Raw genomic sequence first — 115,343 nt, 5'->3', positions numbered from 1 at the left:
GCGACGGCGGGGCGGGCGGGGCCGGTGCGGGCAGCGTGAACCACACGACCTTCCCCGCGCCGTCCCGGGGACGCACGCCCCAGCTCTCGCTGACCGCGGCGATCAGTGCCAGCCCGCGCCCCGATGTACTGGAGTCGTCGGCCTCGCGCACGGTCGGCAGCCGTGGATCGTGGTCGTGGACGGACACCGTGAGCCGTTCGAGCAGCAGCTCGATCTCGACGGTGCATGACTTGTCCGGCTGTGCGTGCCGGTGGACGTTGGTGAGGAGCTCGGTGACGCCCAGCGCTGTCTGGTCGATCAGAGAATCCAGATGCCAGTAGCGCAGTTGCGCCGAGATGATTCTGCGGACCTGACCGATCCGCGACGGCAGGGCCTGGAGCTCCACCGTGCAGTGCCTGCTTGGCTCGCTGATCACGGCTGCGACTCCCCGAAATAGGTCCGGAAGAAGACGGAGGAACGGATTCAGCACATGGCTCGCTGCTGAGTCCGGGCCGGCGGCCTGGATCACAGTGTCACCGCCGGTACACCATGAGTGACGTGACTCCAATGTCGCTCAGGGCATACGGCTCCGCAACTCGCGGTGTCCCGGCCCCCACCGGACTCAGGAGCGGCGCCCTCCCGCGCTGTACAGCGCCTCCAGGAAGCGGTGCGAGGGCGCCGTGTCACCGGGTTTGCCGTCCGCCCGCCGCATCGTCAGCCGGTACCGCGTCCCGTTGACCCGCGCCACCGTGGCGTCCGCCCCCGCGAACCACGGTCTGCCCGCGCTCACCGTGCCCACCGGTGCGCTGTCGATCTCCCGCCCGTAACTCGTCAGGAGGGCCACCCGGCCGTCCTTCACGGTCACCTGCCCCGCCCGGGTGACCGAGCGTGCCCACCGGTCGATGCGCACACCGGTCGCACTGAACTCCGCCACACCCGTCGCGCCGAACTCCGTTTCCGACATGGCCCCTTCGCCCCCTTCGTCATGCCTCTGAGACGAAGTGTGCCCATCCCGGGGCGTGCACACCAGAGCGGGACGGTACGCAAACGGCGCATTCGGGCCGTGCGGGGGCGCAGGGCGTCCGGCCGCGACACCAAGGCACTGCTATGGACCATCAAAGTCAATGTTTGCGCAGGTGGGGGGCATATCGTGGGGCCCGCCGAGACCGGTCGTACGAGGGGAAGCGCGCAGATGGACACCACCGAGCACGGGCACCGCGGCGCAGCCGCGCCGACCGTCGACATCGACCGTTCCGATCCGGCCTACCGCGCCTGGCTCAAGGAGGCCGTCCGCAAGGTCCAGGCCGACGCCAACCGCTCCGCCGACACCCATCTGCTGCTCTTCCCGCTCCCGGAGAGCTGGGGCATCGACCTCTACCTCAAGGACGAGTCGACCCACCCCACCGGCAGCCTCAAGCACCGGCTGGCGCGTTCGCTCTTCCTCTACGGCCTCTGCAACGGCTGGATCAGGCCGGGCAAACCGGTCATCGAGGCATCGAGCGGTTCGACCGCCGTCTCGGAGGCGTACTTCGCCAAACTGATCGGCGTCCCGTTCATCGCGGTCATGCCCCGCACCACCAGCCCGGAGAAGTGCCGGCTCATCGAATTCCACGGCGGACGGTGCCACTTCGTGGATGACTCGCGCCGGATGTACGAGGAATCGGCGCGGCTCGCCGCCGAGACCGGCGGCCACTACATGGACCAGTTCACCTACGCCGAGCGGGCCACCGACTGGCGGGGCAACAACAACATCGCGGAGTCCGTCTACCAGCAGCTGCGGCTCGAACGCTATCCCGAGCCCACCTGGATCGTCGCCACCGCCGGCACCGGCGGAACCTCGGCCACCATCGCGCGCTACGTGCACTACATGCAGCACGACACCCGGATCTGCGTGCCCGACCCGGAGAACTCCTGCTTCTTCGACGGCTGGACCCACCACGACCCGCACGCCACCAGCGACTGCGGCTCCCGCATCGAGGGCATCGGCCGGCCCCGCATGGAGCCCAGCTTCGTCCCCGGCGCCATCGACCGGATGATGAAGGTCCCGGACGCGGCGAGCGTCGCCGCCGTGCGCGCCCTGGAACGGGCCATCGGACGCAAGGCCGGCGGCTCCACCGGCACCGGTCTGTGGAGCGCCTTCAAACTGATCGCCGAGATGGTCGCCCGGGGCGAGCGCGGCAGCGTCGTCACACTGATCTGCGACCCCGGCGACCGCTACCTCGACAAGTACTACTCCGACTCCTGGCTGGCCGCACAGGGCCTCGACATCGCCCCGTACACCCGGACCATCGACCGGTTCCTGGCCACCGGCAGCTGGCCGGAGGTGTGACCGCTCAGCCGTACCGGCCCGCCGGGCGGTCCAGCATCGCGTCGAGCACCCGGCCGAAGACCCGCCTCCCGGCACCGGCCAGCACCGGGTCGGCCCAGCGCGGCAGCCACCGTACGGTCAGCTCCTCCACCCACACCACATGGGAGCCGGCCCGGTTCGGATACACATCGATCGACGCGCGGCCCAGCACCACCCGGCCGCGCTTCTCCAGCCGGCACGTCCCCGCCCGGCTCCCGGCCGGCGGGGACCAGCGGACCACTTCCATCGGGTCGTCGAACGCCAGCGGCCCCACCCCGGTGCGCGCCACGAAAACCGTCCCGACCCGGGTCGGGAGCCCCGTCGGCACCGTGATCGTGGTCAGCGGCACCTGCGCGGCATGCCGCTCCCAGTCCGTCACCCGACGCCAGGACTCGGCTGCGGGCAAGGACGTGAAACGCTCGATCCGGAACACGGCCACACCGAGATCCTAGGCCGTGGAAGCCCTGGCGCGAGCGGAGCGGAATCCTCAGCCCTCGCCGGGTTGCTCGCCACCCGCCACCAGCAGCCCGGGCAGACGCTCCTCGATCTCCGCCCGCGCACCCGCGGGCAGCCCCGCGTCCGTGACGAGCGTGCTCACCTCGTCCAGCGAGGCGAACGAGCTGAGGCCCACCGTGCCCCACTTGGTGTGGTCGGCGACCACCACCACCCGGCGCGCCGACTGCACGAACCGGCGGTTCGTCTCCGCCTCCGCGAGATTCGGCGTGGACAGCCCCGCTTCCACCGAGATCCCGTGGACCCCGAGGAACAGCACATCGAAGTGGAGCGCCGCGATCGCCCGGTCCGCGACCGGGCCCACCAGCGAATCGGACGGCGTACGCACCCCGCCGGTGAGGACGACCGTCGCCGCACCCGGCCGGCCGCCCGGAGCACCGGGCCGGTGCGCCGCGTGGAACACGTCCGCCACCCGCACCGAATTCGTCACGACCGTCAGATCCGGCACCTCCAGCAGATGCTGGGCCAGCGCGTACGTCGTGGTGCCCCCGGACAGGGCGATCGCACTGCCGGGCACGGCCATCGCGGCCGCGGCCCGGGCGATGTCCTCCTTGGCGCTGAGCTCCAGCGTCGACTTCGCCTCGAAACCGGGCTCGTGCGTGCTCGCCTCGACCACCGGCACGGCACCGCCGTGCACCTTCTCGACCACACCCTGCCGGGCCAGCGCGTCCAGATCCCGGCGGACGGTCATGTCCGAGACGTTCAGCTTCCGGGTCAGCTCGTTGACCCGGACCCCGCCGCGCCGCCGCACCTCGTCAAGGATCAGCGCGCGCCGCTGCTCCGCGAGCAGGTTCTGATTCTCGCTCAACGCCGGGCCTCGCCCTTCCGTCTGGCCGTACAGGAGTCCGTATCGACGGACTCATCCTGCCACGCGCGGTGTCGCGGACCCCCGCCCGGGGGAGATTCGTCAGTAACGGTGACCGGCCATCAGCCGCCTTCCCCCCTGCGAGAGCGAGACGCACGTGCCCCCTCCCACCCCTGCCCCGCGCAGCCCCGGTCCCGCGCTGGAATTACTGGTCCACGGCGTGGGCGGGACCACCCCCCAGGAGATGCTGGCCGACCCGCGCACGGTCCGGGTCACCGGCGACACCACCGCGGCCATCTACCGGCGCTCCGCCGACGTCGACGCCGAACGGCATCCCGAGCGCTACCGCGAGGAGCCCATCGCCGAGGCGTACTGCTGGTCCAACCTCACCTCCGGCAACGGCTCCCGCGCGCTGTGGCTGCTGCTGCTCCCGTTCATGGTGATCAACCTCGCCCACTGGATGCGCCCCACCGCCCGGCGCCGCCCCCGCGCGATCCGGCTGTACGGCGTTCTCGTGCGGCTCATCGCGCTCAGCCTCACCGTGCTGCTGACCGCGGCCGCCTGCGAGGTCGCCCTCGACCTCACCGCCTGGCAGTGCGCGGGCGTCGCGGCCTGCTCGGAGAAGCGCTCCTGGCTCGGCTTCCTCTCCGCCGAGCAGGGCGGCTGGTGGTCCCAGCCGGGCCGCCGCCTGGCCCTGGCCGCGCTGGTGCCGACCGCGCTGGTCGGGCTGCTCTGGTTCCTGTCCAACCGCACCTGGAGCGCCTACGAGTCCCAGCGCCCGCTGACCGAGGCGGACCCGGACGACGCGGCGGACGACGCTCCCGCGCCCGCCGCCCACCCCGTCCGCCCCGCGCTCGGACGGCCCGGCTTCTGGTACGGGCGCCGGCTCGTCGCCCGGCTGCGCGCCGCCCACACCGCGGCCGGCTTCCTCACCGTCGCCGCTGCCGTCGCCGAGGCCGCCGCCCGCCACGACCGCGCCGTCCCCGGACCGGTCGCCCCGCTCCTCGGCCGGCTCATCGAAGGGGCCCTCGCCGCCGGGCTCGTCGTGGTGCTCTGGGTGGTCTGCCGCCGGGGCCGCAGCGAACGGCGCCTCGACAACCGGCTCGACCGGGCGGTCATCACCTGGCTGCCCGGCGCCGCGCTGGCCCTTCTCGTCCTCGCCGCCGTCCACGCCGCCTGGCCGCGCCCCGGCTGGACCTCGTCCGGGAGGCTTCCCGGCGACACCACGCTGTTCCGGGCGGTCAGCGTCGCCGAGGGCGTCCTGGTGGTCCTCCTCGCCGCGATCTCCCTCTACCTGTACCGCCGCTGCCCGGAGCCGCGCACCGTGCTGCGCGGTCTCGGCGGTCCGGCCGTCGCGATGCTCGCCTGCGCGCTCGGCGGCGTGATGACCGGCGGCGTCGCCCAGCGCGTCGCCGACTGGCTCGACGGACCCGGCAGCCCGGGCATGGGGAGCAGCGCGTTGATAGCGGGACCCCCGGTGCTGCTCAGCTGGCAGGCGTCGGTCATCCCGGTCCTCCTGCTGCTGCTCCTGGTGCCGGGCGCCGTCCTCGGCGTACGGACCTGGCTGGCGGCCCGCGGGCTGGAGCCCGTGGTCGACGCGGAGTACGGGGAGCCCTTCCCCGACCCGGCCCGGACCCAGCGGATCGCCCGCATCCGGGCCACGGCCGCGCTCACCGACTCGGCGCCCGGCATGGTGGGGATCGTCTCCGGGGCCACGCTGCTCCTGGGCGCGGGGGCGGTGGCCGGCTCCTGGGCCACCGGCGAGGTCCCCGGGCGCGCGCTGGACGGCAGCGGCCCGTTCCTCGAATCGGTGGCCGAGGCGGCGCAGTCCACCGGCTCCTGGCTGATCGGCTTCGGCTTCCTCGTCTTCGTCGCCTGCGGGAGACGGGCCTACCGGGACGCGTCCGCCCGGCGCACGATCGGCATCCTCTGGGACGTCGGTACGTTCTGGCCGCGCGCCGCCCACCCCTTCGCCCCGCCCTGCTACGCGGAGCGCGCCGTGCCCGACCTGGCCTCCCGGATGTCCGGCTGGACCGGCCGCACCCGAGGCCGGCTCGTCATCTCCGGCCACTCCCAGGGCAGCGTGCTCGCGGCCTCCGCGGTCTGGCAGCTGCCCGCCCGCACCCGCTCCCGGGTCGCCCTGCTCACCTACGGGTCGCCGATCGAACGGCTCTACGCCCGCTGGTTCCCGGTCTACTTCGGGGCCGGGCAGCTGCACGGGCTCCACCGCTCCGTGCACTGCTGGCGCAATCTGTGGCGGGCCACCGACCCCATCGGCGGCCCGATCCGGCTCGGTGAGGAATCCGGACCCGAGGTCGACCGGGGCCCCCTCAGGGACCCGCTGGTCTACGGACGGACCCCCGAACACCCGCTGCCCGTGCCGGTGCTCGGCCACTCCGACTACCAGGCCGACCCCGTCTTCGCCGAGGAGCGCGCCGCCCTCCTGGCACGGCTCGCCCCCGTGCTGCCCCAGCAGGCGGACCCCGTCGGCGAGGACGTCAGGGCAGTTCCGGGAGGTCCTCCGGATACAGCAGGGTGAGGTCGTCCGTGCTGGGCTCGGCGAGCTGGGCGACCCGGCCGGCGTGCCGTTCGACCATCGACTCGAAGGTCTGGCGAGCGGTGCGCCCGTTGCCGAAGGCCGGCCCCTTGGGCAGCTCCGCGAAGTACTTGAGCAGCGCCTCACCGGTGCCCGACGCCAGGTCGTACTCGTGCTCCCGGGACTGCTGCTCGACGATCCGCAGCAGTTCGGACGGCTCGTAGTCGCTGAACGTGATGGTCCGCGAGAAGCGGGAGGCGACCCCCGGGTTGACGGTCAGGAACCGCTCCATCTCCTGGGTGTACCCGGCGACGATGACCACCACCGCGTCCCGGTGGTCCTCCATCAGCTTCACCAGCGTGTCGATCGCCTCCCGGCCGAAGTCCCGGCCGGAGTCCTCGGGCGACAGCGCGTACGCCTCGTCCACGAACAGCACCCCGCCGCGCGCCCGGTCGAACGCCTCCTGCGTACGGATCGCGGTGGAGCCGATGTGCTCACCGACCAGGTCGACCCGGGACACCTCGACCAGATGGCCCCGCTCCAGCACCCCGAGCGCGGCCAGGATCTCGCCGTACAGCCGGGCCACCGTGGTCTTGCCGGTGCCCGGGGAACCGGTGAAGACGAGATGGCGGCGGACCGACGCGGCCTTGAGGCCCGCCTCCCGGCGCCTGCGCCCCACCTCGATCATGTCCGTGAGCGCCCGCACCTCCCGCTTGACGCTGTCCAGGCCGACCAGCGCGTCGAGCTCGCCCAGGACCTCGCCGGAGGTGCGCGCGGGCTCGGCGGGCGGCGCCGGTTCCACGGGGCGCGGTGCGGGGACCGAACCGAGCAGCCCGGGCGAGGTCTGCGTGGCCGTCAGCACCGGGGCCGGTGGGGGAGTGGTGGCGGTGCGCAGCCCGCTCTCGTCGCTCGTGCAGTCCTCCACGACCGGCCCGCTCCCCGCGCCGCCGTCGAGGCCGGTGCCCTCCGGGAACTCGTAACCGCCGCGGGCGCACCGCTCGGTGCGGCACCGGGTGAGGGTCGTGCGGCAGCCCTCCATCACATGGAAGCCGTACCCCTCGCTGCCCGTGACGCGGCAGCCGTTGAACGTCCCCCGGCCCTCGGCGGACACATAGAACCCCGCCTCGGCGGGAGAGGTCACCGTGCACCGCTCGATCACCGGGTCGGCGCCCTTGGTGACGATCACGCCCGTCTGCGCGGCGTCGACGGTGCAGTTGTTCAGGGTGCCGCCGCTGCCGTGGTCCCGGAACCAGGCGCCGGTCGACGCCTCCCGGATGCGGCAGTCGTCCAGCTGCGCGGTCGCCCCGTCGCTGACCGAGACCGCGGTGTTGCGGACCTGGGAGAGGTCGCTGTCCACGACATCGGCGCGCGAGCCCCGGTCGAGGACGAACAGGGCGTCCGGCACGTCGTGGACCCGGCAGGAATCCAGTATCACCGTCGCCCCGTCGCTGACCCAGACCGCCGGGTAGTCACCCGTACTGTCGTGGATCTCGCACTGGTTGGCGTCGACCCGCGTGCCGGGGTCCCACACCGAGAGCCCGTTGCGGCCGAAGCGGCGCACGGTCGAACGGGTCAGCGTCAGCACCGCCCGGGAACGCAGATCCACCGCGTTCTCCGGGATGTCGTGGATGTCGCAGTCGGCGAGCGTGAGCACCGCGTCGGTGTCCAGGGTGACGCCGTCCGCCGACGTGCGGTGCACCGTGCAGTCGGTGAGATGGGCGGAGGCGCGGGCGGTCACCTGGATGCCGCTGCCCTTGATCTCGTACACCTCGCAGCCCAGCGCCTCCAGGCCGCTGCCCTCGCCGGTCACGGACAGGCCCGCGCCCGAGGCGTGGTGGACCCGGCAGCGCTCCAGCCGGGGATGCCCGCCGTCGCGCACGGCGACCCCGGACTGGCCGGCCGAGACGATCTCGCACTCCTCGAACACCCCGCCCGCGCCGTCGAGCACGGCGATGCCGACGCCGGCCGGATTGTCGACCGTGCACCGGCGCACGGTGGGCCGGGCCGCGCCGCGCACCTCGACGCCGGCCGCCGAGCGGGTCACGATCCGCACGTCCGCTATCTCCGGTGCGCCGTCCTCGACCAGGACGGCCGGGGCCGCGGAGTCCTGCCCCTCCACATGGAGGTCCTGGACGACGGCGGAGGCGCGCAGCGTCAGCGGCACCCCGTCGGCGGGGGCGATGCGCACCGAGCCGACGGAGCCCTCGGAGCCGCGCAGCGTGACCGCGCGGGCGATGACCAGGTTCTCCCGGTAGGTGCCGGGGGCGACGGTGAGCACATCACCGTCCGCCGCCGCTTCGAGCGCCGCGGTGAGGGAGGCGTATTCGCCCGTGCGGCGCCGCCAACGCGATGTGCCGGTGTGCGTCACCTGGACCGTGCCCTGTGCCATGGCGCTGTCGTGCCCCCGCCTCGTGCGTGTGTGATGCCCGTGTCACCGGCCTCGCGGCAGCGACCAGCCGGGGTCCGCCTGCCGGAGAGCGACGGGCGGGCCGGTCCACCGTAGCGCGCGCGGACGCCGGGAGTTGACCCGATGCGCAGGTCCCGGCCCCGGCCACCCGATCGCGGCCGGGGTCTTCGTGCCGCACGTGGATCGGCACCCGGGCCCCGTGCGGCCCGGACCGGCCGCGCCCCGCGAGCCCGGCCCGATCCGAACGACAGGCCCTAGCTGCCGGTCCCCGTCCTGCCCCAGTCCGGGCCGACCGCCGCCCAGGCCCGGTCGATCCGCTCGTACCGACGCCACGTCATCCGCCGGAGGATCAGGCGGCGGACGCCCTCGATCAGCAGGGCGGACAGCAGCGCGGCTCCGAACCCGGCGAGCGCGGCGTGCGTGTGCGCCGTCGCTATGTCCATCGGCCGCAGGGCCGGGTCGCCCGCGCGGTCGGTCCAGATCCGGACCCGGGCTCCCGGCGACGCGTTGCGCGAGGCGGTCGTCACCGTCGCCGTGCGGGCGGCGCCGTCCGGGGTGTGCCACCGGGCCGTCACTTCGGTCCGCTTCATGGCACCGCCGGACATCTCGGGGTCGGCGACATGGCGGGCGCCGGCCACCCGCCGCACCACGACGGCCGTGGTGAGGTGACGGTCCGCCCGCTGCGCGCGCACCGACGCCTGGAGCGCCGCGTCCGTCCGGGCCCCGCACAGCCAGCCGACCGCCGGGGCCGCCAGCATCAGCATCAGGAAGGCGGCCAGGGCCAGCCACGCCTCGCACCGGTCCGTCGCCCGGCGCAGCGGATTGTGCCGCCAGCGCCAGACACCCGCCATCGCTCGCACAGCCCCGCACCCCCTTCCGCACCCGTCCCCACCCGGTACGGTGCCGTCCACGCGCCGAGACCGCGCGGTGTGGGCGGCCCACCGTGCTCAACGCACGGCCCGGCCCCGTGAGTTCCCGGCGCCCCGGGTCGCCCGCGCGGAACGCGGAACGGCGCACGGGCCCGTTTTGCCGGGCACCCCGCCCCGGGCCGTGCGCCGCCTGATCCGGGCGAAGGGTCTAGTAGCCCCGGCCGCCCTGGTAGGGCCGGCCGTACGGGTCCTCGTACGGGGACTGCGCCGGGACGGGCCGGGGCGCGGCGGGGCGCATCGACTCGTAACCGGACGCCGGTGCCGGGCGCTGCTGCTGCGGCGGGGGCGCCTGGTACATCCCGCGGCCACCGGCCGGCTGCTGCGGGATGTACGGGGCCGGCGCGTGCTGGAGCTGCGCGGGCTGCATCGGGGTGTAGCCCTGCTGCGTCGCCGGCTGCGGGTAGCCGTAGGACTGCTGGGGCTGGGCGGGGGCCGCGGGAAGCGCCGGCAGGGCCGACGGGAGCGCCGGCAGGTAGCTGTTGCCGGTGTCGTAGGCGGCGGGCACTCGGATCGGCGCGATCTGAGGGGTGCCCCGCTCCGCGACAAGGGAGTCGTAGATCGGGGTGTCGGCAAACGACGGCGCGGCGTAGTAGCCGCCACCGTAGGTGGAGCGGGGGGAGGTCATGACACCTAAGTTAAGCCCACGATGTGCAGATTGGGGAGTCCCAATTTTGTGGTCATCGGATTTACCCTCGCCCTACCTGCCTGGCCTGCGGAAACATCGTTGTCTTCGCGGGCCGCGACCGAGCGGAATCAGCCCCTTGATTCACCGCTGATCTACGGGGCGCGTCGTCGGTTCGTGAACGCCGCCGATTTCCCGAGCGCAATTCCCGGGCGCGCCCACCGCACGGCAATGGCGCGCCGAGAGAGCCGGGGCCCGGCCCCGAGCCTTACCCGTCGTCGGTGAGGGCGGCAACTCCGCGATCCCGGACCGCACTTACGGAGGACGATCCGGCGAAAGCCGCGTACACGCCGTCCGTTGACACCAGGATGACACCATGGACCAACACGGTGCGCGCCCCGCCGCCCGGCCCGTACCCGCACCTCGGTGGGTCCCGGAGGGGGGCTGGCATTAGGTTGACCCGGAAAGGTCTCGGAAGCGGACTCGTGATGGGGGCGAGCATGACCATGCAAAAGGGAACCAATGTCCCGGTGGCGGCCCAGGCCGTGCGTGTCGAAACGGGGTGGCGCACCGCCCCGGGGACACCCGATGTGGACGCCTCCGCGCTCCTTCTCCTCGGCTCGGGCAAGGTGCGCAACGACGGCGACTTCGTCTTCTACAACCAGCCGGCCCACTCCTCCGGCGCGGTACGCCACGAGGGCAAGCGCAATGCCGGGGGCGCGGCGACCGACACCCTCGCCGTCGACCTGGCACGGGTGGAACCGGCCATCGACCGCGTGGTGCTGGCAGCCTCGGCCGACGGCGGCACGTTCGGCCGGGTGAGCGGACTGTACGTACGCGTCCTGGACGCGGCGAACGGCGCCGAACTCGCCCGCTTCGACAGTTCCGACGCCACCGTGGAGACGGCCTTCATCCTCGGTGAGCTCTACCGGCGGCAGGGCGCCTGGAAGTTCCGGGCGGTCGGCCAGGGCTACGGCTCCGGGCTCGAAGGACTCGCCACGGACTTCGGCATCTCCGTGGACGAACCCCAGCAGCCGCACCCGGCCCCCCAGCCCCACCCGGCCCCCCGGGTCACCGCCACCCCGCCGCCTCCGCAGTACCCGCAGCCGCAGCAGCCGACGCTCGCCGCGCCGATGGCACCCCCGATGGCCCCGCCCGTCCCCCCGGCCCCTCCGGCACCGCCCGCCCCCCAGCCCGTCCGGCTGACCAAGGTGACGCTCACCAAGGAGGCGCCGGCCGTCTCGCTCACCAAACAGGGCGGCACGTCCGGCGCCATGCGCGTCAACCTCAACTGGGAGGTGCGCAAGCAGTTCAAGGGCTGGGGCAGCAAGCTGGGCCGGGCCGTCGCGAACCACTCGGACCTCGACCTCGACCTCTGCGCCCTGTACGAGCTGACCGACGGCCGCAAGGGCGTCGTCCAGGCCCTGGGGAACGCCTTCGGCGCACTCCACCAGCCGCCCTTCATGCAGCTCGACGGCGACGACCGCACCGGCGCCGTCTCCACCGGCGAGAACCTGACGATCAACCTCGACCACAAGGCGCAGCTCCGCCGGGTCCTGATCTTCGTCACCATCTACGAGGGCGCCCGCAGCTTCGCCGACCTGCACGCCACCGTCACCCTCCAGCCCCAGCACGGCGCGGCGATCGACTTCTCGCTCGACGAGTGCACGGTCCCCTCGACGGTCTGCGCGCTCGCGCTCATCACCAACACGGGCAACGACCTCACCGTGCAGCGCGAGGCCCGCTACCTGGTGCCGCAGCGCGGCGTCAGTCCGCAGCGCACCATCGACCACGCCTACGGCTGGGGCATGAACTGGACCCCGGGCCGCAAGTGACCCGGCCCGGGTGCCACTGAGTCACTGATCCGGTGCGGCCTCGGGACGGGCGTACGTACGCCCCTTCCAGGCCGCACCGCGGCCCCGGTAGTGCTGCACCGCCGAGTCGACGGTCATCAGCAGGTACAGCAGCGCGGTGAACGGCAGCAGCGGGGCCAGCCACAGCGACTGCCGGTAGTAGCCCAGCATCGGCATGTACGTCCCCGCCATGACGGCCCACGCGACGCCCCCGGCCCACGCCGCGACCGCGCCCCCGCCCAGCACCCCGGCGACCAGCGTCACCGGCGGCGCGAGGTAGACGAGCGCCAGTCCGAGCACCGTGGCCAGCAGCACCAGCGGATGGTGCCGCAGCTGGGCGTACGCGCTCCGCGAGACCATCCGCCACAGATCGGCCAGGCACGGATACGGACGCACACTGTCCACCCGGTCCGCGAGCCCCAGCCAGATCCGGCCACCCGAACGCCGCACCACCCGGGCCAGCGACACGTCGTCGATCACCGCCTGCCGGATCGAGTCCGGCACCCCCGCGCGCACCGCCGCCTCCGTCCGCAGCAGCACACAGCCCCCCGCCGCGGCGGCCGTCCGCCCCCGCTTCCGGTTGATCCACCGGAACGGGTAGAGCTGCGAGAAGAAGTAGACGAAGGCCGGCACGACGAGCCGCTCCCAGACGCTCGCCACCCGCAGCCGCGCCATCTGCGAGACCAGGTCGAAGCCGCCCGTCTCCGCCGCCGCCACCAGCTCCCGGAGGCTGTCCGGCTCGTGCGCGATGTCGGCGTCCGTGAGCAGCAGGTACTCCGGCTCCCGGGCCCGGGCCAGCGCCATCCCGTGGCGGACCGCCCACAGCTTGCCCGTCCAGCCGGGCTCGGGTTCGCCCGGCGAGACCACGGTCACCGGCAGACCCCCGTGCCGCACGGACAGGGCCCGGGCGACGTCCCCCGTGCCGTCCTCGCTGCAGTCGTCCACGAGGAAGACCTCGGCGCTCCCCGGATAGTCCTGCGCCAGCAGCGACGGCAGGCTCACCGGCAGCATCGCGGCCTCGTCGCGCGCCGGCACGACGACGGCGACCGACGGCCAGCGCTCCGGGTCCGCGCGGCTCGGCAGCCGCTGGTCGGTGCGCCAGAAGAACCCCTGGCCCAGCAGCAGCCACACCCATGCGACAAGCGAACCCACGGCGATCCAGGCAACGGCGCTCATTGGCGGAAGTCTGCACCACTGAGCGGGGACCGCAAGGGCGGTCGACTATGGTGACCGGGTGAAGATCGCGCTCATGGACTCCGGAATCGGACTGCTCGCCGCCGCCGCCGCAGTACGCCGGCTGCGGCCGGACGCCGATCTGGTCCTCTCCTCGGACCCGGACAACATGCCCTGGGGCCGGGCGCCGGAGGGCGTGAAGGCCCACGCGCTCGCGGTGGCCCGGGCCGCCGCCGCGCACCGGCCCGACGCGCTGATCGTCGCCTGCAACACCGCCTCCGTGCACGCGCTGGAGCTGCTGCGCGCCGAACTGGAACCGGGCCTGCCGGTCATCGGCACCGTCCCCGCGATCAAGCCCGCCGCCGCGGCCGGCGGCTCCGTCGCGATCTGGGCGACCCCGGCCACCACCGGCAGCCCGTACCAGCGCGGGCTGATCCGCGAGTTCGCCGGGTCCGCCGCCGTCACCGAGGTGCCCTGCCCGGGCCTCGCCGACGCCGTGCAGCACGCGGACGAGGACGCCGTCGCGAAGGCGATCGCCGCCGCCGCCGCGCTCACCCCGCCCGACGTCCGGGCCGTGGTCCTGGGCTGCACCCACTACGAGCTCGTCGCCGAGCGCATCCGCGAGGCCGTCGGCGGCCCCGGCCGGCGCCCGGTCGCCCTGCACGGCTCCGCCGGGGCCGTCGCCGCCCAGGCGCTGCGCCGGATCGGTGCCGAACCCGCTCCGTCGGCCGAACCCTCCTCGTCCATCGCGGTCATCCTCAGCGGCCGCGTCTCGGAGCTGCCGCAGGCCGCCCTGGCCTACGCGGAAGGGCGCGGACTGGCCGCCGTCGGCTCCGTCCGCTGACCCACGGACGGCCGCACCCGCGCGCCCGGGCCCATCCCCCGGCGCCCGTTCTTCAGTACGCTGCTCGGCATGAGGGAGCACCCCGGAGAACCGAAGCGCACCGGAACCGGCACCCACTCGCAGGTCTGGGTCGGCCGGGCCACCAACCGCACCCAGTGGGTCCTCGCGGCCCTGGGCGCCGCCTGCCTGGCCCTGGGCATCCAGCTCGCCGTCAGCTCCAACTGGACCTCCGGCATCGCCCCGCTGCTGATGTCGGTGATCGGCTGCGTCGCCGCCGGCCTGCTGATGCTGTTCGGCACCCTCGCCTTCGTGAACGTCGCCGTCCGCGTCGACGGAGACGCCCTGGAGGTGCGCTGCGGCCACATGGGACTGCCGCGCCGCCGCATCCTGCTCACCCATGTGGTGGCCGCCGACTTCGCGCCCCAGGTGAACCCCCGGCAGTGGGGCGGCTGGGGCTACCGCTGGCGCCCCGAGAAGGGCACGGCCGTGGTCGTGCGCCGGGGCGAAGGGCTGGTGCTGCGGCTCGGCGACGGCCGCACGTTCACCATCACGGTGGACGACGCCGAGGCGGGCGTACGGTTCATCCGGGCCCGGCTGCACCTGCCGTCCTCGGGCTTCCCGGCCGGGGCCTGAACCCGGCCTCCGCGTCCGCCTCCCCGTCCGGCCCGCGGGGCTCGCCCCCGCCGATCGGCCGCCGGGCCGACGCGAGACCGGCCAGCAGTCCCGTCCCCGCCGTCACCGGGGTGAAGCTCAGCGCGTTGCCCACGCTCGCCAGCACCGCCAGCGCCGTGAGCGTCGCGCCCGCCGCCAGGACCACCGCGGTGGACCGGGGCGAGCGCCACAGCGCGTACAGCAGCCAGCCGAACGCGGCGCCCAGCAGCACCACCCCCACGACCCCCTGCTCGGCGGCCTGCTGCCACGGCGCCGAGTGCGGCTTCCCGTCCGAACCGAGGCTCTGCCGCGCGGTCGGACTCAGCTCGTCGAACCGGCCGGGACCGATACCCAGCACAGGGTGCCGGGCCGTCAGACGGGCGGCGTCCTGCCACAGCTCGACCCGGTTCCGGGTGAGCCGCGCCTCCAGCGAGACCGTGAGCCCCTCGGGCAGGACCTCCTCGGCCATGGCCCACGAGGTTCCGACGACCAGCCCGGCCACCAGCGCGAGGCCGCCGAGCCCGGGCGGCGGCCAGCGAGCACACCAGCACCCCGAGCCCCGCCGCGAACCCGGCCACCGAACCCAGCGCGAGCGAAGCGCCGGCGGTGCCCAGCGCCAGCAGCCGCAGGGCCGCACGCGACGCCCGCCGCCCGGCCCCCGCCGCCGCGCAGCACGCGCACCCGGCGGCGAGGACCAGCAGCGCCGCGGCGGCGCCGGTCTGCCCCGGCGCATGGTCCTCGGTGGCCGTCACACCCGGCATGCCGTGCCGCCAGACAAGGGCCAGCAACAGGGCCGTCAGCGCGGCGCCGGTGGCGGTCGCCACCGGCAGCAGCGTGCCGCAGACGCGCCCGCAGGCGAAGCCCGCCGCAACGGCGAGCAGGGCGAGCAGCACCCCTTCGGGCCGGGTCTCCCGCCCCGCCGCGCTGATCAGCGACCACACCGCGCAGGCGGCGAGGATCAGCGCACCGGCGGCATCGGAGACGTTCCCCCGCTCGGACCCCCGCCGCACCGATTCAGCCATCACGTCCGTCCCCCGGCCTGTGACCGTCCCGTACGCGAGGGCCGGAGCCGGCCCGTCGGCGGGGGACTGGCGCACAGGCTAACGGCCGCATCGGTCATAGGGGCGGAAGATGCGGAGAAATGATGCGGTGGACAGGATTCCGCCATCGGGACAGGGCTCCCGCGCGGCCGGGCGGTCACCGTAGACTCCGCCGGGTGAGCACCACCATCGCCCAGGTCGGCGAACCGCAGAGCCCCGCACCCGCCTTCCGGACGGGCGGGCTGCCGAAGCGCCTCGTGCGGCCCGGGGCCGCCGTCCTCTCCGGCGTGATGCTGTACCTCAGCTTCCCGCCCCGGCCCCTGTGGTGGCTCGTTCTGCCCGGTTTCGCCCTGCTCGGCTGGGTGCTGTTCGAGCGCCGGGCGCGCGCGGCGTTCGGGCTCGGGCTGCTCGCCGGGCTCGGCTTCATGCTGCCCCTGCTGCACTGGACCGGCGAAGAGGTCGGCCCGGTGCCGTGGCTGGCCCTCGCCGCCGCCGAGGCGCTGTTCGTCGCGGTCGGCTGCATCGGCATCTCCGCCGTCTCCCGGCTCCCCGGCGGACCGCTGTGGGCGGCCGCGGTCTGGACGCTGGACGAGGCGGTCCGCGCCCGGGTGCCGTTCGGAGGCTTCCCCTGGGGCAAGATCGCCTTCGGCCAGGCGGACGGCGTCTTCCTGCCGCTCGCCGCGCTCGGCGGCACCCCGTTGCTCTCCTTCGCCGTGGTGCTCTGCGGCTTCGGCCTCTTCGAGGCGGTCCGCCGCTTCGCCCGCTACCGGTCCGCCGGCGAGTTCCGCCGGGGGGCCGCCGCCGTGGCGGCGGCGACCGTCCTCGTCCCCGTGGCGGCGGCCTTCGCGGCGCTGCCGCTCGTGGACGACTCGGCCGAGGACGGCACCGCGACCGTCGCCGCGATCCAGGGCAACGTGCCCCGCCTCGGCCTCGACTTCAACGCCCAGCGCCGCGCGGTCCTGGACAACCACGCGAAGCGTACGGAGCAGCTGGCCCGGGACGTGAAGGCCGGCAAGGTCCCGCAGCCCGACTTCGTCCTGTGGCCGGAGAACTCCTCCGACCTCGATCCCTACCGCAACCCGGACGCGCGGATCGTCATCGACGACGCCGTGAAGGCGATCGGGGCGCCGACCGTCATCGGCGCGGTGATCGAGCCCGACGAGGGCCCCCTGCGCAACACCCTGATCCAGTGGCAGCCGGACAAGGGCCCCGTCGCCACGTACGACAAGCGGCACATCCAGCCGTTCGGCGAGTACATGCCGATGCGCTCGTTCGTCCGCGTCTTCAGCTCGGACGTCGACCGGGTGCAGCGCGACTTCGGCCCCGGCGAGAAGGTCGGCGTCTTCGACCTCGCGGGCACCTTCACCGGCCTCGTCACCTGCTACGAGGCCGCGTTCGACGACGCGGTACGCGACACGGTCGAGCACGGCGCCCAGCTGATCGCCGTCCCCAGCAACAACGCCACCTTCGGCCGCAGCGAGATGACCTACCAGCAGCTGGCGATGTCCCGGGTGCGCGCCGTCGAGCACAGCCGGTCCGTCGTCGTCCCCGTCACCAGCGGCGTCAGCGCGATCATCCGCCCGGACGGCACGGTGGCCGAGAAGACGGAGATGTTCACCCCGGACGCCCTGGTGGACGAGGTGCCGCTGCGCTCCTCACTGACTCCGGCGACCCGGATGGGGCCGCTGCCCGAGGGCGTCCTGGTCCTGCTCGCGCTCGGCGCGCTGGGCTGGGCGGGCGCCCTGGCGGTGCGCGCACGACGGGTCCGCTGAACGGGTGGCACGCCACGTAGGGTCGGCACATGGCCATTCCTGACTTCATCCGCGAGATCCGTGCCACCGCCGGGCAGCAGCTGCTCCTGCTGCCCGGCGTCACCGCCGTCGTCTTCGACGACGAGGGCAGAGTGCTCCTCGGCCGGCGGGCCGACACCGGCGAGTGGTCCGTGATCGGCGGCATCTCCGAGCCGGGAGAACAGCCCGCGACGACGGCGGAGCGCGAGGTGTACGAGGAGACCGCCGTGCGCTGCGTGGCGGAGCGGGTCGTCCTCACGCAGGCGCTGCCGCCCATCCAGTACGACAACGGCGACCGCTGCCAGTTCCTCGACGTCACCTTCCGCTGCCGCGCCACCGGCGGCACCGCCCGGGTCAACGACGACGAGTCGCTGGAGGTGGGCTGGTTCCCCGTGGACGCGCTGCCCGACCTGGCCGAGTTCGCACTGTTCCGGATCAAGCAGGCCCTGACCGACGGGCCCACCTGGTTCGAGGCCACCGAACCGCGGTGACGACGACGCGGGAGCCGGGCCCACCGCCCGGCTCCCGCGCTTCCCGGCCCCCGGGTCAGACCACCCGCGCGGCGTCCCTGGGCGCCTCGGCCGCCGTCCCGGACCCCGGCCCGACCTCGGCGAGGTCCCGGTGGCGGGTCTCGTCGGCGCAGACCAGGGCCAGCACCGTCAGGAGCGCGGCGGCGATCACGTACAGGGCGATGGGCGTCGAGCTGTCGTAGTCCGCGAGCAGGGCCGTGGCGATGAGCGGCGCGGGCGCGCCCGCCGCGACGGACGAGAACTGCGCACCGATCGACGCGCCCGAGTAGCGCATCCGGGTCGCGAACAGCTCCGAGAAGAACGCCGCCTGCGGCGCGTACATGGCCCCGTGGAAGAACAGTCCGACCGTGACGGCCAGCAGCAGGTTCCCGAAGCTCCTGGTGTCGATCAGCGCGAAGAACGGGAACATCCACAGGCCCACGCCGATCGCGCCGGCCAGATAGACGGGCCTGCGCCCCACCCGGTCGGAGAGCGCGCCCCACAGCGGGATCACGGCGAAGTGGAAGGCCGACGCGATGAGCACCGCGTTGAGCGCCGTCTGCTTGCTCAGGTCCGCCGCGGTCGTCGCGTAGACGAGGATGAACGCGGTGATCACGTAATAGCTGATGTTCTCCGCCATCCGCGCCCCCATGGCGACCAGCACGTCGCGCCAGTGGTCCCGCAGCACCGCCACGACCGGCATCTTCTCCGCCGCCCTCGAAGCGGCCTTCCGCTCGTCGGCGCGGGCCAGGGCCTCCTTGAACAGAGGCGATTCGTCGACAGAGAGACGAATCCACAGACCGACGATCACGAGCACCCCGGACAGCAGGAACGGGATGCGCCAGCCCCACGACTCGAACGCGGCGTCCGAGGTCAGCGCGGTCAGCGCCGACAGCACCCCGGTGGCCAGCAACTGACCGGCCGGCGCACCGGTCTGCGGCCACGACGCCCAGAACCCGCGCCGTTGCGCGTCCCCGTGCTCCGACACCAGCAGCACGGCCCCGCCCCACTCACCGCCGAGCGCGAACCCCTGCACCAGCCGGAGCAGGGTGAGCAGCACGGGCGCGGCCACGCCGACGGTCGCATGCGTCGGCAGCAGCCCGATCGCGAAGGTCGCCCCGCCCATCATCAGCAGGCTCAGCACCAGCAGCTTCTTGCGCCCGAGCCGGTCGCCGTAGTGGCCGAACACCAGCGCCCCGATGGGTCGTGCCGCGAAGCCGACCGCGTAGGTCAGGAAGGACAGCAGCGTTCCGACGAGCGGTTCGGAGTCCGGGAAGAACAGCTTGTTGAAGACCAGCGCTGCCGCCGATCCGTACAGGAAGAAGTCGTACCACTCGATGGTCGTGCCGATGAGGCTGGCGGCGACGATGCGCCGGAGGTGCGGGGGAGAGGGGGGAGCGGATGCTGCGTCGGCCATGGGGACCACTTCCGGTCGGCGGGGACGGGGACGTGTCGCACACCGTAGGAAGGGCCAGGTCAGGGGCGTATGTGGCGGGACACCACAGTTCGGCGCGGGGGTGTGCGCGGGGGCACCATGGAGCTGCGGCGCCCGCGGCCGGACGGCACGGCCGAGGGTGTGCGACGATCGCGGCCATGACACCCCCCGCGGCTCCGCTGCCGCCCGGCGCTTCCCCCGAAGGTGTGAACGGGGCCCCGGCCATGGCCGTGTTCGCCGCGCTGCTGGACCGCTCGGTGGTGCAGATCGCCGAGGCCGCGGCGGATGCCCGCCGGTACGACCGGGAAGCGATCCGGGCGGCCTCCGACGCATGGGACAACCACCTCTTCCCGTTCTTCGGGGCCGCGCACTCGGCCCACGCGCACAAGCGTGAACAGCGGGCACTGGCCGCCCTGAAGTGGATGGCGGGGATCAGCGTGCGCCGCCGCCGGTGGATGACGGAGCAGGCCGCCCTCGCCGGGTACGACATCGGCCCGCTGCTCGCGCCGGTCGAGCCGTACGTTCCGGGCCGGGACTATCGCGGACACGTCATGGCGCCGCTGCCCCGGACGGTGACCCGGAAGCGCGTCGGGGAACTGCTCGCCGACTACGACCTGGCGGCGGCCGAGGTCAGCCATCTGCGGGTGGAACGCGCCGGCGCCGAGCTGACCGCCCTGCTCCAGCTGGCCGTTCCCCGCCGGTTCGCCGTGGAGGAGGGCGGGGCCGTGGACCCCGCCCTGCTGAACGTCGCGCTGGACCGCGTCACCGAGGCCGCCTTCGACCGGTCGGACACGCGGGGCGCGGTCCTGGACCCCCGGGCCGACGGGATCGCCGTATCCGTGGGGGCGGGCGGCCGGCTCCGCGCGGAAGCCGCCGAGTACTGGTGCGACGACCGCTCCTGGTACCGCTCCACCGCAGGCCGGCGCGCCGACGCCGTGACGCCGCCGCGCGGCGACCGGCCGGGGCGGCGCGAACCGCCGCCGCTGGACGGGAAGCCGGGGCCCGACGCGCGCGCCGCCGCCGTGCTGCTGCGGCACGTCATGTGGGAGATCCGCACGGTCCGGTATCCCGGCAGAGCCGATCGTGTTCCCGTACGTGACCTGTGCCGGGTATTCGAGGGGGCGGGGACCGCGATCCTCGCCGCCGGCTCCGCACCGCGCCCGGACCGGGAGGCGGCCTTCCGGGACCTGATCCGCGTCTGGGCCGACCGGGGCGGCCCGGAACTCTCCCGCTCGTTCGCGGGGATCCTCAGGTCGAGCGCGGGCCGCGACGACCTCATCGAGGCCGACGAGACCCCCGTACGAGCACGCTCCCCGCTCACCGGAACGACTCGGACCCCGGAGCCGCCACGCCGTGCCGCGCTCGTCATGGCGGCCTGGACGGCCGCCCGCGCCGCGGAGCGTCCCGCCGAGGCCCAGCTCCAACTGGCCCTCCCGGACGGGCCCGGTGCGCCGTGGCGCCTGCGCACCGTCAGCTGCGCCACGCCCCGCGACTTCCGCCTCGCGGACGCCGCGTTCCAGGGCCCCGGCGCGCTCGCCCGTACCGGGAAGGCCACCGGCCCCAGCAGCCTCGATCTGCACCGGGGTGCGCTGTACGTCGCCACGGAAGAGGGCTGGAGCGCGGCGGTCGGCTGACGGCCGGGATCGCCGCCTGCCTCAGAAGCCCGCCGGGGAAGGGCTGTTCACCAGCCCGTCGTTCACCGGCCGCCGCGTGCCCGCGCCGTGCATGAAGACCGAGGTGACGGCGGCGGCGGCGGGCTCCACGCCCAGCTTGGCGTGCAGCGCCTGGCCCAGCGCGCCCTGCAGCAGCGCGCTGTAGAGGTCGAGGAGCGTGTCGGGGCCGAGGTCCGTGCGCCAGGTGCCGTCGGCCGAGCCGCGGACGAACAGCGCGGTCAGCGGAGCCATGAGCTGGCGGGCGGTCTCGTCGGGGACGGCGGGTTTGCCGTGGATGCGCATCAGCGCCTGGTACTTGGCGGCCTGGCTCATCGCGATCCGGCTCACCCGCGCCACGCCCTCGGGGACGGCGACACGGTCCAGGCCGGCGTCCGCCAGCTTGCCGATCAACTCGGCGCACGCTTCCTGGGACAGGGCGTCCAGCAGGGTCTCGCGGCTGGGGAAGTGCCGGTACAGAGTGGTGCGGCCCACGCCGGCTGCCGCCGCGACGTCCGCCATGCTGACGCTCTCGCCCCGCCGGGCGAGCAGCACCGCTGCGGCGTCGAGGATCGCGATCGCAACGCGATCGCGCAGGTGCACGTTTCTTGTCATCAATCCAAAAGATACTGGCCTACCGGCGCTGGTACATTCATGTTCCACAACGGATCGCATGAATCCCGCCCGGTGAGTCGTCCGTCGTGGACCGTGCACCGGTGGAGCTCTGACCGCCCGACGGAAGGGCGGATTCCGTATTCATGCCCGCCGGAGCGCACCGTTGCCACCAGCCGGAGGTCGCGGGGGGTGGACAGATCGAGCGGGCCCGGGTGGCCCGGCAGCTTCCGAAAGGTGAGTCATGACCACGTTGCAAAAAAATGAGTCGAGCCCTCCGGGGGGAGGGGGCGCCTCCGGCGACAAGCTGGACAGCAAGGTCCTCCTCGTGGCCGGGGTGGTCGTGCTCGGCGGGATCATGTCGATCCTGGACATCACCGTGGTCTCGGTCGGACTGCAGACCTTCCAGAAGGAGTTCCAGGCGACCTCGGCCCAGGTCGCCTGGACGATGACCGGTTACACGCTGGCACTGGCGAGTGTCATCCCGCTCACCGGCTGGGCAGCCGACAGGTTCGGGACAAAACGTCTGTATCTGCTCGCGGTCGCGTTGTTCGCGGCCGGTTCGGCGCTGTGCGCCGCCGCCGACTCCTTGGAGATGCTGGTCGCGTTCCGGGTGATCCAGGGCCTGGGCGGCGGCATGCTGATGCCGCTCGGCATGACCATTCTGACGCGTGCGGCCGGCCCCGAGCGGGTCGGCCGGGTGATGGCCGTGCTCGGCATCCCCATGCTCCTCGGCCCGATCTTCGGCCCGATTCTCGGCGGCTGGCTGATCGACATCGCCACCTGGCACTGGATCTTCCTGATCAACCTGCCGATCGGCGCCATCGCCCTCGTGTACGCGTGGGTCGTGCTGCCCAAGGACAACGTGGAGCCGTCCGAGACCTTCGACTGGGTGGGCGTGCTGCTGCTCTCGCCCGGCCTCGCCTCCTTCCTGTACGGCGTCTCCTCCATTCCGGAGACCGGCACCGTCTGGGCCGCGAAGGTCCTCGTCCCCGCGATCATCGGTCTGGTCCTCGTCGCCGCCTTCGTCCCCTGGGCGCTGCGGCCCAGCAACATCCACCCGCTGATCGACCTGCGGCTCTTCCAGAACCGTGACCTGAGCGTCGCCGTGATCGCCATGTCGCTGTTCGCGATGGCGTTCTTCGGTGCCAGCCTGCTGTTCCCGCTCTACTTCCAGCAGGTGCGCGGGGAGTCGGCGCTCGACTCGGGCGTCCTGCTCGCACCGCAGGGCATCGGCGCGATGATCACCATGCCGATAGCCGGCATGCTCGCCGACCGCATCGGCCCCGGCAAGATCGTCATGACCGGCATTGCGGTCATCACCGTCGGCATGGGCATGTTCACGCAGCTCGCCGCCGACACGTCCTACGCGTACATCATCACGGCGCTCTTCATCATGGGCCTCGGCATGGGCGCCTCCATGATGCCGATCATGGCGTCGGCGCTCGCCACCCTGAGGGAGCACACGGTCGCCCGTGGCTCGACCCTGATGAACATCGTCCAGCAGGTCGCCGCCTCGATCGGCACCGCCCTGTTCTCGGTGCTCCTCACCAACGGCCTCAAGGACATGACCGCGAGGACCCCGGACGGCATCAAGGACCAGATGGGCGACGCGTTCGCCTCGGTGTTCCTGGTGGCGGCCGTGCTCATCGCCGTGTGCCTGGTCCCGGCGCTGCTGCTGCCGCGCAAGAAGGTCAAGGCCGCGGACCCGACCGCGATGGTCGGCCACTGAGCGCACGACACAGCCCGGCGGACGCCGCCGGGCCGGAACGGCCTCGCGCCGTCTCCGGCCCGGCGGCGTCCGCGCGTCACCGGGGCGATCCGCCCGAAGCGGTCGCTTGACCGTGCCGGGGCGGGGTAGCGAAAGTGCATGGTCACTGAGAACACACCCGCTGCCGGTCACCCACAGCCCGAGGTCGACGTACCGGGGCTGACCCGGGTGCTCGACGGGGAGTACGCCGGCATCCGCGAGCTCGTCCGGAGCAACCTGGTGGCGTACGCCTCCGTGCTGGAGGAGGCCGAGGAACTCGGCTTCGACGCGTATCGCGAGCGGGTGCGGGAGATCGTGGTGGAGATGGCCGCCACCGGGCAGACGGGGATGGGGTTTCCGCGGGAGTACGGCGGGGGTGGCGACGTCGGGGCGTCCATCGCGGCGTTCGAGACGCTTGCGTTCGGGGACCTGTCCGTGCTCGTGAAGGTGGGGGTGCAGTTCGGGCTCTTCGGCGGCGCGATCCTCCAGCTGGGCACCGAGCGGCACCACCGGGCCTACCTGCCGGACCTGGTCACCGGGCGTCTGATGGGGTGCTTCGCGATGACCGAGACCGGGCACGGCTCCGACGTGCAGTCGCTCGGGACGGTGGCGCGGTACGACCCCGCGTCCCAGGAATTCGTCCTGACCACTCCGGACGACGCGGCGCGCAAGGACTACATCGGCAATGCCGCCCGCCACGCGGAACTCGCCGTCGTCTTCGCCCAGCTGGAGGTCGCGGGGAAGGCGGAGGGCGTGCACGCCTTCGTCGTACGGGTCAGGCGGGACGGGGAGGTCGTGCCCGGCGTCCGGATCGAGGACGACGGACGCAAGATGGGCCTCAACGGCGTCGACAACGGCCGCATCCGGTTCGACGGGGTGCGCGTGGAGCGCGAGGCGCTGCTCAACCGGTTCGCCGACGTCACGGCCGAGGGCGTCTACGAGAGCCCGATCGAGAACCCCGGGCGGCGGTTCTTCACCATGCTCGGCACCCTCGTGCAGGGCCGGGTCAGCGTCGCCGGTGCCGGGGTCGGCGCCGCCAAGGTGGCCCTCGCGATCGCCACCAAGTACGCCGTCCGGCGGCGGCAGTTCGCGGCCGCCCCGGACACGGACGAGCAGCTGCTCCTCGACTACGGACTGCACCAGCGCCGCCTGCTGCCGCTCCTCGCCCGTACGTACGCGCTGCACTTCGCGCAGGACGCCGTACGCACCCAGCTGCACGACGTCTTCTCCGGCATCCGGGACGACGCGCGGGCCCGGCGCCTCCTGGAGTCCCGGGCCGCCGGCACCAAGGCGCTCGCCACCTGGCACGCCACCCGGGTCGTCCAGGAGTGCCGCGAGGCGTGCGGCGGCGCCGGCTACCTCAGCGTCAACCGGTTCGCCGCGCTCAAGGCCGACAGCGACATCTTCACCACCTTCGAGGGCGACAACCACGTCCTGCTCCAGCTGGTCGCCAAGGGCCTGCTCACCCATTACGCGAGCGAGTTCGAGGACCTGGACCAGCTCGGCACGGTCCGGCACGTCGCGGGGCTCGCCGTCGAGACGGTCCTGGAGAAGACCTCGGCCCACAAGCTGCTGGAGCGGGTGCGGGACCTGCTGCCGGGCGGCGACGAGTGGGACCGCGAGGCCGGGCTGCTCGACCCGGAGTACCAGCTCGCCATGGTCCGCTTCCGCGAGGAGCACATGCTCGCCGGGGTGGCCCGCAGGCTCAAGCGCGGGATCGACGAGCACGACGACCCCGGCGCCGTCTTCTCCCGGGTCCAGGACCACGTCATCGCCGTCGCCCGCGCGCACGTCGAACGGCTGGTCCTCGAAGCGTTCACCGACAAGGTGCGGGCGATGCCCGAGGGCGGGAACAAGGAGGCGCTGCGGCTGCTGTGCGACCTGTTCGCCCTCTCGGTCATCGAGGCGGACCGGGCCTGGTTCATGGAGCACGGCCGGCTGACCGTCCAGCGGTCCAAGGCGATCAGCCGCGAGGTGAACGACCTCTGCCGCAGGGTCCGGCCGCTCGCGGTCGACCTCGTGGACGCCTGGGGCATCCCGGACGAGATGCTGCGCGCTCCGGACCTGGTGGGCTGAGGGCTGTCCCGCGATTCCCGGCGGAGCCCTCAGGCGTTCCCGACGCGCACGGCCGTCGTCGCCAGGGTGACGTACCGCATGGTGAACCGGCCGCCCAGCGCGTCGATGGCGTCGCCCACCGCCGTCAGGATCTCCGTCAGCGGCCCGGGTCGGAGCCGGGTGAGGCCCCCGGTGGTGGGGAGCAGGTCCAGCCACTGGTCCCGGGTGTACGGGCGCTCCCAGTCGAAGCGCCACTGCTCCGGCTCGTGGAACTGCCCGGTCGCACGGACCTGCTCGGCGGTCCGCGCGTACCCCGCCCGGTACGCCTCCAGCGGGCGCCGCGCCGGCTGACCGCTGAACGGCGAATCCGGGGCCACCCGCCGGAAGGCCGCCGCGAACGGCTCCGCCACCTCGGCGGGCGGCTCGAAGACGTGCCCGAAGACCGCCAGGCGCCCGCCCGGCCGCAGCACCCGGGCCGCCTTCTCGGCGCCCACCGCCGGGTCCACCCAGTGCCACGACTGGGCGGCGGTCACCGCGTCGAACGTCCGGCCCGCCGGGTCCCACGCCTCGAAGGGCGCCACCTCGACCGGGATGCCGTGCGCGCGTGCCAGGTCCGCCATCCGGGCATCCGGTTCGACGCCGAGCACCGTGCAGCCGGCCGCCCGGAACTGGCGGGCCGCGATGCCGGTACCGCAGCCGACGTCGAGCACGGCGGGGCCGGGGCTCCCGGCGACCACACGGGTCACCAGATCGTCGGGATAGGCCGGACGGGCCTCGTCGTATCGCCGTGCGTCGATGCCGAAGGACTCTGCGGTCCGGCGGGCGTGATGGGGCTGCGGCTGTTCCCGCGGTAGAGTGGGCATGCGTTCACCTTAGTGGGCAAGTGCCCACATGCCAAGGCGTGGCAGGGGCGCGGACGAGAACGAGGAGTGTTACGTGCCGACCGGAGTGCACCTTCGCGATGCCCGGCAGCAGCTGTTCGACGCCGCCGAGCGCGTCCTGCTGCGGGACGGGCCGAACGCTCTGACCAGCAGGGCCGTCACCGAGGAAGCGGGCTGCGCCAAGGGGGTCCTGCACCGGCACTTCGCCGACTTCGACGCCTTCCTCGCCGAGCTCGTGCTCGACCGGGCCGCGGAACTCGACGCGCGGGCGCGGACGCTGGGCGAGAGCGCCGGAACCGGCACCGTGGCGGGCAACCTCACCGACGCGCTGACCGCCCTCTTCGGCCCGGTGCCGGTGGCGATCATCCCTCTCCTCACCTTCCGGGACGAGCTGCGCGCGCGTCTCAGGCAGGCGACACCCGGAGGCGGCATCGCGATCCTCGCCCAGATCACGACCGCCGTCTCCGGCTACCTCGCGGAGGAGCGGGCGCGGGGCCGGGTGTCGGCCGACGCGGACATCGACTCCCTCACCCTCACCCTCGTCGGGGGCGGGCACCTGCTGTTCGCGGACCGCGACCCCGGGCCGCCGGACGCGGCGGCGGTCGGCAAGCTGGTGACCACGGCGATCGCGGACGTCGTACGACGGTGACACACGGTCGGCGGAGCCGTCCGGATACCCAGGGGGGATGAGTACCACCGCTCAGCCGGGCGGCCGTTCGGAGCGGAACGATGGAACTCCTCCCGAGCGAACCGGAGATATCCCATGCTCAGCCGCCTTGCCGGTCAACTGGTGCCCGCCTTCGGGCGATTGACGCTCACCACGGACGCGGACGCCGCCCTGCCCCCGGCCGGCATCATCGCCGCCAACCACACCTCGCTCGCGGACCCCGCGATCGTCCTGGCGGCCCTGCGCCTCCTCGGCGCCCGGCCCGTCGTCATGGCCGCCGCCGGGCTCTGGCGCGTCCCCGTGCTCGGCCGCGCCCTGACGCGTGAGGGACACATCCCCGTCCACCGCGGCGACCCCCGCGCCGGCCGCGCCGTCGGCCTCGCCCAGGAGGCGCTGGAACGGGGCCGGCACATCCTCATCTACGCGGAGGGCGGCCTCCCCGACCGCGAGGACGCCGCCGAAACGGCGCCCGGCGCCTTCCACCGCGGCCTCGCCCGGCTCGCACACCGCACCGGCGCGCCGGTCATCCCGCTGGGCCAGGCGGGGGCCCGCCGGGTCACCTCGGGCTCGGCCGCCAAGCAGCTGGCGGGCCTGGCCACCGCCCCGCTGCGCCGCCCCCGTCTGCACGTCCACGTCGGGTCACCGCTGCGACTCGACGGCGACGGCCCGACGGCCACCGCACAGGCCCGCCTCGCCGTCACCGCCGCCTGGCGGACGGCCGCCGCCAGGCTGGGCGAACCCGCCGCCCTCACCGCGTAGCACAGCGGCTCAGAGCTCGGCGCCCACCGCGCTCAGGAACGTGCGGAACTTCGCGGCCGTCTCGGCGGTCTCGGCCTCGGGTTCGGACGCCGCGACGACGCCCGCGCCGGCGTAGAGGCGCAGCGTGCGCTCCTCCGCCTCGGCGCAGCGGATGGTGACGACCCATTCCCCGTCGCCACGTGCGTCGCCCCAGCCGACCACGCCGGTGAAGAAGCCCCGGTCGAACGGCTCGGTCTCGGTCAGCACCTGCCGGGCCGTCGCCGTCGGCGTGCCGCACACTGCCGGGGTGGGGTGCAGGGCGCAGGCCAGCGTGAGCGCAGAGGTGTCCGGGTCGCTCAGCGTGCCCGTGACCGTGGTGGACAGGTGCCACATGGTCGCGGTGCGGATCAGCGTCGGCCGGGGCGGCACGGTCATCGCCGAGCAGTACGGCGCGAGCGCCTGGTGCACGGCGTCCACGACGACGGCGTGCTCGTGGAGGTCCTTCGCGGACTCCAGGAGCGCGGCGGCGCGGCGGACGTCCTCGGCGAGGTCGTCGCTGCGCGGGGCGGAGCCCGCCAGGGGGTTGGCGACGAGCCGGTGGCCCCGGCGGGAGACGAGGAGCTCGGGGCTGGCGCCGATCAGGGTGCGGCCGGGGCCGGTGGGGAGCGCGAAGGTGTAGCCGGAGGGGTCGCGGCGGGCCAGGCGCTGGAGCATGGCGGGCACGTCCAGCGGGGCGGGTGAGGTGAGCTCCAGGGTGCGCGCGAGGACGACCTTGCTGAACTCGCCGCGCCACATCCGCTCCACGGCCGAGGCCACGCCCTTCGCGTAGACCTCCGGGTCCGGGACCGGCCGGATCTGCCAGCCGGGGGAGTCCGTCCCCGGCGAAGGCAGGGCGATGAGGGGGTCCGAGGTGAGCGGCGGGCCGGTGCGCACCGCGGTGGGCACGCTCAGGGCGGCCGGTTCCGCGGGGTCGAACGGGATCGCGCCCATCACCACCGGCGACCGCTGCCCGGCGTCGGTGGCCGCCGCCAGGGTGTCCGCCACGCGCCGGTCCACCGGCTGTGCGCCGTGCGGCACTTGGAGCGCCGCGCCCTCGGCGAGCAGGGTGCGTCCGGGGGTGGCGAGGAAGCGGGCGCCGGGCGCGTAGGCGTCCAGGAGAGAGGTGGCCGCCCCGGTGGCCGGATGGGCCGTGGGTATGGGCGCGGCGACTCGGGATGCCGTCGACACGGGGACTCCGTTCTCGATGGCCCCGTGGAGGGGGCCAGGGATGAGGATGCGCTGAGGGGCTGCGCCGGTGCGGCGCGGCGGCATGCCTGCGGCGGGTCTTCACCCGGAGCAGCACCTACGGTAGGTTAGGTGAGGGTAACCTAAGTTTCGTGGTTCGCGCAGGAGGGCGGTGTGGTTCGGGCCATGGACGCGACGCCTGAACTGCTCGTCGACGCAGCCTGGTTGGCAGGTGGGGTGCCCGTGTCGCAGGTGTCGATGTTAGGTTAGCCTTGCCTCGGCCTGAGGGGGGACTGTGGCCCATTCCGTAGACCTTCGCCGCGGGCACCGCGCCCCGTCGGCGGGCCGAGCCGCGCCCTCGCGCGCCCTGTGAACGCCCCCGCCCTGAGCGGTGGTTCGCATGCGCATGGTCGCGCCGGGCCCCGTACGCACCGCCATCCCCGCTCCGACCCGCCGTCGGCGCCCACCCACCGAGGAGTACTTGGATGAGTCAGACCTTGTCGCCCGACCGTGTCAGGGCCGACATCGCCGAACTGCTGGGCTGCGAGCCCGGTGAGATCGCGCCCGACGAGAACCTGGTCGACCTCGGTCTCGACTCGATGCGGATCATGGTGCTGGTGGAGCGCTGGCGCGCGGCGGGGGCGACCGCGCTGGAGTTCCCCGACCTCTTCGAGCTGCCCGAACTCGGCCACTGGCAGGCGCTGCTGGCGGGTGAGGCCGCGTGAGCCGCGCCGACCACCGCGACCGCCACCTGGACCGGATCGCCGAGGTGCGCGCCGGGCTGCACGCCGAGAAGGTGGGTTACCCGATCGGCATCCGGGAGGCCGAGGTCGTCCGCACGGCCGCCGTCGGCGCGGGCCTCCTGCGGGTGACGCTGGGCGGCCCCGGTACCGAGGGGTTCGAGGCCCACGCGCCGGACGAGCACGTGAAACTGATCTTCCGGGAGCCGGACGGCACCCTGCGGCTGCCCGAGCGCAACGGGTCGATGCTGCGCTGGCCCAGGCCGGTGCCCACCTCGCGCGAGTACACCGTGCGGCGCTACGACCCGGTCGCCGGCGAGATCGACATCGACATCGCCGTTCACGAGGGCGGGCTGGCCTCCGACTGGGCCGGCCGGGCGCGGCCCGGTGACACCGTCCACGTCGCCGGGCCGCCCGGCGGGCTGATCGTCCCGCACACCTACGACCGCTATCTGCTCGTCGGGGACCTCACCGCCCTGCCCGCCGTCGCGCGTTGGCTGGAGGAGCTGCCGAGGACCGCCAAGGGCTGGGCGTTCGTCGAAGTCGCGGACGCCGCCGAGGAGATCGGGCTCTCCGCGCCCGAGGGCGTCGAGGTCCGCTGGCTGCACCGCGACGGTGCGCCCGCCGGCTCCGGCGACGCGCTGGCCCGGGCCGCGATGTCCGTCGCCGTCCCCGCGGGGGAGCGGGTGTACGTGTGGGTCGCGGGCGAGGCCGGGCAGATCAAGCCGCTGCGCCGCTGGGTCCGGGACGAACTCCGCCTGGACAGGGCCGACTACGACATCACCGGCTACTGGAAGCGGGGCGTCGCGGACTTCGACGAGGACGACCACGACCACGAGCACGGTCACGAGCACTGATCCACCGCAGGGCAGGGGGCGCGCAACCTGCGGGTTGTCCCCCCGAAAGGCCATCAAGTAAGGTGAGCCTTACCTAAGTAGCAAGGAGCTTCGGAATGTCCATACGCAGATCGTCCGGCCTGGTCGGCGCCGTCGCGCTGGCCCTCGTACTGGCCGGATGCGGGTCCTCCTCCGACGGCGGGTCGGACTCCGCCTCGGAGAAGACCGAGACCCGGGTGTTCACCGCGGACAACGGCAAGATCACGATCCCGGCGAACCCGAAGCGTGTGGTGGCCACCGGCTATGCCGTGCCCGCGCTGATCGAGGCCGACGCACCGCTGGTCGGCATCTCGTCGTGGAAGCGCGGCGAGCCGATGATGAACAAGGAAGACCTCGCCACCTACAAGAAGCTGACCAAGGTGGCCGGCGAGCAGGCGGCCGAGACCAACTACGAGGCCATCGCCGAGGCCGAGCCCGACCTGATCGTCATCGGGGTCCCGGCGCCCGTGCTCGGCGACATCGACATGAAGCGGCTGAAGTCGATCGCCCCGGTCGTCGCGATCGGCCCGAGCCTCCCGTCCGCCTGGCGCGACCTCTCCCGCAAGCAGGCCGACGCGGCCGGCGCGCTGGAGCAGTTCGACGCCCAGAAGAAGGCGTACGACACCAAGGCCGCCGAACTGGCCGCCAAGTACAAGGACGTCCTGCCGAAGCTGAAGCTCGGTCACGTCGGCGCGTACGGTGACGCCGCCAAGGGCACCTTCCAGCGCGAGTTCAACGGCTCCTGGGGCACCAACATCGCCGAGGACATCGGTGCCACCTACTACGGCAAGGTCAAGAAGCCCGGTCCGGGTTCCCAGGCCGTCAGCGAGTACCCCTCCATCGAGGAACTGCCCGACGCCTTCCGCCAGGCCGACGTGCTGACCTACTCCGTCAGCGCCGACGGCAGCGTCCCGCCGTCCGTCAAGTACGTCCTGGACTCCAAGCTCTGGAAGAACCTGCCCGCCGTCAAGGCCGGCAAGGTCTACCCGTTCCGCTACACCGAGGCCGCCACCTACGGCGAGGCCCTGCTGACCCTGGACGCGGTCGACCAGTCGCTCGCTCCGCTGCTGAAGCGGTGACCGTCGCGGGCCGCGCGTCCGAGGCGGCGGGACACCGGCGGGCCGTTCCGCAGACCGCCCTGCTCGTCGGCGGACTGGTCCTGCTGGCCGCTCTCGCCGTCCTCAGCATGGGCGTCGGGGCCCGCCACGTCGCCCCCGGCGAAGTCGTGCGCGCACTGTTCGACTACCGGGGCACCGACGACCACGTCGTCGTGCGGGACGTGCGGGCGCCGCGCGCGATGCTCGCCGTCGCCGTCGGCGCCGCACTCGCCGTCGCCGGCGCCCTCATCCAGACGCTCGCCCGCAACCCGCTCGCCGAGCCCGGCATCCTCGGGGTCACCGCGGGCGCCGGGTTCGCCGTCACCATCGGGTCCGCGCTCGGCCTGGCAGCCGGCCAGGCCGGCCAGCTCGGATCCGCCGTCGTCGGCTCGGCGATCGCGGCGGTGCTCGTCGCCGCGGTCGGCCGCCGCTCACCGCTGCGCCTGGTGCTCACCGGGGTGGCGCTGACCGCGGTGCTGAGCGGGGTGTCCCTCGGCCTGCGGCTGATGCTCCCCGACACCTTCGACGTGTACCGCTTCTGGTCCGTCGGCACCCTGGCCGGACGCGAACAGGCCCCGCTCGCCTGGCCGTTGACCGCCATCGCGGTCTCCCTGGCCGGTGCGCTGCTGCTGAGCAGGGCCCTCAACGCCCTCACACTCGGTGAGAGCGTGGCGCACACCCTGGGCGCCCATGTCGGCCGCGTCCGGATCGTCACCCTCGTCCTCATCACCGTGCTCAGCGGGGCGGCGACGGCGGTGGCGGGCCCCATCCTCTTCGTCGGACTGATCGTGCCGCATCTCGCGCGCCGGGCGGCATCCGGCTCCGTACCCTGGCTGATCGGCTACACGATGGTGCTCGGCCCCATCCTGCTGCTCGCGGCCGACATGGCCTCGCGCGTCCTGCTCCCGACCGGTGAGGTGCCGGTGGCCATCGTGACCGCGTTCCTCGGCGGCCCCATGCTGATCTGGGCGGTCCGCCGCTACGGGGCGGGGTCGCTGTGAACGTACGCGGACTGCGCGCCGAACGCCGCACGGTGGTACTCGTCGTCGTGCTCGTCGCCCTGATGCTGGGCCTCGGCCTCCTCGGGCTGTGCTACGGGGCGTCCTGGTCGTCGCCCTCCCGGGTGTTCGCCGTCCTCACCGGCTCGGAGCACTCCGTGGTGATCCGGGACTGGCGGCTGCCGCGCGTGCTCGCCGGCGCCGTCTTCGGCCTGGCGCTCGGTGTCGCGGGCGCCCTCTTCCAGAACCTCACCCGCAACCCCATGGGCAGCCCCGACGTCATCGGGCTCGACGCCGGCGCCTACACCGGCGCGCTCGTCGCCCTCACCGTGCTGTCGGGCACCTCCGCCCAGCTGGCCGTCGGCTCGGTGGCCGGCGGACTGGTCGTCGCCGCCGCCATCTACCTGCTCTCGCTCGAACACGGCTTCTCCGGGCTCCGGCTGGTGGTCATCGGCATCGCCGTGAACGCGATGGTGACCGCGATCAACTCGTGGATCGTGCTGCGCGCCGAACTGGAGGTGGCGATCGCCGCCGTCGGCTGGAGCGCCGGGTCCCTCAACGGCGTCGGCTGGGAGGACCTGGGCATCCCGTTCGCCGTGATCGCGGTGCTGCTGCTCGTGATGACCACCCGGGCCCACGCCATGCACCAGGCGGCGCTCGGCGACCCGGTCGCCGTGACCACCGGCGTCGGACTCGACCGGCTGCGGCTGCTGATGGTCTTGGTCGGCGTCGGCTGCACCGCCACGGTGACCGCCGTGGCCGGACCCATCGCGTTCATCGCGCTGGCCGCGCCGCAGATCGGCCGCCGGCTCGCGGGCGCCGCCGGCATCCCGCTGCTCCCGGCCGCGCTGACCGGGGCGGTCCTGCTCCAGGGCGCGGACCTGGTGGCGCAGATGCTGCTGGCCCCGGTCGCGCTGCCCGTGGGCGTCGTGAGCACCGCGATCGGCGGTTGCTATCTGATCTGGCTGCTGACCAAGGAGGTGAGGCGCGCGTGACCGCACGCCTGACGGCGCGGGAGATCACCCTGCGCTACGGAGACCGCGTCGTGTCCACACGGCTCACCCTCGACCTGCCCGACGGCGCGTTCACCGCCATCGTCGGCCCGAACGCCTGCGGTAAGTCGACCCTGCTGAGCGCGCTCGTGCGGCTGCTCAAACCGCACTCCGGACAGGTGGAGTTCGACGGCCGCGAGGTCGGCGCGTTCGGGACCAAGGCGCTGGCCAAGCAGCTCGGCTTCCTCCCCCAGGACCCCATGGCGCCGGAGGACATCAAGGTCCGCCAACTCGTCGCCCGGGGCCGCTTCCCGCACCAGTCGATGCTGGCCCTGTGGTCGGACGGCGACCAGGCGGCCGTCGACGGGGCGATGGCCGCCGCCGGCGTCGCCGACCTGGCGGACCGGCCCGTACAGGAACTCTCCGGCGGGCAGCGGCAACGCGTCTGGATGGCGATGGTGCTCGCCCAGCAGACGCCCTACCTGCTGCTGGACGAACCCACCTCGTTCCTCGACATCACCCACCAGTACCAACTGCTCGGCCTGCTCGCCAAGCTGCGCAACGAGGGCCGCACCGTCGTCGCGGTCCTGCACGACATCAACCAGGCGTGCCGCTTCGCCGACCACCTGGTGGCCATGAAGGCCGGCGAGGTGGTCGCCGAGGGCGACCCCGCGGACATCGTGGACGCCACCCTGATCAAGGACGTCTTCGACCTGCCCAGCGTCGTCGTCCCGGACCCGGTGACCGGCACTCCGATGGTCGTCCCCACCCTGCAAGGAGAGTAAGTTGACCACCGCGAGCGCGACCCCGGACGGCCTCCTTCCCCTGACCGGCGCCCAACTCGGCATCTGGAACGCCCAGCGCATCGAACCCGACTCGCCGTACTACGTGGTCGGCGACGTGATCGAGATATCCGGCGAGGGAACCGTCGACACGGACGCGCTCGCGCAGGCGGTCCGGGCCACCACCGAGGAGGCCGAGAGCCTGCGGCTCAGGGTGTACGAGACGCCCGAGGGCCCACGCCAGGCCGTCGGCACCGAACCGGTCGCCCTCCCGCCGCTCGTCGACGTCAGCGCCGAGGCCGACCCCGCCGCCGCGGCCCAGGCGCTGGTCGACGCCGAACGTACCCGGCTCGCCGAGGCGTGCCGCGGCATGACGGACCGCCCGCTGTACGCCCGTACCGTCATCAGACTCTCCGACCGCGAGGTCTGGTACACCCAGCTCGGCCACCACCTCGTCTTCGACGGCTACACCGCCGCCCTGCTCGCCCGCCGCACCGCCGCCCACTACACCGCCCTGGTCCGCGGCACCCGGCCGCCCCGCTCCACCTTCGGCGCCTTCGCGACGCTCGTCGCCGAGGACACCGCGTACCGCGGGAGCGACCGGGCCGCCGAGGACCGCGCCTACTGGGTCGAGCGGTTCACGCCGCTGCCCGACGTCGGCGCCCACGACGGGCCCGACACCGGCGGCGCACCCGCCCGCACGCTCACCGCGCGCGCCGTCCTGAGCGCCGAGGAGACCGCGGCGCTGCGCGCCTTCGCGGACGCGGAGGGCGTCGCCTGGGGCGAGGCCCTGATCGCCTGCTACGCCGCCTTCCTGCACCGCATGCTCGGCCGCACCGACGTCGTCTTCGCGCTGCCCCTGATGTGCCGGACCGGCTCCGCCGCGCTGCGCACCCCCGCCATGGCGGTCAACGTGCTGCCGATGCGGGTCACCGTGCGCGGCGACGACCGGCTCGGCGAGCTGAGCCGGCGCGTCGCCACCGCCATGCGCGAGATGCGCGACCACCAGCGCTACCGCGGCGAGGACCTGCCCCGCGACCTCGGCGTGCCCGGCGCCGGGGCACTGCTGCACGGACGCGGCATCAACCTCAAGGCGTTCGACCTGACGCTCGACTTCGCCGGGGCGGCCGGCGTCATGCGCAACGTCGCGGGCGGACCGCCCGAGGACATGGGCCTCAGCGTCCTGCCCACCCGCGACGGCGGGCTCCTCCTCGGCTTCGAGGTGGATGCCCGCGCCAAGGACCAGGCCGCCGTCGACAGCCTGATGACCGGGCTCCGCGCCCTGCTCACCGGGCTCGTCGAGGGCCGGCCCGTCGCCCGGATCGCGCTCACCGCCGACACCGGCGCCCAGCTCGCCGAGTGGAGCCCGCCCGCCCTGCCCGGCACCCCTCTCGACGTGCCCGCCGCCTTCGACGCGATGGCCGCCGCCGGACCCGGGAACACCGCCCTGGTCTGCGGCGCCGAACGGCTGACCGCTGCCCGACTCGCCGACCGCGTCCACCGCGTGGCCCGCGCCCTGCGCGCCCGGGGCGTCGGAGCCGAGGACGTCGTCGCGCTCGCCCTGCCGCGCTCGGCCGACGCCGTCGTCGCCCTGCTCGCCGTGCTGGACGCGGGCGCCGCCTTCCTGCCGCTGGACGCCGCGCACCCTCCCGAGCGGCTGCGCGAACTCGTCGCGGACACCCGCCCGGTCCTCGTCCTCACCGACGGCACGGTCGACGGCCTGCCCTGGAAGACCCTCCTGGACGAGGCCGCGGACCTCTCCGGCGCCCCGCTGACCACCCCCGAGCTGTCCCGGCCCCGCCACCCCGAACACCTGGCCTACGTCATCCACACCTCCGGATCGACCGGCCGCCCCAAGGGGGTGCTCGGCCGCGCCGGCGGGCTCGCCGCGCTGCTGCACCACCAGCGGGCCACGGTCGTCGCGGAGGCCGAACGGACCACCGGGCGCCGACTGCGCGCCGCGCACACCTACTCCTTCGCCTTCGACTCCGCCTTCGAACACCTCGTCTGGCTGCTGTGCGGGCACGAACTCCACGTGTACGACGCCGAGACGGCCCGCGACGCGGACGCCCTGCTCGCCGCGTACGCCCGCGACGGCATCGACATCGTCGACACCACCCCCTCGATGGCCGCCCCGCTCATCGACGCCGGCCTGCTCGATCTGCCTCCGGCGCTGCTGCTCCTGGGCGGCGAGGCGACCCCGCCCGCCCTGTGGCGCCGCGTCGCCGCGTCGGGCGTCGCCGCGCGCAACATGTACGGGCCGACCGAGGCCACCGTGGACGCCACCACCGCCCGCGTCGACGACGGCGACCCGGTCATCGGACACCCGCTCGCCGGCACCCGGGTCCGCGTCCTGGACAGCGCCCTCCAGCCCGTCCCGCCCGGCACGGCCGGCGAACTCTACCTCGCCGGACCGCACCTGGCCCGCGGCTACCTCGGCCGGCCCGGAGCCACCGCCGAACGCTTCGTCGCCGACCCGTTCGGCGCCCCCGGCGACCGGATGTACCGCACCGGCGACCGGGCCCGCTGGCTGCCCGGCCGGGGCCTGGAGTACGGCGGCCGGGGCGACGGACAGGTCAAGATCCGCGGCCACCGGGTGGAGACCGGCGAGGTCGAGGAGGCCCTCGCGGCCCTGCCCGGAGTCACCGCGGCCGCCGCCCGGGTCCTGTCGTCGCGGCTCGTCGGCTACATCGTGTCCGCCTCCGTCACCGGCGACGAGGCACGCGCCCGGCTCGCCGAGCGGCTGCCCGACCACATGGTGCCCGCCGCCGTCGTGGTCCTCGGCTCCCTGCCCGTCACGCCCAACGGCAAGCTCGACCGCGCCGCGCTGCCCGCGCCCGCCCTGCCCGGCGGCGGCCGGGAACCGAGCACCCCACGCGAACGGCTGCTGTGCACCGTCCTCGCCGACGCGCTCGACGTCGAACGCGTCGGCGTGGACGACGACTTCTTCGCCCTCGGCGGGGACAGCATCACCGCGATCACCGTCAGCAGCCGGCTGCGCGCCCTCGGCCTGGGCCTGCGCCCCAAGGACCTGCTGGCCCGCCGCTCCTTCGCCGCGCTCGCCGCCTCCGCCGAGCAGCTGGACGGCGCGGCCGGCCCGGCGGACGAACCGGTCGGCCCGGTGCCCGCCCCGCCCATCGTGCGCGCCCTGCTCGACCCGCACCCGGACCTCGACGCGGTCGCCGGATACGCCCAGTGGACCGCCCTGTACGTGGACGCGCTCACCCGGGACGAGCTGGCCCGGGGTGTGCGGGCCCTCGTCGACCACCACGACGCGCTGCGGCTGCGGGTGGCCGGCGAGCCCGAGATCCTGCCCCGGGGAACGGTCCGGGCCGCCGTCGAGGAGGTCACCGGCGAAGAGGTGACCGCCCTGGCCCGGCGGCTCGCCGGACAGCTCGACCCGCGCACCGGAGACCTGGTCCGCGCCGCCCTGCTGCGTACGGGGGACGACACACCCGACCGGCTGGTCGTCGTCGTGCACCACCTCGCCATGGACGGCGTGTCCTGGCGCGTCCTGCTGCCCGACCTGCACACCGCCTGCGCGGGCGGCGCCCTCGACCCCGTCGGCACCTCCTGGCGCCGCCACGCCCAGCTGCTCGCCGAGCAGGGCAGGACCGGCGCCCGGCGCGGTGAACTCGCCCACTGGCGTACGGCCCTGGGCTCCGCCTCCCGGCTCGGGGCACGCCCCCTGGACCCCGCACGCGACACCGCGGCCACCGCGCACCGCACGGTCACGACCGCCTCGCCCGAGGCCACCGAGGCCCTGCTCACCACCCTGCCCGCCGCCTACCGGGCCGGTGTGGACGAAGTCCTGCTCGCCGCCCTCGTCCTCGCCCTGCGCGGCTGGGGCCTGCGCGACGACTTTGTCACCGTGACCCTGGAGGGCCACGGGCGCGAACACCTCGACCTGGCCCGCACGGTGGGCTGGTTCACCAGCGAGTACCCCGTCCGCGTGCCCGCCTCCGACGACGTCCGCGCCACCCTGCGCGCCGCCAAGGAGGCCCGCCGCGCCGTCCCCGACAACGGCATCGGCTACGGGGTGCTGCGCCACCTCGACCCGGAGGCGGGCCCGGAGCTGGGCGCGACACCTCCGCCGGACGTGCTGCTCAACTACCTGGGCCGGTTCGCCCCGTCGGCCGCCGACGGCTGGCGGCTCCCCGAGCACGACGCGTTCTCCGTGACCGAGCCCGACGCCAAGGCCCTCGAACAGGTGCTGGCCCTCAACTGCTTCGTCCACGAGGGGGACACACCCCGGCTCGCCGTCGAGTGGACCGCCGCGGGCGAGGTCCTGGGCCCCGACGCCCTGGCCGCCCTCCAGGACTGCTGGGCCGCCGCGCTCGACGCGCTGGCCGCGCACGCCCTGCACACCACGGGCGGGCTCACCCCCTCCGACCTGCCCCTGGTGGCGCTCGACCAGGAGGCGATCGACGCCCTGGAGCGCACCGGCCGGGTCAGCGACGTGCTGCCCGCCACCCCCCTCCAGCTCGGTCTCTCCTTCCACACCATGGTCCGCGAGGACACGGACACCGACGTCTACGTCGTGCAGGCCGTCACCACCCTGTCCGGGGAGCTGGACCCGGACCGGATGGCCCGCGCCGCCCGTGAACTCCTGCGCCGCCACCCCGCGCTCCGCGTCCACCTGGGCACCGTCGGGGACGACGTGGTGCAGGTGATCCCGGCCGACGTCGCACTGGAATGGCGGCAGGACGACGACTTCGCCGAAGCGGCCCGCGCCGACCTGGCGCGCCCCTTCGACCCCGCACGGCCGCCGCTCATCCGCTTCCTGCTCTCCCGGGTGGGGCCCGCCGAACACAAACTGGTGATCACCAACCACCACGCCCTGCTCGACGGCTGGTCGATGCCCCTCGTCGGCCGCACCCTCCTCGCGATCTACGCGGAATTCGGCGGCGGCCCCGCCGCACCCGTCTCCCCGCCCCTGTCGGAGTACTTCCACTGGCTGGCGGACCGGGACGAGGCGGCGTCCGTCGCCGCCTGGTGCCAGGCGCTCGCGGGCGTCGAGGACGCGACCCGGCTGGCCCCCGCGAGCACCGGGAACGCCGTGGCGAGGCCGGGCCGGGAGACCGTCGAGCTGGGCCGCGAGTTCAGCGACCGGCTGCGCGCCTTCGCCCGGGAGCGGGGCATCACCCTGACGACGGTCCTCCAGACGGCGTGGGGTCTGCTCCTCGGCCGGATCACCGGCCGCCGCGACGTGGTGTTCGGCTGCCCGGTCTCCGGCCGGCCCGCCGAGGTGGACGGCGTCGAGTCGATGATCGGCCAGCTCGGCACCACCGTCCCGGTCCGCGTCCGGTACACCCCGGACCGCACGGTGACGGACCTGATGGCCCAGGTGCACGCGGAGAGCGTCGCCCTCGCCGAGCACCACCACGTCGGACTGCCCGGCATCCAGCGGGCCGTGGGCATCGGCGAACTCTTCGACACCATGCTCGTCATGGAGAACTTCCCGCTCTCCAGCCGCACCCGCACCCCGCTCGCCCCCGGGCTCGACCTCACCGGCGTCGACATCACGGACGCCACGCACTACGCGCTCACGGTCATCGTGATCCCGGGCGACGAGATCACCGTCGGCCTCGGCTACCAGCCCGGCGCGTTCGACCGGGACACCGTGCGCGACTACGGCCGCTGGCTGCGCAACCTGCTCCACGAGATCACCGAGGACCCGGACAGGGCCGCCGTCGCGCTGCCCGCCCTCGACGCCGGCGAGCGCGCCCGCATGCTGCGCACGGGCACCGCGATCGTCGCCGCGAAGGAACGCGGCCACTGGCTGGACGAGTTCGCCGGCCAGGTCCGGCGCAAGCCCGGCGGCGAGGCGCTGGTCTGCCGCGACCGCAGCCTCTCGTACGAGGAACTCGACCGGTGGGCCAATCGCCTCGCCCACGCGCTCATCGCCCACGGCGTCCGGCCGCAGGACCCCGTCGCGGTCCTCATCGGCCGGGACATCGAGATGACCGTCGCGCTGTTCGGCGTCGCCAAGGCGGGCGCGGTGTACGTACCGATGGACGCGGCCTACCCGCGCGACCGGCTCGCGTACATGTTCGACGACATCGCGCCGGCGGCCGTCGTGACGACCGGCGCCGAACTGCCCGTCGACCGCGAGATCCCCGTCCTGCGCCTGGACGACCCGGCCACCCTCGCCTCCGTGCCGGACACCGACCCGGCCGGGGCCCGCGCCCGGCTCACCGACGACGCACTCGCGTACGTCATCTACACCTCCGGCACCACCGGCCGGCCCAAGGGCGTCGGCGTCACCCACCGGGGCGTGCCCGATCTGATCGCCCTCCAGGAGGAGGTCGTCGGCGTCACCGAGCACGACCGCTACCTGCACTTCGCGTCGACCGGCTTCGACGTGGCGTTCTGGCAGACCATGGTGCCGCTGCTGTCCGGCGGTACGTCGGTCATCGCGCCCGAGGAGGTGCGCGTACCCGGCGACGAACTCCTCGACTACATCGCGGAACACCGGGTCACCGGCGTGAACCTGCTGCCGTCGTTCCTCGCGGCCATGCCCGACGACCGCACCGTCGACCCCGACGTGTTCTTCGTCGTCGGCGCCGAACGGCTCGACCCGGAGCTCGCCCACCGCTGGGGCCGGGGCCGGCGGGCGCTGTTCAACGCCTACGGGCCGACCGAGGTCACCATCAACTCCACCACCTGGCACTACGACCCGGACGACGCCGGACCGCTGCCGATCGGCCGCCCCGACCCGAACGTCCGCGCCTATGTGCTCGACGGCGGACTCCAGCCGGTCGGCGTCGGCGTCACCGGCGAGCTGTACCTCGGCGGCCCGAGCGTGGCCCGCGGCTACCTCGGCCGCCCCGGGCTGACCTCCGGCGCGTTCGTCGCCGACCCCTACGGGCCGCCCGGCACCCGCATGTACCGCACGGGCGATCTGGTCCGGTGGCGGCACGACGGACAGCTGGTCTTCCTCGGCCGCGCCGACCACCAGATCAAGGTGCGCGGCTTCCGCGTCGAGCTCGGGGAGATCGAGACCGCCCTCACCGGACACCCCGACGTCCGCGCCTGCGCCGTCGTGATGCGCGAGGGGCGGCTCGTCGGATACGTCATCCCGACCGACGACGCCGACCTGGACACCGCCGAGGTGCGCGGGTACCTCGCCGAGCGGCTGCCCGACCACATGGTGCCGACCGCGCTGGTCCCGCTCGACCGGCTCCCGCTGAGCCCCAGCGGGAAGCTCGACGCCTCGGCGCTGCCCGCCCCCGCCACCGTCTCCGCCGCCCGGCGCGAACCGGCCACCGAGGCGGAGGCGCTGCTGCTCGCCGTGCTCCGGGACGTCCTGGGCCGCGACGACATCGGCCCCGACGACAACTTCTTCGACGCCGGCGGCGACAGCATCGTCTCCCTCCAGCTGGTCTCCCGGGCCCGCCGCCAGGGGCTCGGGCTGAGCCCGAAGGACGTGTTCGACGGCGAGACCGTCGCGGGCATCGCCGCCCGGGCCCGCGCCCTGGACGGCGAGGCCGCCCCGGCCGTCGGGGACGCCCCGCTGACGCCGGTCATGCGGGACCTGCTGCACCGCGCGGGCGAGGCCGCCGACGGCTTCTGCCAGTGGGTGGAGGTCTGCGTCCCGGCCGGCGGCGACGAGAAGGGCTGGCAGGCCGTGCTCGACGCCCTGCTGATCCGCCACGACGTGCTGCGCGCCCGCCTCGGCGACGACGTGCTGCACATCCCGCCGGCCGGCGAGGTGACCGGCGCCGACGTCCTGACCCGCGTCCCCGCGGACGGCGACCCGCGCGCCGCCGCCGACGCCGCGACCGCCGCCGCCCGCGAGGCGATGGACCCGCGCACCGGACCGATGCTGCGCGCGGTCTGGGTGGACGCCGGGCCCGACCGCCCCGGGCGGCTCGTCCTGATCGCCCACCACCTGGTGGCCGACGGCGTCTCCTGGCGCATCCTCCTGGACGACCTCCGGCACGCCCACGACGGGGGAGAGCTGACCCGGCACGGGCAGTCCTTCCTCGGCTGGGCCCGCACCCTGCGCGAGGCCGACCGCCGCGCCGAACTCCCGCACTGGCGGCGGATGACCGCGACCGAGCCCCTGGCCCGGCCGCTCGACCCCGCCCGGGACACCGTGGACACCGCCGCGCACCACGAGATCCGGCTCGACGCGGACACCACCCGCGCCCTGGTCACCACCCTGCCCGCCGCCCACCGCACCACCCCGGACGCCGTCCTGCTGACGGCGCTCGCCCGGGCGGTACGCGACTGGCGCGGCACACCGGAACTGCTGGTCGCCCTGGAGAGCCACGGCCGGCCGCGCGAGGTCGACCTCTCCCAGACCGTCGGCTGGTTCACCGCGATCCATCCCGTCCGGCTCGATGCCTCCGACGACGTGCGCGCGGTCCGGGACCGGCTGCGCGCCCAGGGCGACGGACTCGGCCACGGCATCCTCACCACGGCGGGCCTGCTCGACCCGGTCCGCCCGGAGGTCGCCTGGAACTACCTCGGCCAGTACCCCGGCGCCCCGGAGAACGAGACGCCGTGGCAGCCCGCCCCGGACGCCGATCCGCTCGGCTCCGACGGCTCCGGTCCGATGCCCCTGCCGTACAGCCTGATGGTCAACGCCCTGGTGCGCGACGACGCGCTCGGCGTGCGGATCACCTGGCCGGACGCGCTGTTCGACGGGACGGAGATCGAGGAGCTGGCGGTCCATCTGAGGGCCGCGCTGCTGCGGGTCGCCGCCGCGCCGGAGACCGTCGCGCTCGGGGACCGGCCGGCCGCCTCCGTACAGCCGCTGAGCCCGTTGCAGGAGGTGATGCTGCGGCACTCGCGCACCGAGCGCCCCGACCCGTACACCGTGCAGTCGGTGTTCTCGCTCGCGGGCCCGCTCGACACCGGGGCGCTGCGCGGCGCCGGTGACGACCTGCTGGCCCGCCACCCCCACCTGGGCGCGGTGTTCCCCGCCTCGTTCGCGGTCGTCCCGCAGGCGCCCCGCCCGGAGTTCCGGGTCACCGACGCCCCGGCCGACGAGGTGCTGGCCGCCGACCTCGCCGAACCCTTCGACCTGGCGCGCGGCCCGCTCTACCGGATCACCGTGATCCGGCTCGGACCCGAGCGCGCCGACCTCGTCCTGACCAGCCATCACGCCCTCTCCGACGGCTGGTCCGCCCCGCGCATCCTCGGCGAGCTCTTCGCCCTGTACACCGCGCGGACCCGGGGGACCGCCCCCGAGCTGCCGGCCCCCGTCCCGTTCGCGGACTACCTCGACTGGTGCGCGGAGCACGAACCGGATCTCGCTGCCTGGGCGGCCGAACTGGAAGGGCTGCCCGAGGGGGACTACCTGGGCGGCGACGGAAGCGGTCCGGCCTGGCAGGAGCCCGAGGTCATCACGTTCGACGCGGCGCTCGTGGCCGGGCTCACCCGGCTCGCCGCGCGGCGCGGGCTGACCCCCAACACCCTGGTGCAGGGCGCCTGGTCGGTGCTGCTGGCCCGGCGCTCCGGGCGGGCGGACGTCTGCTTCGGTGCCATGGTGTCGAGCCGGCCCCCGGCACTGGAGGGCGTGGAGGAGATCATCGGCCTGCTCGCCAACACCGTTCCGGTCCGGGCCCGGCTCACCGGCACCCTGGCCGCCGCGCTCACCGACCTCCAGGCCCGCCAGCGCGACCTGGTCGAGCACCACCACGTGGCCCTGTCGGACCTGGAACGGCTCACCGGGCGGCGCAGGCTCTTCGACAGCATGGTGGTCTTCGAGAACTACCCGGTCGACCCGGACCGCCTGCGCGAACCCGCCCCCGGACTTACCGTGCTCGCCACGCGCTTCCGGGAGTCCACCCACCACCCCGCCACGCTGACCGTCATGCCGGACGGCGACGGCTGGACCGGTGTGCTCGCCCACCGGGCCGGCACCGACACCGACGGGCTCGCGAGCCAACTGGTCGACCTGCTGCGGAACCTGGAGCAGCACCTGGACGCGGATGTGCGCGGCCTCCTGGAGGACCGGTGACCACGGCGCCCGCCCCGCCCGCCGAGCGCGTGGACCGGGAGCTGCTGCGGATCGCGTTCATCCTGGTCCTCGGTACGTTCATGGCCTCGCTCGACGCCACCATCGTCAGCGTCGGACTCGACCGGCTCACCGAGGAGTTCGGGGCGACCGTCGCCGAGATCCAGTGGGTCTCCAGCGCGTACCTGCTCGCGGTCGTCGCCGCCGTCCCCGCGTCCGGCTGGCTGGCCGGCCGGTTCGGCGGCCGGCGGGTCTGGCTCGCGGCGGTCGGCGTGTTCCTGGTCGGCTCCGTGCTGTGCGCCTCGGCCTGGTCGGCGAGCAGCCTCGTCGTGTTCCGCGTGGTCCAGGGGATCGGCGGCGGCCTGCTCCCCGCGACCGGGCAGGCGCTGCTCGCCCGGGTCGCGGGCCCCGGCCGCACCGGCAAGGTGATCAGTGTCGTCGCCGTGGTCCCGCTGCTCTCACCGGTGTTCGGGCCGCTCGCCGGGGGGACCGTGCTCGCCGTCGCGCCGTGGCCCTGGCTGTTCCTGGTCAACCTGCCGATCGGCGCGGCGGCGGTCCTGCTGGCCCGCCGCTACGTGCCCGTGGTGCCCCCCGCCGCACAGCGGACCGCGTTCGACCTGCGGGGGGCGCTGCTGCTCTCCCCGGGCCTCGCGGTGCTGGTGTACGGGCTGACCGAGGTCGCCCACGACCGCGCCGTCCCGGCCACCATCGGGGTGGTGGCCGGGGTGGTGATGCTGACCGCGTTCACCGTGCACGGGCTGCGCACCCGGGGTACTCCGCTGGTCGACCCCCGGCTGTTCGCCCGGCCGCCGTTCGGCGCCGCGGCCCTCGCGCTGGTGGTGCTCGGGGCCTCGGTGTTCGGCACCACCTTCCTGCTGCCGCTGTACTTCCAGTCGGGGCGGGGGATGTCGGCCTGGGAGGCGGGGCTGCTGCTCGCCCCCCAGGGGCTGGGCGCGGCGGCCGGTTCGGTGCTCGTCAACCGGACCATCAGCAAGGTCGCGCCGAGGACCCTGGTGGTGGCCGGCATCGTGCTGGTCCTCGCCGGGACCGCCCCGTTCACCTTGCTGGGGCACGGGGTCCCGGATGCGGTGATCGCCTCGGCGCTGGTGGTGCGGGGCTTCGGGATGTCGATGGTCGGCGCGCCCGTGATGAACATCGTCTACAGCCGGATCGAGCCGGACCAGCTGCCCCGGGCGGCCGGAGCGCTCAACCTGCTGAACACCGTGGGCGGTTCCGTCGGCACGGCGGCGGTCGCGGTGATCCTGGAGAGCCGGCTCGCCGCCACGGGCGCGGACGTCCCGGCGGCCTTCGGCGACACCTTCTGGTGGGTGCTCGGGCTCTGCCTGTTCGCCGCCGCCGCGGCGACGCGGCTGCCCCGGACGCGCCCCCGGGAGGCATGACGGGCGGGCACGGGTGTGCCCCCGGCCTCGGCGGATTCGAGGGTCCGGGGGCACATCCGTGCGGGGTCAGGGGCGGCCGGTCAGATAGCCGCCCATGGAGGTGAAGTACTCGGTCGCGGGCAGTTCGCGGCCGTCCTCGGTGCGGACCCGGGTGACGGCCAGGCCGTGGTTGCGGCCGGTGCGGGCGTCGGCGCCGGCCACGATCACCACGCCCTCGCCCTCGCGGTAGAAGATCCGGCCGGGCGTTCCGCCGTAACGCCCCTCGGAGACCACGGCGGCCAGGATCTCGATCCGCTTGCCCCGGTGGAAGGTGAAGGCGCTGGGGTACGGGGCCGACTGGGCGCGCACCAGGCGTTCCAGGTCCTCGGCCGGCCAGTTCCAGTCGATCCGGATGTCCTCCTCGGCGCGCTTGTGGAAGAAGGTGGCCTGCGAGCGGTCCTGGGGGGTGAACTCGGTCTGCCCGTCCGCGATCAGGGCCAGTGCCTTGGTCGTGACGGGGGCGATGAGGTCCACGGTCTTGTGGAAGAGGTCGGTGGCGGTGTCCCGGGGGCCCACCGGGACGGACTCCTGCCGGACGATGTCGCCGGCGTCCAGCTCGTCGTTCATCATGTGCGCGGTGACGCCCACCTCGCTCTCGCCGTTGATGAGGGCCCAGATGAGCGGCGAGAAGCCCGCGTACTTCGGCAGCAGCGAGTCGTGCACGTTCAGGGTGCCCCGGCGGGGGAGCGCGAAGATGCGCGGCGGAATCCACGTACGCCAGTTGTTGGCCACGATGACGTCGGGGTCGGCCGCCTTCAGGCGCTCGTACAGCTCGTCGTCGTCCGGGCGGTTGCGGATGAGGACCGGGACGCCGTGCTCCTCGGCGAGATCGGCGACGGAATCGCTCCAGATCTTCTCGTAGGCGTGCTCGCTCCTGGGGTGGGTGACGACCAGCACCACGTCGTGCTCGGAGTCCAGGAGGGCTTGCAGGGTGCGGTGCCCCCAGGTCTGGTAACCGAACATGACGACCCGCATGGGGTTCCTCCTCGACGTAGAGACAGAGCCAGGTAAGTAAAGCAAGGCTTACCTTATCTTGCAACGCACCTGCGGGATGCCCCAGTTGGGGCGGCCCGGCGCCGAGGGTGTCCGAATCGCACCTATCGACAAGCGTTGACGGATTAGCTTAGGCTCACCTAAGTTCATTGGGTCGTCGTTTCGGCGTGCCCGTCCTTCGCCCGTTCCCCACATCCGACAGGCGGCTTCCCCGCACGATGGGAGTGACATGTCACAGGCTCGTCCTGGCGACGCAGCACCGGTCCACGACCTCATTGGCATCGGCTTCGGGCCGTCCAATGTGGCCATGGCGATCGCGATCAGCGAGCACAACGCGCGCTCCGGGACGCGGGAAGCGGTGACGGCCCAGTTCTTCGAGCAGCAACCGGCCTTCGGCTGGCACCGGGGCATGCTCATCGACGACGCCACCATGCAGGTCTCGTTCCTCAAGGACCTGGTGACACTGCGCAACCCGGCCAGTGAGTTCAGCTTCCTCTGCTACCTCAAGAGCAAGGGGCGCCTGATCGACTTCATCAACCACAAGAACCTCTTTCCGCTCCGGGTCGAATTCCACGACTACTTCGAGTGGGCCGCCTCCCAGGTGGACGACCTCGTCTCCTACGACCACGAGGTCGTCGGGGTGACCCAGGTGGTCGAGGACGGCGTCGTGGAGTTCCTGGACGTCACCGTCCGGTCGGGGGAGGGGCTCACGGTCCACCGCGCCCGCAACCTGGTCATCGGCACGGGTCTGCGCCCGCTGATGCCCGAGGGTGCCGAGCGTGGTGACCGGGTCTGGCACAACTCCGAACTGCTGAGCCGGGTAGGAGAGTTGGAGGGCACCTCGCCCTCCCGTCTGGTCGTCGTCGGCGCCGGGCAGAGCGCCGCCGAGAACGTCGCGTATCTGCACCGCCGCTTCCCCGACGCCGAGATATGCGCCGTCTTCTCCCGCTACGGGTACAGCCCGGCCGACGACAGCAGCTTCGCCAACAAGATCTTCGACCCGGACGCGGTGGACGAGTTCTACGCGGCGCCCGAGAGCGTCAAGCGCCGGCTGATGGACTACCACGGGAACACCAACTACTCCGTGGTCGACATCGACCTGATCGACGACCTGTACCGGCAGATGTACCAGGAGAAGGTGCTCGGCACCGAGCGGCTGCGCTTCCTCAACGTGTCCCGGCTCACCGAGGCCGTGGAGACCCCGGACAAGGTGCGCGCCACCGTGAAGTCCCTCGTCACCGGCGAGGAGACCGTGCTCGACGCGGACGTCGTGGTGTTCGCCACCGGATACAGCCCGGCCGACCCCCTGGCGCTTCTGGGCGAGGCCGCCGGGTCCTGCCTGCGCGACGAGGAGGGCCGGGTCCGCGTCGAGCGCGACTACCGCATCGCCACCGCCGCCGCGTCGAACTGCGGCATCTACCTCCAGGGCGGTACGGAGCACACCCACGGCATCACCTCGGCGCTGCTCTCCAACACCGCGATCCGGGTCGGCGAGATCCTGGACTCGCTGCTCGACCGGAGCGTGAAGTCCGCGCCCGACGAGGCCCGTTCACTCGCCGAAGGCACCGGCGGCACCCGTTAGGGCCGGACCGACAATTCCCCCACCGAGGAGGCACCACCCGCATGAGCACCAATCCGTTCGACGACCCCGAAGGCCGCTTCCTGGTCCTGGTGAACGACGAGGGTCAGCACTCCCTCTGGCCGTCCTTCGCGGACGTGCCGGCCGGGTGGACCGTCGCGTTCGAGGAGAACACCCGGGACGCGTGCCTGGAGTACGTCGAGACCCACTGGACCGACCTGCGGCCCAAGTCCCTCGCGGCCTCGATGGACGCCTGACCCCGGCCTCCCGCGCGCCCCGGCGGACCAACCCGCCGGGGCGCGTTCCCCTGCCCCGGACATCGAAGAAGGACCGTCTTGACCACGGCCGCGCCGCGCCCCGCCCCGCCCTCTCCGCCCCGCCCGCGCATCCGGACCGCCCTGCCCGGCGACGCCGCCGGACTCGCCGCGCTGTCCAGGCCCTTCGCGCGCTCGGGAGCCCTGCGCGGGCGGCCCGACTCCCTGTATGCGGCCCGTGCCGCAGACTTCCTCGTGGCGCCCGGCGCGGACGGCGGTCTGGAGGGCTGTGTGGGCCTGCGGGTGTACGCGGGGGAGGAGGCGCCCGTGGGCGTGCTGTACAACTTCTGCGTGGCCGCGCACCGGCAGGGCCGCGGGACCGGGGCCGCCCTGCTGCGGACCGCGCTCGCCGTCGCGCACAGCCGGTCGCTCGGCGCGCTGTTCACCGCGACCACGGGGGACGGCCGGCTGTTCCGCAGGTACGGCTTCGCCCCGGTGACGGCCCGTCGGGCGCCGCGCGCGTGGGCCGGATCGCTGGACCCCCGGCGCAACGCGCTGCTCCTCGCCCGTCCGCTGTGAACGGGGCGCCGGCCCGGCCGGCGCCCCCGGGTCACACCGTGCTCGCGGCGTGCTCCGCGTCGGCGTCGAGGACCACCGTCGTGCCCCCGGCGTCCCCGCCGAGGACGCTCCGCAGCACCGCGTGCGGCACCCGGCCGTCCCGTACGACCGCCCGGCCGACGCCGCCCCGCACCGCCCGGAGGCAGCCCTCCATCTTCGGCAGCATCCCGCTCGCCAGGTCCGGCAGCAGCCCCTCCAGGGTGTCGGCCGACAGGCGCCCGATCACCTCGGTGCTGCGCGGCCAGTCCGCGTACAGCCCCGCCACGTCCGTCAGGACCACCAGCCGTTCCGCGCCGAGCGCCACGGCCAGGGCGGAGGCGGCGAGATCCGCGTTGACGTTGTAGACCTGCCCGTCCGCGCCCCGGGCCACCGGGGAGACCACCGGTATGTGGCCCTGCGCCAGGAGTGCCCGCACCATGCCCGGGTTCACCTCCACGACGTCCCCCACGAGGCCGATGTCCACCGGTGCGCCGTCCACCCAGGCGGGCCGCCGCACGGCCGTCATCGTGTGCGCGTCCTCACCGGTCACGCCCACGGCGTACGGCCCGTGGCGGTTGATGTGGCCCACCAGCTCACGTTGCACCCGGCCGGACAGGACCATGCGGACGACGTCCATGGTCTCCGCCGTGGTCACCCGCAGACCCGCCGCGAAGCGGCTCTCCAGCCCCAGGCGGTCGAGCATGGCGCTGATCTGCGGGCCGCCCCCGTGCACGACGACCGGGCGCAGCCCCGTGCGCCGCAGTGTCACCACGTCCTCGGCGAAGGTCTGTTGCAGCTGTGCGTCGACCATGGCGTTGCCGCCGAACTTGATGACGACGACCGGTCCCGAATCCTCTTCCATTTAGCTTAGCCTAACCTTAATTGGCGCGGCGTTGGCCGAGAAGAGGCCCGCCGACGGAGGAGGCTCCCCTCCGTCGGCGGGCGGCCCCGCGCGGGGTCAGCCGATCTCGATGAGCAGGTCGCCCGCCTCCACCTGCTGGACCCGGCCGATGGCCAGGCGGCGCACCGTACCGGCGGACTGGGCGGTGATCGACGCCTCCATCTTCATCGCCTCGATCGTGGCGACCGTCTGCCCGGCCGACACCGACGCGCCCTCCTCCACCTGGAGCGTCACCACCCCGGCGAACGGCGCCGCGACGTGCCCCGCGTTGCCCCGGTCGGCCTTCTCCGCCGCCTTCACCTCGGTCGCCACGGCCTTGTCCCGCACCGAAACGGGCCTCAACTGCCCGTTGAGCGTGGCCAGTACGCTGCGGAAGCCGCGCTCGTCCGCCTCCGAGATGGCCTCCAGTTCGAACAGCAGCGTGACCCCGGGCTCCAGCTCGACCGGGTGCTCCGTCTCCGGCTCCAGCCCGTACAGGAAGTCCGGCGTCGGCAGCACCGAGGTGTCGCCGTACGCCTCCCGGTGCGCGGTGAACTCCTTCGTCGGGCCGGGGAACAGCAGCCGGTTCAGCGTCGCGCGCGGCGACTCGCGCAGCGCCTGCCGGTCGTCGTCCGACAGGTGCGGGGCCTTCGCCTTGTCCGGGCGGCCCTTGAGGGCCCGGGTGCGGAACGGCTCGGGCCAGCCGCCCGGCGGGTCGCCCAGCTCACCCCGCAGGAACCCGATCACCGAGTCCGGCACGTCGAACTTGCCCGGGTCCGACTCGAAGTCCGCGGCGCTCACGCCCGCACCCACCAGATGAAGCGCCAGGTCCCCGACCACCTTCGAGGACGGCGTCACCTTCACCAGCCGGCCCAGCATCCGGTCGGCCGCGGCGTAGCAGTCCTCGATCAGCTCGAAGCGGTCGCCGAGGCCCAGGGCGATGGCCTGCTGCCGCAGGTTGGACAGCTGGCCGCCCGGGATCTCGTGGTGGTAGATCCGGCCCGTCGGCGAGGCCAGCCCCGACTCGAACGGGGCGTACACCTTGCGGGTCGCCTCCCAGTACGGTTCCAGGTCGCCGACCGCCTGGAGCGAGAGGCCCGTCGCCCGCTCGGTGTGGTCCGTGGCCGCCACCAGCGCGGACAGCGGCGGCTGGCTGGTCGTCCCGGCCATCGAGGCGACGGCCGCGTCCACCGCGTCCACCCCGGCGTCGATCGCGGCGATCAGCGTGCCCAGCTGACCGCCCGCCGTGTCATGGGTGTGCAGGTGCACCGGCAGGTCGAACCGCTCGCGCAACGCGGTGACCAGGGTGCGCGCGGCCGGCGGACGCAGCAGCCCCGCCATGTCCTTGATGGCGAGCACATGGGCACCCGCCTCCACGATCTGCTCGGCCAGCCGCAGGTAGTAGTCCAGCGTGTACAGGGTCTCGCCCGGGTCCGACAGGTCGGCGGTGTAGCACAGCGCCACCTCCGCGAGCGAGGTGCCCGTGGCCCGGACCGCGTCGATCGCCGGCCGCATCTGCGACACGTCGTTGAGGGCGTCGAAGATGCGGAAGATGTCCATCCCGGCCGAGGCCGCCTCCGAGACGAACGCCTCGGTGACCTCCGTCGGATACGGCGTGTACCCCACCGTGTTGCGGCCCCGCAGCAGCATCTGCGTACAGATGTTGGGCACCGCTTCACGCAGCTTCACCAGCCGCTCCCACGGGTCCTCCGCCAGGAACCGCAGCGCCACGTCGTAGGTGGCCCCGCCCCAGCACTCCAGGCTCAGCAACTGCGGCACGGTGTGCGCCACGTGCGGCGCGACCGCCAGCAGGTCCCGGGTACGCACCCGGGTGGCGAGCAGCGACTGATGGGCGTCGCGGAAGGTCGTGTCCGTGACCGCCACCGCCGACCGGGCGCGCAGTTCGGCGGCGAACCGCTCCGGACCCAGCTCGGCCAGGCGCTGGCGCGAACCGGGCGGCGGCGTGCCCGGCGGCAGGGCGGGCAGCTTGTCCGCCGGGTCGATGACCGAGGGGCGGGGCCCGTACGGCCGGTTGACCGTGGTCTCCGCCAGATAGCTGAGCATCCGGCTGCCCCGGTCGGCCGACGGGCGGGCCCGGATCAGCTCCGGGTGCTCGTCGATGAAGGAGGTCGTGACCCGCCCCGCCCGGAACTCGGGGTGATCGAGCACCGCACCCAGGAACGGCAGGTTCGTCGCCACCCCGCGGATGCGGAACTCGGCGATCGCCCGGCGCGCCCGGCGGGCCGCGTTGGCGAAGTCGTGGCCGTGACACGTGAGTTTCACGAGCATCGAGTCGAAGTGCGCCGACACCTCCGCACCCGTGTGGACGGTCCCGCCGTCCAGCCGCACACCGGGACCGCCGGGGGACCGGTACGCGGAGATGGTGCCGGTGTCCGGACGGAAGCCGTTGACCGGGTCCTCCGTCGTGATGCGGCACTGCATCGCGGTGCCGTTGAGGGTGATGGTGTCCTGAGTCAGGCGCAGTTCGGACAGCGTCATGCCCGCCGCGATGCGCAGCTGGGCGATGACCAGGTCGCGGCCGGTGACCTGCTCCGTCACGGTGTGCTCGACCTGGATGCGCGGGTTCATCTCGATGAAGACGTGGTTGCCGCGCTCGTCCACCAGGAATTCGACGGTGCCCGCGTTCACGTACCCGATGTGCCGGGCGAAGGCGACCGCGTCGGCGCAGATCTGCGCCCGCAGCTCCGGGTCCAGATTCGGGGCCGGCGCGATCTCGACCACCTTCTGGTGGCGGCGCTGGAGCGAGCAGTCCCGCTCGTAGAGGTGCACCACATCGCCCTCGGCGTCGGCCAGGATCTGCACCTCGATGTGGCGGGGGTTGATCACCGCCTGCTCCAGGAAGACCGTCGCGTCCCCGAACGCGGACCGCGCCTCGCGCATCGCCGCGTCGATCGCCTCGCGCAGCTCCCCGGCCTCGGACACCCGGCGCATGCCGCGCCCGCCGCCTCCGGCGACCGCCTTCACGAAGACCGGGAAGCCGATCTCCGCCGAGGCCGCGACCAGGGCGTCCACGTCCTCGGACGGCTCGGAGGACTTCAGCACCGGCACACCGGCCTCCCGGGCCGCCGCCACCGCCCGCGACTTGTTGCCCGTCAGGTTCAGCACCGCAGCCGGGGGCCCGACGAAGGTGATGCCGGCCTCCGCGCACGCCGCCGCCAGGTCCGGGTTCTCCGAGAGGAAGCCGTAACCGGGGTAGATCGCGTCCGCCCCCGCCTTGCGGGCCGCCTTCACCACCTCGTCCACCGACAGGTACGCCCGCACCGGATGCCCCGGCTCACCGATCCGGTACGCCTCGTCCGCCTTGGCCCGGTGCAGCGAGTTGCGGTCCTCGTGCGGATACACCGCCACCGTGGAGATGCCCAGCTCGAAGGCCGCGCGGAACGCGCGGATGGCGATCTCCCCGCGGTTGGCGACCAATACCTTGTCGAACATCAAACTCCCCAGTCGTGTCGCGGCTGTCTGGCGTCGAGGACGGGCGGTACGGCACGGACACGCCGCTCCGCGTCGGAGACCGTACGGCGTGGCGAGGTGCCCCGTGACCTGCCCGGTGCGGAGCGTTCGACACCGTACCGGAGACTTCCCCCCGGATCGCGAGCGCAAAAGATGGCTTGCGTCACGCCCCAAAACGTCCCCCGGGTGCAGTCCTGCCGCCGGGAGGTTTTGCCGGTTCCCGGCGGCAGGGCCATGCTGGTGGGCATGGCCGACCACGCCGGCCCCGACCCCGTCGCCGCCGTCCGGCGCGCCCTCCGCCTGCTGGAGGCCGCGGGCGCCCACGGGGGCGGAGCCACCGCGCAGCAGCTGGCCCGGGAGGCGGGGCTTCCCCCGGCCACCGTGCACGGGCTGCTCCCCCTGCTGGTCGGCGACGGCTACCTGAGGGAGCTGGAGGACCACACCTACGTCCTCGCCGACGACACCCCGGGCGGCGGCCCCGGCGCGCAGCCGGTGCCCGCGCGGGTGCGGCCCGCCCTCACCGCCCTGCGCAACGACCTGTGGGCCGCCGCCTATCTGACGCTGTACGTGGACGGCGAGATCCGGGTCATGGAGATCGTGGACAGCGTGCGCACCCCGCGCGTGGACCTGTGGGTGGGGCTTGAGGAGGCCGGGCACGCCACGGCGCTCGGCAAGACCGTGCTGAGGGAACTCGACGACGAGGCCCGGGCCGACTACTTCTCCCGGCACGACCTCACCGGCCTCACGCCCCGCACCATCACCCACCGGGAGGACCTGGTGCGGCAGCTCGACGGCTCGCCCACGCCGGTGGTCATGGACCGCGAGGAGTACGTACGCGGCACCACCTGTGTGGCGGTCCCGGTGTACAGCGGCGAACAGGTCGGCTCCCTCGGCATCTCCTTCCGGTCCGACCGGATGTACCGGACCTCCCAGGTCCGTGCGGAGCTGCTGTCGGCCGCCGTCAGCGTGTCCCGCAGGCTCACGCTGCCCGGCTGACCCGTCCGCCCCGCCGTTCAGTCCAGCCGGGTCAGGTCCGGCCGCAGCCGCTGCCACACCGGATGACGCAGCCGCCCCGCCGCCGTCCACTGCGACGCGCTGACCTCCGCCACGAGCCGGGGCTCCACCCAGTGCGCCCCGGCCACGTCCACCGGCCCCGTGAACGGGGACCCCGGACGCGCGATCACCGCCAGGTACTCCCTCAGCTCGCCCAGCTCCCGGTCGGACATCCCCGACCCCACGGAGCCCGCGTACCGCAGACCGTCCGCGTCCTCCGTCCCGACCAGCACCGCCCCGGGGACGCCCGAGGGCGCGCCCTTGCGCTGGGTCCAGCCGCCGATGACCACATCCAGCGTCTCGACCCGCTTGGTCTTGCGCCAGTCGGGTGAACGGAGACCCGGTGTGTACGGCGAGGAGAGCCGCTTGGCGACCACGCCCTCCAGGCCCCCGCGCACGACGGTCTCCCACGCCTTCGCCCCGCTCCCGCGCACGTACGACGGCACCGACCAGTGCGGTCCCGCGGACAGCAGGCCGGCCAGGACCGCGCGGCGCTCCTCGTAGCCCAGCCCCGACAGCGTCCGCCCGTCCAGGTACATCACGTCGAAGACCACCAGGTGCGCGGGGACGTCCAGCGCCAGACGGGCGGCGCGGCGGGCGTTCAGGACACCCATCCGGCGCTGGAGCAGCCCGAAGTCGGACCGCCCCGCCGCGTCCAGGGCCACGATCTCGCCGTCCAGGACCACGCTGCGGCCGCGCAGCACGTCGCCGAGGGCGTGCAGCTCCGGATAGGTCGGGGTGACGTCGTTGCGCGCCCGTGAGGTCAGCCGCAGCGTGCCGTCGCCCGGCGTCGCGACCACGCACCGGGCACCGTCCCACTTGGCCTCGAAGGCCCACTCCGCGTCCGGTACCGGGAGCGGGCCGGGCACGGCCAGCATCGGTGCGATCCACAAGGGCGCCCCGGAGGCGTCGGCGGGGTTGACGGCCATAGCCCCCATGGTCGAACGGCCGGGCGCTCCCCGCAGTCCGAGCTCACGCCGCCCAGGCGGACAAGGTCAGCGTGCCCGCGAGTACCTGCCACAACGCCCAGGCGCCCGCACGGCTCGCCGCGCCGCACAGCACGTTCCCGGTGCACTCCGTCTCCCGGTCCTGCCACGCGGCGACGTCCAGGTAGTGGAAGCCGAGGGAGCGGGTGAACGTGAACCGGATGTGCAGCCCCTCGCCCAGGTCGTGCCCGGGGAGCGTGGCGATCCGGAGGTGGTCGCCGACGGCGGACTCCACGCGCACCGGATTGCCGCCGAGCAGGTCGCACTCGTCTCCCGTCCGGACGCGGCCGGGGCAGCTCCCGCTCACCGGGAACAGCCGGAAGTTGTCCGTGAGCTGCCGGCGCACGGCCTCCGGGGTGGTGAACGGATGTACGCCGAGCCCGTAGCCGTACCAGTACAGCAGGCGCCGGCCGCCGAGGCAGCGCTCGTGGTCCGGGTCGCACGCGGCGGCCCGCCCGGCCCCGGTGTCCGCACGGGCCGCCGGGGCGACGAGTGCCAGCGCGAGGCACGGGGCCACCGCGAGCGCCAGGGCGCGCCGGGCGGCCCGGCGCTCACGGGCCACGGCTCAGCCCGGTGACTCGTCCGGCACCGGATGCTCCGGGTGCACTCCGGCGTTGCGGGCGGCGCCGCGCCCCGACCCGGACTCGTCGGGGTCGGGCAGGTCGTTCCGGCCGTCGTCACCGTCGTGCCCGGCGCGTGGCGGGGCCGGCACGTCCATCGGGTCCTCGCCCTCCTGGACCTGCTGGTCGGGCATGTCCGCGGGCACCGGAGGCGGGCTCGGGGACGCGCCCTCGTGGACAGGGCCCTCTGGTCTGCGGTCGGTCATGGAAGATCCTCCGTCGTCGTCCCCGCGGGCAGGCGGCGGGGCATCGGCAGCCTCGCGGTGCCGGGTACCCGCGGCGGGTCGGCCAACTCATTGTCGGCCGCCCGGGACCGCACGGCATGTCCGGCGGACCCGTGACGACGGCGTACGGCCCCGCTCAGCGCAGCCGGGCGAGCAGGAACACCTGCGGTTCGGGCACGGCCGCCGGGACGGCGGGCACGAACATCGTGCTCTCCCGGGCCAGCACGGTGAACCCGGCGTCCTCCACCAGCGCCGCGAACGCGTCCTCGCCGAAGCTGGTCACCTCGACCGGCTGCCCCATGAACGTGCCGCTGACGCCCTCCACGTCGAAGGGCACCGTCGCCACGGCCAGATGGCCCCCGGGCCGCAGCACCCGGGCGGCCAGCCGCAGCACGTCGGCCTGGTCCCCGCGCTCCATCTGCAACAGTGCGAAATACATGCACACCGCGTCGAAGGAGCCGTCCTCCAGCGGGAGCGTCCGGATGTCGGCGCAGCGGAATTCGGCCTCCGGCACCTGGCGCGAGGCGATGTCCACCATCACCGGCGAGACGTCGACCCCCAGCACCTCGTGCCCGGCGTCCACGAGGGTCCGCGCCGTCGGCCGGCCGGTGCCGCTGCCCACGTCCAGCACGCGCGCGTGCGGCGGCAGCACCTCCAGCAGCTGTTCCAGCGAGGCCCGATGCGTGGGCGAGGCGGCGAACGCCGCCTCGTAATCGATGCCGAGAGCGTCGAACACGGCTGCGGCGGTGCGACCTCGTCCCGCTGACATGGCAGGCCCCTTCCTGTTCCGGTGCACCACCACTTCTACTGCAACGGGCGCACCCCCGCGGCGGAACGGCCGTAATCCGGTGTGCCGCGCCTCAGCGCCCGCCCGCCACCCGGAGCACCGTCCCCGTCGCGTACGAGGCGTCCGGGGAGAGCAGCCAGGCGACGGCGCCCGCGATCTCGTCCGGTTCGCCGGGGCGGCCGAGCGGGACGCCGGGGCCGAGCTTGTCGGGGCGGGCCGGGTCGGCGTGGAAGCCGGTGCGGATGACGCCGGGGGCGACCGCGTTGACGCGGATGCCGGACGGGCCGACCTCCTTCGACAGGCCGACGGTCATCGTGTCGACGGCCCCCTTGGCGGCGGCGTAGTGCACGTACTCGCCGGGGCTGCCCAGCGTGGCGGCGGCCGAGGACACGTTGACGATCGCCCCGCCGCCCGTCCGGGTCATGTCCCGCACCGCGCGGCGCGCGCAGAGCAGGTAGCCGAGGACGTTGACCTCCAGGGCGCGCCGCATGCCCGCCGCGTCGGCGTCGGCCAGCGGGCCGACCGGGCCGCTCATGCCCGCGTTGTTGACCAGCCCGGTGACCGGGCCCAGCTCGGCGGCCGCGGTGTCGAAGAGGCGGTCCACGTCCGTCTCGTCCGCCGTGTCCACCCGGACCGCCACACAGCGCCGGCCCGTCCCGCGTACCGCCTCGGCGACCTGCGCCGCCGCGTCGGCGTCCGAGCGGTAGGCCAGCGCGATGTCATGGCCCTGACCTGCCAGGCGTACGCAGACCGCCGCACCGATGCCGCGGCTGCCTCCGGTGACCACGGTGACCGGTCGACCGTTCATGGCAGGGCCCCACTTTCCTCGTACGAGCGTGCCGAGTCATCGTAGGCGGGGATGATCACCCGTCCCCGTGGGGGGCCGGAACGCGGCGGTGGACTGCCACCCACTCATGGAAGAGTGACAGTCCACCGGTCTGTGCCCCCGCCCTCACACGGGCAGGCCGTCCGGCCGCTCGCTCTGCTCCTGGAGCCTGCGGGCCTTCTCCTGGAGCCGGCGGCGCTGCTCCGGGTCGCGCGTGCGCTCCGCGGCCTCGGTCAGGTGGCGCGCCTTCTCGCGCATCTGCTGGGCGCGGTTCACCTCTCGTGCAACGCTCATCGTCACTCCTCGGGGACGTAGGGGAGAGCGGGCCCCTTCAGGGAAGCAGCGGGCCGTCACCATCGCACGCCGAAGCATCACACACCGTGAAGGCTGCAGGTGGGGAGCGGGGGGACGGAACCGTGTCCCGGCGCTGGCATGATCGGGGGTATGAACGAGCGCATGATCGCCGCGTGTGACGGGGCGTCGAAGGGTAATCCGGGGCCGGCCGCCTGGGCCTATGTGGTGGCCGACGACGAGGGGCGTCCCCAGCGGTGGGAGGCGGGGCCGCTCGGCACCGCCACCAACAACGTCGCCGAGCTCACCGCCCTCCAGGAGCTCCTGGAGTCCGTCGACCCCGCCGTGGCGCTCGAAGTCCGGATGGACTCGCAGTACGCGATGAACGCGGTCACCAAGTGGCTGCCCGGCTGGAAGCGCAACGGCTGGAAGACCTCGGCCGGCAAGCCCGTCGCCAACCGCGACCTGGTGACCCGCATCGACGCACTCCTCACCGGGCGCGCCGTGAGCTTCGTCTACGTACCCGCCCACCAGGTGGACGGCGACCCGCTCAACGCGCTCGCCGACCAGGCCGCCAGCGAGGTCGCCGTCACCCAGAGCGCCGCCGGCACCGCGCACGGCTCGGCCACCCCCGTACCGGCGCCCTCCCGCGCCACCGAGGGCCGCCGCACCGGCGCGACGGCCAAGCGGGCCGCACCACGGAAGACGGGGAGCGGGGCCACCATCCGGGCCAAGTTCGCCGGCCGCTGCCACTGCGGGCGGCCGTACGCGGCCAAGGACATGATCGCGAAGAACGACCACGGCTGGGGCCACCCGGAATGCCGGACCGCCTCCGCCTGAGCGACACCCCCGGGCGGCGCGCTCCCGGTCAACTGCCTCCGTAGGCCCACCAGATGGGGCGATCCGCCCACGCGGCGGAGCTCCCCGTGCCATGATGCGGCTCCGGCGGCGCGCGGGGAGCGCCGCCGGGGGAGCGGTGGCGGCACCGGGACGCTGGGGGGCGGATGGAATCCACGACGACGGTGCTCGGCCGGCTGCGCGGGGCGCAGAAGACGGCCAAGGGGGTGTCGCTCTACTCGCGGTACGTGAACCGCCCGGCCGGCCGGGTCTTCGCCGCGGGCGCCTACCGACTCGGCCTGACGCCCAATCAGGTCACCCTGGCCAGCGCCGCGTTCACCTTCGCCGCGATCGCCTCCGTAGCGCTGGTGCGCCCCGGTCCGTGGCCGGCCGTCCTGGTGTACCTCGGTCTCGCCGTGGGCTTCGCCCTCGACTCGGCCGACGGGCAGCTCGCCCGGCTGACCGGGCGCGGCGGGCCCGACGGCGAATGGCTGGACCATGTGGTCGACTGCGCCAAGATGATCCTCGTCCACACCGCCGTACTGATCGCGTTCCACCGGTACTTCGCCCTGCCGGGCGACGGCTGGCTGCTGCTGCCGCTCGGCTTCCTGTTCGTCGCCGTGCTCACCTTCTGTGCCGGGCTGCTGCGCGAACAGCTCGGCAAGGCGGCGGCGCGCGGCCGGGCCCCGGCGCCCGGGCCCGCCGCGCCGCCGTCGGGACTGCGGGCCGTGGCGCTGCTGCCCGCCGACTACGGGGTGTTCTGCCTGGTCTTCCTGCTGCTGGCCGACGAGACGGCGTTCCGCATCGGGTACGCCGTACTCGCCGCCGTGCACGCGCTGTTCCTCGTCCTGTTCCTGGGCAAGTGGTTCAGGGAGCTGAAAGCGCTCCGGGCACACTGACGAGCGTCTCCAGCACCCGGCGTAACTGGGTGCTGGAGGTGTGCACGGTGTACGGGAAGTACACCACCTCCACACCCACCTCGGCGAAGTCGCGTTCGAGCTTCCGGCCCCTGTCGGTGTTCTGCCAGTCGTCCCCCTTGAAGATGACGTCGAACCTGACCTGCTGCCAGGTCTCGACCTTCTCCGGCACGGTCTCCACGAAGGCGGCGTCCACGTACCGCACGCTCCGCACGATCTCCAGCCGTTCCGGAAGCGGGATCACCGGCCGGTGTCCCTTGGCGAGCGTGGCCATCTCGTCGGAGACCACCCCCGCCACCAGGTAGTCGCACTGGCTGCGCGCATGACGAAGGATATTGAGGTGTCCCACGTGGAACAGGTCGTAGACCCCCGGCGCGTACCCGACTCTGTGCACCATCCGTTCTCTCCCCCCACGGTGAACGCGATGTCCGCGATGGTCCAACGACATTACTGTGAAGACCACTTGCGCATCTCATGAACGGATAAGCTCGCTTTTGGGGCTGTTCCTCGGTGGAACACTGATGGCTCCGGGGGGAAGGCGATCGCCCGATGTCAGACGAAGAGCACCGCAGACCGTTCGAGCACGTCCGCCTGCTGGTGGTCTCCACGAACTACGCGCCGGAGCTGACCGGCATCGGCCCGTACGCCGCCCAGCTCGCCGAGCACTGGGCGGCGTCCGGTGCCGACACCCACGTGCTCGCGGGCATGCCGCACTACCCGGCCTGGCGGACCGACGCCGCGTACCGGGGCGTGTGGCGCGCCGAGGAGCGGCGCGCGGGCGTCACCGTGCACCGCAGGCGCCACTACGTGCCGCCCCGCCAGAGCGCGTTACGCCGAGCCGCCTTCGAGGGCAGTGTCCTGGCGCACGGCCTCCTCGCACCGCCCGGCATCCGGCCCGACGCGGTGGTCTCCCAGATGCCCAGCCTCGCCGGCGGGGTCATCGGCGCCCGCCTCGCCCGCCGTCACCGGGTGCCGTACATACCCGTCGTCCAGGACCTGATGGGCGCCGCCGCGGCCCAGAGCGGCATCCGCGGCGGGGACAGGGCGGCGGCCCTCGCGTCGAAGGCCGAGCGGTTCGCGCTGCGCGCCGCCACCCTCGTCGGCGTCATCCACGAGAGCTTCGTCCCCCGCGTCACCGCCTACGGAGTGGACCCCGCACGCATCCGCACCGTCCCCAACTGGAGCCATGTACGCACCCCTTCGGCCGACCGCGCGGCGACCAGGACCCGGCTCGGCTGGCGCGAGGGCACACCCGTCGTCCTGCACTCCGGCAACATGGGGCTCAAACAGGGCCTGGAGGTCCTGGTCGACGCGGCCCGCCTCGCCCCCGAGATCCGGATCGTCCTGATGGGCGACGGCAATCAGCGCGAGGCGCTGCGCGCCCGGGCCGCCGGGCTGCCCAACCTCGACTTCCTGCCCCCGGCCGGCGCGGAGGAGTTCACCGACATCCTGGCCGCCGCCGACGTCCTCGCCGTCACCCAGCGCGCCTCGGTGCTCGACATGAGCGTGCCGTCCAAACTCACCTCGTACTTCGTGTCGGGGCGCCCCGTCGTCGCCTCCGTGGCCGAGGAGGGCGGCACCGCCGACGAGGTGCGCCGCTCCGGGGCCGGGCTCCTCGTCGCGCCCGAGGACCCGGCCGCCGTGCTCGGCGCCGTCCGCAAACTGGTCGAGTCACCCGCCGAGGCCGACGCCCTCGGCGCCCACGGGCCGCGCTATGTGGCCCGCCATCTGGGCCGGGAAGCGGCGCTGGCCCGTTTCGACGCCCTGCTCACCGAGGCCCTGCGGGACGGCCGAGGAGGGCCACGCCGATGACCGAACCGATCCGCGCCCTGGACGAGCAGGACGAACCCGCCCTGCTCCGGGACCAGTTCCGCCAACTCCTGCGCTACCGCTTCCTACTCGTCGCCGGAGTGGTCCTCGGCCTCCTCGGCAGCGGCTGGCTCGCCCTGAGCGGCGACGACACCTACGCGGCCACCGGCGAGGTGTCCGTACGCTCCGCCACCTCCGACCCCTTCGCCGCCGGCGCCTCCGCCGACAAGGGCATCAACATCGGCTCCGAACGCCAGACCGCCGTCAGTGACGCCGTGGGCACCATCGCGGCCGGCACCCTCGCCAAGCAGGGCGACACCGTCGAGGTCGGCGCCCTGCTCTCCGGGCTCCAGGTCACCAACCCGCCCAACACCCTCGTCCTCAAGTTCGCCTACACCGGCCGCACCCCCGAGCAGGCCAGGGCCAGGGCCGAAGCCCTCGCCGAGGCATACCTGGAGATCCGCCGGGAGCGCACCGAGGACAGCATCGACAACATGATCGACGGCTACCGCGCCCAGCTCAAACCCCTCACCGAACAGCGCGACCGGCTCGCCGAGCAGGAGACCGGCACCGGCGACGACGTCACCAGCGCACGCGCCAACCTCATCGTCGCCATCTCCGGGCTCAACCAGAAGATCTCCGAACTCCGCGCCCTGGACACCACACCCGGCTACCTCAACAAGAAGCCCGTCGCCCCGCAACACCCCACCGGAGCGGGCCTGCCGCTCCTGCTCGGACTCGGCGGCGTCGTCGGACTCGCCCTCGGGCTGCTGATGTCATGGGTGCGCCTGGTCTTCGACCCGGCCGTCCGCTCCACCCGGGAACTCGTCCGCTCCCTGGGCGCCCCCCTGCTCGGCACCCTGCCCAGGGAACGCGCGACCGCCGGCACCCTCCTCGCGATCGGCCGCCCCGGCAGCCGGCTCGCCGAGGAGTACCGGGCGGTCGCCTTCCGGCTCGCCTACGACCCGTCGTTCGCGGAACGCCGCCGCCTCCTGGTCACCGCACCCCGGGGCGACAACGACATGGCCCGGGCCGCCGCCGCCAACCTGGCCGCAGCCTTCGCCGAGATGGGCCGCGACGTCCTGCTGTTCGAGGCCGACCTGCGGACCCCGTCCCTGGCCGGCGACCTCGGCGCCGCCCACCCGGGCCGCGGCCCCCGCTGGGCGACGGGCAGCCAGGACCGGGGCTGGCCCTCCGACAGCCGGGCCAACGTCGACGTGCCCGGGTCGGGTGCCTTCACCCTGGTCGCGGGGCGCCGCACCGACAACGTGCCGCGCGCCCTGACCTCCGCCCCGGTCAGCCGCATCATCGCCGAGGGAGGCAGGCCCGGCGCGGTCGTCATCGTGCTCGCCCCGCCCGTCCTGTCGTACGCGGACGCGGTCGCGCTCGTCGACCGCGTCGAAGGCGTCGTCATCGTCTGCCGGCCGCGCGAAGTGCACCGCAGCGACCTCGAACGCATCCGCGAGATCATCGGCGCGGCGGGCGGCTCGGTCCTCGGCACCCTGCTCCACCCCGGCTACGGCCGGCTGGACCGGCGGGCCCGCGGGAAGTCCGGCGGTGGCCGGCCGCCGGGGCACCGGCCCCCCGGACAGGGGCCCGCGGCCCCGGGCGGCAGGTACGGCGACCCCGATGTGACGGGCCGCACCGGCGACCCCGCGGAGACCCTGGGCCTGCGCACCGTGGACGGCGGCCAGGGACGCGACGGCCGCAGCAGCGCCGGACACCGATGAGAGCCCGTACCGCGATCGTCTGCTCGGTCGCGGACCAGGGGGTGGCGGCCCTCACCAACATCCTGGTGCTGGTGACGGCCGCCCGGCTCTCGACCGTGGCCGGCTTCGCCCGCTTCTCCGCCGTCTACCTCGTCTTCACCGTCCTGCTCGGCGTCTCCGGCGCCTTCACGGGGCAGCCGCTCGTGCTGCGCCGGGGCGGCGGTGAGGACACCCGGGGCGCCTGCCGGTCCGCCGTCCGCTTCACGCTCCTCGCCGCCACCGCCCTCGGCGGCCTGCTCGCCGCCGTCTGCGTCCTGCTGCCCGGCTCCACGGCAACCGCCCTGACGACGCTGGGCCTGGTGCTGCCGGTGGTGCTGGGGCAGGACATCGCGCGGTACGCCTTCGCCACGCTGCACGCCCAGCATCTCGCCCTGACCGCCGACACCCTCCGGCTGGTCTGCGTCGTCGGCGCCCTCGCCGTGCAGCCGCACGGGGCACCGGCCGCCCGGCTGGTCGCCGTCTGGGGGCTGTCCGCGCTTCCCGCGCTGCTGCTGTCGGTGGCCGCCCTGCACCGCAGGACAGCGGGCGCCCCGGTGGCACTGAGGCCGATGCTTGCGAAGGGCCACCTCGGCCGGAGGTTCGTGGTCGAGTTCGGCGTGGGCAACGCCACCTCCCAGCTCTCCGTGCTCGGCCTCGGCGCCGTCGGCAACCCTCTCGTCGTCGGCGCCCTGCGCGGCGCCACCACGCTCTTCGGCCCGCTCAACGTGCTGTTCACCTCCGCCACCGGCTTCGGCCCGCCACTCCTCGGGCGGCTCGCGACCGACCGGCTCCGGGTGCGCGCGACAGCCGCGCTGGCCGTCGTGCTGGCCCTGACGGCGGCCACCTGGGCCACCGTCCTCGCCCTGCTGCCCGGCTCGGTGGGGCGCCATCTGCTCGGCGCGACCTGGCCCACGGCCGCGGCGCTCCTCCCGGCCACCGGCAGCCAGTACGCGGCGATGGCCGTCGGCACCTGCGGACTGCTGGCACTCCGGCTCCTCGACCCGCGCACCACGCTCCCGATCCAGGTGGTGTTCTCGCTCGCCGCGGTCGCCTTCCTCGCCACGGGTTACGCGGTCGGCGGGGTCCCCGGGGCCGCCTGGGGCCTGTGCCTCGGCTCCGGCTGCAAGGCCGTCGCTACCTGGACCCGGGTGGTCCGGCTGACCCGGTCGGGCGCGCCGGCACCGGGGCCGGTCAGCGCGGACGCCGCCCGGACCTGAAACTCGTCACCAGCGCCAGGCACAGGGCCGCGATCGCCAGCTTCCCCGCGGCCTGCAACAACGGACCGCGCAACAGGATGAAGGTGTACCCGGCGATCAGCGGCGCCGCGATCGCCAGCACGCTGCCCGGGCCCGGCCCGTCCCGCGAGACCGCCCGCGCGTAACGCCGGTCGGTGCGCGCGGCCCCGTATCCGGTCAGCGCCAGTCCGCCGATCAGCCCCACCACCCCGAAGTCGACCCACAGCTCGGTCCACAGCGGCGCGGAGAGGTTGGTCATGTTCATCCCCATCCACTGCCCGACGCGCACCCCGGTGTCCTCCGGCTTCCCGCTCCACGCCGCCCTCGGCACGAAGAAGAACGCGGACCCCGCCAGCTGCCGCCCGTAGGTGTGCCCCCGGGTGCCGACCCAGGTGACCGTGTTGGCGAACATCACCGTCTGGTCGTAGTCCTTCGTGGCCAGCGGCTCGAACACCGACGACGACTGGACCGGCCGGTACCCCGCGTCGTCGTACCGGAACCGGTCCGCGTACGGGAACAGCACCAGCGCCCCGATCACCCCGAGCGCCAGCACCGAGCGGTACATCGCGGCACTGCGCGGGAACGCCGTGAACAGCAGCGAGACCAGCACCGTCAGGAACCAGTAACGCGCGTTGGACACCGGATTGTTGACGATCAGGTTGACGACGGCCAGCGCACACCACACCAGCACGGCCGACGGCGAGCGCCTGGCCCGGCGCGAGGTCACCAGCCTGCGCGTGCAGAACAGCAGGGCCAGCAGCGCCGGAACCGTGCCGAAGCCCTTCAGGAACGCCGAGCCCACATTGGACTCGCCCGACGCCACCCCGCTCTCCGCGACCGAGGCACTGATCTCCTGCCTGCTGGAGAAGAAGACCGCGGGCCCGCCCAGCTTCAGCACGTAGTACCCGCTCGCCGCGAACGCCAGCAGCACCAGCAGGCGCAGCCGCACCGGGTGCGCGGTGGCACCGTGCCCGTCCCCGCGCGCCGTGCGGCGACGGCGCAGCGGGCGCCGCGAAGCCAGCAGTGCCCCCAGGTCGAAGGCCGCGCACCCCACGAGCACCAGCGCGACGGCGGTCACCAGATCGGCGCGCGGCCCGACCACAGGCGTCGGAGTCTGGCCGATGACCACCTGCGCGAACGGCGCCACCCCCATCGCGATGTACACGAACATCCAGAAGACGCCCTGGAGGAGCCGCCGCCGGGTGGACAGGATCATCGTCGCGAGCCGCGCCCCCGAGTAACAGGTCAGAACGAGCTGCAACCAGTACGCGGTGTCCCGCACCCCGGTTCCGGGCTGGGCGGCGATCAGGGCGGGCAGGAAGCACACCAGGCCGAGGACGATCGGCACGGCCAGCGCACGCGACAGCATCGCCCAGGACAGCGGGCGGGCGGGCGCGGACCGCACGCCCTCGTGCACGGATGCCATCAACTCCCCGTCCCTGAAGCGCGGTTGTCTGACTACACATTAACGAATCACCACACGTGAGGAGATGTGCCGACTAGTCTGGGCACGGCCGGACGAGGGCGAGGGGGACCCTGGTGAAGATCCTGCACATCGTCACGCTGCACACCCCGGACCATGCCTTCGGCGGTCCGACCCGGGTGGCCCTGAACCTTTCCAAGGTGCAGCGTGCCGGGGGCGACGACGCCCGGATCATGGCGCTCGGCGACGGCTTCGACGGCCCGCTGCCGCGCGAGGTGGAGGGCGTCCCCGTCCACCTCTTCCAGGCCCGCCACCTGCTGCCGATGTTCGAGGTCAGCGGGATCACCTCCGCGGCCCTGCTGAGGACCGCGCGCCGCATGATGCGCGGCGCCGACCTCGTCCACGTCCACCTGATGCGCGACCTGGTCACCCTGCCCGCCGCTCTGCTCGCGCTGGCCTCCGGCACACCGCTGGTCGTGCAGACCCACGGCATGGTGGACCCGACCGAGAAGCGCGTCGCACAGCTCACCGACCTCCTGGGCGTCCGCCGGGTGCTGCGGGGCGCCGACGCGGTGCTCCACCTCACCGAGGCCGAGCGCGTCGACGTCAATGCGGTCGCCGCCCCCGTGCCGCTCACCCGGACCGTGCGCCTGGTCAACGGGGTCCGCCCGCAGCCCTTCAAGCCGGCCCGTGAGCCCGGCCGCCCGCCGACGGTGCTCTTCCTCGCCCGCGTCCAGGAGCGCAAGCGCCCCGAGGACTTCGTCGCCGCGATGCCCGCCGTGCTGGCCGAGCACCCCGACGCCCGCTTCGTCCTCGCCGGCCCGGACACCGGCGCCCTGCGGGGCACCCTCGCACTGGCGGACCGCCTCGGTGTGACGGGCTCACTGGACCACGTGGGCCCGCTCGGCCACGAAGAGGTGCTGGCGGCGGGCCGCGAGGCCGATGTGTACGTCCTGCCGTCCATCGAGGAACCCCTGGGCGTCTCGGTCCTGGAAGCGATGTCCGTCGGCACGCCCGCCGTCATCACCCGCACCTGCGGCCTCGGGCCCGACGTCGCGCGTGCCGGGGCCGGCCGGGTCATCGACAGCCGCGTCGGGGAGGACGCCGCCAACGCGGACAAGGTCGCGCGGGCGGTCCTGGAACTGCTGGAGCCGGACGCCAACGCCGAGGCGGGCAAGGCCGCCTGGGAACTGGTCAACGAGCACTTCACCATCGAGGTGGTCACCCGTACCCTCCGGCGGACCTACGAGGACGTGGTCCGCCGGAAGGGCGGAGGGGTCAAGCAGGCGGGCTCTCCCGTGACTTGAGGGCGATCTGCCATCGGTAGAAGCTCATCGCCAGGGCGAAGTCGAACCCGGCGCGCCCGTCGAGGAAGCCCCGCCGGTAGACGTACATGTAGGCGAAGGACAGGAGCGGCTTGAACGGCGCCCTGTGGAACAGCTGCCCCTGCCGTGACTTGGCACGGCGAACCTGCTCCTTGACCTCCGGATGGTGGTCGAGCCACGCCTCCCAGTCCGAGTAGCGGTTGTGCCGCTCGAACCAGGCGGTCACCGGGTCCAGGTCCTGGTGCTCGATCGGATGGCGCAGCGCCGCCGTGCTCTGTGCGACCGGCTGGTAGTGCCCCTCCACCTCCCCGATCCCCGGCGCGTCCAGATCGCCCACCTCCGGATAGTGGCAGCGGGTCCGGTCGGTCAGGGAGCGTTTGCGGATGGTGTAGCCGTGCCGCAGCCGCTTCCCGGAGAACCAGTAGCCGAGCGGGATGTCGTACGCGGCCGGCTTCGGCGCGTCCGGAGCGGCGAAGATCCCCCGCAGTTCGGCCAGCAGCCCGGGACTCAGCCGCTCGTCCCCGTCGAGGAGCAGAATCCAGTCCAGGTCCGTGCGCACGTGGTCCAGGCACCACTGCTTCTTCCGCGGGTGCCCGCCGTCCCAGGTGTACAGGACCACCTCGGCCCCGCACTCGGCGGCGATCTTCGCCGTGTCGTCGGTGCTGTGCGAGTCCACGACGACCACCGCCTCGAAATGGTCGATGACCGAGCGCACGGCCTCCGCGATGTTGAGCCCCTCGTTCTTCGTGGGGATCGCCACGGCTATCGGCAGCTTGTTCATCCGTCGTCCCCTTCGGGCAGCCAGGCGTAGCAGCCTGTCGAAGTGAAGGCGAGCGCCGCCTCCGGGATCGTGAGGGCGGCCCGTTTCCCGTCGTGCGAGGAGCCGGAGGCCAGGACCTTCCCGCCGGGGCCGGCCACCTCCCAGGTGCAGGTCGAGGTGGGGGAGACGTTCCGGTAGCGGCCGGGCCGCAGCCCGTCACCCCGGTGCACACCGTCGGCGTACCCGTGCGAGGCGCGCTCCAGGAGGTCCCGGTGGCGGGGGCACAGATGGGTGACGGCGGGCTGCGCGCCGGTGACCTCGCCCGTCACGACGGCGCCCACCGCCGTGTCCCGGTCCACCTTGACCAGGTAGTCGAGCCGGTCGCAGGTCTCCTGCCCGGTCTGCAGCACCGCCGCCGGGTCCATCCCCACGGGCACCCGGTCGGTCAGGTACTCCTTCTGCTTCTCGGTGAACGTGCCGGTGGCGGGCGTCAGCCGGTCGGCCGGGATCTTGGGCGGCTCGCTGCTGCGGGCGGGCCGGGGCCCGGCGGACGCGGAGCCGGAGGGCTCCGCGTCCGCCCCGGCCGCAGGGCCGGGGGAGGAGGCGACGGCGGAGGGCGCGCCCGCCGCCCTGGCGCCGCCGTTCCCGTCCCCGTCGCCGGAGGACGAACCGCAGGCGGCCAGCACCGCCGTCGCAAGGACGACGGCGGCACCGGCCAGGAAGGCGTTCCTCATCCGCCGTTCCTCAGCGCGTAGTGGGCGCTGACCTGGGCGGCGGTCAGCGCGGCCGGGTAGACGGCGGTCTCGTCGATCTGACCGGCGAAGAAGTTGCTCGTCGGCCGGTTCGGCCAGGTCGCGAGGTTGTCCCCGCCCACCCGCCAGTAGCCGGTGTAGTTCTGGTTCTTGGTGTACCGCCAGTTCGAGGCGCGCAGCTGCCCGTCCACGTACAGGGCCATGCCGCCCGGGCCCTGGGTGGCGACGACATGGTGCCAGGCACCGTCGTTGTAGGCCCCGGTCGTGCTGACGGTCTGACCGCCGTTGTTGGAGGTGCCGAACGTCAGACGCCCGTTGTTGAGCATGTACACGTGCTTGTCGTACTTGCCGCTCAGCTCCATGGTGTTGCTGCCGAAGCCGATGATCTTCCCTCCCCGGGTGGTCGTGGTCTTGATCCAGGTCTCCACGGAGAAGGCCGTCACCTGGGACCGGCCGCGGTTGCTGTACGCGTACTGGCTGGACCCGTTGAAGCCGATGGCGGTCGAGGGCCCGGCCACGGCCGCCGGGGTCTGCCGGTACGAGGGCGAGCCGCGCAGGAAGCCGTTGTCGAGCCCCGCCCCGGTGTCGGCGGCGAAGGTGGACGTGCCCTCGTCGTAGCGCCAGTACAGGGTCGCCCCGTCGGAGAGCACCCTGGCCGGATAGCTCTCGGCCCCGGCGGCCACGGTCGCGCTCACCGCCGGCGACTTGGCGCTGGTGTTGGTGCCGTCGCTCGCGCTGATCCGGTACGTGTGGGTCTCACCGGGCGCCACGTCGGTGTCCGTCCACCGCAGCTGCGGACGGTCCCAGAACACGGAGTACCCCGTCGTCGTGTGCACGGGGGTGCTCGCCCCGTCCTTGTAGATCCGGTACGTGAGCACCCCGTCGTCGGTGTCGAAGCTGGTCTGCCAGTTCACGTCCACCTTGTCCGGGGCGACCGTGGAGACGCTCACGTTCGGCACCCAGGGCGCCCCCGTGTCCGGGCCGTCGGCGAACCGGGTGAGCCCCTGCTGCGGCTTGCTGTTGACCGTGGTGAACTCGCCGCCCACCCAGAGGTAGTGGTGACCGCCCTTGTCGGTCTGCGCCATCACGCGCGGGCCGACCGGCTCGCCGATCCCGTCGTTGGTGTCCGGGAACCAGGGCAGCAGCTTCGGGTCGTCCACCGACTGGGCCAGCAGATGCTTGCGCGGCTGGTCGGGGAACTCGCCCATGGACGCGCAGTCGTGCGCGTGACTGCCGCTGTAGAGCACCCCGCCGTGCACCAGCAGGGCCTGCGTGGCCCCCAGGCAGGTGTCGCGCCAGACCTGGTTGAAGGTGGTGAGGTCGAGGGCGATCCGGCCGTCGAACACCCCGCCGCCGGTGCCCTCGTTGGCGGTGTAGAACTGCTTGGAATCGCTGGTGAGGTCCTGCACCGTGGACGTGTTCGGGATGAAGCCCGGGTAGCCCTTCTCCAGCGCGCCGGTGGTGGCGTCCACCACCGCCAGCGCGTGCGAGGTGGTGCCGTTCACGGTGAAGAAGTCCCCGCCGAGCACCACGTGCTGCCCGTCCGGGGTGACCTCCACCGCCCGGCCCACCTCGTCCGCCTGCGCCGTCCACGGCTTCAGCGCGGCGTCCGTGGTCACGGCGGCGAAGAAGTTGCGGTTCTGCCCGGCCACCGACTTGAAGTCGCCCCCGAGGTACACCGTGTCGTCGGTGACGGCGAGCGCCCGCACGGTGGCGGAGACGGCGACCTTGAAGTCCTGGCGCGGGGTGCAGGTGGCGGTGTCGATGGCCGCGATGTTGCTGACCCCCTCGCCGTTCACCGCCCCGAACCTGCCGCCGGCGTAGAGGGTTCCACCGTCCGGCGACAGGGCCAGCGCGCGTACGGTCGCGGTCCCCGAGGAGAGGGTGAACGACAGGGAGCAGCCGGTGGGCGCCCCCGTCGCGGTGTCGAACGCGGCGAAGTTCACCGCGGGCTGCTCGGAGGTCCCGGCCGCCGCCCCCGGCGGCCGCAGGGTGGAGAAGGTGCCGCCCGCGTAGACCACACCCTCCTCGGACGCGGCCATCGACCAGACGATGCCGTTGGTCTGCCAGGTGGACAGGTTGTCCGCGGTGATCGACACGGGGGCGGTGAGGGCGGCGGCCGGGGGACTGCCCGCGGCGGCGGCGCTCAGGGCGCCCGCGAGCAGGCCGAGCGCCGCGGCCGCGGCCCGCGTCCGGCCGCGTCGGCGCCCCGTGGTTCCGTTCATCATTCAGCTCCGAAGGTGAGAACGAGCTGCGGCCCGTTGGCCGCGGTCGAGGAGGCGGAGCCGGGGCCCCGCCCGAACCGGCGCATGCGGCCCCACCGCGTCACCGGTGGGGGTGGGGGCGCGCCGGAGCCTGTTACCGGTCCACGCGCACGGCGGCCCCCGCGAGTTCGTCGGAGAGCCGGCGCACATCGGCGTCGACCATGATCCGGGCCAGCTCCCGGGACCGTACGGCCGGTTTCCAGCCGAGCAGCTGACCGGCCTTCGAGGCGTCACCGATCAGCGCGTCGACCTCGCTGGGCCGCTCGTACTTCGCGTCGTAGCGGACGTACTCGCGCCAGTCGAGGCCGGCGTGCTCGAAGGCGTACTCCAGGAACTGCCGGACGCTGACCCCCTCACCGGTGGCCACCACGTAGTCGTCAGGGGTGTCGCACTGGAGCATGCGCCACATCGCGTCCACGTACTCGGGGGCGTAACCCCAGTCACGTACCGCGTCCAGATTCCCCAGGTGCAGCCGGCTCTGGAGGCCCGCCTTGATCCGGGCCACGCCACGGGTGATCTTCCGGGTCACGAAGGTCTCCCCGCGCCGGGGCGACTCATGGTTGAACAGGATGCCGTTCACCGCGAACATGCCGTACGCCTCGCGGTAGTTGACCGTCGCCCAGTACGAGTAGACCTTGGCGACGCTGTACGGGCTGCGCGGGTGGAACGGCGTCAGCTCGTTCTGCGGAGGCGGGCTCGCGCCGAACATCTCGGAGGAGGACGCCTGGTAGATCCGGGTGTCGATACCACTGGCCCGTACCGCCTCGAGGAGCCGGATGGTTCCCAGCCCGGTCACGTCGCCCGTGTACAGCGGTGCGTCGAAGGAGACCCGCACATGCGACTGGGCGCCCAGGTTGTACACCTCGTCGGGCCGGATGTCCCGGAGCAGGTTCACCAGCGCGACCCCGTCGGCCAAGTCCGCGTGGTGCAGCACGAAGGACCGGTGCTCCTGCTCCGGGCCCTGGTAGATGTGGTCGATCCGCTCCGTGTTGAAGCTGGAGGAGCGGCGGATCAGGCCGTGGACCGTGTACCCCTTCTGGAGCAGCAGCTCCGACAGGTACGAACCGTCCTGTCCGGTCACCCCGGTGATGAGCGCGGTCTTGGCCATGTGTCCCCCTTCTGCGGTCGCCCGTAAGGCAGTTGGTCATGGAATATCAAGGTCTGAGTGATTCGGTCCAAAACATCACCGTTTCACCCGACTGCTGGCACAATCCGACAACATGACGACTGATCTCCCCGGCCCTCCCCGGGAACGAGTCCCGTCCCTGCTACGCCCCGGTGCCCGCGTGTTCGTCGCCGGCCACCGGGGCCTGGTGGGATCGGCGGTGGCCCGCCGCCTCACCGCCGACGGCCATGAAGTGATCACCCGCGGCCGCGACCGCCTCGATCTCCGGGACGCCGGGCGGACCGCCGCCTTCCTGCGCGGCACACGCCCGGACGCCGTGGTGCTGGCCGCCGCCCGGGTCGGCGGGATCATGGCCAACAGCACGTATCCCGTGCAGTTCATCGAGGACAACCTGCGTATCCAGCTGAGCGTGATCGCGGGCGCGCACGCGGCCGGCACCGAGCGGCTGCTCTTCCTCGGGTCCTCGTGCATCTACCCCAAGCGCGCCCCGCAGCCGATCCCCGAGAGCGCCCTGCTCACCGGACCCCTGGAGCCCACCAACGAGGCGTACGCGCTGGCGAAGATCGCCGGCATCGTGCAGACGCAGTCCTACCGCCACCAGTACGGCGCCTCCTACATCAGCGCCATGCCGACCAATCTCTACGGGCCCGGCGACAGCTTCGACCTGGAGACCTCGCACGTCCTGCCCGCCCTGATCCGGCGCTTCCACGAGGCCCGCGAGTCCGGCGCACCGGCCGTCACGCTCTGGGGGTCCGGAAACCCCCGGCGCGAGTTCCTGCACGTGGACGACCTCGCCGCCGCCTGCGTACTCCTGCTGGAGCGCTACGACGAGGACGCACCCGTCAACATCGGCTGCGGCGACGACCTCACCATCCGTGAACTCGCCTCGTTGATACGTGAGGTGACCGGGTTTCACGGTGACATCCACTGGGACACCGGCAAGCCCGACGGCACCCCCCGCAAACTCCTGGACGTGACCCGGCTGACCTCCCTCGGCTTCGCACCGCGCATCCCGCTGAAGGAGGGCATCGCGGAGACGTACTCCTGGTGGCTCCGGCAGCAGGCCGCATAGCCGCCCCCGCCCCGCCGGGCGGCCCGCCCCCGTGCCCGGCGGGCGGGCGGCCCGGCCCCTTCCCCTGGTGGTCATCCGCCCCGTCCTCAGTACGCCCCGCGGCCGTCGGTGACGGCGCGCAGCGTCCGGGCCATGAGCCCCATGTCCGTGGCCACCGACCAGTTGTCGACGTACCAGAGGTCGAGCGACACCGTCTCCTGCCACGAGAGGTCGGACCGGCCGCTGACCTGCCACAGACCCGTCAGCCCCGGCTTCACCGCGAGTCTGCGCAACTCCCGCTCGTCGTACCGGGACACCTCGTCCGGCAGCGGAGGACGAGGGCCGACCAGGGACATGTCACCCTTGAGCACATTGATGAGCTGAGGCAGTTCGTCCAGCGACGAGCGGCGCAGCAGGCGGCCCAGACGGGTCACCCGGGGGTCCCGGCGCATCTTGAACATGGGGCCGTCGTTCTCGTTCGCCTCGGCGAGCCGCTCCTTGTGCCGCTCCGCGCCCACCACCATCGTGCGGAACTTCCACATGACGAACGGGTGGTTGTGCTGCCCCTGGCGGATCTGCCGGTGGAAGACCGGGCCCGCCGAGGTGAGCCGGACCGCCACCGCGATCAGCAGCAGCAGCGGGGCCAGGGCGACCAGTCCGCAGGTGGCCCCCGCCCGGTCCACCGCCGCCTTCAGGGCCGGCTGGAGCCCCCGGCGCAGCGGCGGCACGATGTGCAGCAGGGTGAGCCCGGCCGCCGACGACGGCCGTACCCGGTCCGCCGCGGTCTCCGAGAGGTGCGAGAGCACCGACACTTCGAGTCCGCCGTCGTGCAGCCCCCAGGTCAGCCGCCGCAACCGCTCCTCGGCCAGCCCCGGGCCCGGGACCACCAGCGCGAGGTCGGCCTCGTGCGCGAAGGCCGCGCCGAGCACCGTGGAGGCGTCGTCGCCCTCGGGTGCCGGAGCCAGCCGCCCCGGCACCGGGACCTCGCAGCTGAGCGCCGCCGCGCCCACCGGCAGCGCGGCCACCACCCGGTAGCCGTGGTCCTCCCGCGCGCTCAGCAGCCGCGCCGCCCGGTCCACCCCCGCGGCCTCGCCGACCACGAGCACCCGGCGCGCCGTCCGGCGCCGCCCGGACCGGGCCAGCCGCCGCGTCCACGAGGTGCCCGCCGCCGCCAGGAGCCCGGGGATCAGGGCGACGACGGCCGCCGCCGGGTCGATCGGCGCGTCGAGCACGGTCCACAGCACCGCCAGCACACCGATGAGCAGTAACCAGTCCCCGAGCGTGGTCAGCGCCCCGGGCGGGCGGCCCGGTACACGTAACACGTACCGGCCCCGTGCGGCCCGGACCCCGCACCACACCAGGGCGGCCGCGAGTGCCCCGGCCAGGGCCTCGGGCTGCCCGTCGGCACGGAGCACCAGCCAGGCGGGCAACCCCAGGCCGGTGGCTTCGGCGCACACCACCAGGGCCGGCAGGTCCGGGCGCCTGCCGGGCACCGCGGTGCCGTGCTCGCGCCGCACGTCCGGGAGGTGCCGCGGCCGGCCCGTGTCCCGGCCGCGCGGCAGTCCCGAAGAGGTCCGCGGTCGTGGCGCCCCCGCCAGTCCCACGGGCCTCGTTATATCGGATTCGGGTAGCTCGACATGCCCCATGAACCCCCCAGTCACAGTCGCATCGCCACAAACGGGGCGCATCCGCCGATCCAGGGGACTGACGGACGCGCCCTCGCTCGGTGCACGATATCCACACACATGGCATTTCGCTGGAGTTCCGGTGAAGTTCAGACAGGCGCGGTGATCCGGGACTCGTCCCGATCCGTACCGGATCTCAGGTTCTGGGTGTACCTGTCGGTATGTGTGACGTGTGTCAAGCGGTTGGTGTGCGGATATGTACCTCGGTCGCCAACTACCGTACGTGCTCGCTCGGTTGCGTGGGCGGTATTCGGGCCGCTCGGCCCCGGCGGCCGGTGGTCTGGGACAATGCGGTGTCGGGAGCACGTGCCCGGCCATGAGTGGAAGAGGGACGTACGGTGACCCCCGCGGAGAAGAACTGGGCCGGCAACATCACCTTCGGCGCGAAGCGGCTGTGCGTGCCGCGATCCGTCAGCGAACTGCGCGAGACCGTCGCCGCCTCGGATGCCGTCCGCCCCCTGGGCACCCGGCACTCCTTCAACACCGTCGCGGACACCTCCGGCGACCAGGTGTCGCTCGCCGGGCTCCCGCGTGTCGTGGACATCGACGTCCCGGGGCGGTCGGTCTCCCTGAGCGCCGGACTGCGCTTCGGTGAGTTCGCCGCCGAACTGCACGAGCGCGGGCTGGCCCTCGCCAACCTGGGATCGCTCCCGCACATCTCGGTCGCCGGCGCCGTCGCGACCGGCACCCACGGTTCGGGCGTGGGCAACCGCTCACTGGCGGGTGCGGTCCGCGGCCTCACCCTGGTGACGGCCGACGGCGGCATGCGCACGCTGCGGCGCGCCGACGACGACTTCGCCGGCGCGGTCGTCTCCCTCGGCGCGCTCGGTGCGGTGACCTCGCTGGAGCTGGACCTGGTGCCCGCCTTCGACGTGCGGCAGTGGGTGTACGAGGAACTTCCCGAGGCGACCCTGACCGCGCGCTTCGACGAGGTGGTGTCCGCCGCCTACAGCGTCAGCGTCTTCACCGACTGGCGCCCCGGCCCGGTCGGCCAGGTCTGGCTGAAGCAGCGGGTGGGCGACGAGGGCGCCGCGGCGGCGATGCCGGCCGAGTGGCTGGGCGCACGGCTCGCCGACGGTGCCCGGCACCCGATCCCCGGGGTGCCCGCCGAGAACTGCACCCGGCAGCAGGGCGTGCCCGGCCCCTGGTACGCGCGCCTGCCGCACTTCCGGATGGAGTTCACCCCGAGCAACGGCGACGAGCTCCAGTCGGAGTACTTCGTGGCCCGCGCGGACGCCGCCGCGGCGTACGAGGCCGTGGCCCGGCTGCGGGACCGGATCGCCCCGGTGCTCCAGATCTCCGAGCTCCGCACCGTCGCGGCGGACGACCTGTGGCTGAGCCCCGCCCACGGCCGGGACTCGGTGGCCTTCCACTTCACCTGGGTCCCGGACGCGGCGGCCGTCGCCCCGGTGGTCGCGGGGATCGAGGAGGCCCTGGCGCCGTTCGGTGCCCGCCCGCACTGGGGCAAGGTCTTCTCCACGGCCCCCGAGGTGCTGCGCACGCTGTACCCGCGCTACGCGGACTTCGAGGAGCTGGTGACCCGCTACGACCCGGAGGGCACCTTCCGCAACGCCTTCCTGGACCGGTGCTTCCGGCGCTGATCCGCGTGGTCAGCCGCTGCCTCGTTCGTCCTCGGCCCGGGACGGCCAGGCGGCGGCCGAGCGGCCCGGGGCGAGCTGGTCGACCACCTCGGCCAGCTCCTCGCAGGCGTGCTCGATGCGGCGCCGGACGTTCTGCTGCTCGGTGACGACGGCGGCCAGCAGCAGAGCGGTGAGGGCGACGGCGCCGTTCAGGACCGTGAGGCTGATCATCACTTCCACGATGGTGTGACCGCCGAACGGTCCGGCTCCGGCCGTTCCCGCCACGATCGCCAGCACGGACACCAGCAGGGCGCACGGGGCGCTGCCCGGAAGCTGGAAGCGCAGGGCGGCCCAGATGAGGATCGGGAAGACCAGGTACATCATCGACAGCGCGCTCTGGGTGGCGACCACCGCACCGACGACCGCGACGACCAGCAGCGCCCCGGCCTCTCCCCACCGGTCCGTGATCCGGGGCAGCCGGGCCCGGGGCAGGACCAGCAGGACCGGGGTGACCATGAGCACCCCCATGACGTCGCCGGCCCACCAGGCGGCCCAGACGGACCAGAAGTCGTGGAGCGGCAGCTTTCCGTCGACCACCAGCATCCCCGCCCCCGTCGTGCCGCTGATCGTCATGGGGATCATCCCGCCGAGGAACACCAGGACGAGTCCGTCGCGCAGCCGGTCCAGCTCGTTGCGGAAACCGGCCCGGCGCAGCAGCAGGTACGCGCACAGCGGTGCGAGCGTGCTGCCCGCCACGATGGCGGCGGTGGCCGGCCGTGCCGTCCCGGTGAGCGTGGTGACGACGACCAGGGAACCGACCGCGATCCCGGGCCATGCGCGCACCCCCAGGTACAGCAGACAGCCCAGCGCGATCCCGGTCGGTGGCCACAGGGGCGTGACCACCGCCCCGTGGACGGTCACCTGTCGCATCAGCCCCAGGCGGGCCGCCCCGTAATAGGCGGCGGCGACGCCCACGACACACAGGACCGCCGGCAGGTACCGGCGGTTCCTCTCAGTGCGGATCACGCCTCTCATCAGACACCGGCCCCGGAGCGGACGGCGGTGTGACACGCACGGGCGGCCGGTGTCCGCCTCACCCCCCGCCGTCCCCGGGGCACCCGTGACGCAGCACGAGCACCGCCGCGTCGTCCTGGTGCCCGGTGTGCTCGGCGGCGCCCATGATCGCGTCCGCCAGCGCGTCCGCGTCCTCCGTCACCCGGGAACGTACGAGCCGGACCACCTCGTCCAGCCCTTCGTCCAGGGAGTACGAGGGACCCTCGACCACCCCGTCGGTCAGCAGCACGAAGGCTCCCTCGCCGCTGAGCGAGCGGGTGGTGACCGGGTACTCCTCGCCCGACTGCACTCCGAGCGGCAGCCCGCCCCGGTCGTCCGTGGTGCCCGCCCGGCCGTCGGCGCTGGCCCAGACGGCGGCCACGTGCCCGGCCCGGGCGCTGCGCAGTTCCCCGGTGGCCGGGTCGAGACGTGCGAAGGTGCAGGTGGCGAGCAGTCCGGCGTCGGCGGCGAGCAACAGGTCGTTGGTACGGCTGACGACCTCGCCCGGGTCCTCCGCGGTGAGCGCGAACGCGCGCATCGCGATGCGGATCTGGCCCATGAAGGCGGCGGCCTCCACGTCGTGGCCCTGCGCGTCCCCGACGGCGAACGCCAGCGCCCCGTCGGGGAGCGCGAACCCGTCGTACCAGTCGCCGCCGATGTCCAGGCCACTGCGCGCCGGGGCGTACCGGGCGGCGCTCCGGAGGCCCGGCAGCGACGGCAGGGCGGAGGGCAGCATCTCCCGCTGGAGCGCCTCGGCCAGCTCCACCCTGGCCTGGTGCAGTTCCACCTCGCGGCGGGCCCGGGAAGTGAGGTCGTGGAGGGTGGTGAGCAGTTCGTCGGAGCTGGCCGACCGGGAAGGACGACGCCGGGTCATGGGCCGCTCCGCGGGACGGGGGATGGCGGGCCGGGTGTCTGCATCCTATTTCGGCGGGGGACCGGGCGCAGGCCGGGCGGGCGGCACCGGCCGGTTGGGTGGATGCTGGAGGTGGACCCGCGCGGCGGCCCGCGTCCGCCGGCCGGTGCGGGCCGGGAGGTATGCGATGAACCGCACGCTGGAATGGACGGTGCGCGTCGAGCTCTCCGAGGAGGGCGGGACGACCAAGGCGGAAGCGGTGCTGGACACGGGCACCGCGAGGCTCACCGGCCAGGGGATCGCCCGGCTGAGCCCCCAGGACCCCGACGTGCCCACGATCGGCGACGAGGTGGCGGCGAGCCGCGCGATGCACGATGTCGCCGGGCAGCTGATGAGCGTGGCCGACCGCGCCATCGGCGAGTCGGGCGCCGGCCGGGCGGACGGCCCGGTGCCACCGCCCTACGCCTGGTCGGACGCCACGGCCTGAGCGTGCGCCGCGGCCCGCCCCGGGGAGGGGACGGGCCGCAGGCCGGTGCGGTCAGTCCGCGTACGTGATGTCCGAACCGCTGTAGATGCAGTGCGTGCCGTCCGCGCCGGTGCCCGTCTTGGACGGCTCGCCGCTCGTCACCCCCTTGTACTTCGTGCAGATGTCGATGTCGTGGTCGGAGTCGTCGTAGATCGTGACGCCCGAGAAGCGCGCCGTGTCGCCGTAGTTGGTGTTGATGCCGACCAGGCTGTCACCCGGCGCGGTGACCCAGACGTTCTGCACCTGGACGTGCCGGCCGTACTGGGTCGAGCAGTTGCCGCAGGAGCGGTAGAGCTTGCCGAAGTCCTCGACCTGGAAGTTCTTGATGATCAGCGTGCCGCCGCCGTTGTGCTGGAAGACCTTGTCGTCCGCCCGGCGGGCGCCGCCGCCGTCGACCGTGCGGACCAGCGAGGACGAACCGCCGCGGAAGGTCGCGGCGTCCTCGCCCACGTCCTCCCACCAGACGTTCTTCAGAGTGCAGGCGCCCGCGCAGTGCACCCCGTCGGCCGCCGGGGAGCCCAGGATGACGTTCTCCAGGGTGGCTCCGTCGGCCAGTTCGATCAGCGCCGGCTGGTCCTCGTCCTGGCCGTCGCTGCCCAGGTCGCCGCTCCCATAGAAGCGCTTCATGCCGCCGTCGTAGCTGCCCGACACCTGCATCGTCGAGGTCAGGGCCCGGCTGCCGTTGGCCGACGGCCACGCGGGCCGGGTGCCGGGGTCGGTGGGCGGGTCCGTCGGCGGGTCCGTGGGGTCGGTCGGGTCCGTGGGCGTCGAACCCGCCGCGGTGAAGGTCCACCGCTTGCTGGTCACCGAGTCGCACGAGTTCTGCTGCACGAGGGCACCGGCCGCGGTGGAGCTGTCCTTCACGTTGAGGCACTTGCCGCCGTTGGCGTTGACGACGCGATAGGTGTCGCCGCTCACCGGTGTGAGCGTCCACACCTGGCCGGCGCCGCCGGTGCAGCCCTGCTGCTCGACGGCCTTGCCCGCGCTGGTGGAGGCGCCCCGCACTCCGGCGCACTTGCCGCTGTGCGCGGCGGTCAGGGTGTAGCCGCCGCCTGAGGACTTGAGCTGCCACGTCTGGTCGGCGGCTCCGGTGCAGCCGCGCTGGACGAGCTGGATGCCGTCGGAGGTCCCCGAGCCGGGAACCTCCAGACACAGCCCGCTCGCCGCGTTCGACAGGCTGTACGCGCCGGTCGCGGGTGCGGCCTGCGCGGAACCGGTCGCGACCAGCGCCGTGACACCGGCGAGGATCAGTGAGGAGAGGGCGACGAACGAGGCGGCTGTCCGGCCGCCTCGCCGTCTGGCATGCTGATTTCTGGTACGCACTGGGTGTTCCTTTCACCGCCCGCGGCGTCCTCCGCGGGCACCAATGAGTGGTTCGGTGCGGTGGTAAGGCGATCCCTCGACCCCTGCGGAACGGTGCCATGCTCGTCCCGCATGATGAACCGAGTTCTTGTATGCGAACTGCCGCGACCGTACGGCACCGTCATGCACCGGTCAAGAAGTGCTCGGCAACATCCCCGACGCGGCCTGCGCGCGGGGGTTCACCGCACTCGTACGCCCGCCGGGGGACGTACCGATCGTCAGAAGTCCTCTTCCGGGATCTCCTGCTCCGTCCACAGCGCCTTGCCGTTCGTGCTGTAGCGGGTACCCCAGTGGTTGGCGAGCTGCGACACGATGAAGAGCCCGCGCCCGCCCTCGTCGACCGTGCGGGCGTGCCGCAGATGCGGGGCCACCGGGCTGGTGTCGTGCACCTCGCAGGTCAGCGCGCGGTCCAGCAGCAGCCGCAGTTGCAGGGGCGGCGTCCCGTAGCGGACCGCGTTCGTGATCAGCTCGCTGACGATCAGCTCGGTCGCCTCGATCGTCTCCTCGCCGAGGTCCCAGCCCTCCAGCCGGTCCCGCACCAGGGTGCGGGCGACCGCCGGAGTGGTCCGGTCGTGGGCCAGCTCCCAGGTCGCCACCCGGTCCGGCGGCACCACGCCCGTCCGGGCGAGCAGCAGAGCGGCCCCGTCCGGATCGGCCTCGGCCGGCAGGTTGTACACGATCGCGTCGCACAGCTCCCGCAGCCGGCGCTCCGGAAGGGCCAGCGCCTCCCGCACCCGCTCCACCGACCGCTCCTCGGGCAGCAGCGAACCGGTCAGGAACGCCAGCACACTGCCCTCGTCCAGCCGCACCGAACCCGTCGCGAAGGGCGCGCTGTCCTCCGAGAAGAGCGCCGGCCCCTCCGGAACGTCCAGCACGAGCGGGCGCCCGTCCGGCCCGACGGCCACCGGCGCGGGATGTCCGGCGCGCGCCACCGTGCACACCTGCGTGAACGGGTCGTAGACCGCGTACAGGCAGGTGGCCGTCAGCGGCTGGCGGTGCAGTGAGTCCCCCGGCGGCAGCAGCCGGCGCTCCTCCACCAGCCGGTCGGCCGTGTCGTTGAGCCGGGCCAGCACCTCGTCGGGCTCCAGGTCGAGCCCCGCCAGCGCGTGGATGACGGTGCGCAGCTGCCCCATCGTGATGGCCGTCTGCAACCCGTGTCCGGCGACGTTCCCGATGATGAGCGCCGTCCGGGCGCCGGAGAGGCCGATCGTGTCGAACCAGCAGCCGCTGTTGCGCCCCGGCAGCAGGACGTGCGCGGTCTCGATCGCGACCCGCTCCCCCTCGTGCTGGGGGAGCAGCCGGCGCTGGACGGTCGAGGCGATCACGTGCTCACGGGCGTAGCGCAGCGCGTTCTCGATGCTCAGCGCCGTGTGCGCGGCGGCGGTCAGTGCGAGAGCGAGGTCCCGCTCGTCGTACGGATCGCTCCGGTGCCGGTACAGGCTCACCAGGCCGAGCACGGAGCCGTGCAGCTTCAGCGGCGCCACGATCATCGAGTGCGCCCCGATCGCCTCGATCATCCGGCGCGTCGGCGGGTCGGTGTCCAGCCACGGCGTGTCCGGGCCCAGCTCGACCAGCCGGGGCCGCAGATCCGTGACGGCGAGGGCGAACGGGGTCGCCTCGGGCAGCCGGCGCAGCTCACCGACCAGGTTGTCCGGCGCCGTCCCCGTGCCCCGTACCGCCGCACGCCGCAGCGGGACGTCCCGGTCCAGCGGGCTCAGCGGCGGATCGGCGCCGCGCAGTACCTCGTCCACCACTTCCACCACGGCCAGGTCGGCGAACGCGGGCACCAGCGCCGAGACCAGCCCCTCGCAGGTCGCCGCCACGTCCAGGGAGTGGCCCGCCCCCCGCCGCACCGCGGCCAGCACATCGGCCCGGACGTGTGCCTTCTCCCGCTCGTTGACGTCCACCACGGCCGCCAGCACACCGAGCGGGCGGCCGTCCTCGGCGTCCAGCCGGTGCAGGGTGACGTTCAGGCTGCGGGAAGGGCCGGGGGCCAGGGCGAGCCGGCCGCGGACCGGCTGGTTGAGCACCGGAGCGCCCGTCTTCAGCACCTGGTCCAGCAGGCGTTCCGCCTCCTCCGGGTCGTCGAGCCGGTACGCGTCGGTGAAGTGCAGCCCGACGATCCGGCCGGGGTCCACGCCCTCGGTGAGGGCGTTGACGCGGACGACCCGCAGACCGGTGTCCAGGACGTGCAGACCGACCGCGGACTGGCTGAACAGCGTGTCGAGCAGGGCCACCGCCATGTCGTCGCCCGGGTCCGCACCAGGGGCCGTGCTACCGGTATCCGACACGTCGCACCCCCAACGGGCTCCGCCGCCCCTGGCGATCGGCAGCTCTCCGGTCAGCGTGCGCGCCCCTGGGCCGCGCCCGCCACCGCGCGGCGCCGAACGGGTGAGGGCGTACGGGATTTCACGGGGCGGCAACCTTTCCGCGCCCGGCGGCCACTGAGGGGTACCCCACCCACCCCCACTCCGGAAGGCACGAACCGTGGCTCTCGCGCATCCCCGCACCGCACGCAGACGCCGTACCACCCGGACCCGCACCCTGCTCGGCGCCGTCACCGCCGGAATCCTCGCCGCCGCCGGCCTGGTCGTCACCGGCCAGACCTCGCACGCCGCGACCGCACGCCAGGTGGAGGCCCTGGACCGGGGCGTCGTCAGCGTGCACACCGACTCCGGCAACCTCATCAGCTGGCGCTGGCTCGCCACCGACCCGGACTCCGTCGCCTTCAACGTCTACCGCGCCGGCACGAAGGTCAACGCCTCGCCCGTCACCGGCTCGACCGACTACTTCCACGCCGGCGCCCCCGGCCACGCCGACTACACCGTGCGCGCGGTCGTCAACGGCGTCGAACAGGGCGACTCCGTGCACGCGATCCAGTTCCGCGCCGGGTACAAGGACGTGCCCATCAGCCCGCCCCCGGGCGGCACCACCCCCGACGGCGTCTCCTACACCTACGAGGCCAACGACGCCTCCGTCGGCGACCTCGACGGCGACGGCGCGCTCGACTTCGTACTGAAGTGGCAGCCCACCAACGCCAAGGACAACTCCCAGTCCGGCTACACCGGCAACACCATCGTGGACGGCGTCAAGCTCGACGGCACCCGGTTGTGGCGGATCGACCTGGGCCGCAACATCCGCTCCGGCGCGCACTACACGCAGTTCCAGGTGTACGACTACGACGGCGACGGGCGGGCCGAGGTGGCGATGAAGACCGCCGACGGCAGCGTCGACGGCAGGGGCACCGTCATCGGCAGCACGTCGGCCGACCACCGCAACTCCTCCGGATACGTCCTGTCCGGCCCCGAATACCTCACCATGTTCAACGGCCTCACCGGTGCCGCGATGGGCACCGTCGACTACGTCCCGGCGCGCGGCTCCGTCTCCTCCTGGGGCGACGGCTACGGCAACCGCGTCGACCGCTTCCTCGCCGGCACCGCCTACCTGGACGGCGGCAGGCCCTCACTGATCATGGCCCGCGGCTACTACACGCGTACGGTGATCGCCGCCTGGGACTGGCGGGGCGGGGCCTTCACCCGGCGCTGGACCTTCGACACCAACAGTTCGACCAACACCGGCCGGGGCTACGACGGCCAGGGCAACCACCAGTTGTCGGTGGCCGACGTCGACGGCGACGGCAGGGACGAGATCGTCTACGGCGCGATGGCCGTGGACGACGACGGCCGCTCGCTCTGGACGACGAGGAACGGCCACGGCGACGCCATGCACGTCGGCGACCTGGACCCGGCACGTCCGGGCCTGGAGGAGTTCAAGGTGGACGAGGACGGCTCGAAGCCGTCGTCCTGGATGGCCGACGCCAGGACCGGGCAGATCATCTGGTCGACGCCCGCCGGCGGGGACAACGGACGCGGCGTCAGCGACGACATCTGGGCGGGCAGCCCCGGCGCCGAGTCCTGGTCGTCCGCCGCCTCCGGGATACGCGACCCGCACGGCACGGTGGTCGCGAGCCGCAAGCCCTCCAGCACCAACTTCCTGGCCTGGTGGGACGGTGACACCACCCGGGAACTGCTGGACGGCACCCACATCGACAAGTACGGCACCTCCGGCGACACCCGGCTGCTGACCGGCGCCTCGGTGCACTCCAACAACGGCACCAAGGCCACCCCGGTCATCTCCGGCGACCTGTTCGGCGACTGGCGCGAGGAGGTGGTCTGGGCGACCACCGGCAACACCGCGCTGCGGATCTACTCCACGCCGTACGAGACCGGCACCAGGATCACCACCCTGCTGCACGACACCACCTACCGCACCGCCCTGGCCTGGCAGAACACGGCCTACAACCAGCCCCCGCACCCCGGCTTCTTCCTCGGGAACGGCATGGCCACCGCCCCGAGGCCCGCGGTGTGGACCCCGTGAGCTGAGGCCCGCCCTCCCGGTGGCGGTACCGGGAGGGCGGGCACCCCGCCGGGTCAGGCGTCCAGCGCCGCCGACACCACGGCCTTGGCCTCCTCCTGCACCTGGGCCAGGTGCTCGGCGCCCCGGAAGGACTCCGCGTACACCTTGTAGACGTCCTCGGTGCCCGAGGGCCGGGCGGCGAACCAGGCGTTCTCGGTGGTCACCTTGATGCCGCCGATCGCGGCCCCGTTGCCCGGCGCGGTGGTGAGCACGGCGGTCACCGGCTCACCGGCGAGGGTGTCCGCGCCGACCTGCCCGGGGGAGAGGCGCGCCAGCACCGCCTTCTGCTCGCGGTCCGCCGGGGCGTCGATCCGCGCGTAGGCGGGCTCGCCGAACCGGGCGGTCAGCGCGGCGTAGCGCTGGGACGGCGACTCGCCGGTCACCGCCTGGATCTCGGAGGCCAGGAGCGCGAGCAGGATGCCGTCCTTGTCGGTCGTCCACACCGAGCCGTCCCGGCGAAGGAACGACGCCCCGGCCGACTCCTCGCCGCCGAAGCCCAGCGAGCCGTCGGCCAGCCCGGCCACGAACCACTTGAAGCCGACCGGCACCTCGACCAGTTCCCGGCCGAGGTCGGCGGCGACCCGGTCGATCATCCCGGAGGACACCAGCGTCTTGCCGACGCCCGCCCCGGACGGCCAGTCCTTCCGGTGCGCGTACAGGTAGTCGATGGCCACGGCGAGGTAGTGGTTCGGGTTCATCAGCCCGGCGTCCGGGGTGACGATGCCGTGCCGGTCGGCGTCGGCGTCGTTGCCGGTGGCGATCTGGTAGCGGTCGCGCTGAGCGATCAGCGAGGCCATCGCGTGCGGCGACGAGCAGTCCATCCGGATCTTCCCGTCCCAGTCCAGCGTCATGAACCGCCAGGTGGGATCGGTCAGCGGGTTGACCACGGTCAGGTCCAGCCGGTGCTGCTCGGCGATCCGCCCCCAGTACGCCACCGACGCGCCGCCCAGCGGGTCGGCGCCGATGCGCACCCCCGCCCCGCGCACCGCGTCCAGGTCCAGGACGGAGGGCAGGTCCGCCACATAGGTGCCGAGGAAGTCGTACCTGCCGGTGGTGGAGGCGGCCAGCGCCCGCGCGTACGGCACCCGGCGGACCTCCTTGAGCCCGCCCGTGATGATCTCGTTGGCCCGGTCCTGAATCCAGCCGGTCGCCTCCGAGCCGGCCGGCCCGCCGCTCGGCGGGTTGTACTTGAAGCCGCCGTCGCCCGGCGGGTTGTGCGACGGGGTGACCACGACGCCGTCCGCGAGACCGGAGCGGCGGCCTCGGTTGTACGTGAGGATGGCGTGCGAGACCGCGGGCGTCGGGGTGTACCCGTCCTCGGAGTCGATGAGGACGCGCACGTCGTTGGCGGCGAACACCTCGAGGGCGGTGACCCGGGCCGGCTCCGACAGGGCGTGGGTGTCCGCCCCCAGGAACAGCGGTCCGTCGGTGCCGTGGAGGGCCCGGTACTCGCTGATGGCCTGGCTCGTCGCCGCGATGTGGTCCTCGTTGAACGCGGTGGCGGTCGACGAACCGCGGTGCCCGGAGGTGCCGAACGCGACCCGCTGGCCGGGCTCGGCCGGATCGGGGTGCAGCGCGTAGTACGCCGTCACCAGCCGTGCCACATCGGTCAGATCCTCGGGGCGCGCCTGCTGTCCGGCTCGTGCGTGCGGCATCTGCCACTCCTCCGTATCGGTCGGTCGGTGCGATGTGCCCGTGCGGTCATTTTCGCCGGTCGGCGCCCCCGACGGACGAGCGCCCCGCCGTGCCGACGGCCACCGCCGCCGCGTACCCGGCGGGGACGGCGACATCGGTGACGGCCCAGCCCGGCGGACCGAGCGGGCGCGGCCCGGTGCCGACGTGCTCGCGGTGCAGGCCGCCCGCCAGGCCGGTGCCCTCACCCTTGAGGTACGCCTCCTTGCGGGTCCACACCCGGGCGAAGGCGGCGGCCCGCTCCTCCTGCGGCAGCCCGGCCAGCTCGGCCGCCTCGGCGGGATGCAGCTGCCCGGCGACCTCCGTCGCCACCCGTGCCTCGGGGACGCGCTCCACGTCCACCCCGACCGGGACGCCCGCGAACGCCAGCAGGGCGACGCCCCGGGTGTGGGAGAGCGAGAAGTGCGTGCCGCCGCCGGTCGCGGGCCGGCCGTGCGGGCCGTCGCAGGAGGGACAGCGCTCCCGCGTCAGCCGTACCGCCTCCGGGGCAACGCCCTGGCGGGCGCCGAGCAGCAGCCGCAGGGCCAGGTGGGCGGCGGTGTAGCAGGCCCGGTCCGCGGGGAAGGCCAGCCGCTCCACCCGGGCGAGTTCCGAGGCGTCGAGGATCTCGGGAGCCAGCAGCCGGGCGGCCTCGGCCGCGCGCTCCGTGTCCACCAGCCACAGGGAGGGGGCGCCGGAGCTCCAGGAGGGCGCGGGCCCTCGGTAGCCGTCCTCGGTCAGCGTGAACACGTGGGGCTGGTACACCGTTACGTCGTTTCCTCGGCGGGGACGGGAGCCCGGGGCGGGCACCGGCGGGGCAGGGGCGCTCTTATCCTATGGAGCTCCGGGAGGTGTCCGACGTATGTTCGATCACCGTGTGCCCCGCGCTCCTGGCGGCGGCCCCTCGGACAGGAGAGAACCCATGTCGCCGGACAGCCGCCCCGCCGTGCTCCGAGAGGCCCGGGCGGACGACGCCGGGCCCCTCACCCGGCTCTTCCTCGCCTCCCGCGCCGCCGCCATGCCGTATCTGGCACGGGTGCACAGCGACGAGGCGACCCTCGCCTGGATGACCCATGTGGTGCTGCCCGGCACCGACGTCCGGGTGGCCGAGACCCGCGAGGACGGAGAGGTGCGGATCGCCGGCTTCCTCTCGCTGGACGGCTCCGAGCTGGAACACCTCTACATCGACCCCGGCCTGCGCCGCCGGGGCATCGGCTCGCTCCTGCTGGCGGCGGCCAAGGAGGCCGGACCCGACGGGCTCACCCTCTACACCTTCCAGCGCAATACCGGGGCCCGGGCCTTCTACGAGCGCCACGGGTTCACCGCGGTCGCCTTCGACGACGGCAGCCGCAACGAGGAGAAGGAGCCGGACGTCCGATACCGGTGGGCGCCCGGCGGGTGAGCCACCCCGGCTGAGGGACGGGAAGCGAGCGAGGGCGGGGTCCGCGGTGGCGGGCCCCGCCCTCCGTCGTGCCCGGGCGGCCCCTCCGAACTGGCACCTTTCACCGGCTTGCATATTTACGCAAATTCGTTGCGGCCGAGGACGTTCCCACGGGCCTCGACGGTTCCGTAGTCAAATGCCCTTCTTGTCGGGCCAGTTGGTGCGCGCGGGCGGTGTCTGCGAGGTAGCGAACTTCTGCCGGAGTGGTGGACTCCACGTCAATTCTCTGCAACTCTCTGACCGCAAATCGCAAAAGGTCATCCTGCCAGTGCAGGAATTCATGTACTGGCGGGGTCGCAGACTGAGCCGCGCCTCGGCCGCCCCGTGCCGAGGCAGCAGATCGGGGACAGATGAGAACGCGACGCTGGAGATGGCGGATTCTTTCCGCGACCGTCTCCACCAGCCTGATGATGGTCGCCTGGCCGGCGCTGAACGCCTCGGCCGCCGGCGGCCCGAACATCGCCGCCGGCCACCGCGCCGCCGCGAGCAGCGGGAAGTCCGCCGGGAACATCGCCGACGGACAGCAGTCCACCTACTGGGAGGGGTCCGGCAAGTCCCTGCCCCAGTGGGTGCAGAGCGACCTGGGCAAGGTCACCCGCATCGACCAGGTCACGCTGAAGCTCCCCGCCGACTGGTCGGCCCGCCGCCAGACGCTCTCCCTCCAGGGCAGCGTCGACGGCACCAGCTTCTCCACGCTGAAGACCTCGGCCTCCTACTCCTTCGCACCGGGCAGCTCCAACCAGGTCACCATCAGCTTCCCGGCCACCCGGACCCGCTTCGTCCGGGCCGACATCACCGCGAACACCGCGTCCGACAACGGCCAGCTGGCCGAGCTGGAGGTCCGGGCGGCGGCGGAGTCCTCGGTGAACCTGGCCGCCGGGCGCCCGCTCACGGCCAGCAGCAACACCCAGACGTACATCGCGGCCAACGCCAACGACGGCAACCGGGCCAGCTACTGGGAGAGCCGCAACAACGAGTTCCCGCAGTGGCTCCAGGCCGACCTGGGCTCCTCCGTGCGCGTCGACCGCGTGGTGCTGCGGCTGCCCGACGGCTGGGAGGCCCGCAGCCAGACCCTGAAGATCCAGGGCAGCGCCAACGGCTCCGACTTCACGGACCTGACCCAGGCCGAGGCGTACACCTTCAGCCCCGCCTCCGAGACCGCGACGATCACCTTCGACGCCACCACCACCCGGTACGTCCGCGTCCTGGTCACCGCCAACACCGTCCAGCCCGGCGCCCAGGTCTCCGAGCTGGAGATCTACGGCCCCGAGACCGGCGACACCCAGGCGCCGACCGCCCCGACGCAGCTGGCGTACACCGAACCGGCCACCGGGCAGATCCGGCTGACCTGGAAGCCCTCGACCGACGACACCGGCGTCACCGGGTACGACGTCTACGCCGACGACACCCTGCTGACCAGCGTCGCCGGTGACGTCACCGCGTACACCGACACCCGGCCGGCCGGCTCCACCGTCTCGTACTACGTACGGGCCAAGGACGCCGCGGGCAACGTCTCCGGCAACAGCAACACCGTCACCCGCAAGGGGGACACCGGTGACACCCAGGCGCCCACCGCACCGGCGAACCTGAGCTTCACCGAGCCCGCCTCCGGACAGATCAAGCTGGCCTGGACGGCGTCCAGCGACAACAAGGGCGTCACCGGGTACGACATCTACGCCAACAACGTGCTGCGCAAGACCGTGGCCGGCGATGTCACCACGTACACCGACACCCAGCCCGCCGGCACCACCGTGTCGTACGTCGTACGGGCCAAGGACGCGGCGGGCAACGTCTCGGGCGACAGCAACACCGTCACCCGCAACGGCTCCACCGGCACCGCCTCCGACCTCGCCGTCGGCAAGCCCATCACCGCCTCCTCCGTGGTGTACACCTTCGTCGCGGAGAACGCGAACGACAACAAGCTCTCCACCTACTGGGAGGGCGCCGGCGGCAGCTACCCCAACACCCTCACGGTGAAGCTGGGCGCCAACGCCGACACGCGGAGCGTCGTCGTGAAGCTCAACCCGGACAGCGCCTGGGGCGCGAGGACCCAGAACATCCAGGTCCTCGGCCGCGAGCAGAGCGCCTCGTCCTTCACCAGCCTGGTCGCCGCCAAGGACTACGCGTTCAGCCCGGGCAGCGGCAACACGGTGACGATCCCGGTCGACGCCCGGGTCGCCGACGTCCAGCTGAAGTTCACCTCCAACACCGGCGCACCCGCCGGGCAGGTCGCGGAGTTCCAGGTGCTGGGCGCTCCGGCCCCCAACCCGAACCTCCAGGTCGGCGGGGTCACCGCGAGCCCGGCCGCGCCCGTCGAGTCGGACCCGGTGACGCTCACCGCGACGGTGCGCAACACCGGCGCGGTCGCCGCTCCGGCCGGCAAGCTCGAATTCCGGCTCGGCGGCTCCAAGGTCGCGACCGCGAACGTGGGCGCGCTCGCCGCCGGGGCCTCCGCAGAGGTCAGCGCCGACATCGGGGCGCGGGACGCGGGCACGTACACGCTGAGCGCGGTCGCCGACCCGGACAACCAGATCATCGAGCAGAACGAGACCGACAACACCTACACCAGCGCCTCCGCCCTGGTCGTCAAGCCGGTCGCCAGCTCCGACCTGGTGCCCACCGCGGTCACCACCTCGCCGTCCGCCCCGGCCCAGGGGGACGACGTCACCTTCTCCGTCGCCATCAGGAACCAGGGCACGGTGGCCTCCGCGTCGGGCGGCCACGCCGTCACGGTGACCCTGCTCGACGCCAAGGGCGCCACGGTGAAGACCCTCACCGGCAGCTACAACGGCTCGATCGCCGCGGGTGCCACCAGCGCCCCGGTGAACCTGGGCTCCTGGACGGCGGCCAACGGCTCGTACACCGTGCGGACGGTGGTCGCGGACGACGCCGAGGAGCTGCCGGTCAAGCGTGAGAACAACACCGTCAGCAGCTCCTTCTTCGTCGGGCGCGGCGCCAACATGCCGTACGACACCTACGAGGCGGAGGACGGCGTCACGGGCGGCGGCGCGAAGGTCGCCGGGCCGAACAGGACCGTCGGCGACGTCGCGGGCGAGGCGTCGGGCCGCAAGGCGGTCACGCTGAACAGCACCGGCAACTACGTCGAGTTCACCACCCGGGCCAGCACCAACACCCTGGTGACCCGCTACTCCATCCCGGACTCGGCGGGCGGCGGCGGCATCGACTCCAAGCTCAACATCTACGTGGACGGCACCTTCCTGAAGGCGATCGACCTCACCTCGAAGTACGCCTGGCTGTACGGCGCCGAGACCGGCCCCGGCAACTCCCCGGGCTCCGGTTCGCCGCGGCACATCTACGACGAGGCCAACGTGATGCTGGGCAGGACGGTCCCGGCGGGCAGCAAGATCCGGCTCCAGAAGGACGCGGCCAACACCAGCACCTACGCGATCGACTTCATCGGGCTGGAGCAGGCCGCCCAGATCGCCAACCCGGACCCGGCCGCCTACGCCGTACCGGCCGGCTTCACCCACCAGGACGTCCAGAACGCCCTGGACAAGGTGCGGATGGACACCACGGGCAAGCTGGTGGGCGTCTACCTGCCCGCGGGCGACTACCAGACCGCGAGCAAGTTCCAGGTCTACGGCAAGGCCGTCAAGGTCATCGGTGCGGGGCCCTGGTACACCAGGTTCCACGCGCCCTCCACGCAGGAGAACACCGACATCGGCTTCCGGGCCGAGGCGAGCGCCAAGGGCTCGACGTTCGCGAACTTCGCGTACTTCGGGAACTACACCTCGCGCATCGACGGACCGGGCAAGGTGTTCGACTTCTCCAACGTGTCGGACATGGTCATCGACAACATCTGGGACGAGCACACGGTGTGCCTCTACTGGGGCGCCAACACCGACCGCATCACCATCAAGAACTCCCGCATCCGCAACACGTTCGCCGACGGCGTCAACATGACCAACGGCTCGACCGACAACCACGTCGTCAACAACGAGTCGCGGGCCACCGGTGACGACAGCTTCGCGCTGTTCTCGGCGATCGACGCCGGCGGCGCGGACATGAAGAACAACGTCTACGAGAACCTGACCTCGCTCCTGACCTGGCGCGCGGCAGGTGTGGCCGTCTACGGCGGCTACGACAACACCTTCCGCAACATCCGCATCGCGGACACCCTGGTGTACTCGGGGATCACCGTCAGCTCGCTCGACTTCGGCTACCCGATGAACGGCTTCGGGACCGGCCCGACGACGATCGAGAACGTCTCCGTGGTCCGCTCCGGCGGTCATTTCTGGGGCTCGCAGACCTTCCCCGGCATCTGGCTGTTCTCCGCCTCCAAGGTCTTCCAGGGCATCCGGATCAACCACGTCGACATCGTCGACCCGACGTACAGCGGCATCATGTTCCAGACCAACTACGTGGGAGGCCAGCCGCAGTTCCCGATCAAGGACACCATCCTGACCGACATCTCCATCTCCGGCGCCCACAAGAGCGGGGACGCCTTCGACGCCAAGTCCGGCTTCGGGCTGTGGGCCAACGAGATGCCCGAGGCCGGCCAGGGACCCGCCGTCGGTGAGGTCACCTTCAACGGGCTCAGGTTCAGCGACAACGCCCAGGACGTGAAGAACACGACGTCCACCATGAAGATCAACATCAACCCGTAACAGCCACCGCTCCCAGGGGCGCCGTCCGGTCCGCCGGGCGGCGCCCCGTGCTGCGTGCGCGCCGTTTCCCGCATGCGGTGTACTTATCGCTGTCAAACTTTTACGAAAACTGCGCGAGATATTGCGTTCACATGTCGACGCTGGTTGAGTGTGCCTCGCCCCGGCAGTCAGTCGGCCGAGGGCCATCCACGCTCATGCCCGAAGGGGACCATCGATGAGAAGTGCTGGGTTGCGCCGCACACGCCGTATCAGCCGTGCCTCCGCGGCTGCCCTTGTCACCGCACTTGCCCTGACCTCGCTCGCGTCCTGCGGCACGAGCAGCAGCAAGGACGACGACTCGAGCAGTTCGTCCAAGGGTTCGTCCGACCCCTCGGCTCCGCTGGACCCGAAGACCAAGGTGACGATCTCCATCGACTGCATGCCGCCGGCCGCCAAGGCCGCGGAGCTGCGGGAGTGGAAGGAGGACATCAAGACGTTCAACCAGAAGTACCCGAACGTCACGATCAACGGGAAGTCCACCCCGGGCCAGTGCAACGAGCCGCCCCGCTTCACCGCCATGCTGAAGGGCAAGTCGCAGCCCGACGTCTTCTACGCCTACTTCAGCGACCTCCAGCAGGTCCTGGACAACGACGGCGCCGAGGACATCTCCGCGTACGTCAACGACAAGACCGTGCCCGCGCTGAAGGACATCCAGCCGCAGGTCGTCGACGTGGCCCGCAAGGACGGCAAGCTCTACGGCCTGCCGACCAGCAACTACACCATGGGCCTGATGATCAACCGGAAGCTGTTCAAGCAGGCCGGTCTCGACCCGAACACCCCGCCCGCCACCTGGGACGAGGTGCGCGCCGCCGCCAAGAAGATCGCCGGCCTCGGCAAGGGCATCTCCGGCTACGGCGAGTACAGCGCCGGCAACAACGGCGGCTGGCACTTCGCCGCCACGCAGTTCGGCCTCGGCGGGGAGATCGTCGACGCCTCCGGCAAGAAGGCCGCCTTCAACAACGAGACGGGCAAGCAGGTCCTCCAGCAGCTGCACGACATGCGCTGGGAGGACGACAGCATGGGCAAGACCCAGCTGCTCAAGTGGGGCGACCTCCAGAAGCAGATCGCCAGCGACAAGCTGGGCATGTTCCTCGCCGCCCCCGACGACATCGCGTACATGGTGCAGCAGCTCGGCGCCCAGTACGAGACCTTCGGTCTCGGTCCGATCCCCGGCGGCAAGGGCACCCTCTTCGGCGGCAACAACTACCTGATCAAGAAGGGCAGCTCGCCCGACCAGATCAAGGCCGCCATCGCCTGGCTCAACTTCAAGAACCTCACCCCCGGCAAGGGCCAGTTCGACTGGGCCCGCACCAAGGCCGACAAGCTCCCCGTCGGCCTGCCGCAGCCCAACTTCTTCCTCGGTGAGAGCAAGACCAAGGACGACGCCGCACGCGCGCAGAACGCGACGATGCCCGTCGAGAACTTCAAGGCGTTCATGGACAACCCCGTCCCCGGCAAGGCCGAGCCGCCGAAGGCACAGGAGATCTACAAGATCCTCGACAACGCCATGTCCGGTGTGCTGACCAACGAGGACGCCGACATCGACAAGCTGCTCTCCACCGCCGAGCAGCAGGTCAACCAGGTTCTGGCGAACCAGTAACGGACGCGCGGGGCCGGGTCACGCGGACCCGGCCCCGCATCCGGACCCCGTCCGCTACGCGCTCGTCGTACACCGGCACCGAGGAGACACCATGTCGGCCCCAACCCTGTCCCCCCGCAAGGCGACCCGGCCTCGCCCAGGACACCCAGGCCCCGCAGGCCGGGACTCCGCCCGCGAGGAGTTCCTGCGCGCCCTGCGCCGCAACATCTCAGCGCACGGCTTCCTGATCGGAGCGGTGCTCTGCTTCTCGCTCTTCTCCTGGTATCCGATGGTCCGGGAATTCATCCTGGCCTTCCAGAAGAACGAGGACGGCACCACCACCTGGGCCGGCTGGTCCAACCTCACGTACGTCTTCAACGACCCGGCCTTCTGGCAGGCATGGCGCAACACCCTGCTGTTCACCGTCCTCGCCCTGCTCCTCGGCTTCGTCGTCCCGTTCGCCGTCGCTGTCGTGCTCAACGAGCTCCGGCACGGCCAGGGATATCTGCGGCTGCTCGTCTACCTCCCCGTGATGCTGCCGCCGGTCGCCTCCGTACTGCTCTTCAAGTACTTCTACGACCCCGGCTACGGGCTCTTCAACCGCATCCTGGCCATCTTCCACCTGCCCGAACAGCAATGGCTCCAGGACACCAGCACCTCGATGCTCTCCGTCGTCATCGCGGCGACCTGGATGAACATGGGCGGCGCCACCCTCATCTACCTCGCCGCGCTCCAGGGCATCCCCGGCGAGCTGTACGAGGCGGCCGAGCTCGACGGCGCCGGGCTGCTGCGCAAGATCTGGCACGTCACCATCCCGCAGACCCGCCTCATCCTCTCGCTGCTCCTGCTCATGCAGATCATCGCGACGATGCAGGTCTTCACCGAGCCCTTCCTGCTCACCAACGGCGCCGGACCCGAGGGCTCCACCACCACCGTCGTCTACCTCATCTACCAGTACGCCTTCAACTTCAACAACTACGGCAGCGCGGCGGCACTCGGCCTCGTCCTGCTCGTCGTGCTCGCGGGATTCTCCGCGGTGTACGTACGACTGAGCCGCAGCAGCGAAGACTAGGACGGGAGCACGACCATGGCATCGAACACGCTTGTCTCCCGGCGCGGGAGCACGTCGCGCAAGTCCGCACGGCGCACGTCCGAGGGCGGCGCCGAACGGGCCCGCCAGCGCACCCTGATCTCACCGGCCCAGCTCGGCCGGCCGCGCGGCAAGGCCGTCTACTGGATCGTCTTCGGCCTGGTGATGGTCCTGTTCACGGCGGTCTTCCTCGGCCCGCTGTACTGGATGGTCACCGGCGGTCTGAAGACCACCCAGGAAGTGGTGCAGAGCCCGCCCACGGCCTTCCCCAGCTCCATCCACACCGAGAACTACAGCCAGGCCTGGACGGTCATGGACCTGTCCAAGCTGCTGTTCAACACCCTGTACTACGCGTTCGGCGCGCTCGCCTTCCAGCTGATCTTCGACGTGGCCGCCGCCTACTCGCTGTCCAAGCTGCGGCCGGTCTTCGGCAAGGTCATCCTGGGGATGATGCTGGCCACGCTGATGATCCCGGCCACCGTGCTCGTCGTCCCGCAGTACCTCACGGTCCTGGACGTGCCGGTCATCCAGCGCAACCTGGTCAACTCGCCCTGGGCGATCTGGCTGCCGTCGGTCACCAACGCCTTCAACATCTTCCTGCTGAAGCGGTTCTTCGACTCCATCCCGGGCGAGCTCCTCGACGCCGCGGCCATGGACGGCGCCTCACCGCTGCGCACCCTGCGCTCGATCGTCCTGCCCATCTCCCGTCCGATCCTCGGGGTCGTCTCCATCTTCGCCGTCGTCGGCGTGTGGAAGGACTTCCTCTGGCCGATGCTCACGCTGCCCGACCCGAACAAGCAGACCCTCAACGTGGGCATCTACTCACTCGCCAGCGGCGTCCCCGAGAACGTCCTGATCGCCGCGCTCACCATCGCGTCGATCCCGACGCTGCTGATCTTCCTGCTCTTCCAGCGCAACATCATGAGCGGTCTCACCGCGGGCGGCCTCAAGGGCTGAGCCCCGCCCCCGAACCGCCTTCCCCTCAGCGCTCCGCCGCCGGCCCTCCCATCCTGCCCCGCTTGCCGGGCCGGCGGCGGAGCCCCACCTGCCCGAAAGGAACGTCAGTGGCAGCCAACCGTCCGTCCGAGGCCACCGCACAGTGGTGGCGCGACGCCGCCATCTACCAGATCTACGTACGCAGCTTCGCCGATGGCGACGGCGACGGCACCGGCGACCTGGCAGGGGTACGGGCCAGGCTGCCCTACCTCGTCGAACTGGGCGTGGACGCCCTCTGGTTCACCCCCTGGTACCTCTCGCCGCTGGCCGACGGCGGCTACGACGTGGCCGACTACCGGACGATCGACCCCGCGTTCGGCACCCTCGCCGAGGCCGAGAAACTGATCGCCGAGGCCCGCGAGCTGGGCATCCGCACCATCGTGGACATCGTGCCCAACCACGTCTCCGACCAGCACGCCTGGTTCCGTGCCGCCCTCGAAGCCGGCTCCGGCAGCCCCGAGCGCGACCTCTTCCACTTCCGCAAGGGCCGCGGCGCGAACGGCGAGATCCCGCCCAACGACTGGGTCTCCGAATTCGGCGGCACCCCCTGGACCAGGCTGGACGACGGCGAGTGGTACCTCCACCTCTTCGCCACCCAGCAGCCCGACCTCAACTGGGCCCACCCCGCCGTCCGCCGCGAGCACGAGGACGTGCTGCGCTTCTGGTTCGAACGCGGCGTCGCCGGCGTACGCATCGACTCCGCCGCCCTGCTCGCCAAGGACCCCGCGCTCCCCGACTTCGTCCTCGGCAGCGACCCGCACCCCTTCGTCGACCGCGACGAACTCCACGACATCTACCGCTCCTGGCGCGCCATCGCCGACGAGTACGGCGGCGTCTTCGTCGGTGAGGTCTGGCTCCCGGACACCGAGCGCTTCGCCCGCTACCTGCGCCCCGACGAGCTGCACACCGCCTTCAACTTCAACTTCCTGGCCTGCCCGTGGGAGGCGGCGAAACTGCGGGCCGCCATCGACGACACGCTCGCCGAGCACGCCCCCGTCGGCGCCCCCGCCACCTGGGTGCTCTGCAACCACGACATCACCCGGACCGTCACCCGCTACGGCCGCGAGGAGACCGGGTTCGACTTCGCCGCCAAGACCTTCGGCACCCCCACCGACCTCGCCCTCGGCACCCGCAGAGCCCGGGCCGCCGCACTCCTCTCGCTGGCCCTGCCCGGCGCCGCCTACCTCTACCAGGGCGAGGAACTGGGGCTGCCCGAGGCCGACATCCCGCTCGACCGCATCCAGGACCCGATGCACTTCCGCAAGAACGGCACCGACCCGGGCCGGGACGGCTGCCGGGTCCCCATGCCCTGGGCGGCGGGCGAACCGTACGCCGGATTCGGCGCCACCACCGAGCCCTGGCTCCCGCAGCCGGAGGGCTGGTCCGGCTACGCCGCCGACATCCAGAACGGCGACCCGGACTCCATGCTCAACCTCTACCGCGAGGCCCTGCGGCTGCGGCGCGCCGAACCGGGCTTCGGGACCGGGGGAGAGCCCGGCATCCGACGGCTGACCTGGCTCGACGCCGCGCCCGGGGTGCTCGCCTTCGCCAGGACCGAGGGACTGCTCTGCGTCGTCAACCTGGCCGCCGAGGCCGCCGAGCTGCCCGCACACAGCGCGGTGCTGCTCACCAGCGGCCCCCTGGACGGGGCTGGCCGGCTCCCGCAGGACACGGCGGTGTGGCTGCGCGCCTGACGACGCCCCGGCCGGCCGGACCCGCCGCACGGACCGGGACGCGTGGGAGCGCGCCCAGGCCCGGGCGGCAGGTTCGCGGCCGGGCCCGGGCTGCGGCACAGTGGGCGTATGGACGCTCCGAACGATCTGAATGCCCTCGCCGCCGAGCACCTGGCCGCCGCCCGCGACGCACCGCACGGCCGCAGCGCCCACCTCCTGCTCCACCAGGACCCGCTGCGGCAGACCGTCATCGCGCTCACCTCGGGCTCCGCGCTGGACGAGCACAACGCCCCGCCCGCCGCCTCGCTCCAGGTCCTGCGCGGTTCCGTGCGGCTCACCGCTGCCTCCGGTGACGTCGAACTGACACCCGGACGGCTGCACCCGATCCCGCAGGAGCGGCACGGGCTGCTCGCCCTGGAGGACGCGGTCGTCCTCCTCACGGCCGTCAACCCCTGAACCCCCTTGTGGGAGCGCTCTCCCGGTCGGCAGGATGAGCCGGTGACCTCGCTTCCCGGCCTCCGGCCCTACCGCCCCGAAGACAGCGCCGCCCTCTCGGACATCTGCATACGCACCGCCGCGGGCGGCGGCGACGCCCGGCACCTCTACCCGGACCACGAGCTGGTGCCGTCCATCTTCGCCACGCCCTACGCCGAGCTGGAACCGGACCTCGCCTTCGTCGTCGACGACGGCACCGGCCGCGCTGTCGGCTACATCCTCGGCACCGCCGACACCCCTCGCTTCGTGAAGGAGTACCGCGAGAGCTGGCTGCCCCGCGTCGCGGACCGCTTCCCGCCACCCGAGGGCCCGCCGCGCAGCCCCGCCGACGAGATGACCGCCCTCCTGCACCACCCGGAGCGCATGATCCTGCCCGAACTCGCGGGCCACCCCGCCCACCTGCACATCGACCTGCTGCCCGACTGGCAGCGCAGGGGGTACGGGAAGGAGCTGATGAACGCCTTCCTCGCGGCCCTGCACGCCAAGGGCGTCGAGGGCGTCCATCTGTCCATGCTCACCGCCAACACGCCGGCCAGGGCCTTCTACGACCGGTTGGGCTTCACCGAGATCCACGTCCCCGATCCCGGCCCCGTCACCTACCTCGTACGCTCCACGCGGGCGGATCTGTAGGAGCCGCCCCTCCAAAGGGTGCGGCCCGCCCTTGCTGGGCAGGTACTGGTCGACCGCCGTCGCCGGGCGGCGGATTCCGGCTGGGAGGCGTGTGACGTGAACGAGCGGACCGTGTGGCAATTCACCGACGACCGGGGGCAGTTGTCGGAAACCGGCGAACGCCCGCAACGGGTGCTCGCCTACATACAGGCCGGTGCGACCCTGTGGGACCACGGGATACGACCGGCCGGGCTCTTCGGCTCCGGCCACGACGACCCGGCCGCCCCCGACCCCGCGAAGACCGGATCGCTCCCCCTGGACGCCATCGCGTACGCCGGTGCCGGGGCCGCCCTGGACGCGGACGCCTTACTGAGCTGCGCACCGGACCTCGTCGTCGCCGTCAGCTACGGCGGCGGCCAGGTCTACGGCCTCGACCCCGAGACCGCGAAACACCTGGAGGGCCACGTCCCGGTCGTCGTCATCGACGTCGGCCAGGCGCGCACCCTGGCCGAGATCGGCGACCGGTTCGCCGAGCTGGCCCGTTCGCTCGGCGCCGAGGAGCCGGCCTCGGCCACCCGGGAACTCGACGCCGCGCGGGACCGGCTGCGCGCGCTCACCGCCGGCCCGGACCGGGCGAGGGTCCTCGCGCTCTCCCCGCCGGGCCGGGACCGGGCCCATCTGGCCCGTCCCCGCATGTGGCCCGAACTCCGGGTCCTCGCCGACCTCGGCGTCGACCTGATCGAACCCCCCGAGGGCCCCGGGGCCAACTGGTCCACGACCGGCTGGGCCGAGGCCGCCGCCCTGCGCCCCGGCATCGTCCTCGCCGACATCCGGGCCAACGCGACCCCGCTCGCCGAACTGCGCGACAACGCCGAGTGGGCGGCCGTCGCCGCGACGGCCCGCGTGGTCCCGTGGAACCCGGAACCGGTGTGCAGCGCCCACGCCCACGCCCGGTTCCTGGAGCTGCTGGCCGACGCGCTGGACGCGTAGCAGGCGCCAGGACCACCGCTCGGGCAGGCCCGGACCCGGGGCCGTACGGTGGGCCGGACGTCCCGTCACCCCTCCGCCGCACCCCGGGAGAACCCGCGCCCATGCCCGACCGCCCCGACTTCCTGGTCATCGGTGAATGCGTCGCCGACATCGTCCGCGTCCCGGGAGCCCCCGACCGGGTCCACCCCGGGGGCAGCCCGGCCAACCTGGCGTACGGCCTGGCCAGGCTCGGCCACGACGCGACGCTGCTCACCCAGCTGGGCCCGGACGACAACGGGCGGCTGATCCGCGCCCACCTCACCGGGGCGGGGGTGGCGGTGCTGACGGACGGCGCCCCCGGCGCCACCCCGTCGGCCGTCGTCACCCTGGACGGCGAGGGCCGCGCCGCGTACGCGTTCGACATCGCCTGGACGCTCGGCCGGGTCGCCCTCGACCGGCAGCCCCGGCACGTCCACACCGGCTCGATCGCGGCGGTGACCGAACCCGGGGCGGCCACGGTGCTGGCCGCCGTCGAGTCGCTGCGGACGGCCGCCACCGTCAGCTACGACCCCAATGTGCGGCCCGCGCTGATGGGTGACCACGAGGCCGCCGTACGCAGGGTCGAGCGGTGCGTGGGGCTCAGCGACGTCGTCAAGGCCAGCGACGAGGACCTGGACTGGCTGTACCCCGGACAGGACCCGGCCGAGGCCGCCCGGCGCTGGCTGACGTCCGGCCCGGCCCTCGTCCTCGTCACCCGGGGCGGCGACGGCGCCACGGCGATCCTGCCGGGCGGCCAGGTGGACATCGGCGCCTTCCCCGCCGACGTGGCCGACACGGTGGGCGCCGGGGACGCCTTCATGTCCGGCACCCTGCACGCGCTCGCCGCCCACGGCCTGCTCGGCGCGTCCGGCCGGGAGCGGCTGCGCTCGCCGGAGCGGGGCACGGTGAGCGACGTACTGCGCCACGCGGCGGCCTCGGCGGCCGTGACGGTCGCCCGGGCCGGGGCGAACCCGCCGGACGAGCCGGAGCTGCGCGCGGTGCTGGGGCCGTGCTGAGGGCGCCGCGCCGCAGACTTCCGTTCCCGCCCGCACCCTCGACGGCCACCGGCGCGTTTCCCTTCAGAGGGACGGACGACGCAGGGGAGGGCCGCGGCATGGCGCGGGACGCGAGGACGGTGACCGTGGTGACGGGACTGGGGGTGGTCACCCCCGTGGGCGACGACGAGGGGGCCTTCTGGGCCGGACTGTGCGCGGGGCGGTCCCCGGCCCGGCGCTGCGGGGAACTGGCCGGGCTGCCCGCCGACTTCGCCTGCCGGGCCGACCGGACCGACCTGGACGAGGCCATCGGGGGCCGCGCCGCCTGGCGGATGGCGCGGTTCGCGAAGATGGCGCTGCTCGCCGCGCGCGGGGCCGTCGCCGACGCCGGGCTGCGCCCGGACCGCTGGGACGGCGCCCGGGTGGGCGTCGTGCTCGGCGTCGGAGTCGGCGGGGTCTCCGCCCTCGTGGACAACGTCCGCCGGTTCGACGGCGGCGGCGCGCGGGCCGTCTCGCCGCTCCTGGCGCCGATGATGATGCCCAACGCGGCGGCCGGCGAGATCGCCATCGACCTGGGCGCCCACGGCCCCAGCCTGGCCCCGGCCACCGCCTGCGCCTCGGGCGCCACCGCGCTCGCCACCGCGCACGACCTCCTGGCCACCGGCCGGTGCGACGTCGTCGTCGCGGGCGGCGCGGAATCCGTCCTGACGCCCCTCGTGGCCGCGGCCTTCGCCCAGCTGGGCGCGCTGTCCACGCGCACCGGCGACCCGGCCGCCGCGTCCCGCCCCTTCGCGCCCGACCGCGACGGCTTCGTCCTGGGCGAGGGCGCCGGCGTGCTCGTCCTGGAGCGGGGCGCGCACGCGGCGGCCCGGGGCGCCCGCGTACGGGCCGTGCTCGCCGGCACCGGAGCCGCCACGGACGCCCACCACCCCACCGCGCCCGACCCCGGCGGCCACGGGGCCCGGCGCGCGGTCGAGGCCGCCCTGGACGCGGCGGGCTGGGCCGCCCACGAGGTCGGGCACGTCAACGCCCACGGCACGTCCACGCCGTTGAACGACGCGATGGAGGCCGAGCTGATCGCCCGCCTCTTCCCGCACCGGCCCCCGGTCACCGCCCCGAAGGGCGTCCTCGGGCACACGCTCGCCGCCGCCGGCGCGATCGAGGCCGCCGCCACCGTGCTCACCCTCGAACACGGGGTCGTCCCGCCGGTCGCCAACCTGGACGCCCCGCCGGCCGACTGGGACATCGACTGCGTCACCAAGGCGCCGCGCCGGGTGCGCGTCGAGCGGGCCGTCAGCCACTCCTTCGGCTTCGGCGGCCACAACGTCGCCCTCTGCTTCGAACGGGTTCGCCCCTCCGGACGGTGAACATCTGCACGAGCCCGGTGTCCTGACCGTACGCCGGTCGTTCAGCCTTGTATGACCACCACGCTCACCGGCGTCGATCCCCTCGTACGCCCGCTCACCTCCGTACTCCTCGGCGCCGACGCCCGCCGCGAGCACGGCTTCTGGCGGCGGCTCGTCGCCACCGAACCGTTCCGGCTGCCCCCCGGGCCGGGGGCCGGCGGCACCCCGGACGAACGGCTCGACCGCGCGTACGCCCGCCTGCGCACCCTCAACGACGCCCTGGACAGCGCCGCCCGCCCGGCCTCCGACTTCCGGGCGCTGGCCGCCCTGCACGAGTGGCTGGCCCCGGCCGACCCGGCGCTCGCCACCATCGCGGGCATCCACTACAACCTCTTCCTCGGCAGCCTCCTGGACCACATCGCCGAGAGCCCCCGCGACCTGTCGGACTTCCTGACGCTGCGGCGCACCGGCACCTTCCTGTGCACGGAGGTGGCGCACGGCAACGACGCCGCGGCCGTCGAGACGACCGCCGCCTACGACCCCGTACGCGACGGGTTCGTGCTGCACACCCCGCACTGCGGGGCGCAGAAGTTCATGCCCAACACCGGGCGGCCCGGCGGCCCGAAGTCGGGGCTCGTCGCCGCGCGGCTGCTGGCCGGCGGGGCCGACCGGGGGGTGTTCCTGCTGCTGGTCCCGCTCACCGACGCCGACGGACCGCTGCCCGGTGTACGGGTGCGCAGGCTCCCGGCACGCATGGGCAGCCCCGTCGACCACAGCCTGACCTCGTTCGACCACGTCTTCGTCGGGCGCGAGGCCCTGCTGACGGGCCCGCAGGGGCGGATCGACGGCGACGGGGTGTTCCGCAGCGCCATCGAGGGCCGCCGGCGCCGCTTCCTCGCCTCCATCGCCCGCGTCGTCACCGGCAGGATCTCCATGAGCGCCAGCGCCGTCGGCTCGGCGCGCGCCACACTGGCCGTCGCGGTGCGGTACGGCGGCCACCGCCACGTCTCCGCCGGGCGCGGCGCGCGGCTGCCGGTGCTCGCGTACCGCACCCACCACGGGCCGCTCGCCGAGGCCATGGCCACGGTCTTCGCCATGAGCCTGCTGCACCGCCGCGTCCTGGACCGCTGGGAGGCGGCCGAGGCGGGGCCCGAGGCCGGGCGGGAGGCGGCCGAGCGGCTGGTGGACATCGCCAAGGGCTGGATCACCTGGCAGGCCAGGGCCGTGATCGTGGAGTCCCGGGAACGCTGCGGCGCCCAGGGCCTCCTGGAGAACAACGGGATGGCCGCGCTCGTCACCGGCGTCGAGGGAGCCATCACCGCCGAGGGCGACAACCTCGCCGTGCACGCCAGGGCCGCCGCCGCCCTGCTCGCCGACCGCACGCCGTACGAGCCGGCCGCACCGTCCCACGGCGACCTGACCGACCTCCGGTTCCTCGTCCGGCTCCTGGGGCGCGCCGAAGAGCTGTGGTTCGCGCGCGCCGGGGCCCGGGCGGCCCTGGCGGCGCACGGCGACCCGCTGGGCCGGTGGAACGCCGCGGCGGGCCCCGCGCTGCGCGGGGTCGAGGCGCACGCCTGCCGGCAGGCGGCCGAGGCGTACGCGGAGGCGGTCGAGGCACTGCCCCCCGGCGCGGACCGGGACCGGCTCGGTGAACTGGCCCGGCTGTTCGCCCTGGGCCGGGTGGCGCGCGACAGCGGCGACCTCCTCGCGGCCGGATACCTGAGCACCGGTCAGGCGGAGGCGCTGACGGACCACACCGAACGGCTCATCGGCGCGGTGGCCCCGCACCTCCCGGAACTCGCCGACGCCTTCGCCTTCCCCGACGAGATGCTCGCCGACTGGCCGATCACGGGCGCCGGCTACACCGACGCGTACGACGATCCGGAGGCCCACTGGCACGCCGGGGCGGGGCGATGAGGGGCACGCGGGCGCGCCGTGCGGCGCGGGCCGTACAGGGGCTCGGGGCGGGAGCCGTCCTCCTCGCCTACTGGTCGACCGTCGCCCTGTTCGCACGGTGGTCCGCGGCGTCCCGGCCCGGCTCTGGCGAATCGGTTCGCCGCAAGGCGTAACCGGAGCGACGCTGCTCAGTTGTTCCGGCGTCGGGGCCGTGCGCACCGGCGCCGGACGCCCCACCCGGATGGGCATGAGGAAAGGAAGACCATGAGCACGATCCACCCCCGCATCACCGACGTACTCAGCAGTACCTTCAGGGTGCCCGTGGCCGAGATCCTTCCGGACTCCACGATGGACAGCCTGGACATGGACTCCCTCGCGGCCGCCGAGTTCGCCGTCGTCCTGCGGGAGACCACCGGGGTCGAACTGGACACCGGCATCCTGACCCGGGGGACCACCCTCGCCGAGCTCACGGAGCACCTCGACGCGGCGGCGGGCGTCGCCCGATGAGGACACCGGCCATCGCCGTCACCGGTCTCGGCATGATCACCCCGGTCGGCAACGACACCGAGTCCACCTGGGACGGGGTGTGCGCCGCGGTGAGCCCGGCCCGCACCGTCCCCGCGCTCGCCGGGTGCGCGATCGACTTCGCCTGCGTGGTCGACGGCATCGACCTGGACGCCGAGATCGGTCGCCGCACGGCCTTCCGGATGGGCCGGTACGTCAAGTTCGCGGTCCTGGCCGCCCGGGAGGCCGTCGCCGACGCCGGTCTCGATCCGGCCGGGTGGGACGGCAGCCGGGTCGCGGTCGTCGTCGGCACCAGCAGCGGGGGCTCCGCGCACCTCACCGACCAGGCGCTGGTCCTGGAGCGGAAGGGGCCGGAGGCGACCTCGCCGGCCGGGGTCCTGCTGACCATCCCCAACATGCCCGCCGCCGAGATCGCGATCGAGATGCGGGCCACCGGCCCCAGCCTGGCCCCCTGCACCGCCTGTTCGTCCGGCGTCACCGCGCTGTCCGTCGCCCGCGACCTGCTGGTGACCGGGCAGTGCGACGTGGCCGTCGCGGGGGCGACCGAGTCGACCGTCTTCCCGATCGCCATGACCGGCTTCGCCCGGTCCGGGGCCGCCGCCCGCGCGGACGGCGACCTGTCCCGGCTCAGCCGGCCCTTCGCCGCCGACCGCGCCGGACTCGTCATGGGCGAGGGCGCCGCCGTCATGGTGCTGGAACGCGCCGCCGACGCGGAGGCCAGGGGCGCCGAACCCCGGGCCCTGCTCGCCGGCACCGGCGCCACCACGGACGCCCACCACCCCACCAGCCCGCACCCCGACGGGCGGGTCGCCCGGGCCGCCGCGGAGGCCGCGCTGCGCGACGCCGGCTGGCGGGCGGACGAGGTGGAGCACGTCAACGCGCACGGCACCGCGACCGTACGCAACGACGCCGCCGAGGCCGCGCTGATCAGCCGGGTGTACCCGCACCGGCCACCCGTCACCGCCCCGAAGGGCGTGCTCGGGCACTGCATGGGCGCGGCCGGGGCGATCGAGGCGGGGCTGACGATCCTCACCCTCCAGCGCGGGGTCGTCCCGCCGGTCGCGAACCTGGACGCCCCCGCGCCCGGGTTCGACATCGACTGCGTCACCAAGGTGCCGCTGGTGCGGCCCGTCCACCGGGCCGTCAGCCACTCCTTCGGCTTCGGCGGGCACAACGCGGTGGTGGCCCTCCAGCGCCCCTGACCGGACGCGGCGCCGAGCTGCGCGTAAGCCCGTGGTAGCGTGCCGGAGCCAGTCGAACTCCTCGTGGGAGTCAGGGAATCCGGTGCGAATCCGGAACTGACGCGCAGCGGTGAGGGGGACGGGCGGGGCCACGGCCACTGGGAGACCCGGCGTCTCCCGGGAAGGCGTCCCGTCCGAGCGAACCCGAGTCCGAAGACCTGCTGGCGACCGCCGCCCGGGACCGGGCGGCGGACCGTACAGCGGGCCCCGCGCATGGGCCCAGAGACGCCGAGGTATGCCCCGTGCCGCCCATACGTGCCGCCGCTCTGCTCACCGTCGCCCTCCTGCTGCTGACGGCCTGCGGAGGGCCCCCGTCCGGAAAGGCCGACGCCGTCGGCCGGACGGACGGCTACCCGGTCACGCTCAGGAACTGCGGGCGCACCGTCACCGTGGACGCCCCGCCCCGGCGCGCGGTCTCCGTCGACCAGGGCACCACGGAGATCCTGCTCTCGCTCGGCCTCCAGGACCGGATGGCCGCCACCGCCACCTGGACCGACCCGGTGATGAAGGGCCTGGAGAAGGCCAACGCGGGCGTGAAGCGGATCGCCGACAACCGGCCCTCGTCCGAGAAGGTCCTCGACCAGGAGCCCGACTTCGTCGCCGCCGACTTCGAGTCCACCCTCGCCAAGGGCGGTGTCGCCCCGCGCGAGCAGTTCGAGAAGCTGGGCGTCCCCACCTACGTCGCACCCGCCGACTGCACGGCCAAGGACAACACGAAGGACGGCGACGGCGTCCGTACCGGCGCCCTCACCATGGACAGCGTCTACGCCGAGGTGCGCGACCTGGCCCGGGTGTTCGGCGTGCCGGAGCGCGGCGAGAAGCTGACCGAGCGGCTCCGCACCCGCATCCGGAAGGCCGCCGACGACATCGACGGCTCCGGCACCTCCGTCCTCTACTGGTTCGCCAACTCCGAGTCCCCCTACCTGGCGGGGTGCTGCGGGGCGCCGGGCATCATCACCCGGGAGCTCGGCCTGAAGAACGTCTTCGACGACACGCACGACGAATGGCCCCAGGTGAACTGGGAGACCGTCGCCGACCGCAACCCGGACGTGCTGGTCATCGGCGACCTCACCCGCACGTCGCAGACCGCCGAGAGCGCCGCCGGGAAGATCGCCTTCCTGGAGTCCAACCCCGTCACGAAGAAGATGGACGCCGTACGCCACAAGCGTTACGTCCTGCTCAGCGGCCAGGCCATGAACCCGACCATCCGCACGGTCGAGGGCGTGGAGCGGGTGGCCGCCGGGCTGCGCGCGTTCGGGCTCGCGGGATGACGGCCACCGAACGGCTCACCGCCCCGCCCGACAGGACGCCGGCCCCCACCGGCCCTCCGCGCCCCCGCCTGCGCCGTCTGCGTGGCGGCCTCCTGTGGACCGGCGGCCTCCTGCTGCTCGCCCTGTCCGTCGCGGTCGCCGTCACCATCGGACCGGCCCGGATCTCCGTCGTGGACGTCTGGTCCGCCGTCGCCGCCCACCTCGGCATCGGTGAGGCCCGGCTCAGCCCGATCCGCGACGGCATCATCTGGAACCTGCGCATGCCGCGCACCCTGCTCGCCGCCGTCTGCGGGGCGGGCCTCGCGGTCTGCGGGACCGTCATGCAGTCCCTGCTGCGCAACCCGCTCGCCGACCCGTTCGTCCTCGGCGTCTCCTCCGGCGCGTCCACCGGCGCGGTCCTGGTCGTCGTGCTCGGCGTCGGCGGCGGAGCCGTGTCCCTGCCGGCCGGGGCGTTCATCGGGGCGCTCTGCTCGTTCGCGCTGGTGATGCTGCTCAGCCACACCCTGGGCGGCTCCACCGACCGGGTCGTCCTGTCCGGGGTCGCCGCGATGCAGCTGTTCTCGGCCCTGACCTCGTTCGTCGTCATGACCGCCGCCGACGCCGAGCAGACCCGGGGCGTGCTGTTCTGGCTGCTCGGCTCGCTCGGCGGGGTCGGCTGGACCGATGTGTGGATCTGCTCCGCCGTCCTCGCCGTCAGCCTGCTGGTCTGCCTCGGCCACTCCCGTACGCTCGACGCCTTCGCCTTCGGGCAGGACGCCGCCGCCGCCCTCGGGGTGAACGTCGCACGCGTCCGCACCGTCCTGCTCTGCACCACCGCGCTGCTGACCGCCGCGCTCGTCAGCTCGGCCGGGGCCATCGGCTTCGTCGGGCTGGTCCTCCCGCACGCCGCCCGTGCCCTCACCGGCTCCGGCCACCGCAGGCTGCTGCCGGTCACCGCCCTCGCCGGGGCCGTCTTCCTGGTCTGGGTCGACACGCTCGCCCGGACCGTCCTCGACCCGCAGGAGGTCCCGGTGGGCGTCGTCACCGCCCTCATCGGCGTGCCCGCCTTCGTCGCCGTCCTCTACCGCACCAGGCGGCCCGCGTGACCGGGACGGCGGCGGAGGGCCTGCGGGCCGGCGGAGTCAGCCGCGAGGCCGGCGGCCGCCTCCTGCTGGACGGTGTGACGCTGGCCCCGGAACCGGGCACGACGGTGGGCCTGATCGGCCCCAACGGCTCCGGCAAGTCCACCCTGCTGCGCATCCTCGCCGGAGTCCTCGCCCCGCACGCGGGCGTCGTCACGCTGGACGGCGAACCGCTCACGGACGTCGGCCGCCGCGCCGTGGCCCGGCGGGTCGCGGTCGTCGACCAGCACGCCGTCACCCAGGAGGAGCTGAGCGTCCTGGACGTCGTACGCCTGGGCCGCATCCCGCACCGGCGTGCCTGGTCCGCGCCGACGGAGGCGGACGCGGCGGCGGTGGACGAGGCGCTGGAGCGGACCGGGCTCACCGGCCGGCGCGACCAGTCCTGGCACACCCTCTCCGGAGGGGAGCGCCAGCGCGTCCAGATCGCCCGCGCGCTCGCCCAGCGGCCGCGCGAACTCCTGCTGGACGAACCGACCAACCACCTGGACATCCAGCACCAGCTCGAACTGCTCTCCCTGGTCGCCTCGCTCCCGCTGACCGCCGTCGTCGCCCTGCACGACCTCAACCTGGCCGCCATGTTCTGCGACCGGATCGTGGTGCTCAGCGGCGGACGGGCGGTCGCGGGCGGGACCCCCGCGCAGGTCGTCACCGAGCAGCTGATCGAGGACGTCTACCGGGTGCGGTCCGTCGTGACACCGGACGGCCCGCAGGGGCGGCCCTCGGTGCGCTTCCTGCCCTGAGGGGCCCGGGCACACGAGAGGGCGGACCCGCCGGGCGGGTCCGCCCTTCGCCTGTCGTGCGGTACGGCCGGCATGCCGGCGAGCGGTCAGCGGTGGCGTCCCCGGCCGAGGTCGCCGCCGGTGTCCTTGCCTCCCGGCTCCTTGCCGCCCTTGGTGGTGCCGTCCGCGTAGTCGATCTGCTCCTTGCGCAGTTCGGCGGAGACCTCCTTCTGCTCCGTCACCCTCTCGGTTTCCATCCGGACGCGCTCGACCGGGACGGTCTCCTTGCGCATCGTGGCGCGTTCCGCGTGCAGGGTGACCTCCACGTCCTGCTCCGTCAGATCGCCCGCTCGCGCGGTCGTCCTGTCGCCCGGCTGCAGCGGCTCACGGACCACCCGTACCTCCTCGTGCGAGACCGGCACGCTGCGCGTGACGTTCTCGGTGACGACGTACTTGTGGAGGCGGGCCCTGCCGCTCTCGTACTCCTCGGTGCCGATGTGCAGCTGCTCCTCGGAGCGGATCATCTCCTCCTTGCCGCCCAGGTCGGCGCCGGACCGCTGGGCGCCCGCGCCGGCGCCGGCCAGCGGACGGCCCGCGGCGGTGCCCGCGTCGGTGTCCCGGTGCCTGCCGGTGCCGGCCGCCCGGGTCCGGTCCTGGCCGGAGGTGCCTGCCGCACCCATGGCCCCGGCCCCGGCACCCGCTCCGGCCGCCGCGCCGGTGCCGGCCGCGCCCATGGTGCCGGTGCCCGTGGTGGTCGGTGAACCGGTCCCGGAACCGTCGCCCAGGTTGCCCCGGGTGTTCCTGGTGAGGCCGTAGTGCCGGTACAGCTCCTCTTCCTCGGACACGGACAGATGCGCGTCCGCGTCCACCCGGGGGGCTTCCTTGACCTGGTCCTTGCCGTGGGAGATGTGCAGGTCGGAGCCCACTCGACGGGCTCCGGCGAGAGGCACGAAACTCTCCTTCATGCCGAACAGGCCGGTCTTCACCGTGATCCAGTCCGGGCGGCCGGTGTTGTCGTCGACATACACGCGGCCCACGTTGCCGATCTTCTCGCCCTCGGTGTCGTACACCGTCAGGCCGTCGAGCTCTCCGGAATCCGTGAAACCGTCAGCGGCTCCCATATCCGAATCCTCCTCGCCCGGGCGCGTCCTGTGGGTGGGTCCAGCAGAGAAGGCGCGTCCGGATTCCATCGCGCCTCACCCGGATGGACGCTGCAACCGCCCGGCAACCCGGTGCGGCGGGCGGCATCCGCCCCGGACCGGCGCAGCGCCCGTGTCACGCGGGTGCGCGGCTTCCGGGCCCGTTACGCCATCCGGGTGAACGGCCGGGTGATGCGCACGGCTGCCGGGGGAGCGGGGCGGCCCCCGGACGCCCCGGCCCCGGCACATATGATCAACGGGTCCACGCCGACCGACGTCCCGCCGCGCCACCCGGGGGTGCCCATCCGTTCCGTACGCATCCGGCTGCCCCGGCAACGCGCAGAGCTGCTCGCCCGGCGCGAGGACGGCGCGGAGCTCCACCACCTCCTGTGGCGGCTGGGTCCCGGCTGGCGGGTGTGCAGCAGCGCGGTCCTGGGCGGCGGCATCGGCCCGCGCGAGTGGATCGTCAACGCGCAGGTGCCCGGTGGCTACCCCCGCATGGACCCGGACCGCCACCTCGCCGAGATCGCCGCCGCCGCACGCCTCACCGGCCCCGGCGCCGGCCTCATGACCGCCGCCGACGTCACCGCGTACACCACCGCCGACGACGAGGGCGTGCACGCCACCGCCACCTGCGGTCTGGGCGTACGCGGCTGGGCCGCCGCGCCGGAGGAGGGCACCGGCGGGCCGCCGCGCCCCGGTACCGTCAACATCGTGGTGACCTTCCCGGTGCCGCTGTCCGACGCCGCCCTGGTCAACGCCGTGGCCACCGCCACGGAGGCCAAGGTGCAGGCGCTCCTGGACGCCGGGCTCGACTGCTCCGGCACCCCCACGGACGCCGTCTGCCTGGCCGCCCCCGAACCGGGACCCGGGACCGGTGACGCCGAACCGTTCGCCGGGCCGCGCTCCCGCTGGGGCGCGCGACTCGCCCGAGCCGTACACGCCGCCGTGCTGGAAGGCGCGCTGCGGCAGCCCTGAGAAGCCGAAGCCGCCGCGCCCCCGGGGAGCGGCCGACGAAGGGAATCCCATGACCTCAGCAGTCCCCGCCGCACCGCAGCGACCCGTCGTCGCCGTACTCGGCACCGGGATCATGGGCGCGGCCATGGCCCGCAGCCTGCTCCGTGCCGGTCTGGAGGTCCGGGCCTGGAACCGCACCCGGGCCAAGGCCGCCCCGCTCGCCGCCGACGGTGCCACCGTCACCGACACGGCGGAGGAGGCCGTGCGCGGCGCCCACGTCGTGCTCACCGCGCTCACCGACACGACCGCCGTCGCCGCCGCGCTCACCGCCGCCTCCGGGGGACTGCACCGGGGCCAGGTCCTGCTCCAGACCTCCACGGTCGGCCCGGACGGCGCCGTCGAGCTGGCCCAGCGCGCCGCCGACCTCGGGCTGACCCACCTCGACGCCCCGGTCGTCGGCACCCGGCAGCCCGCCGAGCAGGGTGCGCTGACCGTCCTCGTCTCCGGCCCCGAGACCGCCCGCGCGGCGGTCGGGCCGGTGCTGGACGCGATCGGGCAGCGCACGGTGTGGGCCGGGGAGGAACCGGGAGCGGCCTCCCGGCTGAAGCTCGTGGTCAACGCCTGGGTGGTCAACATGGTCGGCGGCGTCGCGGAGTGCCTGAACCTCGCCGAAGGACTGGGCGTCGACCCGCGTGCGTTCCTCGGCCTGGTCGAGGGCGGACCGCTCGACTCGGGCTACCTCCACGCCAAGTCCGCCGCCGTCCTGGACGGGGACCTCACCCCGAGCTTCGCCCTGTCCACCGCCCTCAAGGACACGCGCCTCATCCTCGACGCGGCCGCACAGGCCGGTGTCCGGCTGGACCTGGCCGCCGCGTCGGCCGCCCGCTTCGAGCGCGCGGAGGCCGCCGGACACGGCGACGAGGACATGATCGCCACCTACTACGCGGGCCGGGCCCCCGAGCAGGACCGCGGCTGACCGGACGGGGCACCGGCCCCATGACGACGGAAGGCCGCCCCACCGGTACGGGGGAGCCCGGTGGGACGGCCGCAATCAGCGTGCCACAGGAAGGCGCGCCGCAGGGGCCGTCCGGCCGGTACCGGGCGGTGATTGAGTCGAAATCGACGGTGCGGGAATACCCGCGCGTCACGTGTCCTTGCCGCACCTGTGGCGCCCGTCAGCGAGGCGCCGGTACGGAACTGGGGAGAAGCAGCTCATGCCGAAGGCGTACGTGTCCACCCGCGACGGCGGGCCGGAGGTGGAGGTCCTCACCGGACCGGAAAGGCCGAAACCCGGCCCCGGTGACGAGGTGGAGGACGGCCACGCCCCGGGCAGGACCGTGATCGAGGTGACCGCGTGAGCACGCACCCGGACCCGGGCCACCCCCTGGACGACCCGGTGGGCACCGCGCTGCGCGGTCCGCACGCCCACTTCGCCGAGCGCCGGGGCCGCGTGCTGCGCTACCCCTCCGCGGTCGCCCCCTGGGTCGCGCTCCCACCGGACCCCGGGCCCGCCGACTGGGCCGACGTGGCGGCGCTCACCGGGCCGGGCGGAGGCGTCACGATCACCGCGTTCCGCGAGCCCCCGCCCGCCGGCTGGGAGGTCACCTTCCACGCCGACGGCGTCCAGCTGGTGGACGCGGGCGTGGCCGCGGCGCCCCTCCCCGAAGCGGTCCGGCTGGGCCCCGCCGACGTGCCCGAGATGCTCGACCTGGTCGCCCGCACCCGGCCGGGCCCGTTCGAGCCCCGGACCGTGGAGCTCGGCACCTACCTCGGGGTGCGCCGGGACGGGGTGCTCGTCGCCATGGCCGGCGAGCGCATGCGCCCGCCGGGCTGGAGCGAGATCAGCGCCGTCTGCACCGACGAGTCGGTACGCGGTCAGGGGCTCGGCAGCGGACTGGTGCGCGCCGTCGCCCACGAGATCCGCCTGCGCGGCGAGACCCCGTTCCTGCACGCGGCCGCCGCCAACACGGGTGCCGTCCGGCTCTACGAGGCGCTGGGCTTCGAACTCCGCCGGCGGGTCGAGTTCCTGGCCGCCCTCGTGCCGCCCGGACCGGCCCTCCCGGCGCCCGGCCGCCCCGCCGGTGTGACGGCCGCACGCTGAGCCGCCGGGTGCCTCCGGACCGGGAGGCGCCCGTCCCGGACGCGTTCCGGGACCTTCGGCCGCGCCCGTCAGGCCGTAAGCCTCGTGTGCTCGCTCCCTCCGCCCGGTCGAATGGAAGGGAACGCCGGCGCACGGGGCGCCGGCCGATCCCGGAAGGAGAGGGTCGTGACCTTCGGACTCCTGAGCCGGCCGGCGCCCCGCGTGGCGCTCCCCGGCACCGAGGCGGGAGAGGCGGCGGCGCGCGCTCCACGCATCGGTAACGGGGCGCTGTCCGGTGGCCTGGCCCTGCTGACCGCCGTGATCGTCAGCCTCGACATCCTCGCCGGCGAGGATCTGAGGCTGGTGCCGCTCCTCGTGGTCGCTCCGGCCCTCGTCTCGGTCTTCGGGACGGTCGGCCAGACCGCCGTCGCCGGTGCCTGGGTCACCGGGGCGGCCGTGGTCACGCGCGCGGCGACCGGCGGAACCGCGTGGGACGTGATCAGCAGCATCGTCTTCACCCTCTTCGCCTGTCTGCTCAGCGTCGCCGCCGCCGCCCTGCGCATCCGGCACGCCACCGAGATCGCCAGGCTGCGCTCCGCCGCCGTCGCCCTCCAGCGCCAGATCCTGCGCCCGCTGCCCATCCCCACCGACCAGATCACCGCCCACGGCACCTACACGCCGATCGAGGAGGACCGCCTGGTCGGCGGGGACATCTACGAGGTCGTCCAGTCGCCGTACGGCACCCGGGTGATCATCGGCGACGTCCAGGGCAAGGGGCTTCCCGCGATCGGCGTGGGCTTCGCCGTCCTCGGCGCGTTCCGCGAGGCGGCCATCCGCGAACCCTCGCTCACCGCTGTGGTGGACCGGCTGGAGGACGCCGTCGCCCGGCAGAACGCCTTCGCCGCCCAGACCGGTGACACCGAACGCTTCGTGACCGCGCTCGTCCTCGGCTTCGACGGCGACGGCCGGGTCCGCGCGGTGAACTGCGGCCATCTGCAGCCCCGGCTGCTGCACGACGGGGTCGCCGTCCCCGTGCCCCTGCACCACACCTCCGTACCCTTGGGCATGGCGGAACTCAGCAACGAGGGCCGCACCGAGGAACGGCTCGACTTCCCGCCCGGCGCGACGCTCCTGATGTTCACCGACGGGGTCACCGAGGCCCGTGACGCCGACGGGCGCTTCTACCCGCTCGACACCCGGCTGAGCCGCTGGGCGCGCCGCGATCCCCAGGACGTGCTGGACGCGCTCGAACACGACCTGGAGGAGTTCTCCGGCGGGGTGCGGCGCGACGACATCGCCGTACTCGCCCTGCGCCGCGGCTCCTCCGCCGAGCAGGCCCCGCCCGTTCCGCAGGCGCGCGAGGCGGTGCGGGCCGCCGGGGTGTTCAGCGGGCTCTGACGGGCGTACACCAGCTCTTTCTGTCCCGGCACGACTTCTGTCGCGCCGGGACATTTTCGGGTGTACGGTGGCAAGCATGCAAGCGGAACAGAAGATTCCGGACAGGCGGGGCCGCAAGGCCCGCCGGACCCGGGACGCCCTGGCCGGGGCCGCCTTCGAGCTCGTGCTCGACCGGGGGCTCAGGGAGGTCACGGTCGAGGAGATCGCCGAGCGCGCCGACCTGGACCGCCGCACCTTCAGC

91 protein-coding genes, 2 pseudogenes and 1 riboswitch (2 of these 94 running past the window's edge) are annotated in these 115,343 nt (G+C 73.4%); of the genes and pseudogenes, 57 read left to right on the top strand and 36 right to left on the bottom strand.

Annotated elements, in window-relative coordinates; genetic code table 11:
* Positions 1-415, bottom strand: the 5' portion of a protein-coding gene (locus tag ACFUJY_RS19350) for an ATP-binding protein (protein WP_383300865.1). The gene continues 104 nt to the left of window position 1, outside the view; only the first 415 of its 519 coding nucleotides appear in the window; its start codon is at positions 413-415; the stop codon falls past the left edge of the window.
* 186 nt (positions 416-601) lie between these two features.
* Positions 602-943 (bottom strand): hypothetical protein, encoded by a 342-nt coding sequence (locus tag ACFUJY_RS19345; protein WP_383300862.1) that lies wholly within the window; start codon positions 941-943, stop codon positions 602-604.
* A gap of 228 nt (positions 944-1,171) precedes the next feature.
* Here ACFUJY_RS19345 and ACFUJY_RS19340 point away from each other — a divergent pair, with 228 nt between their 5' ends.
* On the top strand, positions 1,172-2,308 hold the full coding sequence (locus ACFUJY_RS19340; protein WP_383300859.1) for a PLP-dependent cysteine synthase family protein: 1,137 nt from the start codon (positions 1,172-1,174) through the stop codon (positions 2,306-2,308).
* 4 nt (positions 2,309-2,312) lie between these two features.
* Here ACFUJY_RS19340 and ACFUJY_RS19335 read toward each other — a convergent pair whose 3' ends face one another.
* Both ACFUJY_RS19335 and ACFUJY_RS19330 read right to left on the bottom strand, forming a co-directional pair.
* On the bottom strand, positions 2,313-2,765 hold the full coding sequence (locus ACFUJY_RS19335) for an SRPBCC family protein (protein ID WP_383300857.1): 453 nt from the start codon (positions 2,763-2,765) through the stop codon (positions 2,313-2,315).
* Positions 2,766-2,813: 48 nt separating this feature from the next.
* Positions 2,814-3,647 (bottom strand): DeoR/GlpR family DNA-binding transcription regulator, encoded by an 834-nt coding sequence (locus ACFUJY_RS19330; RefSeq protein WP_383300854.1) that lies wholly within the window; start codon positions 3,645-3,647, stop codon positions 2,814-2,816.
* 154 nt (positions 3,648-3,801) lie between these two features.
* On the opposite strand from ACFUJY_RS19330, the pseudogene ACFUJY_RS19325 reads away from it, so the two are divergent.
* Positions 3,802-6,170: pseudogene (locus ACFUJY_RS19325) on the top strand (hypothetical protein); the annotation flags it as partial.
* On the opposite strand, the gene ACFUJY_RS19320 reads toward ACFUJY_RS19325, so the two are convergent.
* The 3 genes from ACFUJY_RS19320 to ACFUJY_RS19310 form a co-directional block, all read right to left on the bottom strand.
* Positions 6,143-8,569 carry a right-handed parallel beta-helix repeat-containing protein gene (locus tag ACFUJY_RS19320; RefSeq protein WP_383300851.1) on the bottom strand — a complete coding sequence of 809 codons (2,427 nt, stop codon included), beginning with the start codon at positions 8,567-8,569 and terminating at the stop codon, positions 6,143-6,145. The pseudogene ACFUJY_RS19325 and the gene ACFUJY_RS19320 sit on opposite strands and share 28 nt — an antisense overlap.
* A 272-nt stretch (positions 8,570-8,841) precedes the next feature.
* On the bottom strand, positions 8,842-9,438 hold the full coding sequence (locus ACFUJY_RS19315; RefSeq protein WP_383301055.1) for a hypothetical protein: 597 nt from the start codon (positions 9,436-9,438) through the stop codon (positions 8,842-8,844).
* Between the two features lie 226 nt (positions 9,439-9,664).
* Positions 9,665-10,141, bottom strand: coding sequence for a DUF6643 family protein (locus ACFUJY_RS19310; RefSeq protein ID WP_383300849.1), 477 nt, complete (start codon positions 10,139-10,141; stop codon positions 9,665-9,667).
* Positions 10,142-10,626: 485 nt separating this feature from the next.
* On the opposite strand from ACFUJY_RS19310, the gene ACFUJY_RS19305 reads away from it, so the two are divergent.
* Complete coding sequence (locus ACFUJY_RS19305; protein ID WP_383300847.1) at positions 10,627-11,973, top strand: TerD family protein; 1,347 nt, start codon at positions 10,627-10,629, stop codon at positions 11,971-11,973.
* Between the two features lie 21 nt (positions 11,974-11,994).
* On the opposite strand, the gene ACFUJY_RS19300 is transcribed toward ACFUJY_RS19305, so the two are convergent.
* On the bottom strand, positions 11,995-13,167 hold the full coding sequence (locus tag ACFUJY_RS19300; protein WP_383300845.1) for a glycosyltransferase: 1,173 nt from the start codon (positions 13,165-13,167) through the stop codon (positions 11,995-11,997).
* A 58-nt stretch (positions 13,168-13,225) separates the two neighbouring features.
* On the opposite strand from ACFUJY_RS19300, the gene ACFUJY_RS19295 reads away from it, so the two are divergent.
* Positions 13,226-14,008 (top strand): glutamate racemase, encoded by a 783-nt coding sequence (locus ACFUJY_RS19295; protein WP_383300842.1) that lies wholly within the window; start codon positions 13,226-13,228, stop codon positions 14,006-14,008.
* A 69-nt stretch (positions 14,009-14,077) separates the two neighbouring features.
* Positions 14,078-14,641 (top strand): hypothetical protein, encoded by a 564-nt coding sequence (locus ACFUJY_RS19290; protein ID WP_365685482.1) that lies wholly within the window; start codon positions 14,078-14,080, stop codon positions 14,639-14,641.
* On the opposite strand, the pseudogene ACFUJY_RS19285 reads toward ACFUJY_RS19290, so the two are convergent.
* Positions 14,589-15,681: pseudogene (locus ACFUJY_RS19285) on the bottom strand (O-antigen ligase family protein). The gene ACFUJY_RS19290 and the pseudogene ACFUJY_RS19285 overlap by 53 nt on opposite strands.
* A gap of 194 nt (positions 15,682-15,875) precedes the next feature.
* Here ACFUJY_RS19285 and lnt point away from each other — a divergent pair.
* Positions 15,876-17,471 carry an apolipoprotein N-acyltransferase gene (gene lnt, locus ACFUJY_RS19280; RefSeq protein WP_383300839.1) on the top strand — a complete coding sequence of 532 codons (1,596 nt, stop codon included), beginning with the start codon at positions 15,876-15,878 and terminating at the stop codon, positions 17,469-17,471.
* Between the two features lie 29 nt (positions 17,472-17,500).
* Complete coding sequence (locus tag ACFUJY_RS19275) at positions 17,501-17,980, top strand: NUDIX domain-containing protein (RefSeq protein WP_383300837.1); 480 nt, start codon at positions 17,501-17,503, stop codon at positions 17,978-17,980.
* 55 nt (positions 17,981-18,035) lie between these two features.
* On the opposite strand, the gene ACFUJY_RS19270 is transcribed toward ACFUJY_RS19275, so the two are convergent.
* A complete protein-coding gene (locus tag ACFUJY_RS19270) occupies positions 18,036-19,415 on the bottom strand; it encodes an MFS transporter (RefSeq protein ID WP_383300834.1) in 1,380 nt (459 codons plus the stop codon).
* A gap of 176 nt (positions 19,416-19,591) precedes the next feature.
* Here ACFUJY_RS19270 and ACFUJY_RS19265 point away from each other — a divergent pair, with 176 nt between their 5' ends.
* A complete protein-coding gene (locus ACFUJY_RS19265; protein WP_383300831.1) occupies positions 19,592-21,067 on the top strand; it encodes a hypothetical protein in 1,476 nt (491 codons plus the stop codon).
* Between the two features lie 21 nt (positions 21,068-21,088).
* On the opposite strand, the gene ACFUJY_RS19260 is transcribed toward ACFUJY_RS19265, so the two are convergent.
* Complete coding sequence (locus tag ACFUJY_RS19260; RefSeq protein ID WP_383300830.1) at positions 21,089-21,697, bottom strand: TetR/AcrR family transcriptional regulator; 609 nt, start codon at positions 21,695-21,697, stop codon at positions 21,089-21,091.
* A gap of 241 nt (positions 21,698-21,938) precedes the next feature.
* Here ACFUJY_RS19260 and ACFUJY_RS19255 point away from each other — a divergent pair, with 241 nt between their 5' ends.
* Positions 21,939-23,426, top strand: a complete 1,488-nt coding sequence (locus ACFUJY_RS19255; protein ID WP_383300827.1) for a DHA2 family efflux MFS transporter permease subunit — start codon at positions 21,939-21,941, stop codon at positions 23,424-23,426.
* Positions 23,427-23,564: 138 nt separating this feature from the next.
* A complete protein-coding gene (locus ACFUJY_RS19250; protein WP_383300825.1) occupies positions 23,565-25,520 on the top strand; it encodes an acyl-CoA dehydrogenase family protein in 1,956 nt (651 codons plus the stop codon).
* 29 nt (positions 25,521-25,549) lie between these two features.
* On the opposite strand, the gene ACFUJY_RS19245 is transcribed toward ACFUJY_RS19250, so the two are convergent.
* The gene (locus tag ACFUJY_RS19245) at positions 25,550-26,362 is read right to left on the bottom strand and encodes a class I SAM-dependent methyltransferase (protein WP_383300822.1); all 813 of its coding nucleotides are present in this window, start codon (positions 26,360-26,362) and stop codon (positions 25,550-25,552) included.
* A 73-nt stretch (positions 26,363-26,435) separates the two neighbouring features.
* On the opposite strand from ACFUJY_RS19245, the gene ACFUJY_RS19240 reads away from it, so the two are divergent.
* Positions 26,436-27,029 carry a TetR/AcrR family transcriptional regulator gene (locus ACFUJY_RS19240; RefSeq protein ID WP_383300819.1) on the top strand — a complete coding sequence of 198 codons (594 nt, stop codon included), beginning with the start codon at positions 26,436-26,438 and terminating at the stop codon, positions 27,027-27,029.
* 114 nt (positions 27,030-27,143) lie between these two features.
* A complete protein-coding gene (locus tag ACFUJY_RS19235; RefSeq protein ID WP_383300816.1) occupies positions 27,144-27,806 on the top strand; it encodes a lysophospholipid acyltransferase family protein in 663 nt (220 codons plus the stop codon).
* A gap of 9 nt (positions 27,807-27,815) precedes the next feature.
* Here the strand turns inward: ACFUJY_RS19235 and dhbC are convergent, their stop codons facing one another.
* On the bottom strand, positions 27,816-29,012 hold the full coding sequence (gene dhbC / locus ACFUJY_RS19230) for an isochorismate synthase DhbC (protein WP_383300814.1): 1,197 nt from the start codon (positions 29,010-29,012) through the stop codon (positions 27,816-27,818).
* Positions 29,013-29,494: 482 nt separating this feature from the next.
* On the opposite strand from dhbC, the gene ACFUJY_RS19225 reads away from it, so the two are divergent.
* From ACFUJY_RS19225 to ACFUJY_RS19190, 8 genes are all read left to right on the top strand, one after another.
* A complete protein-coding gene (locus ACFUJY_RS19225; protein WP_383300811.1) occupies positions 29,495-29,734 on the top strand; it encodes a phosphopantetheine-binding protein in 240 nt (79 codons plus the stop codon).
* Entirely contained in the window at positions 29,731-30,606 is an 876-nt protein-coding gene (locus ACFUJY_RS19220) for a siderophore-interacting protein (protein ID WP_383300809.1), read from the top strand. The genes ACFUJY_RS19225 and ACFUJY_RS19220 overlap by 4 nt, the downstream gene beginning before the upstream one ends.
* A gap of 95 nt (positions 30,607-30,701) precedes the next feature.
* Positions 30,702-31,703, top strand: a complete 1,002-nt coding sequence (locus ACFUJY_RS19215) for an ABC transporter substrate-binding protein (RefSeq protein ID WP_383300806.1) — start codon at positions 30,702-30,704, stop codon at positions 31,701-31,703.
* The gene (locus ACFUJY_RS19210) at positions 31,700-32,722 is read left to right on the top strand and encodes a FecCD family ABC transporter permease (protein WP_383300803.1); all 1,023 of its coding nucleotides are present in this window, start codon (positions 31,700-31,702) and stop codon (positions 32,720-32,722) included. Before ACFUJY_RS19215 ends, ACFUJY_RS19210 begins: the two co-directional genes overlap by 4 nt.
* Before the next feature lie 62 nt (positions 32,723-32,784).
* Positions 32,785-33,714 carry a FecCD family ABC transporter permease gene (locus ACFUJY_RS19205; RefSeq protein ID WP_383301052.1) on the top strand — a complete coding sequence of 310 codons (930 nt, stop codon included), beginning with the start codon at positions 32,785-32,787 and terminating at the stop codon, positions 33,712-33,714.
* Positions 33,711-34,496 carry an ABC transporter ATP-binding protein gene (locus tag ACFUJY_RS19200; protein WP_383300800.1) on the top strand — a complete coding sequence of 262 codons (786 nt, stop codon included), beginning with the start codon at positions 33,711-33,713 and terminating at the stop codon, positions 34,494-34,496. The genes ACFUJY_RS19205 and ACFUJY_RS19200 overlap by 4 nt, the downstream gene beginning before the upstream one ends.
* Before the next feature lies 1 nt (position 34,497).
* Positions 34,498-44,466 (top strand): amino acid adenylation domain-containing protein, encoded by a 9,969-nt coding sequence (locus tag ACFUJY_RS19195; protein WP_383300797.1) that lies wholly within the window; start codon positions 34,498-34,500, stop codon positions 44,464-44,466.
* Positions 44,463-45,863, top strand: coding sequence for an MDR family MFS transporter (locus ACFUJY_RS19190; RefSeq protein ID WP_383300794.1), 1,401 nt, complete (start codon positions 44,463-44,465; stop codon positions 45,861-45,863). Before ACFUJY_RS19195 ends, ACFUJY_RS19190 begins: the two co-directional genes overlap by 4 nt.
* A gap of 66 nt (positions 45,864-45,929) precedes the next feature.
* Here ACFUJY_RS19190 and ACFUJY_RS19185 read toward each other — a convergent pair whose 3' ends face one another.
* Positions 45,930-46,877 (bottom strand): methionyl-tRNA formyltransferase, encoded by a 948-nt coding sequence (locus tag ACFUJY_RS19185; RefSeq protein WP_383300791.1) that lies wholly within the window; start codon positions 46,875-46,877, stop codon positions 45,930-45,932.
* 247 nt (positions 46,878-47,124) lie between these two features.
* Here ACFUJY_RS19185 and ACFUJY_RS19180 point away from each other — a divergent pair, with 247 nt between their 5' ends.
* The 3 genes from ACFUJY_RS19180 to ACFUJY_RS19170 all read left to right on the top strand — a co-directional run bounded on the left by ACFUJY_RS19180 (position 47,125) and on the right by ACFUJY_RS19170 (position 49,307).
* A complete protein-coding gene (locus ACFUJY_RS19180; protein ID WP_383300789.1) occupies positions 47,125-48,477 on the top strand; it encodes a lysine N(6)-hydroxylase/L-ornithine N(5)-oxygenase family protein in 1,353 nt (450 codons plus the stop codon).
* A gap of 41 nt (positions 48,478-48,518) precedes the next feature.
* A complete protein-coding gene (locus ACFUJY_RS19175) occupies positions 48,519-48,731 on the top strand; it encodes an MbtH family protein (protein WP_383300787.1) in 213 nt (70 codons plus the stop codon).
* A 78-nt stretch (positions 48,732-48,809) separates the two neighbouring features.
* Positions 48,810-49,307 carry a GNAT family N-acetyltransferase gene (locus ACFUJY_RS19170; protein WP_383300784.1) on the top strand — a complete coding sequence of 166 codons (498 nt, stop codon included), beginning with the start codon at positions 48,810-48,812 and terminating at the stop codon, positions 49,305-49,307.
* A 31-nt stretch (positions 49,308-49,338) separates the two neighbouring features.
* Here the strand turns inward: ACFUJY_RS19170 and argB are convergent, their stop codons facing one another.
* Together argB and ACFUJY_RS19160 are read right to left on the bottom strand one after the other, a co-directional pair.
* The gene (argB, locus tag ACFUJY_RS19165) at positions 49,339-50,187 is read right to left on the bottom strand and encodes an acetylglutamate kinase (RefSeq protein ID WP_383300782.1); all 849 of its coding nucleotides are present in this window, start codon (positions 50,185-50,187) and stop codon (positions 49,339-49,341) included.
* A 96-nt stretch (positions 50,188-50,283) separates the two neighbouring features.
* A complete protein-coding gene (locus ACFUJY_RS19160; RefSeq protein ID WP_383300779.1) occupies positions 50,284-53,658 on the bottom strand; it encodes a pyruvate carboxylase in 3,375 nt (1,124 codons plus the stop codon).
* Positions 53,659-53,922: 264 nt separating this feature from the next.
* Here ACFUJY_RS19160 and ACFUJY_RS19155 point away from each other — a divergent pair, with 264 nt between their 5' ends.
* Positions 53,923-54,672, top strand: coding sequence for an IclR family transcriptional regulator (locus ACFUJY_RS19155; RefSeq protein ID WP_383300776.1), 750 nt, complete (start codon positions 53,923-53,925; stop codon positions 54,670-54,672).
* A 17-nt stretch (positions 54,673-54,689) separates the two neighbouring features.
* Here ACFUJY_RS19155 and ligD read toward each other — a convergent pair whose 3' ends face one another.
* From ligD to ACFUJY_RS19125, 6 genes are all read right to left on the bottom strand, one after another.
* Positions 54,690-55,658 carry a non-homologous end-joining DNA ligase gene (gene ligD / locus ACFUJY_RS19150; RefSeq protein WP_383300773.1) on the bottom strand — a complete coding sequence of 323 codons (969 nt, stop codon included), beginning with the start codon at positions 55,656-55,658 and terminating at the stop codon, positions 54,690-54,692.
* Between the two features lie 43 nt (positions 55,659-55,701).
* The gene (locus ACFUJY_RS19145; RefSeq protein WP_383300770.1) at positions 55,702-56,277 is read right to left on the bottom strand and encodes a hypothetical protein; all 576 of its coding nucleotides are present in this window, start codon (positions 56,275-56,277) and stop codon (positions 55,702-55,704) included.
* A gap of 3 nt (positions 56,278-56,280) precedes the next feature.
* Positions 56,281-56,541, bottom strand: coding sequence for a hypothetical protein (locus tag ACFUJY_RS19140; RefSeq protein ID WP_383300768.1), 261 nt, complete (start codon positions 56,539-56,541; stop codon positions 56,281-56,283).
* Positions 56,542-56,695: 154 nt separating this feature from the next.
* Positions 56,696-57,328 carry a class I SAM-dependent methyltransferase gene (locus ACFUJY_RS19135; protein ID WP_383300765.1) on the bottom strand — a complete coding sequence of 211 codons (633 nt, stop codon included), beginning with the start codon at positions 57,326-57,328 and terminating at the stop codon, positions 56,696-56,698.
* Positions 57,329-57,419: 91 nt separating this feature from the next.
* Entirely contained in the window at positions 57,420-58,154 is a 735-nt protein-coding gene (locus tag ACFUJY_RS19130; protein WP_383300762.1) for an SDR family NAD(P)-dependent oxidoreductase, read from the bottom strand.
* Positions 58,155-58,298: 144 nt separating this feature from the next.
* Complete coding sequence (locus ACFUJY_RS19125) at positions 58,299-58,466, bottom strand: DUF6381 family protein (RefSeq protein ID WP_383300759.1); 168 nt, start codon at positions 58,464-58,466, stop codon at positions 58,299-58,301.
* Between the two features lie 150 nt (positions 58,467-58,616).
* On the opposite strand from ACFUJY_RS19125, the gene ACFUJY_RS19120 reads away from it, so the two are divergent.
* Together ACFUJY_RS19120 and ACFUJY_RS19115 are read left to right on the top strand one after the other, a co-directional pair.
* Positions 58,617-59,303: a ribonuclease H gene (locus ACFUJY_RS19120; protein ID WP_383300756.1), complete on the top strand. Its 687-nt coding sequence runs from the start codon at positions 58,617-58,619 to the stop codon at positions 59,301-59,303.
* Between the two features lie 164 nt (positions 59,304-59,467).
* Complete coding sequence (locus tag ACFUJY_RS19115) at positions 59,468-60,199, top strand: CDP-alcohol phosphatidyltransferase family protein (RefSeq protein WP_383300753.1); 732 nt, start codon at positions 59,468-59,470, stop codon at positions 60,197-60,199.
* Here ACFUJY_RS19115 and ACFUJY_RS19110 read toward each other — a convergent pair.
* Positions 60,168-60,614, bottom strand: coding sequence for an adenylyltransferase/cytidyltransferase family protein (locus ACFUJY_RS19110; RefSeq protein ID WP_383300752.1), 447 nt, complete (start codon positions 60,612-60,614; stop codon positions 60,168-60,170). The genes ACFUJY_RS19115 and ACFUJY_RS19110 overlap by 32 nt on opposite strands.
* 152 nt (positions 60,615-60,766) lie before the next feature.
* Here ACFUJY_RS19110 and ACFUJY_RS19105 point away from each other — a divergent pair, with 152 nt between their 5' ends.
* From ACFUJY_RS19105 to ACFUJY_RS19095, 3 genes are read left to right on the top strand one after another with little or no spacing between them, the layout of a single operon-like run.
* Positions 60,767-62,029 (top strand): glycosyltransferase, encoded by a 1,263-nt coding sequence (locus ACFUJY_RS19105; RefSeq protein WP_383300749.1) that lies wholly within the window; start codon positions 60,767-60,769, stop codon positions 62,027-62,029.
* Positions 62,026-63,756, top strand: coding sequence for a lipopolysaccharide biosynthesis protein (locus tag ACFUJY_RS19100; protein ID WP_383300747.1), 1,731 nt, complete (start codon positions 62,026-62,028; stop codon positions 63,754-63,756). Before ACFUJY_RS19105 ends, ACFUJY_RS19100 begins: the two co-directional genes overlap by 4 nt.
* Positions 63,753-64,991: a hypothetical protein gene (locus ACFUJY_RS19095; RefSeq protein WP_383300744.1), complete on the top strand. Its 1,239-nt coding sequence runs from the start codon at positions 63,753-63,755 to the stop codon at positions 64,989-64,991. Before ACFUJY_RS19100 ends, ACFUJY_RS19095 begins: the two co-directional genes overlap by 4 nt.
* Here the strand turns inward: ACFUJY_RS19095 and ACFUJY_RS19090 are convergent.
* Positions 64,966-66,435 (bottom strand): hypothetical protein, encoded by a 1,470-nt coding sequence (locus ACFUJY_RS19090; RefSeq protein ID WP_383300741.1) that lies wholly within the window; start codon positions 66,433-66,435, stop codon positions 64,966-64,968. The genes ACFUJY_RS19095 and ACFUJY_RS19090 overlap by 26 nt on opposite strands.
* 113 nt (positions 66,436-66,548) lie before the next feature.
* Here ACFUJY_RS19090 and ACFUJY_RS19085 point away from each other — a divergent pair, with 113 nt between their 5' ends.
* Positions 66,549-67,739: a glycosyltransferase gene (locus ACFUJY_RS19085; RefSeq protein ID WP_383300739.1), complete on the top strand. Its 1,191-nt coding sequence runs from the start codon at positions 66,549-66,551 to the stop codon at positions 67,737-67,739.
* Here the strand turns inward: ACFUJY_RS19085 and ACFUJY_RS19080 are convergent.
* The 4 genes from ACFUJY_RS19080 to gmd form a co-directional block, all read right to left on the bottom strand.
* Positions 67,711-68,538: a glycosyltransferase family 2 protein gene (locus ACFUJY_RS19080; protein ID WP_383300737.1), complete on the bottom strand. Its 828-nt coding sequence runs from the start codon at positions 68,536-68,538 to the stop codon at positions 67,711-67,713. The genes ACFUJY_RS19085 and ACFUJY_RS19080 overlap by 29 nt on opposite strands.
* Entirely contained in the window at positions 68,535-69,251 is a 717-nt protein-coding gene (locus ACFUJY_RS19075) for a hypothetical protein (RefSeq protein WP_383300734.1), read from the bottom strand. Before ACFUJY_RS19075 ends, ACFUJY_RS19080 begins: the two co-directional genes overlap by 4 nt.
* Entirely contained in the window at positions 69,248-71,497 is a 2,250-nt protein-coding gene (locus ACFUJY_RS19070; RefSeq protein ID WP_383300731.1) for a LamG-like jellyroll fold domain-containing protein, read from the bottom strand. The genes ACFUJY_RS19075 and ACFUJY_RS19070 overlap by 4 nt, the downstream gene beginning before the upstream one ends.
* A 130-nt stretch (positions 71,498-71,627) precedes the next feature.
* Positions 71,628-72,641, bottom strand: a complete 1,014-nt coding sequence (gmd, locus tag ACFUJY_RS19065) for a GDP-mannose 4,6-dehydratase (RefSeq protein WP_164401259.1) — start codon at positions 72,639-72,641, stop codon at positions 71,628-71,630.
* A gap of 112 nt (positions 72,642-72,753) precedes the next feature.
* On the opposite strand from gmd, the gene ACFUJY_RS19060 reads away from it, so the two are divergent.
* Positions 72,754-73,731 (top strand): GDP-L-fucose synthase family protein, encoded by a 978-nt coding sequence (locus tag ACFUJY_RS19060; protein WP_383300727.1) that lies wholly within the window; start codon positions 72,754-72,756, stop codon positions 73,729-73,731.
* Between the two features lie 86 nt (positions 73,732-73,817).
* On the opposite strand, the gene ACFUJY_RS19055 is transcribed toward ACFUJY_RS19060, so the two are convergent.
* A complete protein-coding gene (locus ACFUJY_RS19055; RefSeq protein WP_383300724.1) occupies positions 73,818-75,314 on the bottom strand; it encodes a sugar transferase in 1,497 nt (498 codons plus the stop codon).
* Between the two features lie 419 nt (positions 75,315-75,733).
* Between ACFUJY_RS19055 and ACFUJY_RS19050 the strand changes: the two genes are divergently transcribed.
* Entirely contained in the window at positions 75,734-76,996 is a 1,263-nt protein-coding gene (locus tag ACFUJY_RS19050; RefSeq protein ID WP_383300722.1) for a D-arabinono-1,4-lactone oxidase, read from the top strand.
* A gap of 9 nt (positions 76,997-77,005) precedes the next feature.
* On the opposite strand, the gene ACFUJY_RS19045 is transcribed toward ACFUJY_RS19050, so the two are convergent.
* A complete protein-coding gene (locus ACFUJY_RS19045; protein ID WP_383300719.1) occupies positions 77,006-78,001 on the bottom strand; it encodes an MASE1 domain-containing protein in 996 nt (331 codons plus the stop codon).
* Positions 78,002-78,068: 67 nt separating this feature from the next.
* On the bottom strand, positions 78,069-78,902 hold the full coding sequence (locus ACFUJY_RS19040) for a PP2C family protein-serine/threonine phosphatase (protein ID WP_383300716.1): 834 nt from the start codon (positions 78,900-78,902) through the stop codon (positions 78,069-78,071).
* A 166-nt stretch (positions 78,903-79,068) separates the two neighbouring features.
* On the opposite strand from ACFUJY_RS19040, the gene ACFUJY_RS19035 reads away from it, so the two are divergent.
* Positions 79,069-79,368, top strand: a complete 300-nt coding sequence (locus ACFUJY_RS19035) for a DUF1876 domain-containing protein (protein WP_383300713.1) — start codon at positions 79,069-79,071, stop codon at positions 79,366-79,368.
* Positions 79,369-79,419: 51 nt separating this feature from the next.
* Here the strand turns inward: ACFUJY_RS19035 and ACFUJY_RS19030 are convergent, their stop codons facing one another.
* Both ACFUJY_RS19030 and ACFUJY_RS19025 read right to left on the bottom strand, forming a co-directional pair.
* Positions 79,420-80,730 (bottom strand): pectate lyase, encoded by a 1,311-nt coding sequence (locus ACFUJY_RS19030; protein WP_383300710.1) that lies wholly within the window; start codon positions 80,728-80,730, stop codon positions 79,420-79,422.
* Positions 80,731-80,987: 257 nt separating this feature from the next.
* Positions 80,988-83,060, bottom strand: a complete 2,073-nt coding sequence (locus ACFUJY_RS19025; protein ID WP_383300707.1) for a SpoIIE family protein phosphatase — start codon at positions 83,058-83,060, stop codon at positions 80,988-80,990.
* A 196-nt stretch (positions 83,061-83,256) separates the two neighbouring features.
* Here ACFUJY_RS19025 and ACFUJY_RS19020 point away from each other — a divergent pair, with 196 nt between their 5' ends.
* The gene (locus ACFUJY_RS19020; RefSeq protein WP_383300705.1) at positions 83,257-85,146 is read left to right on the top strand and encodes a rhamnogalacturonan lyase; all 1,890 of its coding nucleotides are present in this window, start codon (positions 83,257-83,259) and stop codon (positions 85,144-85,146) included.
* A 53-nt stretch (positions 85,147-85,199) separates the two neighbouring features.
* Here ACFUJY_RS19020 and pgm read toward each other — a convergent pair whose 3' ends face one another.
* Both pgm and ACFUJY_RS19010 read right to left on the bottom strand, forming a co-directional pair.
* Positions 85,200-86,840 (bottom strand): phosphoglucomutase (alpha-D-glucose-1,6-bisphosphate-dependent), encoded by a 1,641-nt coding sequence (gene pgm / locus ACFUJY_RS19015; RefSeq protein ID WP_383300702.1) that lies wholly within the window; start codon positions 86,838-86,840, stop codon positions 85,200-85,202.
* Between the two features lie 46 nt (positions 86,841-86,886).
* Positions 86,887-87,621 carry a 4'-phosphopantetheinyl transferase family protein gene (locus tag ACFUJY_RS19010; protein WP_383300700.1) on the bottom strand — a complete coding sequence of 245 codons (735 nt, stop codon included), beginning with the start codon at positions 87,619-87,621 and terminating at the stop codon, positions 86,887-86,889.
* Positions 87,622-87,778: 157 nt separating this feature from the next.
* Here ACFUJY_RS19010 and ACFUJY_RS19005 point away from each other — a divergent pair, with 157 nt between their 5' ends.
* From ACFUJY_RS19005 to ACFUJY_RS18925, 17 genes are all read left to right on the top strand, one after another.
* Complete coding sequence (locus tag ACFUJY_RS19005; protein ID WP_383300698.1) at positions 87,779-88,258, top strand: GNAT family N-acetyltransferase; 480 nt, start codon at positions 87,779-87,781, stop codon at positions 88,256-88,258.
* Between the two features lie 389 nt (positions 88,259-88,647).
* Entirely contained in the window at positions 88,648-92,925 is a 4,278-nt protein-coding gene (locus ACFUJY_RS19000) for a discoidin domain-containing protein (RefSeq protein WP_383300695.1), read from the top strand.
* 214 nt (positions 92,926-93,139) lie between these two features.
* Positions 93,140-94,564: an extracellular solute-binding protein gene (locus ACFUJY_RS18995; RefSeq protein WP_383300693.1), complete on the top strand. Its 1,425-nt coding sequence runs from the start codon at positions 93,140-93,142 to the stop codon at positions 94,562-94,564.
* A gap of 91 nt (positions 94,565-94,655) precedes the next feature.
* Entirely contained in the window at positions 94,656-95,615 is a 960-nt protein-coding gene (locus ACFUJY_RS18990; protein WP_383300690.1) for a carbohydrate ABC transporter permease, read from the top strand.
* A gap of 15 nt (positions 95,616-95,630) precedes the next feature.
* Positions 95,631-96,590, top strand: a complete 960-nt coding sequence (locus ACFUJY_RS18985; RefSeq protein WP_383300687.1) for a carbohydrate ABC transporter permease — start codon at positions 95,631-95,633, stop codon at positions 96,588-96,590.
* A gap of 107 nt (positions 96,591-96,697) precedes the next feature.
* A complete protein-coding gene (locus ACFUJY_RS18980; protein ID WP_383300685.1) occupies positions 96,698-98,323 on the top strand; it encodes a glycoside hydrolase family 13 protein in 1,626 nt (541 codons plus the stop codon).
* Positions 98,324-98,431: 108 nt separating this feature from the next.
* Positions 98,432-98,758, top strand: coding sequence for a cupin (locus ACFUJY_RS18975; protein ID WP_020207421.1), 327 nt, complete (start codon positions 98,432-98,434; stop codon positions 98,756-98,758).
* A gap of 42 nt (positions 98,759-98,800) precedes the next feature.
* Positions 98,801-99,427 carry a GNAT family N-acetyltransferase gene (locus ACFUJY_RS18970; RefSeq protein WP_383300683.1) on the top strand — a complete coding sequence of 209 codons (627 nt, stop codon included), beginning with the start codon at positions 98,801-98,803 and terminating at the stop codon, positions 99,425-99,427.
* A gap of 96 nt (positions 99,428-99,523) precedes the next feature.
* Positions 99,524-100,396: an ABC transporter substrate-binding protein gene (locus ACFUJY_RS18965; protein ID WP_383300680.1), complete on the top strand. Its 873-nt coding sequence runs from the start codon at positions 99,524-99,526 to the stop codon at positions 100,394-100,396.
* Positions 100,397-100,497: 101 nt separating this feature from the next.
* Positions 100,498-101,430 (top strand): carbohydrate kinase, encoded by a 933-nt coding sequence (locus tag ACFUJY_RS18960; protein ID WP_383300678.1) that lies wholly within the window; start codon positions 100,498-100,500, stop codon positions 101,428-101,430.
* 98 nt (positions 101,431-101,528) lie between these two features.
* Positions 101,529-102,776, top strand: coding sequence for a beta-ketoacyl-[acyl-carrier-protein] synthase family protein (locus ACFUJY_RS18955; RefSeq protein ID WP_383300675.1), 1,248 nt, complete (start codon positions 101,529-101,531; stop codon positions 102,774-102,776).
* A gap of 51 nt (positions 102,777-102,827) precedes the next feature.
* Positions 102,828-104,672, top strand: coding sequence for an acyl-CoA dehydrogenase (locus ACFUJY_RS18950; protein ID WP_383300672.1), 1,845 nt, complete (start codon positions 102,828-102,830; stop codon positions 104,670-104,672).
* Positions 104,673-104,915: 243 nt separating this feature from the next.
* Positions 104,916-105,158, top strand: coding sequence for an acyl carrier protein (locus ACFUJY_RS18945; RefSeq protein WP_383300670.1), 243 nt, complete (start codon positions 104,916-104,918; stop codon positions 105,156-105,158).
* A complete protein-coding gene (locus tag ACFUJY_RS18940) occupies positions 105,155-106,378 on the top strand; it encodes a beta-ketoacyl-[acyl-carrier-protein] synthase family protein (RefSeq protein ID WP_383300667.1) in 1,224 nt (407 codons plus the stop codon). The genes ACFUJY_RS18945 and ACFUJY_RS18940 overlap by 4 nt, the downstream gene beginning before the upstream one ends.
* 32 nt (positions 106,379-106,410) lie before the next feature.
* Positions 106,411-106,598: riboswitch (cobalamin riboswitch) on the top strand.
* A 61-nt stretch (positions 106,599-106,659) separates the two neighbouring features.
* Positions 106,660-107,688 (top strand): ABC transporter substrate-binding protein, encoded by a 1,029-nt coding sequence (locus ACFUJY_RS18935; RefSeq protein ID WP_383300664.1) that lies wholly within the window; start codon positions 106,660-106,662, stop codon positions 107,686-107,688.
* The gene (locus tag ACFUJY_RS18930) at positions 107,685-108,773 is read left to right on the top strand and encodes a FecCD family ABC transporter permease (protein ID WP_383300661.1); all 1,089 of its coding nucleotides are present in this window, start codon (positions 107,685-107,687) and stop codon (positions 108,771-108,773) included. The genes ACFUJY_RS18935 and ACFUJY_RS18930 overlap by 4 nt, the downstream gene beginning before the upstream one ends.
* On the top strand, positions 108,770-109,549 hold the full coding sequence (locus tag ACFUJY_RS18925; RefSeq protein ID WP_383300659.1) for an ABC transporter ATP-binding protein: 780 nt from the start codon (positions 108,770-108,772) through the stop codon (positions 109,547-109,549). The genes ACFUJY_RS18930 and ACFUJY_RS18925 overlap by 4 nt, the downstream gene beginning before the upstream one ends.
* 86 nt (positions 109,550-109,635) lie before the next feature.
* On the opposite strand, the gene ACFUJY_RS18920 is transcribed toward ACFUJY_RS18925, so the two are convergent.
* Positions 109,636-110,649, bottom strand: coding sequence for a PRC and DUF2382 domain-containing protein (locus ACFUJY_RS18920; RefSeq protein ID WP_383300656.1), 1,014 nt, complete (start codon positions 110,647-110,649; stop codon positions 109,636-109,638).
* A gap of 267 nt (positions 110,650-110,916) precedes the next feature.
* Here ACFUJY_RS18920 and ACFUJY_RS18915 point away from each other — a divergent pair, with 267 nt between their 5' ends.
* The 6 genes from ACFUJY_RS18915 to ACFUJY_RS18890 all read left to right on the top strand — a co-directional run.
* On the top strand, positions 110,917-111,645 hold the full coding sequence (locus ACFUJY_RS18915) for an adenosylcobinamide amidohydrolase (RefSeq protein ID WP_383301050.1): 729 nt from the start codon (positions 110,917-110,919) through the stop codon (positions 111,643-111,645).
* 49 nt (positions 111,646-111,694) lie between these two features.
* Positions 111,695-112,600 (top strand): NAD(P)-dependent oxidoreductase, encoded by a 906-nt coding sequence (locus tag ACFUJY_RS18910; protein ID WP_383300653.1) that lies wholly within the window; start codon positions 111,695-111,697, stop codon positions 112,598-112,600.
* A 238-nt stretch (positions 112,601-112,838) separates the two neighbouring features.
* The gene (locus ACFUJY_RS18905) at positions 112,839-112,982 is read left to right on the top strand and encodes a hypothetical protein (RefSeq protein WP_383300650.1); all 144 of its coding nucleotides are present in this window, start codon (positions 112,839-112,841) and stop codon (positions 112,980-112,982) included.
* Positions 112,979-113,725 carry a GNAT family N-acetyltransferase gene (locus ACFUJY_RS18900; protein WP_383300647.1) on the top strand — a complete coding sequence of 249 codons (747 nt, stop codon included), beginning with the start codon at positions 112,979-112,981 and terminating at the stop codon, positions 113,723-113,725. Before ACFUJY_RS18905 ends, ACFUJY_RS18900 begins: the two co-directional genes overlap by 4 nt.
* 165 nt (positions 113,726-113,890) lie before the next feature.
* Positions 113,891-115,102, top strand: coding sequence for a PP2C family protein-serine/threonine phosphatase (locus tag ACFUJY_RS18895; RefSeq protein WP_383300645.1), 1,212 nt, complete (start codon positions 113,891-113,893; stop codon positions 115,100-115,102).
* Positions 115,103-115,178: 76 nt separating this feature from the next.
* Positions 115,179-115,343, top strand: the beginning of a protein-coding gene (locus ACFUJY_RS18890; protein ID WP_383300643.1) for a TetR family transcriptional regulator. Its footprint extends 504 nt past the window's final position; only the first 165 of its 669 coding nucleotides appear in the window; the start codon lies at positions 115,179-115,181; its stop codon lies beyond the right edge, outside the window.

This window comes from Streptomyces sp. NPDC057249 (assembly GCF_042669245.1).
Classification (GTDB): domain Bacteria; phylum Actinomycetota; class Actinomycetes; order Streptomycetales; family Streptomycetaceae; genus Streptomyces.
This window is presented reverse-complemented; position numbering and strand designations above follow the sequence as displayed.

Coding starts and splice junctions, on each gene's coding strand:
- ACFUJY_RS19345 (WP_383300862.1), bottom strand. CDS start 943: ATGTCGGAAACGGAGTTCGGCGCGACGGGTGTGGCGGAGTTCAGTGCG.
- ACFUJY_RS19340 (WP_383300859.1), top strand. CDS start 1,172: ATGGACACCACCGAGCACGGGCACCGCGGCGCAGCCGCGCCGACCGTC.
- ACFUJY_RS19320 (WP_383300851.1), bottom strand. CDS start 8,569: ATGGCACAGGGCACGGTCCAGGTGACGCACACCGGCACATCGCGTTGG.
- ACFUJY_RS19315 (WP_383301055.1), bottom strand. CDS start 9,438: ATGGCGGGTGTCTGGCGCTGGCGGCACAATCCGCTGCGCCGGGCGACG.
- ACFUJY_RS19310 (WP_383300849.1), bottom strand. CDS start 10,141: ATGACCTCCCCCCGCTCCACCTACGGTGGCGGCTACTACGCCGCGCCG.
- ACFUJY_RS19305 (WP_383300847.1), top strand. CDS start 10,627: ATGGGGGCGAGCATGACCATGCAAAAGGGAACCAATGTCCCGGTGGCG.
- ACFUJY_RS19300 (WP_383300845.1), bottom strand. CDS start 13,167: ATGAGCGCCGTTGCCTGGATCGCCGTGGGTTCGCTTGTCGCATGGGTG.
- ACFUJY_RS19290 (WP_365685482.1), top strand. CDS start 14,078: ATGAGGGAGCACCCCGGAGAACCGAAGCGCACCGGAACCGGCACCCAC.
- ACFUJY_RS19275 (WP_383300837.1), top strand. CDS start 17,501: ATGGCCATTCCTGACTTCATCCGCGAGATCCGTGCCACCGCCGGGCAG.
- ACFUJY_RS19270 (WP_383300834.1), bottom strand. CDS start 19,415: ATGGCCGACGCAGCATCCGCTCCCCCCTCTCCCCCGCACCTCCGGCGC.
- ACFUJY_RS19265 (WP_383300831.1), top strand. CDS start 19,592: ATGACACCCCCCGCGGCTCCGCTGCCGCCCGGCGCTTCCCCCGAAGGT.
- ACFUJY_RS19260 (WP_383300830.1), bottom strand. CDS start 21,697: ATGACAAGAAACGTGCACCTGCGCGATCGCGTTGCGATCGCGATCCTC.
- ACFUJY_RS19255 (WP_383300827.1), top strand. CDS start 21,939: ATGACCACGTTGCAAAAAAATGAGTCGAGCCCTCCGGGGGGAGGGGGC.
- ACFUJY_RS19250 (WP_383300825.1), top strand. CDS start 23,565: ATGGTCACTGAGAACACACCCGCTGCCGGTCACCCACAGCCCGAGGTC.
- ACFUJY_RS19245 (WP_383300822.1), bottom strand. CDS start 26,362: ATGCCCACTCTACCGCGGGAACAGCCGCAGCCCCATCACGCCCGCCGG.
- ACFUJY_RS19235 (WP_383300816.1), top strand. CDS start 27,144: ATGCTCAGCCGCCTTGCCGGTCAACTGGTGCCCGCCTTCGGGCGATTG.
- ACFUJY_RS19225 (WP_383300811.1), top strand. CDS start 29,495: ATGAGTCAGACCTTGTCGCCCGACCGTGTCAGGGCCGACATCGCCGAA.
- ACFUJY_RS19215 (WP_383300806.1), top strand. CDS start 30,702: ATGTCCATACGCAGATCGTCCGGCCTGGTCGGCGCCGTCGCGCTGGCC.
- ACFUJY_RS19205 (WP_383301052.1), top strand. CDS start 32,785: ATGCTGGGCCTCGGCCTCCTCGGGCTGTGCTACGGGGCGTCCTGGTCG.
- ACFUJY_RS19185 (WP_383300791.1), bottom strand. CDS start 46,877: ATGCGGGTCGTCATGTTCGGTTACCAGACCTGGGGGCACCGCACCCTG.
- ACFUJY_RS19180 (WP_383300789.1), top strand. CDS start 47,125: ATGTCACAGGCTCGTCCTGGCGACGCAGCACCGGTCCACGACCTCATT.
- ACFUJY_RS19175 (WP_383300787.1), top strand. CDS start 48,519: ATGAGCACCAATCCGTTCGACGACCCCGAAGGCCGCTTCCTGGTCCTG.
- argB (WP_383300782.1), bottom strand. CDS start 50,187: ATGGAAGAGGATTCGGGACCGGTCGTCGTCATCAAGTTCGGCGGCAAC.
- ACFUJY_RS19160 (WP_383300779.1), bottom strand. CDS start 53,658: ATGTTCGACAAGGTATTGGTCGCCAACCGCGGGGAGATCGCCATCCGC.
- ACFUJY_RS19155 (WP_383300776.1), top strand. CDS start 53,923: ATGGCCGACCACGCCGGCCCCGACCCCGTCGCCGCCGTCCGGCGCGCC.
- ligD (WP_383300773.1), bottom strand. CDS start 55,658: ATGGCCGTCAACCCCGCCGACGCCTCCGGGGCGCCCTTGTGGATCGCA.
- ACFUJY_RS19140 (WP_383300768.1), bottom strand. CDS start 56,541: ATGACCGACCGCAGACCAGAGGGCCCTGTCCACGAGGGCGCGTCCCCG.
- ACFUJY_RS19135 (WP_383300765.1), bottom strand. CDS start 57,328: ATGTCAGCGGGACGAGGTCGCACCGCCGCAGCCGTGTTCGACGCTCTC.
- ACFUJY_RS19130 (WP_383300762.1), bottom strand. CDS start 58,154: ATGAACGGTCGACCGGTCACCGTGGTCACCGGAGGCAGCCGCGGCATC.
- ACFUJY_RS19125 (WP_383300759.1), bottom strand. CDS start 58,466: ATGAGCGTTGCACGAGAGGTGAACCGCGCCCAGCAGATGCGCGAGAAG.
- ACFUJY_RS19120 (WP_383300756.1), top strand. CDS start 58,617: ATGAACGAGCGCATGATCGCCGCGTGTGACGGGGCGTCGAAGGGTAAT.
- ACFUJY_RS19115 (WP_383300753.1), top strand. CDS start 59,468: ATGGAATCCACGACGACGGTGCTCGGCCGGCTGCGCGGGGCGCAGAAG.
- ACFUJY_RS19110 (WP_383300752.1), bottom strand. CDS start 60,614: ATGGTGCACAGAGTCGGGTACGCGCCGGGGGTCTACGACCTGTTCCAC.
- ACFUJY_RS19105 (WP_383300749.1), top strand. CDS start 60,767: ATGTCAGACGAAGAGCACCGCAGACCGTTCGAGCACGTCCGCCTGCTG.
- ACFUJY_RS19100 (WP_383300747.1), top strand. CDS start 62,026: ATGACCGAACCGATCCGCGCCCTGGACGAGCAGGACGAACCCGCCCTG.
- ACFUJY_RS19095 (WP_383300744.1), top strand. CDS start 63,753: ATGAGAGCCCGTACCGCGATCGTCTGCTCGGTCGCGGACCAGGGGGTG.
- ACFUJY_RS19090 (WP_383300741.1), bottom strand. CDS start 66,435: ATGGCATCCGTGCACGAGGGCGTGCGGTCCGCGCCCGCCCGCCCGCTG.
- ACFUJY_RS19080 (WP_383300737.1), bottom strand. CDS start 68,538: ATGAACAAGCTGCCGATAGCCGTGGCGATCCCCACGAAGAACGAGGGG.
- ACFUJY_RS19075 (WP_383300734.1), bottom strand. CDS start 69,251: ATGAGGAACGCCTTCCTGGCCGGTGCCGCCGTCGTCCTTGCGACGGCG.
- ACFUJY_RS19070 (WP_383300731.1), bottom strand. CDS start 71,497: ATGATGAACGGAACCACGGGGCGCCGACGCGGCCGGACGCGGGCCGCG.
- gmd (WP_164401259.1), bottom strand. CDS start 72,641: ATGGCCAAGACCGCGCTCATCACCGGGGTGACCGGACAGGACGGTTCG.
- ACFUJY_RS19060 (WP_383300727.1), top strand. CDS start 72,754: ATGACGACTGATCTCCCCGGCCCTCCCCGGGAACGAGTCCCGTCCCTG.
- ACFUJY_RS19040 (WP_383300716.1), bottom strand. CDS start 78,902: ATGACCCGGCGTCGTCCTTCCCGGTCGGCCAGCTCCGACGAACTGCTC.
- ACFUJY_RS19035 (WP_383300713.1), top strand. CDS start 79,069: ATGAACCGCACGCTGGAATGGACGGTGCGCGTCGAGCTCTCCGAGGAG.
- pgm (WP_383300702.1), bottom strand. CDS start 86,840: ATGCCGCACGCACGAGCCGGACAGCAGGCGCGCCCCGAGGATCTGACC.
- ACFUJY_RS19005 (WP_383300698.1), top strand. CDS start 87,779: ATGTCGCCGGACAGCCGCCCCGCCGTGCTCCGAGAGGCCCGGGCGGAC.
- ACFUJY_RS19000 (WP_383300695.1), top strand. CDS start 88,648: ATGAGAACGCGACGCTGGAGATGGCGGATTCTTTCCGCGACCGTCTCC.
- ACFUJY_RS18995 (WP_383300693.1), top strand. CDS start 93,140: ATGAGAAGTGCTGGGTTGCGCCGCACACGCCGTATCAGCCGTGCCTCC.
- ACFUJY_RS18990 (WP_383300690.1), top strand. CDS start 94,656: ATGTCGGCCCCAACCCTGTCCCCCCGCAAGGCGACCCGGCCTCGCCCA.
- ACFUJY_RS18985 (WP_383300687.1), top strand. CDS start 95,631: ATGGCATCGAACACGCTTGTCTCCCGGCGCGGGAGCACGTCGCGCAAG.
- ACFUJY_RS18975 (WP_020207421.1), top strand. CDS start 98,432: ATGGACGCTCCGAACGATCTGAATGCCCTCGCCGCCGAGCACCTGGCC.
- ACFUJY_RS18960 (WP_383300678.1), top strand. CDS start 100,498: ATGCCCGACCGCCCCGACTTCCTGGTCATCGGTGAATGCGTCGCCGAC.
- ACFUJY_RS18955 (WP_383300675.1), top strand. CDS start 101,529: ATGGCGCGGGACGCGAGGACGGTGACCGTGGTGACGGGACTGGGGGTG.
- ACFUJY_RS18950 (WP_383300672.1), top strand. CDS start 102,828: ATGACCACCACGCTCACCGGCGTCGATCCCCTCGTACGCCCGCTCACC.
- ACFUJY_RS18945 (WP_383300670.1), top strand. CDS start 104,916: ATGAGCACGATCCACCCCCGCATCACCGACGTACTCAGCAGTACCTTC.
- ACFUJY_RS18940 (WP_383300667.1), top strand. CDS start 105,155: ATGAGGACACCGGCCATCGCCGTCACCGGTCTCGGCATGATCACCCCG.
- ACFUJY_RS18930 (WP_383300661.1), top strand. CDS start 107,685: ATGACGGCCACCGAACGGCTCACCGCCCCGCCCGACAGGACGCCGGCC.
- ACFUJY_RS18920 (WP_383300656.1), bottom strand. CDS start 110,649: ATGGGAGCCGCTGACGGTTTCACGGATTCCGGAGAGCTCGACGGCCTG.
- ACFUJY_RS18915 (WP_383301050.1), top strand. CDS start 110,917: ATGATCAACGGGTCCACGCCGACCGACGTCCCGCCGCGCCACCCGGGG.
- ACFUJY_RS18910 (WP_383300653.1), top strand. CDS start 111,695: ATGACCTCAGCAGTCCCCGCCGCACCGCAGCGACCCGTCGTCGCCGTA.
- ACFUJY_RS18905 (WP_383300650.1), top strand. CDS start 112,839: ATGCCGAAGGCGTACGTGTCCACCCGCGACGGCGGGCCGGAGGTGGAG.